Source organism: Pseudoalteromonas sp. SG43-4, assembly GCF_014164325.1.
GTDB classification, from domain to species: domain Bacteria; phylum Pseudomonadota; class Gammaproteobacteria; order Enterobacterales; family Alteromonadaceae; genus Pseudoalteromonas; species Pseudoalteromonas distincta.
The window spans coordinates 1-115,343 of sequence record NZ_JACJFB010000009.1; the positions used below are offsets into that span (position 1 = coordinate 1).

At 39.1% G+C, this 115,343-nt stretch carries 103 protein-coding genes, 1 tRNA gene and 1 riboswitch (1 of these 105 running past the window's edge); of the genes, 68 read left to right on the forward strand and 36 right to left on the reverse strand.

The features are described from left to right. Positions 1 to 464 precede the first annotated feature (464 nt). Positions 465 to 812: a hypothetical protein gene (locus H5160_RS10375; RefSeq protein ID WP_182737394.1), complete on the forward strand. Its 348-nt coding sequence runs from the start codon at positions 465 to 467 to the stop codon at positions 810 to 812. 158 nt (positions 813 to 970) lie between these two features. On the opposite strand, the gene H5160_RS10380 is transcribed toward H5160_RS10375, so the two are convergent. Together H5160_RS10380 and H5160_RS10385 are read right to left on the reverse strand one after the other, a co-directional pair. Next, positions 971 to 2,347 (reverse strand): NAD-dependent succinate-semialdehyde dehydrogenase, encoded by a 1,377-nt coding sequence (locus tag H5160_RS10380; RefSeq protein WP_182720831.1) that lies wholly within the window; start codon positions 2,345 to 2,347, stop codon positions 971 to 973. A gap of 216 nt (positions 2,348 to 2,563) precedes the next feature. Continuing rightward, on the reverse strand, positions 2,564 to 3,079 hold the full coding sequence (locus H5160_RS10385) for an NUDIX hydrolase (protein ID WP_039485087.1): 516 nt from the start codon (positions 3,077 to 3,079) through the stop codon (positions 2,564 to 2,566). Between the two features lie 235 nt (positions 3,080 to 3,314). Between H5160_RS10385 and H5160_RS10390 the strand changes: the two genes are divergently transcribed. The 6 genes from H5160_RS10390 (at position 3,315) to H5160_RS10415 (ending at position 9,842) form a co-directional block, all read left to right on the forward strand. After that, the gene (locus H5160_RS10390) at positions 3,315 to 4,655 is read left to right on the forward strand and encodes a sigma-54 dependent transcriptional regulator (RefSeq protein ID WP_182737396.1); all 1,341 of its coding nucleotides are present in this window, start codon (positions 3,315 to 3,317) and stop codon (positions 4,653 to 4,655) included. 14 nt (positions 4,656 to 4,669) lie between these two features. Then, complete coding sequence (locus tag H5160_RS10395; RefSeq protein WP_039485081.1) at positions 4,670 to 4,879, forward strand: histidine kinase; 210 nt, start codon at positions 4,670 to 4,672, stop codon at positions 4,877 to 4,879. Between the two features lie 38 nt (positions 4,880 to 4,917). Continuing rightward, positions 4,918 to 6,402 carry an ATP-binding protein gene (locus H5160_RS10400; RefSeq protein WP_182716785.1) on the forward strand — a complete coding sequence of 495 codons (1,485 nt, stop codon included), beginning with the start codon at positions 4,918 to 4,920 and terminating at the stop codon, positions 6,400 to 6,402. Then, positions 6,403 to 6,864, forward strand: coding sequence for a response regulator (locus tag H5160_RS10405; protein WP_039485075.1), 462 nt, complete (start codon positions 6,403 to 6,405; stop codon positions 6,862 to 6,864). Between the two features lie 10 nt (positions 6,865 to 6,874). Further along, complete coding sequence (locus H5160_RS10410; protein WP_182720829.1) at positions 6,875 to 8,842, forward strand: hybrid sensor histidine kinase/response regulator; 1,968 nt, start codon at positions 6,875 to 6,877, stop codon at positions 8,840 to 8,842. A 379-nt stretch (positions 8,843 to 9,221) separates the two neighbouring features. Beyond that, positions 9,222 to 9,842 (forward strand): fumarylacetoacetate hydrolase family protein, encoded by a 621-nt coding sequence (locus H5160_RS10415; RefSeq protein ID WP_154903471.1) that lies wholly within the window; start codon positions 9,222 to 9,224, stop codon positions 9,840 to 9,842. On the opposite strand, the gene H5160_RS10420 is transcribed toward H5160_RS10415, so the two are convergent. The 3 genes from H5160_RS10420 to H5160_RS10430 form a co-directional block, all read right to left on the reverse strand. Beyond that, positions 9,793 to 10,716, reverse strand: coding sequence for an ABC transporter substrate-binding protein (locus H5160_RS10420; RefSeq protein WP_154903472.1), 924 nt, complete (start codon positions 10,714 to 10,716; stop codon positions 9,793 to 9,795). The two genes, H5160_RS10415 and H5160_RS10420, sit on opposite strands and share 50 nt — an antisense overlap. A gap of 117 nt (positions 10,717 to 10,833) precedes the next feature. After that, the gene (locus H5160_RS10425; RefSeq protein WP_154903473.1) at positions 10,834 to 11,886 is read right to left on the reverse strand and encodes an aldo/keto reductase; all 1,053 of its coding nucleotides are present in this window, start codon (positions 11,884 to 11,886) and stop codon (positions 10,834 to 10,836) included. Positions 11,887 to 11,904: 18 nt separating this feature from the next. Continuing rightward, a complete protein-coding gene (locus H5160_RS10430; RefSeq protein ID WP_002958095.1) occupies positions 11,905 to 12,333 on the reverse strand; it encodes a thioesterase family protein in 429 nt (142 codons plus the stop codon). 680 nt (positions 12,334 to 13,013) lie between these two features. On the opposite strand from H5160_RS10430, the gene dinB reads away from it, so the two are divergent. Both dinB and H5160_RS10440 read left to right on the forward strand, forming a co-directional pair. Next, positions 13,014 to 14,066 (forward strand): DNA polymerase IV, encoded by a 1,053-nt coding sequence (dinB, locus tag H5160_RS10435; RefSeq protein ID WP_182695735.1) that lies wholly within the window; start codon positions 13,014 to 13,016, stop codon positions 14,064 to 14,066. A 129-nt stretch (positions 14,067 to 14,195) separates the two neighbouring features. Beyond that, positions 14,196 to 15,716, forward strand: coding sequence for a leucyl aminopeptidase family protein (locus H5160_RS10440; protein WP_039485056.1), 1,521 nt, complete (start codon positions 14,196 to 14,198; stop codon positions 15,714 to 15,716). A 71-nt stretch (positions 15,717 to 15,787) separates the two neighbouring features. Here the strand turns inward: H5160_RS10440 and H5160_RS10445 are convergent, their stop codons facing one another. Continuing rightward, on the reverse strand, positions 15,788 to 17,425 hold the full coding sequence (locus H5160_RS10445) for a methyl-accepting chemotaxis protein (protein WP_154903475.1): 1,638 nt from the start codon (positions 17,423 to 17,425) through the stop codon (positions 15,788 to 15,790). A gap of 142 nt (positions 17,426 to 17,567) precedes the next feature. Then, on the reverse strand, positions 17,568 to 19,793 hold the full coding sequence (locus tag H5160_RS10450; RefSeq protein WP_182737398.1) for a S9 family peptidase: 2,226 nt from the start codon (positions 19,791 to 19,793) through the stop codon (positions 17,568 to 17,570). Positions 19,794 to 19,904: 111 nt separating this feature from the next. Between H5160_RS10450 and H5160_RS10455 the strand changes: the two genes are divergently transcribed. Further along, positions 19,905 to 20,309 carry an HIT domain-containing protein gene (locus H5160_RS10455; RefSeq protein ID WP_182737400.1) on the forward strand — a complete coding sequence of 135 codons (405 nt, stop codon included), beginning with the start codon at positions 19,905 to 19,907 and terminating at the stop codon, positions 20,307 to 20,309. A gap of 41 nt (positions 20,310 to 20,350) precedes the next feature. On the opposite strand, the gene H5160_RS10460 is transcribed toward H5160_RS10455, so the two are convergent. After that, the gene (locus H5160_RS10460; protein WP_039485046.1) at positions 20,351 to 22,051 is read right to left on the reverse strand and encodes a dipeptidyl-peptidase 3 family protein; all 1,701 of its coding nucleotides are present in this window, start codon (positions 22,049 to 22,051) and stop codon (positions 20,351 to 20,353) included. Positions 22,052 to 22,347: 296 nt separating this feature from the next. Here H5160_RS10460 and H5160_RS10465 point away from each other — a divergent pair, with 296 nt between their 5' ends. Then, positions 22,348 to 23,187, forward strand: a complete 840-nt coding sequence (locus H5160_RS10465) for an HDOD domain-containing protein (RefSeq protein WP_002961652.1) — start codon at positions 22,348 to 22,350, stop codon at positions 23,185 to 23,187. A gap of 55 nt (positions 23,188 to 23,242) precedes the next feature. Here the strand turns inward: H5160_RS10465 and H5160_RS10470 are convergent, their stop codons facing one another. Further along, positions 23,243 to 24,925 (reverse strand): amidohydrolase, encoded by a 1,683-nt coding sequence (locus H5160_RS10470; protein ID WP_182737402.1) that lies wholly within the window; start codon positions 24,923 to 24,925, stop codon positions 23,243 to 23,245. A 172-nt stretch (positions 24,926 to 25,097) separates the two neighbouring features. Here H5160_RS10470 and H5160_RS10475 point away from each other — a divergent pair, with 172 nt between their 5' ends. The 3 genes from H5160_RS10475 (at position 25,098) to H5160_RS20420 (ending at position 26,141) form a co-directional block, all read left to right on the forward strand. Further along, the gene (locus tag H5160_RS10475) at positions 25,098 to 25,580 is read left to right on the forward strand and encodes an energy transducer TonB (protein ID WP_024597594.1); all 483 of its coding nucleotides are present in this window, start codon (positions 25,098 to 25,100) and stop codon (positions 25,578 to 25,580) included. A 165-nt stretch (positions 25,581 to 25,745) separates the two neighbouring features. Further along, positions 25,746 to 25,892, forward strand: coding sequence for a hypothetical protein (locus H5160_RS20415; protein WP_240915858.1), 147 nt, complete (start codon positions 25,746 to 25,748; stop codon positions 25,890 to 25,892). A gap of 18 nt (positions 25,893 to 25,910) precedes the next feature. Then, the gene (locus H5160_RS20420; protein ID WP_240915857.1) at positions 25,911 to 26,141 is read left to right on the forward strand and encodes an energy transducer TonB; all 231 of its coding nucleotides are present in this window, start codon (positions 25,911 to 25,913) and stop codon (positions 26,139 to 26,141) included. A 56-nt stretch (positions 26,142 to 26,197) separates the two neighbouring features. Here the strand turns inward: H5160_RS20420 and H5160_RS10485 are convergent, their stop codons facing one another. The 4 genes from H5160_RS10485 to H5160_RS10500 all read right to left on the reverse strand — a co-directional run bounded on the left by H5160_RS10485 (position 26,198) and on the right by H5160_RS10500 (position 27,352). After that, positions 26,198 to 26,434, reverse strand: a complete 237-nt coding sequence (locus H5160_RS10485) for a calcium-binding protein (RefSeq protein WP_002961647.1) — start codon at positions 26,432 to 26,434, stop codon at positions 26,198 to 26,200. Between the two features lie 9 nt (positions 26,435 to 26,443). Further along, a complete protein-coding gene (locus H5160_RS10490; RefSeq protein WP_033021630.1) occupies positions 26,444 to 26,680 on the reverse strand; it encodes a calcium dependent protein in 237 nt (78 codons plus the stop codon). Between the two features lie 186 nt (positions 26,681 to 26,866). Continuing rightward, entirely contained in the window at positions 26,867 to 27,094 is a 228-nt protein-coding gene (locus tag H5160_RS10495) for a hypothetical protein (RefSeq protein ID WP_024597597.1), read from the reverse strand. A gap of 24 nt (positions 27,095 to 27,118) precedes the next feature. After that, positions 27,119 to 27,352 (reverse strand): EF-hand domain-containing protein, encoded by a 234-nt coding sequence (locus H5160_RS10500; protein ID WP_002961641.1) that lies wholly within the window; start codon positions 27,350 to 27,352, stop codon positions 27,119 to 27,121. Between the two features lie 330 nt (positions 27,353 to 27,682). Between H5160_RS10500 and H5160_RS10505 the strand changes: the two genes are divergently transcribed. Genes H5160_RS10505 through H5160_RS10520 form a run of 4 tightly spaced genes read left to right on the forward strand, consistent with a single transcriptional unit; the run spans position 27,683 to position 31,548 of the window. Continuing rightward, positions 27,683 to 29,140: a sensor histidine kinase KdpD gene (locus H5160_RS10505; RefSeq protein ID WP_182737404.1), complete on the forward strand. Its 1,458-nt coding sequence runs from the start codon at positions 27,683 to 27,685 to the stop codon at positions 29,138 to 29,140. Position 29,141: 1 nt separating this feature from the next. After that, the gene (locus H5160_RS10510) at positions 29,142 to 29,687 is read left to right on the forward strand and encodes a hypothetical protein (protein ID WP_182737406.1); all 546 of its coding nucleotides are present in this window, start codon (positions 29,142 to 29,144) and stop codon (positions 29,685 to 29,687) included. Positions 29,688 to 29,689: 2 nt separating this feature from the next. Continuing rightward, positions 29,690 to 31,039: a sigma 54-interacting transcriptional regulator gene (locus H5160_RS10515; RefSeq protein WP_182737407.1), complete on the forward strand. Its 1,350-nt coding sequence runs from the start codon at positions 29,690 to 29,692 to the stop codon at positions 31,037 to 31,039. A gap of 8 nt (positions 31,040 to 31,047) precedes the next feature. After that, positions 31,048 to 31,548, forward strand: a complete 501-nt coding sequence (locus tag H5160_RS10520; RefSeq protein ID WP_002961636.1) for a DUF1543 domain-containing protein — start codon at positions 31,048 to 31,050, stop codon at positions 31,546 to 31,548. 30 nt (positions 31,549 to 31,578) lie between these two features. On the opposite strand, the gene H5160_RS10525 is transcribed toward H5160_RS10520, so the two are convergent. Then, a complete protein-coding gene (locus tag H5160_RS10525) occupies positions 31,579 to 31,806 on the reverse strand; it encodes a hypothetical protein (RefSeq protein ID WP_007581571.1) in 228 nt (75 codons plus the stop codon). A gap of 132 nt (positions 31,807 to 31,938) precedes the next feature. On the opposite strand from H5160_RS10525, the gene H5160_RS10530 reads away from it, so the two are divergent. Next, positions 31,939 to 33,189: a multifunctional CCA addition/repair protein gene (locus tag H5160_RS10530; protein ID WP_182737409.1), complete on the forward strand. Its 1,251-nt coding sequence runs from the start codon at positions 31,939 to 31,941 to the stop codon at positions 33,187 to 33,189. 5 nt (positions 33,190 to 33,194) lie between these two features. On the opposite strand, the gene H5160_RS10535 is transcribed toward H5160_RS10530, so the two are convergent. The 3 genes from H5160_RS10535 to pdsR all read right to left on the reverse strand — a co-directional run bounded on the left by H5160_RS10535 (position 33,195) and on the right by pdsR (position 36,482). Beyond that, entirely contained in the window at positions 33,195 to 33,359 is a 165-nt protein-coding gene (locus H5160_RS10535; RefSeq protein WP_182196201.1) for a hypothetical protein, read from the reverse strand. A gap of 295 nt (positions 33,360 to 33,654) precedes the next feature. Continuing rightward, positions 33,655 to 35,793 (reverse strand): proteobacterial dedicated sortase system histidine kinase, encoded by a 2,139-nt coding sequence (gene pdsS / locus H5160_RS10540; RefSeq protein ID WP_182737411.1) that lies wholly within the window; start codon positions 35,791 to 35,793, stop codon positions 33,655 to 33,657. After that, positions 35,793 to 36,482, reverse strand: a complete 690-nt coding sequence (gene pdsR / locus H5160_RS10545; protein ID WP_182737412.1) for a proteobacterial dedicated sortase system response regulator — start codon at positions 36,480 to 36,482, stop codon at positions 35,793 to 35,795. The genes pdsS and pdsR overlap by 1 nt, the downstream gene beginning before the upstream one ends. A 204-nt stretch (positions 36,483 to 36,686) precedes the next feature. Between pdsR and pdsO the strand changes: the two genes are divergently transcribed. Genes pdsO through H5160_RS10560 form a run of 3 tightly spaced genes read left to right on the forward strand, consistent with a single transcriptional unit; the run spans position 36,687 to position 40,085 of the window. After that, a complete protein-coding gene (gene pdsO, locus H5160_RS10550) occupies positions 36,687 to 37,418 on the forward strand; it encodes a sortase-associated OmpA-like protein PdsO (RefSeq protein ID WP_007377011.1) in 732 nt (243 codons plus the stop codon). Positions 37,419 to 37,464: 46 nt separating this feature from the next. Beyond that, a complete protein-coding gene (locus H5160_RS10555; protein ID WP_182737413.1) occupies positions 37,465 to 39,483 on the forward strand; it encodes a marine proteobacterial sortase target protein in 2,019 nt (672 codons plus the stop codon). After that, positions 39,480 to 40,085, forward strand: a complete 606-nt coding sequence (locus tag H5160_RS10560; RefSeq protein ID WP_182673329.1) for a class GN sortase — start codon at positions 39,480 to 39,482, stop codon at positions 40,083 to 40,085. The genes H5160_RS10555 and H5160_RS10560 overlap by 4 nt, the downstream gene beginning before the upstream one ends. On the opposite strand, the gene H5160_RS10565 is transcribed toward H5160_RS10560, so the two are convergent. Next, positions 39,980 to 40,939 carry a DMT family transporter gene (locus H5160_RS10565; protein WP_024597327.1) on the reverse strand — a complete coding sequence of 320 codons (960 nt, stop codon included), beginning with the start codon at positions 40,937 to 40,939 and terminating at the stop codon, positions 39,980 to 39,982. The two genes, H5160_RS10560 and H5160_RS10565, sit on opposite strands and share 106 nt — an antisense overlap. 119 nt (positions 40,940 to 41,058) lie before the next feature. On the opposite strand from H5160_RS10565, the gene proB reads away from it, so the two are divergent. From proB to H5160_RS10590, 5 genes are all read left to right on the forward strand, one after another. Beyond that, positions 41,059 to 42,162: a glutamate 5-kinase gene (proB, locus tag H5160_RS10570; protein WP_182737415.1), complete on the forward strand. Its 1,104-nt coding sequence runs from the start codon at positions 41,059 to 41,061 to the stop codon at positions 42,160 to 42,162. Positions 42,163 to 42,263: 101 nt separating this feature from the next. Further along, positions 42,264 to 43,238 carry a GGDEF domain-containing protein gene (locus H5160_RS10575; protein ID WP_182711493.1) on the forward strand — a complete coding sequence of 325 codons (975 nt, stop codon included), beginning with the start codon at positions 42,264 to 42,266 and terminating at the stop codon, positions 43,236 to 43,238. 56 nt (positions 43,239 to 43,294) lie between these two features. Further along, positions 43,295 to 43,654 carry a glutaredoxin domain-containing protein gene (locus tag H5160_RS10580; RefSeq protein ID WP_002961611.1) on the forward strand — a complete coding sequence of 120 codons (360 nt, stop codon included), beginning with the start codon at positions 43,295 to 43,297 and terminating at the stop codon, positions 43,652 to 43,654. A 39-nt stretch (positions 43,655 to 43,693) separates the two neighbouring features. After that, positions 43,694 to 45,178 carry a glutamate--tRNA ligase gene (gene gltX / locus H5160_RS10585; RefSeq protein WP_002961608.1) on the forward strand — a complete coding sequence of 495 codons (1,485 nt, stop codon included), beginning with the start codon at positions 43,694 to 43,696 and terminating at the stop codon, positions 45,176 to 45,178. Between the two features lie 163 nt (positions 45,179 to 45,341). Next, a complete protein-coding gene (locus H5160_RS10590) occupies positions 45,342 to 45,641 on the forward strand; it encodes a 2OG-Fe(II) oxygenase (RefSeq protein ID WP_154903479.1) in 300 nt (99 codons plus the stop codon). A 16-nt stretch (positions 45,642 to 45,657) separates the two neighbouring features. Here the strand turns inward: H5160_RS10590 and H5160_RS10595 are convergent, their stop codons facing one another. Beyond that, the gene (locus tag H5160_RS10595; RefSeq protein WP_154903480.1) at positions 45,658 to 46,050 is read right to left on the reverse strand and encodes a hypothetical protein; all 393 of its coding nucleotides are present in this window, start codon (positions 46,048 to 46,050) and stop codon (positions 45,658 to 45,660) included. Positions 46,051 to 46,154: 104 nt separating this feature from the next. Then, positions 46,155 to 46,934, reverse strand: a complete 780-nt coding sequence (locus tag H5160_RS10600; protein WP_259417026.1) for a CPBP family intramembrane glutamic endopeptidase — start codon at positions 46,932 to 46,934, stop codon at positions 46,155 to 46,157. A gap of 203 nt (positions 46,935 to 47,137) precedes the next feature. Here H5160_RS10600 and H5160_RS10605 point away from each other — a divergent pair, with 203 nt between their 5' ends. From H5160_RS10605 to H5160_RS10615, 3 genes are all read left to right on the forward strand, one after another. Then, a complete protein-coding gene (locus tag H5160_RS10605) occupies positions 47,138 to 47,839 on the forward strand; it encodes a DUF3581 domain-containing protein (protein WP_182737417.1) in 702 nt (233 codons plus the stop codon). Positions 47,840 to 48,015: 176 nt separating this feature from the next. Then, entirely contained in the window at positions 48,016 to 49,263 is a 1,248-nt protein-coding gene (locus tag H5160_RS10610; RefSeq protein WP_007581604.1) for a DEAD/DEAH box helicase, read from the forward strand. Between the two features lie 59 nt (positions 49,264 to 49,322). Beyond that, positions 49,323 to 50,303, forward strand: a complete 981-nt coding sequence (locus tag H5160_RS10615) for a sensor domain-containing diguanylate cyclase (RefSeq protein ID WP_182737419.1) — start codon at positions 49,323 to 49,325, stop codon at positions 50,301 to 50,303. Between the two features lie 278 nt (positions 50,304 to 50,581). Here H5160_RS10615 and H5160_RS10620 read toward each other — a convergent pair whose 3' ends face one another. Next, complete coding sequence (locus H5160_RS10620) at positions 50,582 to 51,538, reverse strand: methylenetetrahydrofolate reductase (RefSeq protein ID WP_182737420.1); 957 nt, start codon at positions 51,536 to 51,538, stop codon at positions 50,582 to 50,584. A gap of 250 nt (positions 51,539 to 51,788) precedes the next feature. On the opposite strand from H5160_RS10620, the gene H5160_RS10625 reads away from it, so the two are divergent. From H5160_RS10625 to H5160_RS10635, 3 genes are all read left to right on the forward strand, one after another. Beyond that, complete coding sequence (locus tag H5160_RS10625) at positions 51,789 to 54,671, forward strand: pitrilysin family protein (RefSeq protein ID WP_182737421.1); 2,883 nt, start codon at positions 51,789 to 51,791, stop codon at positions 54,669 to 54,671. A 197-nt stretch (positions 54,672 to 54,868) separates the two neighbouring features. Beyond that, entirely contained in the window at positions 54,869 to 55,687 is an 819-nt protein-coding gene (gene cysE / locus H5160_RS10630; protein ID WP_002958786.1) for a serine O-acetyltransferase, read from the forward strand. Between the two features lie 35 nt (positions 55,688 to 55,722). Next, on the forward strand, positions 55,723 to 56,400 hold the full coding sequence (locus H5160_RS10635) for a hypothetical protein (protein ID WP_182737423.1): 678 nt from the start codon (positions 55,723 to 55,725) through the stop codon (positions 56,398 to 56,400). On the opposite strand, the gene xseA is transcribed toward H5160_RS10635, so the two are convergent. After that, complete coding sequence (gene xseA, locus H5160_RS10640) at positions 56,397 to 57,728, reverse strand: exodeoxyribonuclease VII large subunit (RefSeq protein ID WP_182737424.1); 1,332 nt, start codon at positions 57,726 to 57,728, stop codon at positions 56,397 to 56,399. The two genes, H5160_RS10635 and xseA, sit on opposite strands and share 4 nt — an antisense overlap. A gap of 401 nt (positions 57,729 to 58,129) precedes the next feature. On the opposite strand from xseA, the gene guaB reads away from it, so the two are divergent. From guaB to rimI, 5 genes are all read left to right on the forward strand, one after another. Then, on the forward strand, positions 58,130 to 59,599 hold the full coding sequence (gene guaB / locus H5160_RS10645; protein WP_002958783.1) for an IMP dehydrogenase: 1,470 nt from the start codon (positions 58,130 to 58,132) through the stop codon (positions 59,597 to 59,599). A gap of 102 nt (positions 59,600 to 59,701) precedes the next feature. Further along, positions 59,702 to 61,279, forward strand: coding sequence for a glutamine-hydrolyzing GMP synthase (gene guaA, locus H5160_RS10650; protein ID WP_002958782.1), 1,578 nt, complete (start codon positions 59,702 to 59,704; stop codon positions 61,277 to 61,279). 155 nt (positions 61,280 to 61,434) lie between these two features. Continuing rightward, positions 61,435 to 61,511 (forward strand) — tRNA-Trp (locus H5160_RS10655). A 64-nt stretch (positions 61,512 to 61,575) separates the two neighbouring features. Continuing rightward, entirely contained in the window at positions 61,576 to 61,881 is a 306-nt protein-coding gene (locus H5160_RS10660) for a hypothetical protein (RefSeq protein WP_182737425.1), read from the forward strand. Then, the gene (gene rimI, locus H5160_RS10665) at positions 61,868 to 62,335 is read left to right on the forward strand and encodes a ribosomal protein S18-alanine N-acetyltransferase (protein ID WP_182737462.1); all 468 of its coding nucleotides are present in this window, start codon (positions 61,868 to 61,870) and stop codon (positions 62,333 to 62,335) included. Before H5160_RS10660 ends, rimI begins: the two co-directional genes overlap by 14 nt. 73 nt (positions 62,336 to 62,408) lie before the next feature. Here rimI and H5160_RS10670 read toward each other — a convergent pair whose 3' ends face one another. Next, entirely contained in the window at positions 62,409 to 65,075 is a 2,667-nt protein-coding gene (locus tag H5160_RS10670; protein ID WP_024596082.1) for an ATP-binding protein, read from the reverse strand. Positions 65,076 to 65,320: 245 nt separating this feature from the next. Here H5160_RS10670 and H5160_RS10675 point away from each other — a divergent pair, with 245 nt between their 5' ends. The 5 genes from H5160_RS10675 (at position 65,321) to H5160_RS10695 (ending at position 70,936) form a co-directional block, all read left to right on the forward strand. After that, the gene (locus H5160_RS10675; RefSeq protein ID WP_279167488.1) at positions 65,321 to 65,524 is read left to right on the forward strand and encodes a multidrug transporter; all 204 of its coding nucleotides are present in this window, start codon (positions 65,321 to 65,323) and stop codon (positions 65,522 to 65,524) included. A gap of 292 nt (positions 65,525 to 65,816) precedes the next feature. Then, complete coding sequence (gene prfC, locus H5160_RS10680) at positions 65,817 to 67,406, forward strand: peptide chain release factor 3 (RefSeq protein ID WP_002958776.1); 1,590 nt, start codon at positions 65,817 to 65,819, stop codon at positions 67,404 to 67,406. A gap of 60 nt (positions 67,407 to 67,466) precedes the next feature. Then, positions 67,467 to 69,209, forward strand: coding sequence for an arginine--tRNA ligase (gene argS, locus H5160_RS10685; RefSeq protein ID WP_182737427.1), 1,743 nt, complete (start codon positions 67,467 to 67,469; stop codon positions 69,207 to 69,209). A gap of 299 nt (positions 69,210 to 69,508) precedes the next feature. After that, entirely contained in the window at positions 69,509 to 70,147 is a 639-nt protein-coding gene (pdxH, locus tag H5160_RS10690) for a pyridoxamine 5'-phosphate oxidase (RefSeq protein WP_002958774.1), read from the forward strand. A gap of 21 nt (positions 70,148 to 70,168) precedes the next feature. Beyond that, positions 70,169 to 70,936: a TatD family hydrolase gene (locus H5160_RS10695; RefSeq protein ID WP_182737428.1), complete on the forward strand. Its 768-nt coding sequence runs from the start codon at positions 70,169 to 70,171 to the stop codon at positions 70,934 to 70,936. Here H5160_RS10695 and H5160_RS10700 read toward each other — a convergent pair. Beyond that, positions 70,903 to 71,523, reverse strand: coding sequence for an AhpA/YtjB family protein (locus tag H5160_RS10700; RefSeq protein ID WP_002958772.1), 621 nt, complete (start codon positions 71,521 to 71,523; stop codon positions 70,903 to 70,905). The genes H5160_RS10695 and H5160_RS10700 overlap by 34 nt on opposite strands. Positions 71,524 to 71,675: 152 nt before the next feature. Here H5160_RS10700 and serB point away from each other — a divergent pair, with 152 nt between their 5' ends. Further along, on the forward strand, positions 71,676 to 72,704 hold the full coding sequence (gene serB / locus H5160_RS10705) for a phosphoserine phosphatase SerB (RefSeq protein ID WP_182737429.1): 1,029 nt from the start codon (positions 71,676 to 71,678) through the stop codon (positions 72,702 to 72,704). A 20-nt stretch (positions 72,705 to 72,724) separates the two neighbouring features. Here the strand turns inward: serB and H5160_RS10710 are convergent, their stop codons facing one another. Next, on the reverse strand, positions 72,725 to 75,202 hold the full coding sequence (locus H5160_RS10710) for a PilZ domain-containing protein (RefSeq protein WP_182721392.1): 2,478 nt from the start codon (positions 75,200 to 75,202) through the stop codon (positions 72,725 to 72,727). Positions 75,203 to 75,566: 364 nt separating this feature from the next. Between H5160_RS10710 and radA the strand changes: the two genes are divergently transcribed. Then, positions 75,567 to 76,952, forward strand: a complete 1,386-nt coding sequence (radA, locus tag H5160_RS10715; RefSeq protein WP_182737431.1) for a DNA repair protein RadA — start codon at positions 75,567 to 75,569, stop codon at positions 76,950 to 76,952. 75 nt (positions 76,953 to 77,027) lie between these two features. Then, complete coding sequence (locus H5160_RS10720) at positions 77,028 to 77,960, forward strand: hypothetical protein (RefSeq protein WP_002958768.1); 933 nt, start codon at positions 77,028 to 77,030, stop codon at positions 77,958 to 77,960. 53 nt (positions 77,961 to 78,013) lie between these two features. Here the strand turns inward: H5160_RS10720 and argE are convergent, their stop codons facing one another. Next, positions 78,014 to 79,162: an acetylornithine deacetylase gene (gene argE, locus H5160_RS10725; RefSeq protein ID WP_149602219.1), complete on the reverse strand. Its 1,149-nt coding sequence runs from the start codon at positions 79,160 to 79,162 to the stop codon at positions 78,014 to 78,016. A gap of 224 nt (positions 79,163 to 79,386) precedes the next feature. Here argE and argC point away from each other — a divergent pair, with 224 nt between their 5' ends. The 10 genes from argC to H5160_RS10775 all read left to right on the forward strand — a co-directional run bounded on the left by argC (position 79,387) and on the right by H5160_RS10775 (position 89,313). Next, the gene (argC, locus tag H5160_RS10730) at positions 79,387 to 80,397 is read left to right on the forward strand and encodes an N-acetyl-gamma-glutamyl-phosphate reductase (RefSeq protein WP_182721462.1); all 1,011 of its coding nucleotides are present in this window, start codon (positions 79,387 to 79,389) and stop codon (positions 80,395 to 80,397) included. Further along, a complete protein-coding gene (gene argB, locus H5160_RS10735) occupies positions 80,398 to 81,165 on the forward strand; it encodes an acetylglutamate kinase (RefSeq protein ID WP_002958765.1) in 768 nt (255 codons plus the stop codon). A gap of 7 nt (positions 81,166 to 81,172) precedes the next feature. Further along, positions 81,173 to 82,105, forward strand: coding sequence for an ornithine carbamoyltransferase (locus tag H5160_RS10740; protein ID WP_002958764.1), 933 nt, complete (start codon positions 81,173 to 81,175; stop codon positions 82,103 to 82,105). After that, positions 82,102 to 83,304, forward strand: coding sequence for an argininosuccinate synthase (locus H5160_RS10745; protein ID WP_182737432.1), 1,203 nt, complete (start codon positions 82,102 to 82,104; stop codon positions 83,302 to 83,304). The genes H5160_RS10740 and H5160_RS10745 overlap by 4 nt, the downstream gene beginning before the upstream one ends. Positions 83,305 to 83,355: 51 nt before the next feature. Further along, positions 83,356 to 85,221 (forward strand): argininosuccinate lyase, encoded by a 1,866-nt coding sequence (gene argH / locus H5160_RS10750; RefSeq protein WP_149602222.1) that lies wholly within the window; start codon positions 83,356 to 83,358, stop codon positions 85,219 to 85,221. Positions 85,222 to 85,479: 258 nt separating this feature from the next. Further along, positions 85,480 to 85,674, forward strand: coding sequence for a hypothetical protein (locus H5160_RS10755; protein WP_101164309.1), 195 nt, complete (start codon positions 85,480 to 85,482; stop codon positions 85,672 to 85,674). A gap of 1,054 nt (positions 85,675 to 86,728) precedes the next feature. After that, positions 86,729 to 87,232 (forward strand): hypothetical protein, encoded by a 504-nt coding sequence (locus tag H5160_RS10760; RefSeq protein ID WP_182695711.1) that lies wholly within the window; start codon positions 86,729 to 86,731, stop codon positions 87,230 to 87,232. A gap of 5 nt (positions 87,233 to 87,237) precedes the next feature. Next, positions 87,238 to 87,762, forward strand: coding sequence for a hypothetical protein (locus H5160_RS10765; RefSeq protein WP_182695710.1), 525 nt, complete (start codon positions 87,238 to 87,240; stop codon positions 87,760 to 87,762). 503 nt (positions 87,763 to 88,265) lie between these two features. Then, positions 88,266 to 88,793, forward strand: a complete 528-nt coding sequence (locus H5160_RS10770) for a hypothetical protein (RefSeq protein WP_182716084.1) — start codon at positions 88,266 to 88,268, stop codon at positions 88,791 to 88,793. A 1-nt stretch (position 88,794) separates the two neighbouring features. Beyond that, positions 88,795 to 89,313 (forward strand): hypothetical protein, encoded by a 519-nt coding sequence (locus tag H5160_RS10775; RefSeq protein WP_182716085.1) that lies wholly within the window; start codon positions 88,795 to 88,797, stop codon positions 89,311 to 89,313. 32 nt (positions 89,314 to 89,345) lie between these two features. On the opposite strand, the gene coaD is transcribed toward H5160_RS10775, so the two are convergent. After that, on the reverse strand, positions 89,346 to 89,837 hold the full coding sequence (gene coaD, locus H5160_RS10780) for a pantetheine-phosphate adenylyltransferase (protein WP_182716086.1): 492 nt from the start codon (positions 89,835 to 89,837) through the stop codon (positions 89,346 to 89,348). Between the two features lie 198 nt (positions 89,838 to 90,035). On the opposite strand from coaD, the gene H5160_RS10785 reads away from it, so the two are divergent. Beyond that, complete coding sequence (locus tag H5160_RS10785) at positions 90,036 to 90,701, forward strand: TetR/AcrR family transcriptional regulator (protein WP_165744837.1); 666 nt, start codon at positions 90,036 to 90,038, stop codon at positions 90,699 to 90,701. 375 nt (positions 90,702 to 91,076) lie between these two features. After that, positions 91,077 to 92,534: a tRNA uracil 4-sulfurtransferase ThiI gene (thiI, locus tag H5160_RS10790; protein WP_024595947.1), complete on the forward strand. Its 1,458-nt coding sequence runs from the start codon at positions 91,077 to 91,079 to the stop codon at positions 92,532 to 92,534. 25 nt (positions 92,535 to 92,559) lie between these two features. On the opposite strand, the gene H5160_RS10795 is transcribed toward thiI, so the two are convergent. Both H5160_RS10795 and H5160_RS10800 read right to left on the reverse strand, forming a co-directional pair. Further along, complete coding sequence (locus tag H5160_RS10795; RefSeq protein WP_024595948.1) at positions 92,560 to 93,462, reverse strand: ketopantoate reductase family protein; 903 nt, start codon at positions 93,460 to 93,462, stop codon at positions 92,560 to 92,562. Further along, the gene (locus H5160_RS10800; protein ID WP_002958754.1) at positions 93,455 to 93,808 is read right to left on the reverse strand and encodes a VanZ family protein; all 354 of its coding nucleotides are present in this window, start codon (positions 93,806 to 93,808) and stop codon (positions 93,455 to 93,457) included. Before H5160_RS10800 ends, H5160_RS10795 begins: the two co-directional genes overlap by 8 nt. A 152-nt stretch (positions 93,809 to 93,960) precedes the next feature. On the opposite strand from H5160_RS10800, the gene H5160_RS10805 reads away from it, so the two are divergent. The 3 genes from H5160_RS10805 to H5160_RS10815 all read left to right on the forward strand — a co-directional run bounded on the left by H5160_RS10805 (position 93,961) and on the right by H5160_RS10815 (position 97,528). Further along, positions 93,961 to 94,443: a YajQ family cyclic di-GMP-binding protein gene (locus tag H5160_RS10805; protein WP_002958753.1), complete on the forward strand. Its 483-nt coding sequence runs from the start codon at positions 93,961 to 93,963 to the stop codon at positions 94,441 to 94,443. A 188-nt stretch (positions 94,444 to 94,631) separates the two neighbouring features. Then, a complete protein-coding gene (locus H5160_RS10810) occupies positions 94,632 to 95,426 on the forward strand; it encodes a hypothetical protein (RefSeq protein ID WP_024595949.1) in 795 nt (264 codons plus the stop codon). A 54-nt stretch (positions 95,427 to 95,480) separates the two neighbouring features. Next, positions 95,481 to 95,665: riboswitch (cobalamin riboswitch) on the forward strand. A gap of 36 nt (positions 95,666 to 95,701) precedes the next feature. Continuing rightward, entirely contained in the window at positions 95,702 to 97,528 is a 1,827-nt protein-coding gene (locus H5160_RS10815; RefSeq protein WP_182737434.1) for a TonB-dependent receptor domain-containing protein, read from the forward strand. A 77-nt stretch (positions 97,529 to 97,605) separates the two neighbouring features. Here H5160_RS10815 and msrA read toward each other — a convergent pair whose 3' ends face one another. The 3 genes from msrA to H5160_RS10830 form a co-directional block, all read right to left on the reverse strand. Further along, positions 97,606 to 98,142, reverse strand: a complete 537-nt coding sequence (gene msrA, locus H5160_RS10820; RefSeq protein ID WP_182720276.1) for a peptide-methionine (S)-S-oxide reductase MsrA — start codon at positions 98,140 to 98,142, stop codon at positions 97,606 to 97,608. Positions 98,143 to 98,227: 85 nt separating this feature from the next. Beyond that, entirely contained in the window at positions 98,228 to 101,326 is a 3,099-nt protein-coding gene (locus H5160_RS10825; protein ID WP_024603401.1) for an efflux RND transporter permease subunit, read from the reverse strand. 3 nt (positions 101,327 to 101,329) lie between these two features. Then, positions 101,330 to 102,382: an efflux RND transporter periplasmic adaptor subunit gene (locus H5160_RS10830; RefSeq protein WP_002958748.1), complete on the reverse strand. Its 1,053-nt coding sequence runs from the start codon at positions 102,380 to 102,382 to the stop codon at positions 101,330 to 101,332. Positions 102,383 to 102,628: 246 nt separating this feature from the next. Between H5160_RS10830 and H5160_RS10835 the strand changes: the two genes are divergently transcribed. The 6 genes from H5160_RS10835 to H5160_RS10860 all read left to right on the forward strand — a co-directional run bounded on the left by H5160_RS10835 (position 102,629) and on the right by H5160_RS10860 (position 108,067). Further along, entirely contained in the window at positions 102,629 to 103,333 is a 705-nt protein-coding gene (locus tag H5160_RS10835) for a DUF2982 domain-containing protein (RefSeq protein WP_024596874.1), read from the forward strand. Between the two features lie 22 nt (positions 103,334 to 103,355). Next, the gene (locus H5160_RS10840; protein ID WP_024596875.1) at positions 103,356 to 103,688 is read left to right on the forward strand and encodes a hypothetical protein; all 333 of its coding nucleotides are present in this window, start codon (positions 103,356 to 103,358) and stop codon (positions 103,686 to 103,688) included. A 69-nt stretch (positions 103,689 to 103,757) separates the two neighbouring features. Then, the gene (locus H5160_RS10845; protein WP_182737435.1) at positions 103,758 to 105,407 is read left to right on the forward strand and encodes a DUF1566 domain-containing protein; all 1,650 of its coding nucleotides are present in this window, start codon (positions 103,758 to 103,760) and stop codon (positions 105,405 to 105,407) included. 9 nt (positions 105,408 to 105,416) lie between these two features. Beyond that, positions 105,417 to 105,935, forward strand: a complete 519-nt coding sequence (locus H5160_RS10850; protein WP_024596877.1) for a DUF1566 domain-containing protein — start codon at positions 105,417 to 105,419, stop codon at positions 105,933 to 105,935. 165 nt (positions 105,936 to 106,100) lie between these two features. After that, the gene (locus H5160_RS10855; protein WP_024596878.1) at positions 106,101 to 107,018 is read left to right on the forward strand and encodes an ExeA family protein; all 918 of its coding nucleotides are present in this window, start codon (positions 106,101 to 106,103) and stop codon (positions 107,016 to 107,018) included. Between the two features lie 11 nt (positions 107,019 to 107,029). After that, the gene (locus H5160_RS10860; RefSeq protein ID WP_165723572.1) at positions 107,030 to 108,067 is read left to right on the forward strand and encodes a general secretion pathway protein GspB; all 1,038 of its coding nucleotides are present in this window, start codon (positions 107,030 to 107,032) and stop codon (positions 108,065 to 108,067) included. A gap of 53 nt (positions 108,068 to 108,120) precedes the next feature. Here H5160_RS10860 and H5160_RS10865 read toward each other — a convergent pair whose 3' ends face one another. Both H5160_RS10865 and putA read right to left on the reverse strand, forming a co-directional pair. Next, positions 108,121 to 109,314: an HD-GYP domain-containing protein gene (locus H5160_RS10865; RefSeq protein ID WP_165723571.1), complete on the reverse strand. Its 1,194-nt coding sequence runs from the start codon at positions 109,312 to 109,314 to the stop codon at positions 108,121 to 108,123. Positions 109,315 to 109,432: 118 nt separating this feature from the next. Continuing rightward, positions 109,433 to 113,236 carry a bifunctional proline dehydrogenase/L-glutamate gamma-semialdehyde dehydrogenase PutA gene (gene putA, locus H5160_RS10870; RefSeq protein ID WP_024596881.1) on the reverse strand — a complete coding sequence of 1,268 codons (3,804 nt, stop codon included), beginning with the start codon at positions 113,234 to 113,236 and terminating at the stop codon, positions 109,433 to 109,435. A gap of 168 nt (positions 113,237 to 113,404) precedes the next feature. On the opposite strand from putA, the gene H5160_RS10875 reads away from it, so the two are divergent. Next, on the forward strand, positions 113,405 to 113,887 hold the full coding sequence (locus tag H5160_RS10875) for a winged helix-turn-helix transcriptional regulator (protein ID WP_024596882.1): 483 nt from the start codon (positions 113,405 to 113,407) through the stop codon (positions 113,885 to 113,887). 80 nt (positions 113,888 to 113,967) lie between these two features. Here the strand turns inward: H5160_RS10875 and H5160_RS10880 are convergent, their stop codons facing one another. Together H5160_RS10880 and H5160_RS10885 are read right to left on the reverse strand one after the other, a co-directional pair. After that, positions 113,968 to 114,957 carry a sensor domain-containing diguanylate cyclase gene (locus H5160_RS10880; protein ID WP_182696568.1) on the reverse strand — a complete coding sequence of 330 codons (990 nt, stop codon included), beginning with the start codon at positions 114,955 to 114,957 and terminating at the stop codon, positions 113,968 to 113,970. A 194-nt stretch (positions 114,958 to 115,151) separates the two neighbouring features. Beyond that, positions 115,152 to 115,343, reverse strand: the 3' portion of a protein-coding gene (locus tag H5160_RS10885; protein WP_165723569.1) for a DP-EP family protein. Its footprint extends 189 nt past the window's final position; 192 of the gene's 381 nt are visible here — the last part of the coding sequence; the start codon falls outside the window, past its right edge — the gene reads right to left on this strand; it ends in the stop codon at positions 115,152 to 115,154.

The window sequence follows — 115,343 nt, forward strand, 5'->3', positions numbered from 1 at the left end:
TTATTTACAAAGGTCATACCGACAATAATGAAAAATAAAGCTCCGATTACGAAAAATAAAGCTCCTAAAATAATCCTATGAGTATTCATTCTCTTCCTAGAACATAACAATTTAATAGTGCGCTCATCGCGCATATTTCTGCCGACGTCACGCTCATTTTTCTGAATGATATAGTTTTAACAAATAGTTTAAGGTATTACTATTACTAAGTTTCTGAAACTTTAAAGAAAAGATAAATAGAACAATATGCGCTCAGCGCTCATTTTCATGAATATATGCGCAAAGAGCAGCCTTACCAATCAATTCACGACGATATTTGGCCAATCTCAATGACCGCTTATCGCTCATTGTTGCCTGTCAGGTTAAGTCTAGTGAAATAGATTGCATTGCATAGTTAAAGTTTTTATATTGTTCGGCAATATTTTATTTGGTGCTAATAAAGCACTGCGTGCAAAGGAAAGCATGTGAATTATAAAAAAATGTACTACCCAGTTAAGGCGCTTGCTGTTTTATCTTTAGTTGCTGTTGCTATTAAGTACTGGATGCCAACTGAAATTGGCTTTGCGTTTATACTGTTGCCTTATTTGCTTCTATATTTTTTAGCTAACGCTAAAAACTATAAAAATAAACGGCTCATTTTTATTAGAATTATAGCTGCATTACTTACTATTACTTTAGCGGCAGTACTTGTCTTTGGTATTGAACCTGACCCTCAAGCTGGGATTGGTATTATGTTTTTGCTGATAATGCAGCTAGCTGCAATTAGTGCCTCTGAATTTATTATATTATTCTTTTATATTGATAATGATTAAAAAGCAAACTGCTCATTTACAGTTATTACTGTTTAGTTGCTTTGTGGTTTGAACTTAGTAAAGACTAAGCTCTTCTGTAATCTAATTTTAAAGTTAAAAAAACCTAAAAGCGGTTACCCACTTTTAGGTTTTTTAATGTACTAGTATTTAAGGCTAAATTAGCTATTGATCATAATACATTTGATATTCACAAATTCGCGCATACCAAAGCCGCCGTGCTCTCGGCCGTAGCCACTTTCTTTAACACCACCAAACGGTAGGTTGGGTTGAGCAAGGCCGTAACCGTTAATGTTGATCATACCGGTATCAAAGTGCTTTTTAGCTAGTTCAATGGCTTTTTTCTCATCTTTAGAGAAAATACCGCCGCCTAAACCGTAGCGAGAGTCGTTAGCGATGCGCATTGCATCGTCGTTGTCTTTGGCTTTAATAAGCGAAGCTACTGGGCCAAATAATTCGTCGTCATAGGCTGGCATACCAGGGGCTAAGTTATCTAGTAGAGTAGGTGGGTAGTAGTAGCCCGTTTGCGAAGGTATTTCGCCGCCCGTTACTATGTTTGCACCTGCTTTAACTGATTCCATTACTTGGTCGTGAATCCCGTCGCGTAAGTCTTCACGTGCCATTGGACCTAAGTCTGTGTCGTCTGCCATTGGGTCGCCCATTTTCATGGCTTCAAATTGCTCTTTAATTTGCGCTTTAAAGTCATCGTAAAGTGACTCTACAACAACGAAACGTTTAGCTGAAACACACGTTTCACCGTTATTGATCATGCGCCCGGTTACACAGGTTTTAACTGCAAGCTCTAGGTCTGCGTCATCAAGTACCAAGTAAGCGTCGTTACTACCAAGCTCTAACACTGTTTTCTTAACGTATTTACCTGCTTCTTCTGCTACTTTTTTACCTGTCGCATCACTACCGGTAAAGGTTACGCCGCTAATTGCTTTGTGCGAAATTAAAGAACTGGCTGTTTTGCCGTCGATAAGTAGATTGTTAAAGCAATACTCTGGGAAACCAGCTTGTTTAAATAGCTCTTCTATTTTTTCAGCCATGCCAAATACATTACCAGCATGCTTTAATACGGTTGTGTTACCCGCCATGATGTTAGCAGCACTGTAGCGAATTACCTGATAAAGCGGAAAGTTCCATGGTTGAATGCCTAATAGTACACCTGTTGGTTGGTAGCTGATAATTGCGCGGCCGCCGTCCATATCACGTTCTTCGTCAGCAAGTACTTGTGGGCCTTGTTCGGCTGTATAACGACAAATTCCTGCACATAGTTCAACTTCTTGAAAGCCTTGCTCGTAAACTTTACCCATTTCTTCGGTCATGAGTTTTGCAATAGCTTCTTTTTGATCTTCAAAGAGTGAGGCTAACTTATTAAGGTATTTTGCACGTTCAGTGAATGACGTTAATCGCCATTTTAAATATGTTTCGTGAGATTTTTCGATTACCTGTTCTGCTTCCTTTTGAGAAAGTAGTGTATAGGTTTCAATGGTTTGCTCAGTTGCGGGATTAATCGTTTTAACTGTGTTACTCATTTCTATCTCCTTACAAATTTAGTTATTTAAAAGGTGCAAGGCTAGAGCCAGTTTTTATAAAAAGTTGATTTTGTTTTTATCCATCTGATTTTATTAATTAAATTTATATTTTTGCTGAAAGAGGATTTTTTAAATATAAAAATTGAGGTGCTCGAGGCAGTAAAATATTCTGGGAGTTGCAAAATTTACAACACCCTCTGGGACAAACACAGAGCTTTATATTAGCTCCTTTGCAATGCGCTTTAATAAGTAAGTTTCTCGTAAAATAGAAAGCCCTTGTTTTTCACTGTTAGCAATGGTGCGCTCGTTATGTGCAATTGCGTCGTTAATATCAACCCATTTAGCTGTCATGCCATTTTGCTGCTCGTAATGCTCTAACTGCGCTTTGCCAAACTCGTCGGCTATACTACATACAAAGCAATACGATTTAATATGAATAATATCAAAATCGTCTTTATACCAAGGGCGATACTCTTCATAGAGTCCAAAGGCTTTAACTACACTTATTTGTTGTGCACCGGTTTCCTCGCTTAGTTCGCGAATTAAGCCTTGCTCAATACTTTCGCCGTCATCTACTCCACCGCCGGGTAGGCTGTAGTCTTCATAACGGTTTGTATACATTAAAAGTATTTTATTATTTTTAATTACAATGGCGCGAGCTGTTAAGCGTGTAAATTGAGTACCTTGGTCAATATTAATACCTGAATGTATTAAGGTTTTTAATTGCTGCATTTCGTCTCCTTTTTTAGGTTTTTAATAATAATAGTTGCTACCATTCTATAAATAGAAACGATTTTAATTATTAATCATAATTTGTGATCGATTTTTTTCAGCATACGTAAATATTAGGTTGGTAACATTAATAGCATTTAATCGCTTAAGTTTATTTTAAAAATAAGATTCTGGGCGCACCTTTAAATTAATATCAAGGATGCGTAGAATAAGAAAAAAAGCATAGGGATTTATCATGTTAGACATACTTTTAGTAGACGATGACGTCGAGTTTAGTGACGTTGTATGCCACATAGTCGAATTCCTCGGCCACAATGTAAGCACCGCAACCAGTTTAAAAGAAGCACATCAATGGTTTGAAAATAATACTTTTGACCATGTGCTGCTTGATTTTATGTTGCCTGATGGTAGCGGTTTGCACTTACTTGATCACTTAAAAACGATTGGGCAATCTCCAAAAATTACACTTATATCGGGTCATCCTTCAGTTAAAGGCATTTTAGCTGAGATGTGTGAGCCAAATGTAGGGCATTTATTAAAGCCATTACAACGCGAAGATTTAGAACTGGTTTTAAATGGCCCTAAAAAAGCAGTTAAAAAAGCAAAGTCGGGCGGTATAACGCGTCACTTTGGTGGTTTAATTGGTGAATCTGAGCCAATGCAAAAGCTTTACAACATGATTGAACGTGTAGCTAAAACAAATGCTAACGTGATGCTTATGGGTGAAAGTGGTGCAGGTAAAGAAGTAGTGGCTCAAGCTATTCATAACGCAAGCCAGTGCGAAGGGCCATTAGTTGCTAGCAACTGTGGCGCACTTTCAAAAGAGTTAATTGGTAGTGAGTTATTTGGCCACGAAAAAGGCGCATTTACAGGCGCAATTGCACGTAAAGAAGGTGTATTTGAGCAATCAAATAACGGTACTTTGTTTTTAGACGAAGTAACTGAAATGCCAATTGATATGCAGCCAAATTTACTGCGAGTGCTTGAAACTAAAAAGGTAACACGCGTAGGTGGTAACAGAGAAATACCAACCAATTGCCGTGTTATTTCAGCTACTAACCGCTCGCTTACCGATTTGGCACAAAATAATGTTATTCGTGAAGATATTTACTTTAGGTTGGCTGTTTTTCCTATTGATATACCGCCACTTCGCGATAGAAAAGAAGATGTACCTTTATTAGCAAAAGCCTTTTTAGATCAACTTAATGACGAAAACGGCACTGCCTTTAGTTGGACTGCCGCACAGCTCAAAGAGCTGCAAAGCTATGAATGGCCGGGTAATGTGCGAGAGCTCCGCCATGCTATACACCGTGCATTTATTATGAGCGACCCACAAACCAGCGACATTATTTTACCTGATAACTTAGAGTCACCCTTTTCGCGCGTTAATAATCAAGCTGCCGAAAAGCCTGTATCAGCAGGGCAAACAATTGAAGAAGTTGAAAAAGAACTTATTCATGCAACGCTTGATAAGGTACAAGGTAATAAAACGCTTGCTGCACAAATGCTGGGTATTAGTACTAAAACACTTTATAACCGCCTTAATGCATATGGCGGTATTGGCGAATATAAATAGATTTGAGGAAGGGCATGACATCCGATAACCAAACAGAGCAACTCAATAAATTAGTACACGATGCAAGAGGGCCGCTAAATCGTATTTCGATGAATGCTGAGCTGATTAAATTGGTACTTGAAAACGATATGCCAAAAGAAAAAGCGTTAGATGCACTTGATAAAATTATCAATAATTGCCAACAGTGCAGCGAAAGTTTGCAAAAAATATCAGACTCTCAATAAATATTAAGTGTTGTATAAACTTTAATTCGGGAAGCTAAATGAGCAAGAAAAAACAGCAAGGTAAAGCGAATATCACTTGGGCAACATTTATGGTGGTTGTGCTAGGTATTATTGTGGGCAACGCATTTTTAGCATTGAATACGATTCAAGGCTTAACACAAACCCAAAAAAGTTTAGACAACACTAGCATGCTAACCACTGCAATTGAGAAGCTGCATCTATCCATAGTGCAGGCTGAGTCTGGGCAGCGTGGTTATTTATTGACAGAAGAGACTGACTATTTAACGCCGTACTACGATGCTGTAGGCCAAATTGAAGCGCAAACAGATCATGTCAAGTCGCTTCACTCTGAGATTGACGGTCAAGCTGAGCGTATAGCCCAGTTGTTAGTTCTTGTAGATAGTAAAATTAAAGAATTAAAACAAACTGTAAACCTTGCGCTAGATGACAAAGAAAGACGTGCGTTGTATGTATTAAATACGCATAAAGGAAGAAAGCTTTATAAGCAAATTAGAGAGTATGTTAATGAAATTCAAGACCGTGAATTACTCTTTAAAGTAAGCCATTTTTCTAAATTAGCACAGATTAAAAATGAAGCTAAAATTACATTCGCTATAACAGCAATAACGAGTGCGTTACTGATTATTGGTATGTTTATTATGACGCGCCTTAATTTAAGAAATGCAGCACAATATCGTTTTGAGCTTGAAAAACAAAACGAAACATTAGCAATGAAGGTTTCTGAGCGGACACAAGAGCTAACATTATATTCAGATGAATTGAGCCGTAGTAACCGAGAGCTTGAAGAGTTTGCTTTTGTAGCAAGCCATGATTTACAAGAACCTCTTAGAAAAATCCAAGCCTTTAGCGACCGTCTTGAAACCATGTTTAAAGATGAATTGGGTGAAAAGGGGATGGATTACATTGGGCGCATGAAAAATGCAGCGCAGCGTATGTCTAACTTGATTAACGACTTATTAGAGTTTTCGCGAATTACAACGCGTGGTAAAGATTTTGATGACACGAATTTAAATGAAGTTGTAGCTGATATATTAAGTGATTTAGAGATAGCGATAAAAGAGTCTGAAGCACAAATTGATGTAGATGATTTGCCAGTTATTCAGGCCGATAAAAGCCAAATGCAGCAGCTGTTTTTAAATTTGTTGTCGAACGCTGTTAAATTTAGGCGTCCCGACGTAAACCCACACATAAAAATTAGTTATCAAGATGAAGATATTTTCAGCTCTGATCATAATACTCATTTAAGTTTTCAAGTTATTACCATAGAAGATAACGGTATTGGTTTTTCACAAGACTATGCCGATAAAATATTTGTACCGTTTCAACGCTTACATGGACGCTCACAATATAAAGGCACGGGTATTGGCCTTTCTGTATGTAGGCGTATTGTGGAGCGCCACGGCGGAACAATTACAGCCCAAAGTAAAGACGGTGAAGGTGCAACCTTTATTATAAAACTACCTGTGGAAGCTGAGCTTTTCACATTGCAAGGAGAGGCTTAAATGCCCTATTCAAAAGTAAAACCGATTACTATTTTAATGGCAGACGACGATGAAGATGATCGTTTGTTAACACAAGATGCCCTTGCTGAAAGTCGTGTACTTAACGAGCTTCACTTTGTTGAAGATGGCGTTGAGTTGCTTGAGTATTTAGAGCGTAAAGGTAAGTTTGAAGACAAAGCAGTTTCGCCGCGTCCTGGACTTATATTACTTGATTTAAATATGCCTAGAATGGATGGCCGTGAAGCGCTTGAAGCTATAAAAGGAAACCCTAACTTAAAGGGAATTCCGGTTGTTATATTAACTACGTCTAAACAAGAAGAAGACATGGTTAAAGGGTATAATTTAGGTGCTGCATCTTACATTACAAAACCAGTAACGTTTGATGGTTTGGTTGATTTGATGAAAACGCTAGGAAAATACTGGGTAGAATTTGTAGAGCTACCGACAACATTTAACGATTAATGGAGATTGTATGTTAGATAAAGTGACTCAGTTGCTGCTTGTAGAAGACGATGAAGATGATTACATACTCACCTGCGACTATCTGGACCAATTGGATTCACACACGTTTAACATTCAATGGATAAGCTCTCCAGAGCAGGCAATTGCAACGCTTAGTAAAAATGAGCACGACATTTGCCTGCTTGATTACCGCTTGGGTGCATCGAATGGTTTAGATGTATTAAAAGAAGCAATTGCCAATGGCTTTAGCGGACCGATTATTATGCTTACCGGGCAGTCAAACGACGAGTTAGACTCGGCGGCGCTTGATGCCGGTGCAGTAGATTACTTAATTAAAACAGAAATGAGTTCGAGCCGCTTTGCGCGAGCTATTCGTTATGCTTTGGCACGTAAAGATGTTGAAGGCGAGAGAGTAGAGCGCTTAAAAGCTGAAGCCGAAAACCGTTCAAAAGATCGATTTTTAGCTCATTTGAGCCATGAGTTACGTACTCCTCTATCGTCTATTTTAGGCTACACCGAACTGTTAATGCAGAGCGATTTTAGTCAGCAAGCTGAAAATGAATTGGGTGTTATTTATCGAAACGGTAAACACTTATTGAGCTTGTTAAACGACGTGCTCGACTTATCTAAAATAGCAGCCGATAAACTGGAACTTACCCTAAGCGAAGTTAACCTTGATAGCATGCTTGCCGATGTTTACACGCTAATGCGCGTATCGGTGCTTGATAAGGGCCTTACGCTGCGCTTTGAATCACATCAGCCATTACCTTTGGTTGCACGACTGGATGCAACAAGAGTTCGTCAAATTTTAATAAATTTAATAAACAATGCGGTTAAATTTACCGATAAAGGCGAAATTGTTGTTAATGCGTGGATGCAATGGGTTGATGATCGCGAAATGCTATTTTTTAGCATTAAAGATTCAGGTATGGGCATTGCCCCTGAAAAACAAGAACTTATATTTAAGCCATTTGAACAAATAGCAGATGTAGAATCACGCTCTGTAGGTGGCGCAGGCTTAGGTTTGGCAATATGTGCTGAATTGTTAGCGCGTATGCACGGTGATATTAGTTTGCACTCTGAAATAGGCAAAGGTTCTACATTTACGATTTCGGTATATCCAGGTGATATTAGCGAAGTAGAACGACAAGTACTTAATTTTAGTAGTGCCCCACAATTACAAAGTAAATCGGCTCCATGCAAAGTGCATGGGCGAGTGTTAGTGGTTGATGATTTACGTGATTTACGCATGCTAGTTGGTCATATGATCAGTACCTGTGGTGCGCGCGTAGATTATGCCGAACATGGCCAGCAAGCACTTGAAAAAGTACGCATAGCAGATGCGTATAAAGCGCCTTACGATATTATTTTTATTGATATTCATATGCCTGTAATGGGCGGCAAGGAAGCCACCATAGAGCTTAGAAAAATGGGCTACAAAGGCCCAATAATTGCGCTCACTGCCGCTACGATGAAAGGCATACATGAGGAGCTTGCTGCACTTGGTTTTAACGATGTAATACCAAAGCCTGTTGATAGCGCGGCTTTATATCAATGTTTGCAAGATTACTTGGTAGCGCCAGAGCATGCACCGCAAGCTAAAGATATAAATTGTAGTAATGGCTTAACCGAGAAAAAGCAGCGCTTTTTACTTGTGGAAGACGATCATGATGCAGCGCAAATTACGCAACTACTTTTAGAAAGTTTAGGCGTTGAAACCGTCATTGCGTCTAGCTGCGCACAATGTTTGCAAATACTTAATCACGACCAGCAATTTAATAAGGTATTGTTAGATATGCATTTACCTGATGGTCGTGGCGTTGACTTAGGCCAGCAAATTAATGAACGATACCCTGAATTACGTTTAGTGATTGTAAGTGGCGCAGAGCCAGATCCAAGAGAAATAAAAGATTTAAATATTGACCGAGTTTTACTTAAACCTATTAATTTGAGCTTACTTGAAACGCTTATTAGCTAGGGCCTGTTTATCTTTCGAGGTTAAATTTGCAGCAGTTTATTTGGTATTTAGGCAATGCAGAGTCTATGTAATGTGGTTATTCCCCATAAATAGGCGATAACGTAGCACAAATGCCAAATATGCGCTGCCCGAAGGGTTCTGTCCAGGGGCTATTTACTCTTTGTTGCCTACATGGATGTAGGTAAGGGGCGTGAGCAGGACGCGGAAGCTTTGCTCGGTTTTTACTTATTCTTACAGGGATGTAAGTCAGTAGAATAACGCAGGAGCAGTTATCGAGCCCACTAGGTTACAAATCTCGCGCCGCGATTAAATAGCCCCTAGATTGAACAAATTTTAATCCTGAAAGGTCAACAGGTCCAATAACTGAGACATTATTTATATGCATTCAATAAAGTTAGTATCTGAAGAATTAACACCATCAAAAGTAGTGTGTGTTGGTCGTAATTATACAGCACACATTGCAGAGCTAAATAACGAAACGCCAGATCAAATGGTTTTATTTAATAAGCCAAATAGCGCAATTACTAATACGTTATTTGCAGCTCACAACGGCGATACGCTGCATTATGAAACCGAGCTATGTTTTGTAGTTAAAGATAAAAAATTTGTAGGTGTTGGACTCGGCCTTGATTTAACTAAGCGTACTGCGCAAAGTAAATTAAAAAATAAAGGGCTTCCATGGGAGCGCGCTAAAGCGTTCGACGGCTCTGTAATTTTAACTGATTTTGTAGCGCTAACTGATGCAATGAAGCACTTTACCTTTGAACTTAAAATTAATAATGAAGTGATTCAGCGAGGTGATACTCATTTTATGCTGCACAACCCTGACTCAATTTTACAAGAAATTAGTGAATTTATGAGCTTAGAAGACGGTGATGTAATAATGACAGGTACACCGTCGGGCGTAGGTGAGGTAACAGCTAAAAGTATTTTTGCAGTGGCGCTTTATGCTAATGATCAGTGTTTGCTTGAGCATCAGTGGCAAGTAAGTAAAAATTAATGACTTGCTGTTGGTAGTGTTTATCAAAGTCAGTAAAGGTGGTTTTAAGCCAATTATGCTGACTTTGTTGATACTCAGGCGATTGAAGTACATTATTTTTTAATGCGCGGTTAATTTTTTTAAGGGCTTGCTCTGCAAAATTATTAGGTGCTTTAGCCGCACAGCCTATTGCTCCTCTTATAAATTGAATGTCATTTTCTGCAATTGGCACACTTTCTATATTCGTATACTCCCCTTGTTTATTAAAGTAATCAGCCATAAACGGGTAATCAATTGAGTAGTCTAAAAAGCCGTGACTCAAGCGTGCTATAACAGCCTGACTTTCATTTTCGCTACTCCAACTTAACGAAGACTCTTTATCTCGTTTTGTATTTTCAATAATTGTATTAATTTTAGTTGTAAATTTACGTGCAGCCGCTTGCCCGTATACATATTGCGGGTCGGTTAATAAATTAATAAGGTGAATAGGCGAGCCGTGCTTTTCTTCTAATTGCGGCTTTAGATCTTTAGTCGTGATAATTGAAAATGGGGGATATACCGTTGTTGGATTTGAGTAGTTAAGTTGTTGGTTATTATTTTTTTTATAAATAACACACGGAAAACATACATTTTTCCCTTCATTTAAATATTTATTTATACGCTGCTGAGGAACAATTAAGCGAGTATGTTTTACATCAGTTATGGTTCTGATGAGTTGCTCGGTTAGGTTGTCGCAAATACCGCCTTGTGGTGCGCTTTCACTTTTAGCTATATGAAAAGGGGGCGTGTAACTTTGCAGCCAAATAATCTCTTCTAGAGGTTGTACTTTTTGCTCAACGGCGTGCGCGTTGAATACAATTAATAAGCAAAATGCATAGTATCTGTTTTTCAGCATTGATAAGTGTTCGTTGAATTAAGAAAACTTAATAAAAGTATAGTGTTGGTTGTAGTAGGGTCAAATATTTTAGTTTAAAAGCAACCTCATTCAAGGCTGCTTTTAACTCATACATGCTTAATAAGGCATCGGATGGTTTCTAAATATGGTGTTAATCTCACTAAGAATTTCGTCGTTTAGCGTTATGCTAAATGCGTCTATATCTTCCTTTAGTTGAGCTATAGATGTTGCCCCAATAATTGAAGAAGTTACGCCATCTACTTGGTTACACCATGCTAAGGCTAGTTGTGCTGGAGTAATATTGTTTGCATGAGCCAGCTCAACATACTGCTTAGTGGCTTGCTCTGCATTGGGTGTATCTCTAAAAATACCGTTACGCTGCATGAAGGTCCAACGAGAACCTTCTGGGCGAGCACCGTTTAGGTATTTACCCGTTAATAAACCGGCTGCTAAAGGCGACCACGGTAAGTAGGCAATATCTTCGTGTACACATTGTTCTATTAAATACGGCCAGTCTTTAGCGTGCGCTAAGCTAAACTCATTTTGAATAGATACCATACGCGGTAAGTTATGCTCTTTGGCCAAACTTAAAAACTGGCTTATACCCCATGGCGTATCGTCAGATAAACCGCAGTGCTTAATTTTACCTGCTTTAACACATTCATTAAGGCCTTCTAGAATATCAAGCATACTAGCTTGCTGCTCTTGTGTATTTACGTCGGTAAATTTAAGAGTGCCGGGCCATTGTCTGCCAAAGTGAGGGGTAGAGCGGTTTGGCCAATGTAGTTGATATAAATCAATGTAGTCTGTTTGAAGTCGCTTAAGTGAATCATCCACGGCTTCTATTACTGTTTGGCGAGTAATATTGCCGCCATCACGTACCCACGATAATCCATTGCCTGCAATTTTTGTAGCTAGTACCACATCGCTGCGCTTTTGCTGATTACGCGATAGCCAATTGCCAATAATTTCCTCGGTTTTACCATAGGTCTCTGGCGAAGGAGGTACAGCATACATTTCGGCTGTATCAATAAAGTTTACGCCTTGCTCTAGCGCGTAGGCTATTTGTTCATCAGCGTCGCTTTGAGTATTTTGTTTACCCCAAGTCATACTCCCTAGGCACACTCGAGATACGTTTACGCCACTGCTACCTAGTGGGTTGTATTGCATAAAAATTCCTTAACTAAATTAGTTCTGAGCATGGCTGATTAAAGCCGATAAAAGAGGCTCGGAGATTGGGGCTTTTTGCCCTGTAGTAAAATCAAACATTACAACTTTAGATGCACCCGTAGTCGTTATTGCTTTTTGCGCATGGCTGTAAACGGTGTAGTTCATGGTAAAGCGATCTGTTTTAAGATCTGTAATTGTAACGCCTACAGTGAGTGTGTCGGGAAAAGTTACTGGGCGTTTATAGCGAACGTTATTTTCGCTTATTACTGGGCCCACACCGTTTGGGCTTATTGTGTCGAACAGATTTATTTTATTTAAAAAGTCGATTCGGGCTATTTCAAAGTAACGTAAATACACTACATTATTTACGTGTTGTAGCGCATCCATATCAGCCCATGCTACGGTGATATCGGTATGAATAGGGTGCTGATCTTTAAACGTTTGCATTATTTATTGGCCCTTGATTTTAAAGTACTTAGATTATCAACATGGTGTTACGAGCTCAAGGTAATTAATGGCATGTTTTTTTTATAAGATGATTGTACCTGTTTAATTTTAGGTCTACAGTTAAATTACACAGACACACAAAAACACACACAAAGGTAATAATATGCAGAATATAATTAATTGGTCCTTAGCTTGTTTGGTTTTTATAGCCTCTTTTACCTGTTACGCGATGGGGAATGAATCTGGCGCTATCATTTTAATGTTGGCAGGATTTTTATTTGAGGTTATGTATTGGCTACGTGGTTATAAGAGATCGGAGGACAATAAACACTTTTTTTAATCGTTAACTAGGGCCTGTTGACCTTTCAGGATTAAAATTTGTTCAATCTAGGGGCTATTTAATCGCGGCGCGAGGTTTGTGACCTAGTGGGCTAAGTAAAAACCGAGCAACAAAGAGTAAATTGCCCCTAGGCAGAACCCTTCGGGCAGCGTATGTTTGGCATTTGTGCTACGTTATCGCCTATTTATGGGGAATAACCACACTACATAGGCTCTGCCTTGCCTAAATACCAAACATACTGCTGCAAATTTAACCTCGAAAGATAAACAGGCCCTAGGCTTGCTTATCACATTTGATTCTATAATAATGACTGTATAAATAACCAGTTTTTGTTGTGGTGATGAAGAAGTTTATTCACATAGACATGGATTGCTTTTATGCAGCAGTAGAAATGCGAGATAATCCAAAACTTGCATGTGTACCGCTTGCTATTGGAGGCAATAGCCGACGAGGCGTGCTCTCAACCGCTAACTATATAGCTAGAGAGTATGGCGTGCGATCGGCTATGTCGAACTATCATGCTAAACAATTATGCCCCGATTTAGTTATTGTCCCAGGGCGCATGGCTGTATACAAAGAAGCTTCAAACCAAATACGTGAAGTATTTAGCCGCTATACAAACTTAATTGAACCCCTTTCTTTAGACGAAGCCTACCTAGATGTAACAGACAGCACCGCTTGTAAAGGCAGTGCCACACTTATTGCACAGCAAATAAGAGCCGATATTTACAATGCTACAGGGCTCACTGCATCAGCTGGTATTGCACCGATTAAATTTATTGCCAAAATAGCCAGTGACGAAAATAAACCGAATGGTCAATTTGTCGTTTTGCCTGATGAGGTCGATGACTTTTTAGCGCAATTACCGCTTGGGAAAATTCCAGGAGTGGGCAAAGTAACGCTCGAAAAGCTAAATTTAAAAGGCTTATATACCGGCAAGGATGTACGTGAAAAAGGCGTTAACTGGATGCAGCAACATGTGGGTAATTTTGGTGTGTCGCTTTATCAAAAATGTGCAGGTGAGTATGTTGGTAAAGTATCCACAGATCGTATAAGAAAATCGCTGAGTGTTGAACATACCTACGAGTACAACAAAACAAGTTTGCAAGAGTGCTTAGATGAGCTGCCAAGGTTGTTAGACGAATTAGTTTTAAGGCTTAATAAACAGCAGTTACGAAACCGTATTAATAAATTGAGTGTTAAGGTGAAGTTTGCAAATTTTGTAGTGACCTCAGCCGATCAGGTATATCACGAGCTAAATACAGAAATATTTGTTCAACTACTTACTAAGGCCTACCAGCGTGGGCTACAACAGCCTGTAAGATTACTTGGCATAGGCGTTGGCATTAAAAACGAGCCAGAGCAAAACTTCCAACTTAGTATTCTCGATTAAGCTGTAAAGCCTGTAACTCCAAGTTGCCATTTATTGATAGGTTATGTGATTAGCTCATCGCTCCTTGCTGGTCTTCAATATTTAAATCGACGATAATAGGGGCTTATGTTTTCTAACAGGACCTTATTTATGGCATACCCTCAAGCGGTTAGTGCAAGCCTTGAATGCACATCTCATGATGCGCTTATTATTATTAGTAATGACTTTTCTCAGTTACCAAATAACTCATTACGTGATGCTATTTTAGCTCAAGCAAACGTAGATTCTCGCATCGGTAAGCAAGTTACTTTATTAGTAATTGAAAACAAGCGCGTTGTACTTGCGCCAACCGGTCCGTTAAATAGAGATTACGACGACGTGCGTCGTTATTTTGATGCTGCTAAATTAGCAATTAACGAAGCAAAAGCGTCGGGCAGTGTTAACCCTGCATTATTTTTACCAAATTTAAATGGCGATAGCCGTTATCAGCATGCTTTAGAAGTTGCTTATTTAGGCGCTTGCCAAGCCTTATGGCAGCCATTAGAAGCGCGTGAATATCACGGTGAAAGCATTGAACCAATTACACAGATTGGTTTAGTTGGCGCAAGCGAGCAAACTATTAAAGCTGTTAATGCAATTGCAGCTGGCCAATATGCAGCGCGTGACCTGTGTGGCACTGAACCTGAGCGTATGGCTCCCCCACGTTTTGCTGATTACTGCGTTGAATTGTTTAAAGGCTCAAACATTGCAGTTGACGTAATTGATGATATTGCAGCTATTGATAAAAACTACCCAATGCTAAGTACAGTTGCTCGCGCATCGTATGCAGTTGAGCGCCATCACCCACGTGTTGTTAAGCTTGAATATGTACCAGAGGGCGAAATTACTCGCACACTTATGTTTGTAGGTAAGGGCCTTGTATACGATACAGGCGGTGCAGATTTAAAAGTAGGCGGCCATATGGCAGGCATGAGCCGTGATAAAGGCGGCGCAGCTTCTGTTGCGGGCTTTATGAAAGCCGTTGCTGATTATCAGCCTAAAGGCGTTAAAGTGGTATCGTACTTAGCTGTTGTTCGCAACTCTATTGGCTCAGATTGTTTTGTGCCAGATGAAATTATTACTAGCCGTGAAGGTGTTCGTGTACGTATTGGTAATACCGATGCAGAAGGGCGTTTAGCAATGGGCGACCTGCTTAGCGAAATGAAAGATTTAGCTAAAGGTGAGATTAACCCAACGCTGTTTACTGTTGCTACATTAACGGGTCATGCAGCTCGCGCAATGGGTCCATACGGTGCGTATGTTGAAAATGGTCCAGCTCGTAGTGCTGGTGTTTCACGTCAAATAGCTGACCTTGGAGATTTGTGGGCCGATGGCGCTGAAGTATCGCGTTCACGCCGTGAAGACTACGACTTTATTAAACCACGTACGCTAGCTGACGATGTTTTATCTAGCAATAACGCAGCATCTGCCGTTACTGCTCGTGGACATCAGTTCCCTATGGCGTTTATGGCTATTGTTGGTGGGCTTGATAAGCACGGTAATGACTCTGCACAGCCTCTACCTTATGTTCATATGGATATAGCAGGTAGCGGTGTTGAAGGCGGTGATTGGCAGCATGGTAAGCCAACAGCTGCATCAGTAACGAGCTTGTTTGCACGTTATTGTTTGTAAGCTAAAAACTTACATGTAATAAAAAAGCCCTGTTAATTCAGGGCTTTTGCATTTTATGAGAACGCTATCGATTAATCTAATTTAAAACGATTAACTACGCTCGAAAGACCTTCGCTACTTTGTTTGAGGTTATCACTGGCATCGGTAAGCTGCTTAGTATTATTTAATGATTGCTCAGTTGATTGAGATAGCTCATTAATACGCAAATTAACCTCGTCGGCAGCTTGCGTTTGTTGCTCTGTGGCACGTGCTATTTGGCTGTTCATTTCGGTAATAATTGAAACAAGTCGTTCTATTTCATTAAGTGAAGTATTGGCTGATGACGCCTGCTCTACGGTAGAAACTGAAAGTGCTTGGCTTGATTTAACTGCTTCTACTGCTGCTTTTGCACCTTCTTGTAGTTTAGTGATCATGGTTTGAATTTCGTCAGTACTTTGCCCTGTACGACTGGCCAGTGTTCTTACTTCATCTGCAACAACAGCAAATCCTCGACCATGCTCTCCTGCGCGAGCAGCCTCAATGGCAGCGTTTAATGCCAGTAAGTTTGTCTGCTCCGATATACTTCTTATTACATCAAGCACAGAGCCTATATTATGGCTCTCGTTGGCTAAATCTTCTGTTACACGGCTGACTGTTTCAATGTTGCTTGAGAGCGTTTCTATTGCTGTAATTGTTTGCGCAACCACATTTTTACCCGTTGATGCGTTTTGTGCTGCATCCTTAGCTGCTTGCTCTGCTGCTTCAGCGTTACGGCTCACATCGTGTATTTGGTGAGTCATTTGCTCCATGGCAGCTGCAACTTGGGTTGAACTATCGTTTTGAAGCTCAATAAATGAGTGGCTTGTTCTACTTGAGTCGTCAACTGTATGCGCATGTTCGCTTACATCGTTTGCACTTTGTGCTACATGAACAAGTGACTCGCGCATTTTTAGAGCAAATAAATTAAATGAACGTGATAGTTCAGATATTTCATCATTACCGGATTCATTTAATTTACGAGTTAAATCGCCTTCGCCTTGTGAAATATCTTTCATCATATCGGCCGCTAAGCGAGTTGGTATTAAAATACTCTTACCTATAAAGTAACTAAGTAAAATAACAGCAATAATCATAATTATTGCACTGATGACTATAAGGTTACGTTGCTCGCTAAATGCTTCGTCAATTGAATCAAGGTAAACACCCGAGCCAATAATCCACTGCCATTGATTAAAACCTTTAACAAATGCGATTTTTTCAACCGGTTTATCTTTACCTGGTTTTGGCCATTTATAAGGGATAAATCCCTCGCCAGAGCGTTTAACTATATTTACCATATCAACAAACAATGCTTTGCCGTCAGGGTCCTTGTTATTAGTTAAATCTTTTCCATCAAGCGCAGGTTTTATAGGGTGCATAACCATTGTTGGCTGGTAATTGTTAATCCAAAAGTAATTGGTTTTGTCGTAGCGCAGTGCTTTTATTGCATTAAGTGCTTGTGATTGAGCTTGTTGTTGAGTGAGAGTGTTATCTTGTTCAAGCGCATAATAGTGCTCGATTATACTGTACGCCGTTTCTACTACATTTTGTGTTTTTATGTATTGCTCGTCTTTTAGCGAACTATATTGATGAGTTAGACTCGATATACTAAGTATTATTAGTCCAAATACAACGATGGCTATTAACAGTGAAAAACGCTGGGATATACTAAAACTTCGTAGATTAGGCATACATTTATCCTCAAAAAGTGTGCGCTTTAGCGCATAGAATAAGCGTAGCTAAAAAAAGAGTTTAATCTAGGCTTAACGCCTATTAATGCAAAAAAAAGGCTGATTTATCAATCAGCCTTTAGTCTGTTATTACTTTACTTGCTTATTTAACGTCAAAATGGCGATTAAAGAAGTTTGTAATTGTTTGATGTAAGTGTGTTTGCACTTGTTTACCACGTAGGCTGTGCTTAGATCCTGGGTAGGTCATCATTTCAAACTGTTTTTCGTTATCTTGCAGTTGTTTAAATAACTTAGTTGAATGCGTAAACAATACGTTGTCATCAGCCATTCCATGGTAAATCATTAATGGGCCTTTTAAGCCATCAGCATATGGAAATACTGCGCTGTCCTCATAGCCTTTAGCATTTGTATCAGGGTGACCTAAATAACGCTCTGTGTAATGTGTATCGTATAGAGCCCAATCGGTTACTGGAGCACCTGATACGCCGGCTTGAAAGTAATCGCCTGCTTTAAACATAGTCATAAGTGCCATGTAGCCGCCGTAGCTGTGGCCATAAACACCGATGCGTTGTGGATCAACGTAATCAAGTGTACGTAAAAACTCTACGCCTTTAATTTGATCGGCAACTTCAACCACACCTAAATGTTTATAAATAGCATCTTCAAACTTTTTACCACGGTTGTACGAACCACGGTTATCCAGTTGAAAAATTACGTAACCTTGTTGCGCCATGTACTGAAAGTACAAGTTTTTACTGCGCCAGCTATTCGTCACTCGTTGAGCATGCGGGCCGCCGTATACGTTAACAATAACAGGGTGCTTTTTGCCATCAGCAATGGTGCTAGGCTTAAATAAACGGTAATGCATAACTTGACCATCATCGGCTTTAATTGTGCCGTATTCTGGTTTTGTTAAGTCGCTTAAATAAGGAGTAAGGGGGTGGCTACTATCAAGCTTATTTTCTTCAAGCCAGGTAATGAATTCACCGTTTACTTTACGAAGTGCTGCTGAGTTTGGTTTATTATCAGAAGAGCTATTATCGATAAAGGTTTTATTGTCCTTTGCTAGCACAACATTGTGGTACTGACCTTTTTCGGTAATACGTTTAGAATCGCCTTTTTTAAATAAAGGCGCGCTGTATAAATGGCTTTCAAGCGGTGTATCTTTTCGACCGGCAAAATACACAATGCCTTTTTTCTCATCAATACCTTTTAAGCTATCAACAGCCCAATCACCAGAGGTGATTTGACGAACAAGTTGACCGTTTGTGCGATACAGATATAAGTGTTTAAAACCGTCGCGCTCAGATGCCCATACAAAATGTTTTTTGTCTTTTAAAAACTCAAGATCAAAATGTAGGTTTATCCACGTTTCGCTGTTTTCGGTCAGCGCTACTTTTTGGGCTTTAGTTTCGCTGTTATAAAAACGCAGTTCTAATTTATGTTGCGAGCGATTTTGCCATTGGTACGACAGTGTATTGCCGTCTTTTAGCCATTTAGCGCGTGCAATGTAAATGTCTTCATCTTTACCTAAATCAATCCAATCTACTTTTTGGTCGTTTAGCTTAACGACACCAAGTTGAATTTTAACATTATCGGTACCTGTAAACGGGTAGCGCTGGTTAAATAATTTAACTTCATCAGCGTAAATTTCGTTACGGATAGCTTCTTTTACAGGGGTTTCGTCAACGCGGGTATAGGCAATTTTAGTTTCATCACCTGACCACCAGTAACCTGTCATACGGCTCATTTCTTCTTGAGCAACAAATTCGGCCATGCCGTTTTTAATTACGCCGCCGCCATCTTTACTAAGCTGAATCTCTCTACCAGACTCAAGCTCTAAAGCATAAAGGTTTTGCTCTCGAATAAACGATACGTAGTTACCTTTAGGTGAAAAGCGTGCATCGGTTTCAAATGCTTCAGTGTCGGTTAGTTTTTTACTTTTAGCTGAGGCTAAATCGTAATAATAAAGGTCGCCATTGAGTGGGAATAAAAGTGCTTTGCCATCTTTAGACCATTTGTATTCAAGTATGCCTTTACCAAAAATACGTTGGCGTTCGCGGCGTGCTTTTTCTTCATCTGATAGGTTTTCTGGGCCTGAAAATAACTTTGCTGAATCAACTAGCACACGGTTGGTGTTATCTTTTAGATTGTATTCCCATAAATCGTAGCGGTTGTAGTCATCGCTTTTGCCTTGTAGGTAAGTTACACGGCTGCCGTCAGGCGAAAATTTAAGTTGTACAGGTGATTTACCAGAAAGGCTCGGATCGTCAAAAATTCGCTCCAGCGATAAAGGTTTTGCTTGAACACTAATAGCGCCAACCATTAACGGTATAGCTAGTGAGAGGTGTTTTATTTTTTTTAGCACAAGGTTGCCTTAGCTTATTATAAATATTGCTTTGATGGTAAAGCCAAGCGTGTGCAACTGCAACTAAATGCTATAAAGTGGCGATTATCAAAGACAAAGTAGGACATAGCAATGACTCACCCTGAATTTAAACTAGCGCCAGAACTTAAACGCGACTGTATAGAACTTGCCGATTGGCCATTGTGTAAAGTACTTTTATTGAACGACAGCTTGTATCCGTGGTTTGTATTAGTGCCTAGGCAGGCTAACTTAAAAGAGATAATTGATTTATCTGAGGATGATCAAATTGTGTATTTAAAAGAGTCAGCCAAGCTAAGTAAATTATTAATGGATGTATTTAAACCTGATAAATTAAACATAGCGGCTTTAGGTAATATGGTGCCGCAGTTGCATATTCATCATATTGCGCGTTTTACGAGTGATGCTGCATGGCCTGCGCCAATATGGGGTAAACACCCAGCAGAGCCTTATACAGATCTACAAATCACAGAGCTAAAAAAAGCGCTGCAGTTTTAAGCTGCAACGCTTTTTTAGGGTTTAACTAAGTTTAACTAAACTTATTTAAGCCCTAGTACTTCCTTACCTTGCTTAAATGTTACATCTACAGGGATATTAGCTTTACTTAGTTTTTCTAAGTCTTTAGCAAGTTCTTCTTTAATGTCGCCATGCGTTGCAATTAGTTGATCTACTTTTTCGTAATCGCCATCACCTTGTAAGGTTAAAATTAAGCGAGAAAGCTTGGCCATTGCAATGCTCATTTTTTCCATATTAACGCGGTATAAGCCTTCTTCATTTTTAGAAAAAGCACCTTCTTGAGCAAAAAAGTTAAAGCGGATCATATTCGCTTTACCATGCGCGCTTGATGCTCCAAAACGAACTGAGCGGAATATACCTGCCATGAAGGTCGTGTAATAATCTTCAATAGTGCCTTCAGTAATTTCGCCTTTTTTAAGTAACTGTTCAATCATGTATAGACCTAAAATATCGGCTTTACCTTCTTCAAGTGCACTTGCGTGTTCTTGTAGTGATTGACGAACAGTACCTTTACCAGTAATTGTATTTTTAATACCTAAACCGTGAGCCACTTCATGGAACATCGTATTGGCAAAAAATGCATCAAAAGTAATGTGTTTACGCTGCTCTGGTACAATTAACTGCTCTGAAATTGGCACTAAAATTTTATCAAATTTAGCACGCATTGCGTTTTTAAGTTGCAGACGACGAGTTCCTTTTTCGAGCTGTACTTGCTCATCGTTTGGTAAGTTAATTGCAATTGTTTTACTACCCGCGTTTGAATGCCCAGCGTAGTAAACAACATCATATGCATTTAGGTCGGCGTCAGAGCCTGGTACTTCTTGTTTGTACTTAGCATCTACAGGTAAGCCTTTTTGAAGTTCAGGTAAAAATGCTGCAAACTTAGCTAAGCGTTCGCTCCATTTTAAATCTTTAATAAGTACGTAAGATTCATAAGCTGCGCGGTAACCAAATAATTGATCTTCATAAGTTTCAATTGGACCAATAACCACATCTACTGGGTTATTTTTCATATCCATCCAAGCAAAGTCAGATACTTGAAAGTCATCTTTTTGTAGGGCATCGGCACGCAAGTTTAGATAGTTAGCAAATTCTTTATCGTCAGCAAGTTTGCTTGCTTCACGTAAAATATCAGCGGCTTTTGCAAGCTCATCAGCGTATTCTTTTGAATAAGGCACGCTGTAAAGCTTACCTTGCTCATCACGCTTAATTACAGAATAAAGCCCTGTTTTGTCTTCAACGTCTGCATTGTTTAACTCTTCTTTGGTTATATCAGCAGGGTAAAACTGTGCGCCAAGAGGTTTTTCTTTATAGCTGGATAAAAATGCTTCATCACCATTTAAACGATCCCATGGACCATAGTTAATATCAGCAAATTTACGTACTTTTTCATCGTTTAGTTTTGCTAAAAAAGCATCTTTATTTTCACCAAATGCTTGCTTCCAAAATAACTCATCCATTATTTTTGAAGCGTCAATAAGCTTTGCAACCATTGCTCGTTGATTATCGCTTAAGTGCGATAAATCACTTTGTAAGCTAAAGTCGGTGTAAATATCTAAACGTTGTTTATCTGCATTAATAAGCTTAGGGCCTGACTGTGCACTGCTTTTTTGAGCAAGCTCTACGGCTGTGTTGTCGGTAGAAGACGGCGCTTGTTCAGAACATGCGCTAAGAAAAACGACACCAGAGAGCATAATTGCTTGGCTAATTTTATTTAAGATCATTATATTGCCTGTTAAAAAGTAAGTTTAATAATTTGTACTGCTTTAGTTAAAATATTAAGTATGTACAAACGCTTCCTTATTGTGAGTGCATTAAAGCAAAACTAAATGGTAAATAGCAAGTATTTGGCGTTGTAAGGCAAGCATGAGCGGTAAAGCATTATAAATAAAAATAAACTTCTATAATTTTCTTAACTTTATCGGTAAGTTAGACAATACTAATTATATTACTAATACGAAAATTAACTGCCTGAGTTTGCAGTTACTTTACAGGCTGAACACAAAAGGATGGCAGCTTTATGTCTACAGAAAACGCTTTATTAACGATTCTAGTCGATAGAATAAATAACGATACGTTGGTTTTACCAACGCTACCTGAAGTAGCGATTAAGGTTCGCCAAGCTGCAGATAACCCAGATGTGAATTTAATCCAAATGTCAGATGTAATCTCACAAGATCCAGCGCTTTCAGCTCGTATGATAAAAGTAGCTAATAGTGCGATTATGGGACGTTCTGTAAAAGTATCTAATTTACAACAGGCAGTGACTCGTATTGGATTACGTCAAATTAAAAACATTGCTACAGCTATGGCTATGGAACAATTATTTGTATCAAATAATGAGCTAATTAAAGGCTACATGGGTAAGGCATGGCAAAAAACATTAACCGTTGCTAGCCATTCAATATCACTCATGGAGTTTTATTTAAAAAATAGTAAGCACACGTCACTAAACCGCGATTCTATTACACTCGCCGCACTTGTTTATAATATTGGTGTATTACCAATTTTAACTGAAGCTGAGCGCCACCCAGAGGTATTTGCTAATCCAAGCTTTTTGGCTCATGCAATTCAAAAGCTGAGTGGAAAAATTGGCTCATCTATTATGCAAGCGTGGGAATTCCCTAAAGAGTTTGTTGATGTAGCTCAGAGCTGGGCTGACCCAAGTTACAAACCTGAAAAAGTAAGTTACGTGGATTTTATTCGAGTAGGGGCTATTTTAGAGGGCACGTTACAAGTTTCTGATAAGTCGGCAGCGCTGCAAACGTATATAGACAAAGGCGTTATACCGTCTATGCAGCTATTCACAAGTGATGAGTACAACGACATGCTAAAAGATGTGAAAAACATGTTTAGCTAAAAGTGCCTTCCTACACAACCCAAAAGGGTTAACTTGCGTTAACCCTTTTTTAGTTTTATTTTTCGGTGGTATTTTCTGTTTTAGTTTTTTCGTATCGCTTTATTCCTGCTACCCATGTTTGCAGTACGTTTGTTTTGTATATCTCCTCAACAGGTACTTTAAAGTAGTCTTTATCAATTAAAATAAAGTCGGCCCATTTACCTTTTTCTAAACTACCTACCTTAAATTCTTGATGAGCTGCATAGGCGCCGCCAAGAGTAAATGCACGTAATGCATCTTCGCGGCTTAGTACTTCACTTGCACGCCAGCCGTTTTCCGGTAGTTTGTTATGATCCATGCGTGTAATGGCTGAATACAAACCATCAAATGGATTTGCAAGCTCTACAGGGTAATCAGAGCCCGCTGCAACAACCGAACCTTGCTGTAAAAATGTTTGCCACGCGTAGGCGCCGCTTAGTTGTTTTTCAGTTAAACGCTGCTCTGCCATATGCATATCAGAAGTGGCATGTACCGGCTGCATTGAAGGGATTATTTTTAACGCTTTAAAGCGAGGGATATCATCAGGGGTTACAATTTGGGCGTGCTCTATTCGGTTTCGCAGTAATATACCGCCCGTTTTTTTAAACACATTTTGATAGGCATCAAGTACTACTTTATTTGCTTTGTCGCCAATGGCGTGAGTATTTGCGCTAAAGCCGCTTTTAAAGCTTTGTGTAAAGAGTGCTTCGAGTTTCTCTTGCGTTTCAAGCATTAAACCATGGTGACCAGGTCTGTCTGCATATTCTTCAATAAGTGCTGCACCACGAGAGCCCAGTGCGCCATCGGCGTAAACTTTAACACTGCGAATTTCCATAAAGTCATTTTTGTCGTGGTATCGGCCTGCCTTTAACATTGTGTCTAAATCAGGGCTTGCACCACTTAACATTGCCACAATACGTAGTGGTAAATTACCAAGGTCGCCGCGCTCTTTATAAACCTCCCATGTGGTTTTATCAATACCTGCATCGTGAGTAGAGGTAATGCCTAAACTTAATAAATGTTTACCTGCTGCATCAAGTGAGTCACTTATATCTTGTTTTGAAGGGGCTGGCATATACTGGGTAATTAGCGATTCTGCTTTGTCTACAAAAATACCCGTAGGATTGCCAAATTCGTCTTTAATTATCTCACCGCCTTCAGGTGCTTTTGTTTGGGCGGTAATACCTGCAAGTTCGAGCGCTTTTGAATTAACCCAAACGGCGTGGCTATCAACTCGAGAAAGCACCACAGGTCGATCGTTAACTACTTTGTCTAAATCTTTAGCAGTAGGAAAGCGTGTATCAGACCAAAGCTCTTGGTTCCAACCTCGTCCTGTAATCCAACCTTGTTTGTTATCGGCAAATACTTTTAGTTTATTCGTTACTTCATCAACCGATTTTGCACCGCGTACATCAAGTTGCGATAAATTATCGCCAAGGCCAATAACGTGCCCATGAGCATCAATTAAGCCTGGTAATAAGGTATTACCGTGCGCGTCAATTAGCTTGGCATCTGGGTAGCTATCTTTAAGTGTATCGCTACCTAGTTTTACTACCTTGCCATTTTTAATAACGAGGGTAGTAAACTGCTGTACTTCACCTTGGTATAAAGGGGTATAACCATTTGCGTTATAAATTACTTTTGTTTGTGCAAGAGTGTAACTAGAACTAGCGCAAAGGCTGGCTAGTATGAGTGGTTTGATTATTTTTTTGAGCGACATGGTTACTTAATTTTTATTGTTAATTTACTTACATTAACAAACTTGATTTTATAATACCAATGAATTGATAGGCCTCATTATAAGGTTTTTCTCTTTACTAACTGTTTACAAAATAGGTAATTGATGTGATTATTTAGTATGTAAAACAATCAATAAAGCATAAGGAAACGCTATGAAAGCCCTCTATTTATTACTCCCATTAACTTCATTACTTGCGGCATGTGGAGCAACACCTACGACAGAGGAAACTGTTGAAAAGCTAGATTATATAGATTTATCAAGTGTTGAGCTGCGCGATAGGGTGAAAGACTATTGGAATATTTTAACAAGAACAGAACCACAATATCCAATAGCTGCTGCAAAAAAAGGTCTTGCAGGTTGTGTAGAACTCATGACTATCATTAATTCTGAGGGTAGGGCGCAAGGATATAAAGTAACCTCCTCATATCCTAAAGGGTTATTTGATGAAGCCGCAGCTCAATCTTTAAGTACATGGGCCTGGTTGCCTACTAACGTAAATGTAGCTAAACAGCCTGTTCTTACTCATATTAGAATTGATTTCACTATTGACTCAAAACCAGTAGGTGAAAAATATTTAAAGAATTGTCCGGCTGGCGAAGCATTTCAAATAACGGGAGAAAGAAGAAAGTCATAAGATTTTAAGTGGAGTATTTATATATCTCACTTTGGTGGTGCGTTTGCATAACAGGTAATTGATGCAACTACTTAAAAAATTATTTATAACGAATTAATAAGGGAATGCTATGAAAGCTCTCTATTTATTACTCCCTTGAGCATGATGCTGACAGCCTGTAGCTCAATGTCTGATAAACAAGTAAACGATGAAATGCCGAGTTTTATTGATTTATCAAGTCCTGAACTGCGAAGTAAGGTAGGTGAATACTGGGATGTTGCTAAAAGAGTTGAGCCGCGATGTCAGATAGAAGCTGCAAAGAAAAGTATTTAAGGCTGTGTTGAGTTTGCTATGTTAATTAATTCACAAGGTGAAGTCCAAGGGTATAAGGTTGTCTCGTCTTACCCTGAGGGCGTGTTTGATATTGATGCGGCAGCTGCTGTGGGTTTATGGCGCTGGAAACCGACAGTTGAAAATACGAGTAAGCAACCGATTCTAACTTATCTCAAAATGGATTTTATGGTGAGCCCAAAACCTACTGATGCAGAGTACTTAGCGCATTGTTCTAAAAATAAAGTCTGAACGTAATTAATAGTATAAATATAATAAGCTAGGTGTTTGTGTACCTAGCTATAAGACTACTTACTTGCATATAAACTGTATTCACTTAGCGTTAGCTTGCCGTCTTTGTCTTGATCATAGCTTGAAAATCGAGACCACAAAGCGGGGTCTACAGCGGTTTCTGAACGTGTTAAAAAACCATCCTGGTTTCTATCAAGTTTTTCAAATTGCTCTGCAACATTGTTGCTTGCAGCAAAGCCTAATGTGCTAAAAATACTAAACGCAAAAAGCGCTATATAGCTTGTTTTTTTCATGAAAAATACTCAGTAGAGGTTATTGGTAAGGTAATTTTTAAATTCGATTAACGAAATTTGGTTATCTTGGTTTTTGTCCCATTTTACAAATGTGTTTAATAGTTGTGGTTGGGGATCAAGTTCGTCATGCGTTAAATAGCCACTTTTGTCGCTATCGAGGTGATCAAAGCGTTGCTTTACATCAAGTGCAGCGGCATCAAAGCTTAATAGCATTAAGATGCTTATAATAAGGGGAAGTATCTTCATGGTGTTCCTTCCAAAAGATGTATTTAAAGTTTGTGGCTAAAATAAAGTGAAAAGGAAAAAGCACTTGCCGTAATTTAACTCCCAACATTAAATCCTTTTACACACTCCCTCAGGGATTATGGCAAATGCTTTTAATTCCAGTTTACCTATAACAAGCTTAAGTAAAGCTTAATCAGTAATTACTCATTAAGGTTTAAAGCTTTCAAATTCTTTTTTTGAGACTTTTTCATCACCGTCTTCATCTAAGTCGGCAAACTGTCTCATTACTTCCTTGTCTTCCTTTGCTTCTGCAATTGATATTTGTCCGTCCATATCTTTATCTAAGTGGGCAAAACGCACATTTGTTGGCGATGCAATTACAGTGGCACTAATTGCTAAAAACATTAATGAAAAAGCGGCTATAAGTTGTTTCATAATCACGTTCCTTATTAAATGAGTTTATTGAATAAATTTTTTGAATTCATCTAGCGACAATTGCCCATCTTGATTAGTATCAATTTGAGAAAAATTCTCGTGTAACACAGCATCTTCACCTGCTTCGGCTTCACTTAATGTGCCGTTACTGTCTTTATCAAGTTCGTTAAAAGTCGCGTGAACGTCCATTGCGTGTGCATTAGCGCCTAAAAAGCCTAAAGCCAGTAATGATGAAATTACTAAAATGCGTTTGTTCATAATTATTTCCTTATTGATTAAAGTTATTACTCCTATTACAAAAATGGTGCCAATAATAATTGTTGTTATTTTTCAACTGGTTATTGTTTTAGCTTTAAGCCAGTGAGAAGTTTTTACTGGGTTTATTGTAATTTTTGTGCGCCTTTTGCAACACTATTTAGCGGGGTTAAAAGGGAGTTTATTAAAATCAACGAGTTACGTTGTCTCTATTTGGCGACACATTGTTTTGTAGTGCTGGCTGTTAATCGTATTAAATATAATTGCTGGTTCAGCTAGTGTATAAGGTAAGCACTTAATAATAGAACGCTTAACTTAAAAGGACTAAACGAAATGCCAGCAACCATAGCTAAAAAATACCAAGCAATGCTTAACTGGCGGCCTAATTTAATTGGGCAATTTGCAATGAGTATGCTGCTTTCGTTACTGCCGCTTTCTATAGTGGTGATCGTATTTTTAAATGCGCTTAATAAGCAATTAGCGGTTACTCAAAGTATTGTGAGTAGCAACTACCAAGTTACCAAATCGTTTAACACTTTAAAGCAAGAACTCAACAGCCTTGAACGCGCCACTAGACAAAACTGGGTATTAAAAAGTGAATCGCTCGACAAACTCATTGTTGATAAATGGCAATCATCCCTGCAAAGCATTGATGAACTCAAATTTGTAAACACGAATAAAGAGTATATCAACCAATGGCAACGCTTATATACCACCTTACAAACCGCGCATGTAAAACTCGTTGAGCAAAAACAACAACAAGCTGAGCTATTTGTGCCAGTGAGCGATTTAATTGCTGAACTTACTTTATGGTTACGTGATAAAAACGAAGCGCAAATTACCAATAACCAAAATGAGCTTACAAGCCTGCAAGCGTCATTTATAAACTGGCTGGTGGCACTTATCCCACTGACTTTAATTGTTGGGGGAGGTTTTTTATGGCGCATAAGTGGGCGGCTAAAAGGGTTAACTACGGTTATTGATAAGCTTGGACAGGGGCATTGGCAGCAAAAAATATCTGTGAAAGGTTCAGCTGAGCTTGTTGAGCTAGGAGAAAAGCTCCAATGGGTACAAGAACAGCTTCATATGCTTGAGCAGCAAAAAGATACTTTTTTACGCCATGTAACTCATGAGCTAAAAACGCCGCTTGCTTCAATGGTTGAAGGCACTGACTTATTAACTGATGAAATAGTAGGCCCAATTACTGCTGAGCAAAAAGCGGTGCTTGAGCTCATTAGCCAATCTATGGTGCGCCTTCGCACAATGATTGACAGTTTGCTGAGTTATAATGCTATTCGCACCAGTAAAGATAGCCTAAGCGAAGTTGAATTTAGTCTTCTTATTAATAAAATTAATAGCCATTTTGAGCATCGCTTAACTGCGCGTCAGCAAGCTCTGCAGTGGCAAAATACTTTACCTAACAAACCGCTTGCTTTACCTAGTGAGCTTATTGAGATGATTTTAATTCAGCTTATTTCAAATGGCTTAAAATTTTCAGAAGATAAGCAAAGCGTTACTATTAATTTAGCGCTTGAGCAAAACCAGCTTTGTATCGTTGTACTTGATAAAGGCTGCGGTATTAAAGAGCAAGAAAAAACTCAAATTTTCAGCGCATTTTATCAAGGTAAACACAGTAAAAATGTTACGCTGCAAGGCAGTGGACTGGGTTTAACTATTGTAAAAGAGTCTGTTGAACAGCTAAGAGGTACACTTAGTGTTGAGCATAACGAGCCACATGGTTGCCGGTTTTCAATTAAAATTCCCATAACAAAAAATCTAGGAGTTAATTAACATGCGCTTGCGTTTAATCGCTATTTTATGTGTGCTCAGTAGCAGCATGGTTATATCAGGTTGTGAAATTAATAATGGGCAAGAAGAGCGTGCGTCAATTACACCTGCACCTGTGGTCGATACAAAAAAAGCGAACGACAAAAACAGTAAGCCTAGTCCAAAGCCTAGACCAAAAATTGAGCCAAGCTATCCTCCTGCAGAGCAGGTTATTGCATGGCATGCTAATCAGTGTGGTGGATTCAAATTGGTACCTAGCAAAGATGTTTTTACAGGCGAAAACGAGCTTAAACGCTTTTTTAAGTTCATGTGCTTAAACATAAATGATGATCCAAATACGGTAATGACTAAGTTGTTAAAGCTCGATCTTGCTTACTTTTGGCCTGATGACATAAAGCAATATTTATGGCTTCAAAAGCAGCAAGTAACTATGCAAATAAATGCTAAAAAAGAGCAGCAAGCACTTAATAATAAAATGCAAGAAACCCTCTCATCGTTAGCAACGATTGAGCAGCAACTTTTACTACGAGAAGAAACGAAGGAGCAGTAACGATGGCCGCAACTAAAGTACAAGGTGCAAAAGTATTACTCGTAGACGACGACGCTAGCTTATTAAAACTGCTCGCTATTCGTATTGGATCAAAAGGATACGAAGTGACAACCTGCGAAAGCGGCTTAACCGCACTACAAATACTTAAAAGCCAAGTGTTTGACGCCGTAATAACCGACTTACGCATGGATGAAATGGATGGTATGGCACTGCATCGTCAGCTGCAAAGCCGCTACCCTGCATTACCTGTCATTATGATGACAGCGCACGGCTCAATTCCTGATGCAGTAGAGGCAACTAAGCAGGGCATTTTTGCATTCATAACTAAACCAGTGGATAAAGATGAGCTATTTGACAGCCTTGCAAAAGCGATAGAAATTCATGGTGTTAACGCCGATGAAGCTGCACCTAAAAGTAATATAGTTACGCGCAGTGGTGCAATGCTGCACTTGTTAGAGCAAGTAAAACTACTTGGGCCAACGCAAGTTAATGTACTTATTTCGGGGGCTAGTGGTACTGGTAAAGAATTACTCGCACAGGCGATTCACCAGCATAGCCATGTAAGCGGTGGCCCTTTTGTTGCAATTAACTGCGGCGCTGTACCAGGGGAGCTTTTAGAGTCCGAATTATTTGGTCATAAAAAAGGCTCGTTTACGGGTGCAATTAAAGATCACCAAGGTTTGTTTCAACAAGCACAGGGTGGCACGTTATTTTTAGACGAAATAGGCGATATGCCGCTTAACTTGCAGGTTAAGTTACTGCGCGTATTACAAGAAAAAACAATTCGCCCGGTGGGTTTTCAAGAAGAAATAGCAATTGATGTACGTATTGTATCGGCAACACATAAAAATCTTCCTGAAGCTATTTTAAGCCAGCAATTTAGAGAAGATTTATACTATCGCTTAAACGTAGTTAATTTAAAATTACCGCCACTGTGTGAGCGCCGCGAAGATATAAGCTTATTGGCACAGCACTTTAGTGCAAGCATTGCTAAGCGCATGAACCAAACTGAAAAACACTTTGCAAGCGATGCTATGCATGCGCTTGTACGTTACGACTGGCCAGGTAATATCCGCCAATTACAAAACGTAGTAGAGCAGGTTGTAGCATTAACGCCAAGCGATGTTATTTCAGAGCATTTAGTGTTAGCTGCTCTAAATAGTAACGAAACAAACGTAGAACCATTATCACTAAACGACGCTAAAAAAGAGTTTGAGCGCGACTATGTAATTAACACTTTAAAAATGGCAGGTGGTAACGTAGCTGAAGGCGCTAAGCTTGCCAAGCGCAATCGCTCAGATTTTTATAAGTTGATTAAAAAGCACAATATTGATGTTGATAATTTAGGTTAAGGAAAAGCATGCAGTTATTTATGGTGTATTTAGGTGGCCGGATTCAAGGTTGCCACATTGAAATGCATGATATTCGTTTTGTAGTAGGGGAGAATATAGAGCAAACCTACTCAAAGTTAAAAAGCCAATGGGTAGGCGACAGAAGTAGTGTTCACATGGATAGCTACATGGCAATTAATCATATTGATGGCTTTAAAGTAGAAGTTGTTGATAGCTATGTGGAGCAAAATAAACAACTCTATTTTGTAAATTTAGGCGCTTACAGAAGTGATTCCATGGCTGAGCAACATGACTTTGCACTGTATGTTGCAAGCAGTAGCCATGAAGCTAAAGAGCGCGCTAAAAACGATTTGCTCGCAGGGCTTAGTCATATTCATAAAGATGATTTACATGATGTGGACGATTGCTTTGCCATTGATTTACTCGACAGCCAGCTAAACATTAAGCTCACGCCCAGCGGTATATCGCAGCCGATAAAGCCAGACTGGTTTGGCTATCACATACTTTAAATTATAATAAGTAGCTAAAACAGAGTAGGATTAAGAGTCCTGCTCGTTTTGTTCATCCTTTTCGCTTTTAGCCGCCATTTTAAACGCCACAATAACCAACCCAAACATAGCAAACGGCAGTGCTGCCAACATGTATTCAACCACATTACTGTCTTGAAAATTTGCTTGTAGTAAAAAGTGACCTGCCACACACATCAAAATAACCACTAATAAAATGGGTAGTAACATGAGTTCTTTTTTTGATGAATGGTTTTTCATTAATTATGAGGCTATAGCTAAAAATAATGCGCCATTGTAATGAGCTTACTTAAGCTTGGCAAATACCGCAGAATTTTTTAATTAATGATATGATTAGCGTCAAACAATTGGGCAAGTGTTATTGGGAATAAAGTGAAAAGTAACTTAAAACAAGTTTACCTCGTTGGCGGTGCAGTGCGCGACAAACTGCTAAATATAAAATCAAAAGATAACGACTATGTAGTGATTGGGGAAACACCAAAAACGATGGAATCGCTTGGTTTTGTGCCAATAGGTAGTGACTTTCCGGTTTACTTACACCCAAAAACAAAAGAAGAATACGCACTAGGACGCACAGAGCGTAAAAGTGGCAAAGGCTATACTGGCTTTGTGGTTGATGCCAGCCCAACCGTTACTCTAGAAGAAGATTTAGCAAGGCGCGATTTAACCATAAATTCAATGGCGCTTGATGAACACGGTAATATTATTGACCCGTTTAATGGCCAAACTGACTTACAAAATAAAGCACTGCGCCACACCACTGAGGCATTTGTAGAAGACCCTGTTCGAGTACTGCGTATTGCCCGTTTTTTAGCGCGCTATGGCAGCGATTGGCGTATTCACCCAAGTACCTATGCATTAATGCGCGAGCTTAAAAATAAAGGTGAGCTCAATCATTTAGTACCTGAGCGCGTGTGGCTTGAAACTGAAAAAGCACTGGGTGAAAAGCACCCTGAGCTTTATTTTGAAGCACTGCAAGGTTTAGGTATTTTTCCAGAACTTGAGCGCATGGTTAATGTACCGCAACCGGCAAACCATCATCCTGAAGGGGATGTATTTGTGCATACTATGTTGGTACTTAGGCGTGCAGCCGATTTAAATTTTAACTTAGAAGCACGTTTTGCTGCACTTACCCATGATTTTGGAAAAGCGCTTAGTTTTAAAAAGTATGGAAACCTACGTGGGCACGAACGCGAAGGTGTTGCAGTTATTGAGGCGTTTTGTGAGCGCTTAAAAGTGCCAAACCGTTTTCGCGATGTTGGTGTACTCACCAGTGATAATCACACCCTTTGCCACACGATTGATCAGTTAAGGCCGCAAACCATTCACAAGCTAATAGTGACTAACCTAAATGCGTTGGTACACCCAGAACGTTTTATAGCATTTACCCAAGCATGCCAATGCGATGCACAAGGGCGTGGTGAAACACTGGTCGATAAGCCATACCCGCAAGCAACTAAACTGCGAGCAATTCATACTGAACTGCAAAAAATGGATAAGAAACAAGTAGTGCAAGATGCACTTAAAAATGGCAAAAAAGGCCCTGAAATAGGCGAAGAAGTAAAACTTGCAGAAATAAACTGCATTAAAGCATTTTTAGAACATGAGAAGCCCCAAGCGTAATAAAATTAGACTAAGTAGTGCGATACGCCTTGGTTTTTAGTCGCGTCGTGCTTTCTTAGCTCTTTGTAATTGGTGTTTTTTGGTTTTACCTCTTCAGACTTGGGCTTTTTAGAGGGCCTGTATAAGTCAAAAATAAAGTCTAGTTCTTCACGCTCTAGTGATGGTTTCATGAGTATTCCTTCAATTCAATACTTTAATATGATGTAGGGTATGGTCATTCGACTGAATAAAAAGTGAATAGTTACATTTGGAGTTGTACTAAATTGTAACCGGCGGGTTTTAAGGGATGAGAGGGGTTTATTTATTAATTTATATGGGGTTAAGATAAATTAAAGTAAATCTTTTTAACTAAAAATATACAGCTGAATTTAATTTATTACGTACTTACTATTTGCATATAATGCTGTATCTATAAATATAACGGTACAGATATAACGGTACAAATATAACGGTATAAATACAGCCCTAACCATTAGCTAACGGCAGTGTTACGGTAAACACTACACCATTACCTTGCTCGTTGTTTTGCGCGGTTACACTGCCTTTATGGTAATCGCACACCAGCCTTACAATATAAAGCCCTAACCCCAAATGTGGCTGTTGCTGCATTTGCTGGCTACGTACCGACACCATTGAATCAAAAATATGCTCAGTGAGTCCTTCAGGTAAAGCAGGACCAGTATTACTCACTGTTAATGTTGCTTTATTTTCGCTCTGCTTAAGGCTTACATTAATAGCCGTATTGGCTTTGCTGAACTCCAGCGCGTTACTAATAAGTTTATCAAGCAGCTGAGCTATAAACTCCGGTGCACCTTGCATAGGTAATTTTCTTTGGCATACATCAAGCGTAAATAACTGGTTTGGGTAAGTAAGCTGATAGCCTTGCATACAGCCATTTATTACTTTTTGTAAATCAAAAGGCTCAGACTCGTTGCTTTGAATACTCTGCTCAAGGCGAGTTGCTTCACTCATGGTGGTTATTATTTTACCTAAGCGTTCAACGCCTTCACTGGCGCGGTCGAGGTATTTTTGACTCAGCTCGTTTTGTGGCAAGCTTTGTAAGTTCTCGAGTGACGAGCGCACTACGGCAACCGGCGTGCGCAGCTCATGTGATAACCGCGATGACATGTTTTCTAAGTAATCGGTATAGCCACCAAGTCGGCTCACAATGTTTGAAAAACTACGAGACAGATCCCCAATTTCATCGTTAGCATCGCTGTAATTAATACTGCCGGTAACACGCCCTTGTGCATCAATTGCTTGTTCAGCTGTATCGCGCAGTCGCCTAATTCGGTTCGATATACGTGAGGCAAAAAAGAACAAGGTGACAGTACCAATTAGCATCACAGCTAAAATAACGTTAAAGAGTTTTTCGAGCGATTTGTTACGCAGCGTACGTACGCCGTTTGTGGTTTCCTCTGCTATTACCGCGCCAATTACTTGGTCTTGAATCCAAATAGGGTAAGCGGCCGATAAAATAACGGCTTTGCTGTCGGGAGTTAAGCGCCAAGACGATGCAGGTTGTCCTTTTAATGCTTTCGCTAAATGTGTGCCCTGCATAGAAGCTACATCGTGCAGGGTATCTAAAAACTCATTTTCGGGGCGCGTTAATATTTTATAGTAAATTGGGTGTAAGTAATTTTGCTCAAAGCGCTGCCACCAAGTTTCAGGTGCTTTGTTAGCAAGTCCATCAGCCCATACGCCATCTGCATTTTGAATAGTACCCGATTGCGCAAGTACACGATGATGGTTATCAACCACCCAAATGCGGCTACCACTGTGGCCCATACCTTTTAAAATACGGCTAATTTCTGGGGAAGGGACTAATACCGAGCCCAAATCGTTTGGGTTATTTAAGTTTGAGGTTGACATTATTTTAGGCTCGAGCAATGCCTCTTTACTATCAATGTCAACAATAGCAAAGCCAAGTTTGTTGCCCAGCATGCTAATAGGAAAGCGCAGCTCTACGTTATAACCTGATTCGGTACTTTCAAAATAGCCCTGAATTTTAGTAAAAGGGGCTTTGGTATTTGCATCAAACGCATTAATCCAGCCGTCTTGGCGCGGCGCAATAATGTAAGTATTAAACTGGCCGTCAGGCGTTTTTAAACCAATTTGTAAATAATCGTTATTGGTAATACTTAAGCTATTTTTAGCGCGATAAATAAGAGTATTGTCGGTGACTTTAAATACGGCGTATAAGTAGTTATCAAACTTGCCAACCATATGATCAAACGATAAGTCACTGGCTTGATGTTTGTTATCTGTTTTTTGTAAGTAGCGCTTGTCGTAATGCCAAAATAGCGGTTGATAGCTGTCCCAATCGTTAAGTTTACCGTCGAGCTGAATAGGGTTTTTAAGATTATAAGCGTATAAATCGCGGCCTTTTACTACTTGGTCTAAAAAGTTGGTTTGCTCGTCAAATAATGCAGGGCGCTCATGTAATGCAGTAGCAAGTGCACGAGTGGTGCCTACGAGGGTTTTTTCTTGGCCTTGGCGTAAAAACTTTTCCATTTCCCATACGTACTCGTAGCCAAGCCACGGTAGCAAAAACAAAAAACATGAAAGTAATATAAATTTACTGCGCAGACCAAATCGTAGCATTAGTGTTGTTCCCACCGATAACCCATACCATACACGGTATCTATGCAATCAAAGGTGCTATCGATTGCTATAAATTTTTTACGAATACGTTTTACGTGCGAAGTAATAGTGCTGTCGTCTACATAAATTTTTGCATCGCTCATCAAATCGTTACGGCTTTTAACATGGCCAGGTCGCTGGGCGAGTGAATGCAGCATCCAAAATTCGGTTACGGTTAAATCAACTAATTGTTGCTGCCAAAATACCTGCATACGTTGCGTGTCGAGCGTTAACTGCCCGCGTGTTATGAGGGCGTTTGCATCAGTGGGTTGTTCAAGTGCTTCCATTCGGCGAAATAGCGCACCAATACGTGCAGCCAAGTGAGCCAAGCTTATGTCTTTTGTTAGGTAGTCGTCGGCGCCCATGCGCAGGCCGCATACAGTATCTATTTCGCTATCGCGGGCGGTTAAAAAAATAATAGGCAGTGTTTTAGAAAGCGAACGCAATGTTTGGCACAGTAAAAAACCACCATCTATTTCATGGCCTAGGCCAATATCAACAATGGCTAAATCGGGCAGGGCGTTTTTAAATGCAGCTTCAGCGCTGGCGCGATCTGCAAAGCCACTTACTTGGTAGCCCTGTGCGATCAGCATTTCTATGTAGTTTTCGCGGATTGCGGGTTCATCTTCAACGATGGCTATTTTTTTCATTTTAATCATTATCCTATCGGCTCTGCTGTGCACTATATCGAAGTTTTTAAGCTAAGTAAGGTTAAAAAGGCAATTGCCATTTTTTTGCCACAATTGCTCAGCAGTTTGCCATTTTTGATCCCCTTTGCTGCCACTTGAGCTTGTTTTAATACACCCATCAAAACAAAACATCACAAATTAAAAAGTAAGTTTAAGGGTCAAATCATGAAGAAGACATTAATTGCGTTAACACTCGTTGCTAGTTTTTGTACTCCAGCAATTGCCTCAACATCTAACACGCCATCAAAAGAAGCCCATAAAGAAACGGCTATTGGTTTAGGTGCAGGCGCTATTATTGGCGGCGTAGTAGGCGGGCCAATAGGCGCGTTTATTGGGGCATTTGCCGGTGGTTTAATAGGTGATTCAAAAGTAGCTGATAACAAAATTGCAGAGCAAGAGCGTGCAATTACGGTTATGAAAGAAAAAACCAGCGATTACCAACACGTGCTTAACCACAACAATATGTTAGAGCAACAGCTAGAAGTGCTTGCCAATCAAAATGAGCAGTTAACTCAAGTTCAAATTAATAACTTATTGGCGATGACGGTGCAATTTAAAACAGGTTCAAGTGTTATTGCCCCGCATTTTGCACTGCAGTTAGACCAACTCGTTACCTTGTTAAACAACCAACCACAACTCGCACTTGATTTAAGTGGCTTTGCCGATCAGCGCGGCGATGAGCAAGCCAACCTTTTACTTTCTAAAGCGCGTGTAAATGCCGTGCAAAGCTATTTAATAAAGCACGGTGTGAGCCACAAACGTTTAAGCACGCAGGCATTTGGCGAGCAGCAAACATTGGCTAACAGCAACACGGTGGAAGATAACTTTTTTGATAGACGCGTAACGCTTACCACTCGCTCAATGAATCCAGTAAATGGCCAAACGGCGAGTAACTAAATCTAACTGAATCTAAGTAAAACAAAGCGTTCGATGGAGTGATTTTATGTTGAGTAAACCGACCAAAATGCTTACTAAAGTAAGCATTTTTATATTCATAGCGATTGTGCTGTTAGCGAGCTTCAAAAGCCATGCGCAATCACCCAAGTTAGAGCTTTTTGATAGCAATGGTGCGCCAGCAGGCCCAGCAATAATATTAAAAAGCGACGCCAATATGACCTTAACTGGCCTGATTAATAATGTTGTAGTCACGCAAACCTATCAAAACGAAAACCCGTTTGCGGTTAATGCGCGCTACGTTTTTCCATTGCCTGATGAAAGCGCCGTACATGCCATGACTATGCGTATAGGTGAGCGAGTCATTAAAGGCCAAATTGATAAAAAAGTGGAAGCCGAAAAAAAATACGAAGAAGCTAAAAAAGCAGGTAAGCAAGCGGCCCTTGTACGCCAGCAACGCGCCAATATGTTTATTACGAATGTGGCAAACATTGGTGCTGGTGAGCAAGTGATTATTGAGCTTGAGTATCAAGAGATAATTGATTACAGCAGCGGTAAATTCGCTATTAGGTTTCCTACTACCATTACACCGCGTTATCACGCGATTAGTGGTGAAGTTGAGGTGAGTACTCAAAACCAAGCGTATGTTAACTCACTCCCAACGGGATGGTTAAGCCCTGTTTACAGCATTAAAAGCAGTAATCAAAATGATAACGTACCAAGCAGCCAATTTAGCTTAAACATTGATATAGACGTAGGCTTAGAGCTGGTGGATATCAGTTCTAAATTTCACAATGTTGATGTGCAAAACACTGCGTTTGGACAATATAAAATAGCGTTAAATGAGACAAATGCAGTTAATCGCGACTTTGTACTTGAGTTTAAACCGCTGCAAAAAGAGCAAGCTCAAGCTGCATTTTTTACTCAGCAGTTTGAAAATGGTGACCGATACGGACTTGCTATGCTAATGCCACCAGGAGATCACTTTACACAAACTCAACGCTTACCTCGTGAAATGGTATTTGTAGTTGATACGTCAGGCTCTATGCACGGGCAATCTATGGAGCAAGCTAAAAAAGCGTTGTTTTATGCGCTGTCATTACTTGATAGCGACGACAGCTTTAACATTATTGGTTTTGACAACATAGTAACTCCAATGAGCGATAAACCACTTATAGCCAGTGACTTTAATTTACGCCGCGCAGAGCGATTTATTTATAGCCTAGAGGCCGACGGTGGCACTGAAATACAAGGTGCGCTTAATGCCGTACTTGATGGCAGCCAGTTTGATGGTTTTGTACGCCAAGTTGTATTTTTAACTGATGGCAGCGTAAGTAATGAAGATGCATTATTTAAAAACATTCAAAGTAAGTTAGGCGATAGCCGCTTATTTACAGTGGGTATTGGCAGCGCACCGAATAGCTTTTTTATGCGCCGAGCGGCAGATATAGGTAAAGGGTCATTCACGTTTATAGGCAGCACCAATGAGGTGCAACCTAAAATGCAGCAGTTGTTTGATAAGCTTGCACATCCGGCTATTACTAATGTGGCGCTAAGCGATGAAAGCGGTAACAACTTAGATTTTTGGCCGTCACCACTACCTGATTTATATTTTAGCGAGCCTATTATGGTCGCTATAAAACTTAATAATGCTAAAAGTGTGGTACTTGCTGGGCAAACAGCACAAGGGCCTTTAAGTATTAAATTAAGTACACAAAATAGCTCAAACGCTCAAGGTATTGCAAAACTATGGGCGCGCCAAAAAATCAAGTCATTACTTTTATACAACGAGCAAAGTGTAGTTAAAGATGAAGTACAGGAGCTTGCGCTTACTCATCAATTACTTAGCCCGTTTACTGCTTTTATAGCGATTGAACAAACTCAAATAAAAGAAGTGGCAGAGCAAACGGCGCAAGCTACTAATGCAGTACCACAAGGTATGGCAATGCGTTTACCGCAAACCGATGGGCAAAGCAGGTTAAATATATTACTAGGCTGTATTTTATTATTAGGATTTGGCGCCCTTAAAATAAACCGATCATTTAAATTAAGCAGGGCACGTAAATGAAAAAGTGGCTAAGCGCGGGTTTACTAATAGCTGGGCTTGGATTATTTGGTCACGGTGCTTATATGCAGGCAAAAGCATGGCTTGCTCAAGTATTAATTGAGCAAGCATGGCAAGAGGCGCTTAAATCACCCGGCACTAAAGTAAAGCCGTGGTATTACGCCGACAGCTACGTGACTGCAAAGCTTGATTGGCCAAGTCATAATAAAACATTAAGTGTATTGGCTGGAGCGAGTGGTCGTAATTTAGCGTTTGCGCCTAGCCAATTTTTACCTGCAGGGGAGCTGGGCGGAAAAGAATTTGGAAACGAAAAGGGCGCGCTAATAGCTGGGCATAACGACACCCACTTTGCATTTTTACAAAACGCCAAAGTGGGAGAGGCGTTTACTTTGCAGCTGCAAAGTGGGGTGATTCAAAATTATAAGGTAACGGGGATTGAGGTTATTCATCAATCCCAAAACTCATTTTTACAAACACCTGGGCTGTATTTGCTTACCTGTTACCCTTTTGATTCGCTTGCCTCGGGTACTGATTTAAGATTGCTTGTATCTGCGCAAATGTCTTCGCCTGATTCACTAAGCGGTATATCAACCACGAGTTCTTGATGGCGCTGGCTTACCATTACGCCAATAAATACCACAAATATGCTCAGCCATTGCCAAACGTTGAGCACTTCGCCCAAAATAATAGCTGACAAAATAAGTGTAAAAATAGGAATTAAATTAGAGTACGCAGCAGCGGTTAATACCGATACCTTGCTAATTGCATAGTTGTACATGCCGTAGCCGCCAAGGGTTACACACGAGCCTAAATACAAAATGCTCATGAGCGCAGTTAAGTCGTGTTGATTTTCGCTTGGTAGGTCGATAAAAAATAAAAACGGCGCAAAAAACAAGCTGCCGCTAATACCTTGCAACGCAATTAAAGTCAGGGGCGAGTAGCGATTAGCTAAATGTTTAATACTTACGGTATAAAATGCAGCGCACACCATAGCCATAAGCTCTAAAAAGTTACCTAGTAACGGATTAGGTGCTTGGTCGGTACTTGGTGAAAGAAGCGTAAGTAAAATACTGCCGCCTATACACAGCGTAAAACCGACAACAATGGCTTTACTTATATGCTCTTTAAGTAATACAAAGGCAAGCAACGCAATAATAATAGGCAAGCAAGAGACAATGACACCGGCCTGCGAGGCTGATGTGTATTCCATTGCATGGCCTTCAAATAAAAAGTATAAGCAAGGCTCAGCAAGCGACATACCCACTAAATACTTCCAGTCACCTTTTAAGTACTCAAACCGAATAACGTAGCGCCATAAACAAAGCGACAAAACTAACGTGGTGAGCATGCGTAAAAATATCACCAATGCAGGGTCGTAAATAGCAATGGCGTATTTCAGCGCAATAAAAGAGCTGCCCCATAAAAAGGTGGCAATAATTAAACATAAACTGGCAGGCATAGAGAGTAATTTACTTAATTTAATAAAATCAGATCCTAGCATGAAAATTTTTAACTTGTTCAAAAATACCGAGCTGGTATAAATTAATTCATCTTTAATTAATCAATAGTAAAAAGCACATGCAAAGGGAACAGGTAATAGTTGTAAAGCTTGGTACAAGCGTACTAACTGGCGGCACCGATAAGCTAGACAAAGCACATATGGTTGAATTAGTACGCCAATGCTGCGAGCTTAAAAAGCAGGGGCATCAGGTTATTTTAGTATCGAGCGGCGCGGTTGCTGCTGGGCGCGAACAACTATTAAAACCCTGTGGCAGAAGCTTAATTGATAAACAAATGCTTGCTGCAATTGGACAAGGTCAACTTATTCATATTTGGCAGAGCTTGTTTGCTTTATATGGGGTAAATGTAGGGCAAATGCTGCTTACTCGCGCTGATGTAGACGACAGAGAGCGCTACCTTAATGCCCGCGATACACTCAATGCGTTATTAAATTACGACGTTGTGCCCATCATTAACGAAAATGACGCAGTCGCTACCAGTGAAATAAAAGTAGGCGACAACGATAATTTATCGGCACTTGTTGCTATTTTGGCTAATGCTAATAAATTATTGCTACTTACCGATCAAGAAGGGTTATTTACCAGCGATCCTCGCACAAATGCCGATGCCACCCTCATTGGCGAAGTAACACATATAAACGATGAGCTGCGCCAACTTGCTGGTGGCAGTGGTACAAACTTAGGTACTGGCGGCATGGCAACCAAATTACAAGCAGCCGACATCGCAAGGCGTGCAGGCGTTGAAGTCATTATTGCTAAAGGCGCTGGTAAAAACGTTATTTTAAAATGTATGAGTGACGAGTTACCTGGTACACGCTTTTTAAAACTCACCGCCCCAAAAGATGGCCGTAAAAAATGGCTACTAGCTGGGCCTAAAAGTACCGGCCAAATTGTTATAGATGCAGGTGCTATTAGTGCCCTTCAAAATAAAGGTGCAAGCTTACTTGCTAAAGGCGTTACTAATGCATTTGGACGTTTTGAAAGAGGCGATTTAATTGATTTAATAGATACTAAAAATCAAGTAATTGCACGTGGCTTAACGCGTTTTAGCAGTACCGAGATAAATAAAATCAAAGGCGCACACTCAAATCAAATAGGTGAGTTACTTGAATACGATAGTGGTGCAGAAGTATTGCATCGCGACGACTTAGTATTACTTTAATACCTATTCTAAAGGATTAGTTAATAAGTATTACCTCATAACTTAGTAAATTCATGAGTATTGTCTAGACTAATAAAAGTTTAATTAGTTTAGGCAGTGTAATGAAGGCAAATAAGTGTGGGCACGAATGGATTATTAAGCTTACCCAGCAAGAGGAAGAAAGTGATTTAGATAGCGCATTAATACAAATAATTAGCGACTTGCTCGAAGTTGATAATTTTGCCATTTACGTCAATAAAAATTTTTCAGCCCCCATACCCCCTACTCTTATTAATTCAAACAGTAATTTAGAGCAATTAAGCCCAGATGAAGCATCATTGTTATTACAAAAGGTCACTCAAAATAAAATTAGGGTGAGCTATGCCTTTAGTAGCACATCAAGTTACGTGCCTATTTATCATTTTGGAAAAGTAGTCGGCACTTTATTAATAGAAACCGAGCAAGAATTACCAGAACGAATAACTATGTTAGCTGTACATATTTTAAATATTTATGCTAATCAGCTTGGGCTATTATATAAGTCGCGGTTAGATCCACTTACAGAGCTTTTAAATAGGCAAACATTTGATAAAAAAGTAATTGAGATTGTATCGGGTAACGGTTTTTTGTTACCAAGAAATGATAACAATAAAAAGCGACGTTGGTATTTAGCTATTGCCGATATCGACAACTTTAAAAATATTAATGATAACTACGGGCATGTAATTGGCGATGAGGTTATTTTACTTGTTGCACGGCTACTAAAAAATAATTTTAGAATTGAAGACTATGTATTTAGGTATGGTGGTGAAGAATTTGCAATGTTATTTCAAGCAAAAACAGAGGCTGATGCACATGTTGCACTTAACCGGTTACGCCTTAATGTTGCCCAATACCCTTTTCCACAAATTGGCCAATTAACCATTAGCATTGGTTTTTTAGAGTTAGTGAGTATTGATACTGTATCGAGTATTGTAAATCAGGCTGATTTAGCGCTTTACTACTCTAAAAATACTGGCCGTAATAGAGTTACCTCCTACAGTGAATTAGAAGTTAATAACGAACCAAAGATAGATAACAGTATTGAGCTTTTTTGATTGTAAATTTGTGCTAAAATCTGGCTCCTTAAATTGTTGTAAGCAGAGCACAGAACATGAAATTAGTTCGTTGGTTTTTAGGTTGTATAATCTTATTCTTTAATTTTGTATTTACTCCTCGCAGTAAAAAGCGTGCAAGCGACGAGCAAGCACAGCTTGATCAGCAAACCTCACAATTTAAACTGTACCAATTTAAAGCATGCCCGTTTTGTGTAAAAGTACGCCGCGCTATTAAGCGCGAAGGCTTAAACATAGAAACGCGTGATGCAAAAAATAATGAGCAATATCGTCAAGAGCTTCTTGAGCAAGGCGGCAAAGTTAAAGTGCCTTGTCTGCGTATAGAGAAAAATGGCCAAGTACAATGGCTGTATGAATCAAACGATATTATTGCTTACTTAAACAAAGTAGCTGCATAAACCACTTTTATTATCTCACTTATTTAAAGAGAATTTACCATGACAATTCGCACCCGTGTTGCCCCGTCGCCAACTGGTGACCCGCATCTTGGCACCGCTTATATCGCCTTATTTAACTACTGTTTTGCTAAACAACAAGGCGGTGAATTTGTACTTCGTATAGAAGATACAGACCAAGTACGTAGCACGCCAGAGTCTGAACTTGCGATTATGGATAGCTTACGCTGGTTAGGGCTTGAGTGGGATCATGGTCCTGATGTGGGTGGCGAATTTGGTCCTTACCGTCAATCTGAGCGTAGCGATTTATATAAAAAATACGCGCATCAGTTAGTTGACGATGGTAAAGCGTTTTACTGCTTTGCAACAAGCGAAGAGCTTGATCAAATGCGTGAAGAGCAAATGGCAGAAGGCTTGCGCCCTAAATACGACGGTCGTGGTTTAAACCATACAGATGAAGAAATTAAAGCAAACTTAGCGGCAGGCAAACCTTACGTTATACGTATGAAAATCCCAAGCGAAGGCACATTTAAGTTTAACGACTACCTACGAGATGAAATTGAGATCCCGTGGGAAAACGTAGACATGCAAGTGCTTTTAAAAGCGGATGGTTTCCCAACGTACTTTTTAGCGAACGTAGTTGATGACCACCATATGCAAATTAGTCATATTTTCCGTGGCGAAGAGTGGATTAACTCAGCACCTAAGTTATTAAAACTTTACGAAGATTTTGGTTGGGAAGCGCCAGTACTTGGTCATTTACCATTACTACGTAACCCAGATAAATCAAAGCTATCTAAGCGTAAAAATCCAACGTCTATTAACTACTATAAAGAAATGGGTTACCTACCAGAAGCCGTGCTTAACTACTTAGGTCGTATGGGTTGGTCAATGCCAGATGAGCGTGAAAAGTTCACACTTAATGAAATGATTGAAAACTTTGACATGAAGCGCGTATCGCTTGGTGGTCCAGTATTCGACGTGGATAAATTAAGCTGGTTAAACGGCATGTGGATCCGTGAAAATTTAACCGACGAGCAGTTAATTCAGCGCTTTGTTGATTGGAAGTTTAACGGTGAAATGTTAGCTAAAGTATTACCTGAGGCTAAAACGCGTATTAATACCCTTTCGGATATGGTTGAGCTGGCAGGGCACTTTGTAGGTGGTATTCCAACTTACGATCCTGCGCTATTAACAGCTGGTAAAGCAGACGAAAACGTAATACGCCAAGCACTACAATTTTTTGTATGGCAGCTAGAAGGCTTACGTAGCTTTGATAAGCCCGCTATTTTTGCAATTGCAAAAGAAGTGGCTACATTCCACGAGCTTAAAATTAAAGACTTTTTAGAGCCAATTTTTGTCGCAATTACAGGCAAAACATCAAGTACGTCAGTGCTTGATGCAATGGAAATATTAGGCTCTGACTTATCACGTGCTCGTTTACGTGTTGCACTTGCTCATTTAGGTATTTCTAAAAAGCAGGCTAAAAATATAGAGCGTGCGTACCGCGAATACCCAAGTGCATAATTACTAAACAATGTACTTTTAAAAGCCGAGCTTAGTAAAATAAGTTCGGCTTTTTTGTTTCAGGCTGTTTAGCTATATGACATCGTATTTTGATATTGTTTAGCCTAAGCATTCATAATTTACTAAATGCTACAATGCGGCATATAAACTCATAGGAGGCAGTATGATTGCACTTGTAAAAAACAAAGCCATTTTTAGCAGTAACACATTTTCGATAAACCTTGTTACTTACCCAACCAATCATAGCGTAATGAACCATATTGACCCTGTGCAGCAAGGGCGCTATTACAAGCTTAATTTTGTATTAGAGAAACCTAAAGCGGGTGGGGTATTTAAATGCTCAAAATGCATTATAAATTTATTTAATCGCGTGTATTTGTTCAGACCCGATAAGTACGAACACAGCGTATCTAAAATCGAGTCTGGAAAGCGTGTACTACTGAGCTTTGCGCTTAATATATAATTTGCACTTTTACTTATTAATAGTCGTAGGCCTGTCCGGTGCATAAAACAGATAGGTCGCAATACGATACAGACGTTTCACTACAGGAATTAATAGTAAAAGCATTCCCGCCCCTGCGCATAGCATCAGCTTTAAGTAAATCAATCGCGTTTGATTTAGAGCGATTGTAGCTTACATTATTGTTGCCCATACCGTCGCCATCACAGCTTTCACCTTCTATTCGGCCTAAAAGTGTTGCGCCACTTTCGTGTGCTTCTTGGTCGCTATAAAATTGCTGTAAATCTCTTTTATTAACGTAGGTGCCAATTTCTTGAGATAAAACACCGTTGTCTATGTCTGTATGATAGGTCATTCCTGAACAACCGGTTATTGTGGCCAGCACTGTTATTGCCGCTATAAAACGTAGCATATTTATTAGTCCTTTAATTTATTATTTAAAGTAGTAAATTACTAACAAAATCAAACGCTGGCAATGTTTGCTAACGGGTAAATTGTTAGCATTTGTAAATGTATTTAGATTTTACTGAGCATAGGGTAAGTAAACAAAAAGAAGTGAAAAACGTTCACTAACCAGTGGCATATAATAGCCCATTCTAAACGCAGCGTTTTATAAAGAATATAGCCGTATCCTAAGCCTGCAATAAATGAAACCAATACATAGTTAATTCCTCCAGCAAAATGTGCTAAAGCAAACACTGCAGCAGTCATTATTGGGGCAAGTAACGCTAGGCGAGTAGATGAGATTATTTGGCTAAGTTTGGTTTGTAATAACCCTCTAAATAAAGCCTCCTCAGCTACACAGGTAAATAAAAGATTAATAGCAATAAAGGCTAACCAAAAGTCGGGCACTTTTGGGTTAAAACTTACAAGTTCAAGTATTAAAGCCACAGTGAGCGAAGCTAAAACCGTAGCAATAATTATAAAAATGGGCTGTTTAACGTTTAATCGACTTACTTTATTAGAGTCTGCTTTTAAAGCTTTTTTATTCGAATAAAAGTAAGCACAAAGAAATAACCCCGCCATAGCTTTATCAAAATTAGCATAAAGGGTAAAAGCAATCGCATCGCTTGTAATACGCTCATCTATAACAATAGGGAGGTTATTAAAACCAGGCACCCAATGAAGTGCTAATGCCAGTGAGAAAGTTATAAAAACAGTACTTAATATAGCGCGTATTATTGCTCGCTTTGCATTTAGCGCGCAGTAGTATAAAACAACGTAAAGCCCAATGCTGAGCAGAGCATATAAATTTACATAACCTTGAAAATACGCACTTAGAACACTTAAAGCCATTAAGTAGTGCCAAAGGGGTTGCCGCATTATTGATATTTTGCAGTACGGAAAAACACATATAATTGATAGCGCTAACAAATAAAAGGTCATTGTTTTTTTATTGCTCTGTTTTATTTAGCCATTAATCTAACAGATTCGACCTCTCAATATTTTTTTTCTGGTAATATAGATAGGTTATAAGCAGTTTAAGCAGTGAACAAACTATGTTAAGTCCTTTTTTTCAGCAGCATGCTGATTATGTTTCTATCTCTCGTGAGCAGGGTTGTCGCTTCGCTAAATGCATTGCTGACGATTACAATCCACTTCATGACAAAGATGCCAAAAAGTTTTGCGCGCCAGGAGACTTACTTTTTTCATTGGTACTAGACCGCTACGGTATTAGTGAACAAATGGAATTTACTTTTGCCGGTATGGTTGATGAAAACACCAAACTTCATTTCCCTGAGGGAGCCGATGAGTTTGATGTAACCAATGGCGAAAAAGTCATTTTAAAGGTAAAGCGCAGCGGTAAAACCAGCCAATGCCCAGCACTAACTAATAGTCTAATAAAAAATTATGTTGAGTTTTCTGGTACTACCTTCCCGCATGTAATTATCCCATTAATGGGCAAGCAAGAGGTAATGATAAACCCTGCTCGTCCGATGATAATTTACGAATCAATGCTTATTAATCTTGATAACCTTGATATAACAGCGCCAATACTTGAATTTGCAGAGCCAAGCTTTGAGTACACTGGTAAGCGCGGAAAAATTACACTACGTTTTAACCTGTTAGAAAACGGCGTTAAAGTGGGCAGTGGTGAAAAGCACATGGTGGTTTCGGGTATTCGCGAATACTGCCAAGCAACAGTTGATGATTTAATTGCGTTTTACAACGAACGTAAAGCAACACTAAAGCCAGCTTAAAGCTACATAAAATTATAAAAGGCGCTAAATACAACGGTTATTTAGCGTCTTTTTTATTATTTTAGCGCTAAAGTGAAAGTGAGCAACCACGATTAAATACTTTTCTGGACTGGTTAATTTACGCAGTACAGTAATATGCGTACAATAGCGCTCTTTGTTATTTTAAAGCTAAGCCTATGTCTGCCACTACGTTCTCATCACTTAATCTCGACCCGTTATTATTAACAGCGATTGAGCAAAATAATTACACTCAACCTACCGCAATTCAGATTAAAACTATTCCGCCTATTTTAGCCGGAAGTGATGTAATGGGCAGCGCGCAAACAGGTACGGGTAAAACCGCCGCCTTTGTTTTACCTCTATTACATAAGCTTTTAAATACCCCTAAAAAGGATGAGCAAGGCCTTGCCCGCGTTGTAATTTTAACGCCAACACGTGAGCTTGCTCAGCAAGTATTTGCAAGCTTTGAAAAGTACGCACAAGGCACTAATATCAATGGCGCTTTAGCCTATGGTGGCGTAAGTATTGGCCCTCAAATAAAAGCACTTAAAACAGCGCAAGTTATAGTGGCAACACCAGGGCGTTTGCTTGATCATATAGTTAAAGGCAGTGTGGTACTTTCAAGCGTAGACTCCTTAGTGTTTGACGAAGCCGACCGCATGCTTGATATGGGCTTTATTGATGAAATTAGACGTATATTGCGACATATCCCGGGCGATCGCCAAACTTTACTATTTTCAGCTACGTTTGATGACAGCGTGTTTGAACTCAGTAAAAAGTTACTTAAAAACCCAGAACTAATTGAAGTTGATAAACGTAACTCAGCCGCGGTTGAAGTAGAGCAAGTTATTTACGCTGTAGATGAAGACCGTAAGCGCGAACTTGTATCGCACATGATTGGCATGAAAAACTGGCGCCAAGTGCTTATTTTTACTCGCACAAAACAAATGGCTGATCAGCTTGCTAAAGAAATGTGTAAAGATGGTTTAAAAACCGAATCAATCCATGGCGATAAATCGCAAGGCGCACGCGACCGTGCATTGCAAAACTTTAAAGAAGGTATTACACGCGTACTTGTTGCAACCGATGTCGCTGCGCGTGGTTTAGATATTTCTACACTTAGATACGTAATTAACTTTGAACTACCTTACATTGCCGAGGATTACGTGCACCGTATTGGCCGTACAGGTCGTGCTGGTGAACAAGGACTTGCTATGTCGCTGGTAAGTCTTGATGAGCAATGGCTGCTAGAAGAAATTGAAGTACTACTCGATACGCGTTTAACGCCGCAGTGGTTAGAAGGTTACGAGCCAGATCCTAATAAAAAGCCAAAAGATAATCGTAAAAATACTAACAAGTCGCGAAAAGATCGCGATAAAAAACGCATCACTGGTAAAAGAGAGCCAAGCAGACGTCGTAAATAATAGCTTTTACGTTGTTTTTTTGCCTATACTGGAGCTATTAAATAGCCGAGGTAAAGTTAATGTTTGAAACTGATAAATGGGCATTCTCTGGTGTTGATGGCCAAATATCTTTGCATAAATGGCAAAAAACAATGGACCTTATCACGGGGCTTTTTTCAGCCCCGTCTGGTTATATAGTTCAGGCAACAAGCAAAGGCTATCGCGTTGTTATTAGAAATAACGAAGGTGGCTCAAGCTTTGAAACCAACCCGATACTTCCCCCTCAAACTCCTCTTTTTTGTCGGCACGTCGCTGAAACTAATAATATTTTATATGTTAATGATGCAAGCAATAACTATGCATGGAACACCCTACCAGAAGTAGTTGAGGATGGCGTTGAATCCTACCTAGGCTTACCTATTCATTGGCCAGAAGGTGAAGTATTTGGCACGCTATGCTTAAAAGACACTAAAATAACTAGCTATACCGATGAATACTTTGAGCTCATAGAGCAACTACGCGATTTAATTGAAGACGACCTAGCGCTTGTTTACAGCTATGAACAAATGCGCGAAATAGCCATGTTAGACTCATTAACAGATATTTATAATCGCCGAGCACTTAACTTACTAGCTCAGCAAAAGCTTAATTTAGCACTGCGTTTGGGCTTCGACGTATGTTGCTTGTTTATAGATATAAACGACTTTAAAAAATTAAACGACACCTTTGGTCATGAAGTAGGTGACAAAGCCTTAATTATTTTGGCTGATACGCTAAAAACGCATTTAAGAGATGCCGATATAGTAGGGCGTTTAGGTGGTGATGAGTTTGTTGCAGTAATGCAATTAAGCGATAAAAGCAAAATTAACTACATTATGGATAAAATATCCTCTGAGTATACAAATGCTTTACTAAAAGAAGGTGTTTGCGATTTATCGCTCAGCATTGGTTATAGTTTTACTAATAAACAAAAGCAGCCCTTTGAAGCGCTATTAAATGATGCAGACCACGCAATGTATAAAAATAAACAAGCGTATAGACTCGCTAAAAAAGCACAATAATAAAAGTAAGTTCGTCATGACTCATGACTCATGCCACAAAAACTTGGCTGGTTTTTTCTGCGATAGGTTTTATTTTTGGTGTTATGTGCTCCTCTATGGGGTTTGCCTTAAAAAGGCTTGAGAGTAATAACCAAAAATAGCTTCAAAAATAGCTTCAATGAATAGCTTAAGCTGCAAATTTTTACTTGTACTTCTTAATTTATTTTTCAAAGTACGGACATAAAAAAGCAAGCCATGAGGCTTGCCAAGAAGGGTGTTAATTAGCTCTTACCTAGCCTTTAAGCTATTAGCTTTTCAGCAAGGTTTAATTCCATAATAGCTTTTAATAAACGGTATAAGTTAATTGATGCATCAATTTCTTCTTTACGGTTTGTTAAGCTTTCAATATTTAAGCCCAGCGGTACATCTAAATGCGCACAGCTTTTAAGTATTAAGTCGAGGTTTTCGCGGCAAATACGTACTGATTCGCTTAATGTATTGTCTGCATCAAGCATGCGCCATTTTGTTGCCTCTGGCACTGAGATACCCAACCATTGCATAAACTCTAAGGTTTTTTCGCCGCCGCACGGGGTAAACGTTAATATAATACGTTGTGGTGTAATACCCTGCGCTTTACATGTACGTGCGTAGCTAGTGATTAGCTCTATAGTCGCTTGTGCATCGTAAACAGCTTGCGATATAAAAAACTGACAACCTTGTGCTGTTTTTTCTATTAATCGTTCGTGCTCATTTCGTTTACTTGAATGGCGTTCAGCAATCGTAACGCCACCTAAAAAGAAATCATCTGATTGCTCAGCCAATGCTTTATAAGCATCTGGCAGGCTTAGCTTTATATCGCCTATCGATGATGGGCTACCTACTAAAACAACATTTTGTAAATCGTAGTCGTTTTTAGTTTCACTTAGCCAATCTTTAAATTCGCCTATGCCACGCTGCGCCACACTTTTATAAGTAATCACATCTTGTGCAGATAAATTACGAAGTAAATGGCTGTATTCACGCGGATCAACGGTTTGTTTAAACGCAAATGGGCGGTCTTGGTTAGTTCGGCTGCTTTCGTCTTGAATGTCGTAAATTATCACGCCGTCGTATTCAATTTCGTGTAAGCGACCTAATAGCTTTTCTGCAATGGTTTTTAATTGCGCTTTATCGGTGCCAATTTTAGGCGGGGTAGTACCAATAAGATAAACACCTTGATTGGTGTCCACTATCTTCTCTTTTAGTGATAAAGCCATAATCCTCATTCCAGCTAAGTTTGTTTTGATGGATTTAATATAGCAGCCATTTAGACGTCTAGATAGATTTATTTAATGAAAGTTTTTCAATTAACATGATGTTTATTCATAGTGCTTGTTCCCATAATTTATAATTGACACAGTTGTTTACATAATAAATTCCCTTGGGGCTCTTATATTTATTGGCTTTGGGGCATAATTAAAGAGTTAAATCTGACAACAAATTTGCTCAATTTAAAAAGGGACAACAATGAAATTTAAATTATTAGCAACCAGCTTAGCGGTATCGCTGGCCTTAACGGGTTGCGCCATGCAACAAAACCAAAGCACGCAAACAACAGCACAACAAGAACAAGTAAATAAAGCTGATGACCGTGTTTTTTCACAAGATTACTTAATTGAAGAGCTAGAAAACGGCTTACGTGTCATGGTTGTTAAAACCGATTACCCTGATGTAGTGTCGCTGCAAATTCCGGTATCGGTTGGATCGCGTAACGAAGTTGAAGAGGGCAAAACAGGCTTTGCTCACTTTTTTGAACACATGATGTTTAAAGGCTCACAAAAATACCCTGAAGATGTGTACTCAGACATATTAAAAAATTCAGGTGTTGATAACCGCGCATATACAACAAACGATTACACAAATTACCATTTAAACTTTTCAAAGCAGCACCTTGATAAAGTACTTGAGCTTGAAGCTGATATTTTTCAAAACTTAACCTACACCGAAGAGCAATTTAGAACAGAAGCGCAAACAGTAAAAGGTGAGTACTTAAAAAACAACGCGAGCCCAATTCGTAAATTATTAAGCGCTGTACGCGAAAAAGCGTTTGATAAGCACACGTATAAACACACCACTATGGGCTTTTTTAAAGACATAGAAGCCATGCCTGATCAAATGGCCTATGGTAAAGAATTTTTTGCTAAGTTTTATAAGCCTGAGTATGTGTCACTTGTCATCGTGGGCGATGTAGACCCACAAGCAACAATGGCAATGGTTAAAAAGCATTGGGGCAGCTGGAAAAAGGGTAACTATGTTGCTGACATTAAAGCTGAACCTGTTCAACAAGCACCAAAATATTTACACCAGCAAGATGAAGCGCTACCAGGGCATTGGTTACTCGTATCGTACAAAGGCGCTGCGTGGGAGCCTGCTAAAAAAGACAGAGCGGCGCTTGATTTAATCTCACAGCTTTATTTTTCTAGTAATTCAGATTTATATCAAGAGCTAGTGGTCGACAAACAAATTGCCAGCCAAATGTTTACCTATAACCCAGAGACTAAAGATCCGGGTTTATTACACGTATTTGTTAAAGTAGAAAACGCAGGCGATTTAGCCACTGCGCGCGATGCCATTAATCGAACTTATGCAAAAGCACGCACTGAGCTTGTTGATGAGCAAAAGCTAAGTGATTTAAAATCGAATCTTAAATACAGCTTTATTAATGGCTTAGATTCGTCGCAAGCGATTGCATCAACCCTTGCCAGCTACATGCATTTTGAGCGCGATCCTGAGGTTATAAACCAGCTGTATAAATCGGCAGATAACATCACCAGCGCAGATATTAAAGCCGTTGCTAATAAATACTTTACTGATAACGCACGTACCACATTAACAATGTCGGCACTTGATAAAGCCCCAGGTTTTGAGCAAGAAGTTAATTTAAATGCGCTTACTGCAAAGCTTGAACAAGCACCTGCGGCACCTGCATTTAAAGTACTTGATAAAACCAATAGCTCGCCGTTAATCGATGTTAACTTTTTATTCAATACCGGCGCGGCTGCCGACCCTCAAGGCAAAAAAGGTGTTGCAGCGCTCACTGCGGCAATGCTTGCACAAGGTGGCTCAGAGGCGACAAGCTATAAAGATATTCAAAAAGCACTTTATCCGCTTGCAGGTAGCTTTGGTTATCAAATAGATAAAGAAATGCTGTCGTTCCAAGGGCGTATTCATAAAGACAATGCAGCGCAGTGGTATTCACTTGTGAGCGATCAATTATTAAACCCAGGCTTTAGAGACGATGACTTTAAACGCCTTAAAAAAGAAATGATCGATGGTATTAAATCAGGCTTAAAAGCATCTAACGATGAAGAGCTAGGCAAAGAAGTGCTATACAGTGCACTTTACAACAATCACCCTTACGAAAGTTACAACTACGGTGATATTTCGGATTTAGAAGCGTTGACGCTAGATGATGTTAAAGCGTTTTATAACAGCGAGCTTACGCAATCTAAACTCACGGTTGGCTTAATTGGGGCTGTGCCTGCAAACTTTAAAGCTAAAATGATGAGCGATTTTGCAACACTACCAAAAGGTGAGCAAAGCCGTTTAAGTATTCCTGATGCGCCAGTGCTTAAAGGTCATCATGCAACTATTGTAGAAAAATCGGCACAATCGACTGCTGTATCGTTTGGTTTTCCTATTGATACAATAAGAAGTAGCGAAGACTGGACAGCCCTTTGGCTTGTGCGTTCGTACTTTGGTGAGCACCGTAGTTCTAACAGCTTTTTATATGAGCGCATTCGTGAAACTCGCGGCATGAACTATGGCGATTACGCATACATTGAATACTTTCCACGTGGTATGTTTCAAACCAAGCCAGATGCAAACCTAGGGCGCTCAGAGCAAATATTTCAAGTGTGGTTACGCCCACTTCGCTCTAATAACGATGCGCACTTTGCAACACGTACCGCCTTGTTTGAGCTAGATAAGCTAATTAAAAATGGTATGAGCGAAGGTGATTTTGAAGCTACGCGTAACTTTTTAATTAACTTTGTGCCGCAAATGGTTGCAAGTCAAAATCGCCAATTAGGTTACGCGCTTGATAGCGAATTTTACAACACTGATAACTTTGTAAGTTACGTAACTAATAAACTTAAAACGCTAACGCTTGCTGATGTTAATCGCGTTATTAAAGAAAACTTACAAACAGACAATGTTCACTATGTATTTATTACTGGTGACGGCGCTGATATGCAAAAACGTTTAGCATCGCAGCAAACATCACCAATGATTTATAACACTAATAAACCTGCTGAATTAGTGGCTGAAGATAAAGTGATTGCTGATTATAAATTAGCAATTCCTGCAAAAAATATTGAAGTGATGAAAGTCGATAAAGTATTTCAATAATTTAAGTGTTTTTTAAGCGTTAAAATAATGCCTCGGTGCTATAAGCATCGAGGCATTTTTATTATTTAATAATGAAACTTAATAAACAGTTATACCTAATAACCAGAACAAATAACTAAGGGATTAACACCTTAGTGGTTAAATCCGTTAGACTTGGGAAAAGGCTATTTTATATCAACTTAAGGCAGTGCAGTATTATGCGTCATGCAATTTGGCAACAGCTTCGCGACGAAGCTAACGATGTAGTAAAACGTGAACCATTATTAGCAAGTCATGTTTATTCATGTGTTTTAAATCATGATTGTTTAGGTTCGGCATTGAGCTTTATTGTTGCTAATAAGTTGGCTGATGCGGTGGTATCTGCATTCACTATCCGAGAGCTGTTTGACCAAGCATTTGTAAAATGTGACCGTATGCTATCTTTTGTTGCTGAGGATATTAAAGCGGTAAAAGACCGCGACCCTGCATCAGAAACCTATCTTACGGTTATATTAAATCTAAAAGGTTTTCATGCTATTCAGGCGCACCGTTTGGCTAATTGCTTGTGGCAACAAAACCGCAAAGAGCTAGCGCGCTTTATTCAAAGCCGTAACTCTGAAGTGTTTGGGGTCGATATTCACCCAGCATGTAAAGTGGGTAAAGGCATTATGTTTGACCACGCAACCGGTATTGTTATTGGTGAAACAGCGGTAATTGAAGATAACGTATCAATTTTGCAATCTGTAACGCTTGGCGGTACGGGCAATGAGCAGGGCGATCGTCATCCCAAAATTAGAGCAGGCGTATTAATTGGCGCCGGCGCTAAAGTACTTGGTAATATTGAAGTAGGTGAGGGCGCACGAATTGGTGCGGGCTCAGTTGTACTTAGCAATGTTCCACCACACACAACCGCTGTTGGCGTACCCGCTAAAATTATTGGTCGACCGGATTGTGAGTGTCCGGCGCAAAGTATGAACCAAAATTTTTTAGCAAATCCTGAGCCTGAAAACGAATCGCACACGAGTGCAATGTTATAAGTAATTAAAAATAATAAAACTTAAAAGGAGTTAACATGAACAAGAATAGTTTATTGGCTCTAGGGATTGGGTTTATTGCGGGTGTAGGTTTAACTTGGAGCTACTTTAATGCAGCTTCAAGTTATCCGGAATCTGTTAAGTCGCAGCCAAGTTATGAAAAACAGAAAAAGCTTCATACTGAACAACAAAGTAATGAGGTATTGAGTAATACAGGTTCAGCACCTGAGCAAGTCGCTAGTATAGAGCCCGCTGAAGTCTCGCCTACAACCAATTCAGAAACCCAAATGCTTGATGAACTACCTTTAGAAGAGCAAGTAACTCAGCTTAAGCAGCAACTCGCCGAACAGAAAGCGGCGCTCAAAAGTGTTTTAAAGAAAATGAGGGGCCCTTCAGATTTTGAGCAGATTTTACGTGATAAATTTGAAAATCAAACGCGCGATGAAGAATGGGCTTATCGTACTGAAATGGCATTACAAGATTTTTTATTAACAGCTGATTTATCAATTATTCCTGACGTTGTTAGTGCAAAATGTAAAAAAACAGTATGTGAATTTGAACTTGCCGCCCCCATTGATAACGACACATTTGGTAATGCTCAATGGCGAGAGCTAAACGATAAGTTGATGGAACAAGAGTTTTGGCAACAATTTAAAAGCACTACCTCCACATCGAGCGATAGCGAACTTAAAATGTTGATAAGTACAGAGCTTTAAATAATTTGTGATTCTATAGAGCCATCGACTAACTCTGTAACTAAAACATCGCCTGTTTTAATTTGCCCCACAGATTTAACTACTTTTCCTTGCTGTGTTTTAGTGATGCTATAACCGCGCGCTAAAACATTAAGCGGACTTACTGAATCTAACCTGCTTGCTTGCAGTGCTAAGCTATTATTCGCTTGTTGTAACTGATGCTGTATAGCTTGGTTTAGCCTAGCTTGTAATTGCGAGAGTTGATGGCTTGCTGAAGCGAGTTTTTTATCAGGTGATTGGCGCATCAAACGCGGCGTTAAGTTATTGAGTGTGCGTTCTTGTTGGTATAAACGATTACGCATAGCTTGTTGCAGCGCAATGCTTAGCTCATCCAAACGTTGTGATTTTTGACTAAGCTGATTACGCGGATGACACAAATTAAGGCGGTGTTGTAACTGCGTTGCTAATGCGCGTTTATCTGCAATACCGTGCTTAAACGCGTTAGATAAACGATTAACTAATTGTGTTACTTTGTTGTGTAACTCTTGCGTATTTGGGCTTACAAGCTCAGCTGCGGCTGATGGAGTGGCTGCACGAACATCAGCAACGTAATCGCTAATGGTTGTATCTATTTCATGGCCTACTGCACTTACTATCGGTAATTCACTTTCAAAAATAGCTCGTGCGAGCTGTTCGTGATTAAAACACCATAAATCTTCAAGTGATCCGCCGCCTCGTCCTAAAATAAGTACGTCAACTTCATCACGAGCATTAGCTAATTCAATTTGATTAATTAAATGTAGGTGTGCTTCTTTGCCTTGTACCATAGCAGGGTAAATGATTACCTCTAGCTGCGGCGCACGGCGTTTAAGTACCGTTAAAATATCTTTTATAGCAGCGCCGGTTGCAGAGGTAATAACACCAATACGATTAATGTTTTGCGGAAGTGGTTTTTTATACGCAGAGCTAAATAATCCTTCGGCGGCCAAACGCATTTTAAGTGCATCGAATTCTTGTTTTAGCTGACCTTCGCCGGCCGGTTCCATATGCTCAAGAATAAGCTGGTAGTCACCGCGAGGTTCATAAAGTGATACACGCGCTTTTACTGTAACTTGCGCGCCATTTGCAGGGCGATAGCTTTGGTTGCGATTATTCCCACGCCACATAGCGGCTTTAATTTGTGCTTTATCGTCTTTTAACGAAAAGTACCAATGTCCAGATGCAGGGGTAATAAAGTTAGAAATTTCGCCCGTGAGCACTAAAGATGCAAAACCTTGCTCAAGGATTGTGCGAATTTCTCTATTAAGGCGTGAAACGGTGTAAACCGCCTGCGAAGGCTTCGAAAACATAAAAAACAACCTAAAACTATTTATAAAGCAAGGGTCTATTGACCTTTGTAGATTAAAATTTGTTCAAACTAGGGGCGATTTAATCGCGGCGCGAGGTTTGTAACCTAGTGGGCTAAGTAAAAACCGAGTAACAAAGAGTTAATCGCCCCTAGGCTGAACCCTTTGGGCAGCGCTTGTTTGGAATTGATGCTACGTTATCGCCTATTTATGGGGAATAACCAAACTGCATAGGCTCTGCCTTGCCTAAATACCTAACAAACTGCTGCAAATTTAACCTTGAAAGGCTAATAGACCCTATATTATCATAAATATTTGCGAAATATTATTTACTCATGCCAACAACGCTGTTAAAATTTGGCCGCAATTCCTTATCTTAGATCCACATGTGAGAAGTTGCCAAAATGCTTAGAATCGCTAAAGAAGCTCTTACCTTTGATGACGTACTTTTAGTACCTGGTCATTCTACTGTTTTGCCACACACGGCAAATATTTCAACTCGCTTAACGCGTGGTATCAAACTTAACTTGCCGCTTATTTCAGCATCTATGGATACTGTTACAGAAGCTCGTTTAGCTATTGCCCTTGCGCAAGAAGGTGGTCTTGGTTTTATTCATAAAAACATGACTATTGAAGAACAAGCGAAAAACGTACGTAAAGTTAAAACCTACGAAGCAGGTATTGTTTCATACCCTGTAACGGTTACTGCCGATTTAACAATTGCAGATGCAATTGAGCTTTCGCACGAAAAAGGTTTTTCAGGTTTTCCGGTTACCGACAGCAATAATGTGCTTGTAGGCATTGTTACTAGTCGTGATATGCGTTTTGAAACTAAGCTTGAACAGCCTGTTTCTACCGTTATGACCAAAAAAGAAAAGCTTGTTACCGTTAAAGAGGGCGCAGCACGCGAAGAAATTTTAGGCTTAATGCACGAACACCGCATTGAAAAAATCCTTGTTGTTGATGATGAATTTAAACTCAAAGGCATGATCACAGTAAAAGATTACCAAAAAGCCCAAGACAAACCTGACGCATGTAAAGATGACCAAGGTCGTTTACGTGTAGGTGCTGCTGTAAGTGTTGGCGCAGGTACTGATGAGCGTATTGCTGCATTAGTAGAAGCGGGTATTGATGTTTTACTTATCGATACATCGCATGGTCACTCTCAAGGCGTTATTGACCGTGTTACTAAAACTCGCAAAGAGTACCCAGACTTACAAATTATTGCAGGTAACATTGCAACGGCTGAAGGTGCGATTGCACTAGCTGATGCCGGAGCGGATGCAGTTAAAGTAGGTATCGGCCCTGGTTCTATCTGTACTACACGTATTGTTACCGGTTGTGGCGTTCCACAAATTACCGCTATTTCAGATGCTGTTGAAGGCTTAAAAGGTCGCGACATTCCTGTTATTGCTGATGGTGGCATTCGTTTTTCTGGTGATATTGTCAAAGCACTTGTTGCTGGTGCATCGTGTGTAATGGTGGGTTCTCTTCTTGCTGGTACAGAAGAAGCACCAGGTGAAGTTGAGTTATACCAAGGCCGTTATTACAAATCTTACCGTGGTATGGGCTCATTGGGCGCGATGGATCAAAAAGAAGGTTCATCAGATCGTTACTTCCAAAAATCAAACGAAGCAGACAAGTTAGTACCTGAAGGTATTGAAGGTCGCGTAGCTTACAAAGGTCCTATTGCAACGATTATTCATCAGCAAGTAGGTGGCTTACGTAGTGCTATGGGCTTAACGGGTTGTGCAACAATTGAAGAGCTAAATACAAAACCACAATTTGTACGTGTTACTTCAGCAGGTATGGGTGAGTCGCATGTTCATGATGTGCAAATCACTAAAGAAGCACCAAATTACCGCTTAGGTTAAGCAGCGTAATTAATTTAATATACTGGGCTTGCTTTGCAAGCCCTCTTTTTAGTCGTTTACATTAACAAACGGCATTTAGCATCAGACTTTACGAGATACTCCATGAGCAAAGATATTCACGATTCACGAATTCTCATTTTAGACTTTGGTTCACAATACACTCAATTAATCGCCCGTCGTGTGCGTGAAATTGGTGTTTACTGTGAACTTTGGGCATGGGATGTGACTGAAGAGCAAATCCGCGAGTTCAACCCACAAGGTATTATTCTTTCTGGTGGTCCAGAATCAACAACACTTGAAAACAGCCCGCGCGCTCCTGAGTATGTATTTAATGCAGGCGTGCCTGTGCTAGGTATTTGCTACGGTATGCAAACAATGGCAGCTCAACTTGGTGGAAGTGTACACAGCTCTGATAAAAAAGAGTTTGGCTACGCACAAGTTGAAAAAGTAGGCAGCTGTGCATTATTTGATGCAATTGAAGACCATATTACTGATGGCGGCAACGGCATACTTGACGTATGGATGAGTCATGGCGATAAAGTAATGGACATTCCAGCTGATTTTACAACAACAGCTAAAACATCTACTTGTCCACATGCTGCAATGTCTAACGAAGAAAAGCGTTTTTACGGCGTACAATTTCACCCAGAAGTAACGCATACTCATCAAGGGTTACGTTTGCTTGAGCGTTTCGCTATTGATATTTGTGGCTGTGAAAAATTATGGACTCCTGCAAAAATCATCGATGATGCTATTGAGCGTATTAAAGAAACTGTAGGTGATGACGAAGTCATTTTAGGTCTATCTGGTGGTGTTGATTCATCAGTTGTGGCTATGCTTATTCACCGTGCAATTGGCGCAAAGCTAACATGTGTATTTGTTGATAATGGTTTACTTCGTTTAAACGAAGGTCAGCAAGTTATGGACATGTTTGGTAATAAATTTGGCTTAAACATTGTTAAAGTTGAAGCTGAAGAGCAGTTTTTAAATGATTTAGCTGGTAAGTCAGACCCAGAAGATAAACGTAAAGCCATTGGTCACACGTTTATTAATGTATTTGATGAGCAAGCCAAAAAGCTTAAAAATGCGAAATGGTTAGCACAAGGTACAATTTATCCTGACGTTATTGAATCTGCGGCATCTGCCACAGGTAAAGCGCATGTTATTAAATCTCACCACAATGTGGGCGGATTACCAGATGACATGAAAATGGGCCTTGTTGAGCCATTGCGTGAATTATTCAAAGATGAAGTACGTAAAATTGGTCTAGAGCTTGGTTTACCGTACGACATGCTTTACCGTCATCCTTTCCCTGGACCAGGTTTAGGTGTACGTGTACTTGGCGAAATCAAAAAAGAGTACTGTGATTTATTACGCCGCGCAGATGCGATTTTCATCGAAGAGCTACACAAAGCTGAGCTTTACCATAAAGTAAGCCAAGCGTTTACTGTATTCTTACCAGTTAAATCGGTAGGGGTTATGGGCGATGCACGTAAGTACGATTGGGTTGTATCACTTCGTTGTGTGGAAACAATCGACTTTATGACAGCACGCTGGTCACATTTACCATATGAGTTTTTAGGTGTGGTTTCAAACCGTATCATTAACGAAATTGATGGTATTTCTCGTGTTGTTTACGATATTTCAGGTAAACCACCTGCAACTATCGAATGGGAATAATTAATTTTAGTTTTAATTAACTAATTTTAAGTGATTAAAAAACGGCGAATTAGCATGCTAATTCGCCGTTTTGTTTATTTAAAAAGCAGTTGAACTAAAAGAGTGATTTTTCTCTTTACCTTTGGCGAAACTTCTCTATAATTCGTCGTCATTGCAGGGGCGTAGTTCCAATTGGTAGAACAGCGGTCTCCAAAACCGATGGTTGGGAGTTCGAATCTCTCCGCCCCTGCCATTTCTTCTTTACATCGTTTTTATTACTTCTTATATTGTTCAAATGTCTAATCTACTGAGTTGTTATGCATCCACGTTACGCAGCTATTTTTGATATAGAAAATCTTGAACTCAATCAGCATTATTGTTCTCAAGCAAATGACCAAGCAGATACTTTATCGCAAAGCACGACAGCTAGTTCTTTAACGATAAATGAGCAACTATTTGCAGACATTAAGCTCAGTGCAGGGGCTATTATTGTAAATAGCGTTGTACAGGGTAGTGAGATGCAATTAAACGACAATCAGCTTACATTGCCAACCCCACAGCTTAACGCCTCTGAGAAGCGTGCTTTATGGGCTTTAATGAGTGAACACCTTGATAAACTTTAAATCAGTAGATGAAACTGCAATACCTCAATTAATGGCCATCGAAACAGCATGTCATAGCCATCCGTGGACTTTAAATACAATGAGTTCATGTATAGGTGGGCGCTATTTTAATGTTGCCGCATTTGATGAGATGAGCATGATTGGTTTTTATATTGGTGAAAAAGCAGGGCCTGATTTTACGCTTATGGATATTTGTGTAATACCAAGCCACCAGGGTAAGGGTATTGCAAGGCAGTTGTTAGCCCAGTTTATTGAATATGGTGAACAGCAAAATGCTGAAAACCTCTTTTTAGAAGTACGCGAATCTAATACGCGGGCTATTGCGCTATACGAGAACGCTGGCTTTACAGAGATGTCAGTGCGTAAAAACTACTATCCAAGTGATAATCCGGCCAAAAATGGCTTTGAAGACGCTATTTTAATGGGCATGGCATTAGGTTTAAACTTTTCATAATTAAAGTCGGTGGTTAGCGTTTTAAGCATAGAGCACTAACGCACCGAACTTGTACTATTTTGTAAGTTTTCTTTTAGGTTACTTTGCCACTAATTGCTTGCTCAATGGCTGCTATTAATTTATTTACTAGCTCGTCTCTTGGCACTTTATTGTTACTTTTTAAATTTTCTTCAAGTGCCGCAGCGCTGTGATAAATTTCATCAAAATTAAAGCACCCAGAACTACCTTTAATACTGTGCGCTATACTTCTTAATGCTTCCCAGTCATTACAATGTTGCAGAGTTTTAACTTCTTCTAAATAAGTAGGTAAGTTGGCTAAATAGTTATCAGTAATTTGCTGAAACTTTTCGCTTTTTAATAAGCTGTCCCACTTATTTTGATTATCCTTTTCAAGATGTAGGTAGCTTACGAGTACATTTTCCAGAGCATCTTTATCAATGGGTTTAGCGAGTGCTTTGTTGCAGCCAGCTTCTAGGTAAGTGCCTATATCGTGGTTCATTACATTAGCAGTAAGGGCAATAATGGGGCCATCGTATGCTGCATGACGAAGCATTTTAGTCGCTTCTAATCCGCCCATTACAGGCATTTGCATATCCATTATAATAAGCTGATAGTCATTAACGAGTGCCATTTCTACAGCTTGGGCGCCATTACTAGCAATATCGGGTTCAAGGCCCCAAGTTTGCAGTAATAATTTAATTAATAGTTGGTTATCAGGGTTATCCTCAGCGACTAAAATATTAGCCTCAAAGTTATTGGTCGCAAACGATAAGAGAGGGTCTTTCTCTGGTATTAACTGGCTTTCTTGCGTTAAAAACTCAAGCATTGGTTGATCATCAGATAACTGACACGACACCCTAATTGTAAAGCGGCTACCAACGCCAACTTCACTTTCAAGCGTTACATCGCCACCAAGTAACAGTGCTAAATTTTTAGAAATACACAACCCAAGGCCTGTACCACCAAAACGACGTGTGGTTGTGGCATCGGCTTGCTCAAACGGTTTAAACACACGCTCTATTTGATGCTCAGACATACCAATGCCGGTATCTTTAATTACAAATTCTAGCTTTTGACTTGCTTGTAAATAATGCACGCAAATAGACACACTGCCATTTTCGGTAAATTTAACAGCGTTATTTGCAATATTTATAAGTATTTGTTTTAAGCGGGTCACATCACTATAAATGGTGCGAGGTAGCGGCAGTTGGTAATCAATATTAAGGGTTAATTGTTTTTCTTGTGCCAGTGGTTGAATAATTGATTCAATGTCATGCACAAGCTGCACTACGTTTAACGCAGACAAATCGACAGCTAGCTTTTCAGCTTCAATTTTAGATAAGTCGAGTATATTATTTATTAACTCTAGTAAGTGTTTTGAATTACGTAAAATAGTGCTTAGATGTTGTTTGTCGTTGGCTACTTTGTCGTTGTGGAGTAATTGCTCTGTAAAGCCCATAATAGCCGTAAGTGGCGTTCGTATTTCGTGACTCATATTAGCTAAAAAACGACTTTTAAGCTGATTAGCTTGCTCGGCTTGGCCAATTGCAAGCTCTAGTTGGCTGTTCATGGCTTCAAGTGCTTTAGTACGACTTTCTACTTTATCTTCAAGGTGGTGTTTATATTCTTCAAGCTGCTGCTGGTAGTGTCTAATTTGATTAACCATGTGGTTAAAGTCGTTAAACAAAACACCCACTTCGTCATTTGTATGAGCTGGTAAGTGCACCGACAAATCGCCATCACCAACACGGTGGCTTGCAGCACCTAATAATTCAATTGGGTTAAGTAATAAATTACGTACCACTATAAAAATTAATATTGGCAGGGTGATTATCGAAATAATAACAATTAAGCCTGTTATTAGGCTTATGGCTTTACCAGATTGATAAAGCACACCTTTGGGAATGGTTGAAACGTAATAATATCCACCGGGCATTTGTACGGCAAAAATCATTCGCTCTATTTTATCTATGCTTGAGAGTTCAATGGTAGAAAGCATGCCTATATCGGCAAGATCATGTACTTGGTTAAGTTCATATTCGCTTATGTATTGGCCGCGCATGTTGTAGTCGGAGCTAAATAAAATTTTCCCGTCTTTGGTCAACATTAAATTAAGTGTGTTGTTATATGGCGCTTCTAAAATACTGGAGTTGAGTATTGAAGGCTCTATATGTATTACAATAAAACCAAGCTGCTGTGGACGTTTCAAGTAGTAATCAACGCTGTCAATTCGTTGAATGAAATATAAGCTCGTGGTGCCATCGTCCTTTTGAATCATAAATTGCTGTGTACTTAAATTACTTTGCAATACTCGATTAAAAAATGGATAGCTTTTAGGCGCTGTTGTTAGGTTATTAGAGTAGTAGGCATCACTTTTCCCACTTGCTGAAACTAAATTAATGCTAATTATATCTGGATAAGCTTCGCTGTAACTGGCAAATACATCCATAAGCGCGCCAAGTTTTCGGGTGTAATTACCGTTGGCGCTAATATCGTTTGCTAAAAAGTCACTAAGTACTGGCGAATTTGAGAGTAGTTTTGCAGTAGAGTGAAAAGAGTCGATATAGTTGAATATTTTTTGCTGTTGTTGCTCAACAAAACGGCTCATTATTAAATCAGCTTGTTTTTGTGTTGAATTAGTGACATTGGTGAGCGTAAAGCCACCTAAAAATAGCAGTGGCAGAATAACAAGAGGTGTTATATACCATAATAATCTTATACTTAACTTACTGGTTTTCATGACCAAACGACTTATCCTCCATGCAATCTGCCAATAATATGCGTTACGACCTGATTACACAAGCTTATAGCGGTCTTGGTGGCTAAATTACAATCATTAGTTGCATGATCTTTAGCTCTTTTTTTTATGTTTAAGTTATTTAAATTTAACAAGTTACATGGATATAATATTAATTCGCTGTTTAAAAAACTTACATAGTTTTACATCTTTTAAAGTTACTAATTAAAGTTGATGCATTGCCAAGCGTGACATTAAAAGGACACGTTGACAGTCTAAGTCCAGCAAGTGGTGTAAGTTACTCCACTATTGATGCGCATAATGCGACAGGCAACTTTACTAAAATAGCGCAGCGCCTACCGGTAAAGATTAGTTTAGATGCTAAGCAGCCTTTACTTAGTCAACTACGTGTTGGAATGTCGGTTGTACCTACTATTGATGTTGTTAAGTAACTACTCATTTTTATTTAAACGATCTACGAGCAAATTGTAGGTCGTTTAAATATCGCTCGCTGTACACATTTATTTTAAAGCTAAGATATTTTTAAGTAGATAGCACACTTTTATACCGACTCCTGTTACAATTGCCATTATTAAAAAATCAACTATTGACGCTTTATTATCAGCTGTTTGCAACGTGAAAATCAGCGAGAATAGTAGTTAATTACGATCAACATAACGGGTTTACTCGCAGACGCTTATTAAAATGCATTCAACCCCGCATATAAACTAAAAGAATTTATCAATGGCAGACCAGACTATTATCAATGAAATCAGCAAGCGAAGGACCTTTGCTATCATCTCTCACCCGGATGCTGGTAAAACAACGATTACCGAAAAAGTATTGTTATTCGGACAAGCTATTCAAAGAGCTGGTACTGTAAAAGGTCGCGGCTCTAACCAGCATGCTAAATCTGACTGGATGGAAATGGAAAAAGAGCGTGGTATATCAGTTACTACGTCTGTAATGCAATTTCCATATAACGACGCACTTGTTAATTTACTTGATACGCCAGGACACGAAGATTTCTCTGAAGATACGTACCGTACATTAACAGCAGTAGATTCGTGCTTAATGGTTATTGATGCGGCTAAAGGTGTAGAAGACCGTACCCGTAAGCTAATGGAAGTTACACGCCTGCGTACCACACCTATTGTTACGTTTATGAACAAATGTGACCGTGATATTCGCGACCCAATGGAAGTGCTGGACGAAGTTGAAACAGAGCTAAATATTGCCTGTGCACCCATTACTTGGCCAATTGGTTGTGGTAAAGAATTCAAAGGTGTTTATCACATTCATAATGATGAAGCTGTTTTATATAAAACGGGTCAAGGTCATAAAATTCAAGATGTTCGCACAATTAAAGGCCTTGATAATCCAGAGTTAGATATAGCCATTGGTGAAGACTTAGCTGCGCAGTTACGTGATGAGCTTGAGCTTGTTATTGGTGCATCAAACGAATTTGATTTAGATCTGTTTTTAGCCGGTGAGCTTTCGCCAGTTTATTACGGTACCGCACTTGGTAACTTTGGTGTTGATCACGTCTTAGATGGTTTAACTAAGTGGGCGCCAACGCCATTACCACGTGAAACCGAAGACAGACTAATTGTTGCAACTGAAGAAAACTTTACCGGGTTTGTATTTAAAATTCAGGCCAACATGGACCCTAAACACCGTGACCGTATTGCATTTATGCGTATTGTATCGGGTAAGTACAGCCAAGGCATGAAAATGAATCACGTGCGAATTGGCAAGCAAGTGAGCATTTCTGATGCGGTAACCTTTATGGCGGGCGATCGTGAACGTGCCGCAGATGCTTTCGCTGGCGACATTATTGGCTTGCATAACCACGGTACAATTCAAATTGGTGATACGTTCACGCAAGGCGAAAAACTTAAATTTAGTGGTATTCCTAACTTCGCCCCTGAACTATTTCGTCGTATTCGCCTTCGCGATCCGCTTAAGCAAAAGCAATTATTAAAAGGCTTAGTACAGCTTTCTGAAGAAGGGGCTGTACAGGTATTTAGACCACTTATTAATAACGACTTAATAGTAGGCGCGGTAGGCGTACTTCAGTTTGATGTGGTTGTAGCACGTTTAAAAGCAGAATATAACGTTGATGCTATTTATGAAGGCGTAAACGTGAATACGGCACGCTGGGTAAGCAGTGATGACGTTAAAAAGTTTGAAGAATTTAAACGTAAATGCGAAAGCAATTTAGCACTCGATGGCGGTGATAACTTAACTTACATTGCGCCGAGCCGTGTAAACCTTAACTTATCGGTCGAGCGTTACCCAGAAGTAACGTTTAGCCATACACGCGAAAATTAGAGCTCATTTACAAGAATTAAAAGAAAACCTGCTTTGGCGGGTTTATAAAGGTAAAAAAATATGAATATTCGTACTATTTTAATTGAAAAAGCCATTGCAGCTATGGTCGGTGCAGGCTTACCTGAAGACACAAACCCGGCAGTAACGCAAAGCACGCGTCCACAATTTGGTGATTACCAAATTAATGCAGCCATGGGCGCAGCTAAAAAAATGAAAAGCAACCCGCGTGAGCTTGCACAAAAAATTATTGATAACCTTGATGTAAGAGATATTGCACAAAAGACTGAAATTGCGGGTCCTGGTTTTATTAATATCCATTTAAAGCCTGAGTTTTTAGCGCAAAGCGTTAAAGCGGCTAACAATGATGCAAAACTAGCTGTAAACGAGCACGCTAAGCCACAAAAAGTAGTTGTTGATTATTCATCACCAAACCTAGCTAAAGAAATGCACGTAGGTCATTTACGTTCAACTATTATTGGTGACTCGATTGTACGTGCGCTTGAATTTAGAGGCGATACGGTTGTGCGTCAAAATCATATGGGTGATTGGGGCACGCAATTTGGTATGTTAATCGCGCATTTAGAAGATCAAATTAGTCAAGGCGTTGACTTAGATACTGTTGCGCTTGCTGATTTAGAAACTTTTTACCGCGATGCTAAAAAACGCTTTGACGACGAGGAAGGCTTTGCAGATAAAGCACGTGACTACGTTGTTAAATTACAAGGCGGCGATGCGCATTGTGAAAAACTTTGGAAACTATTTATAGCCACCTCAGTTAAACACTCTGAAGAAGTATACAAGCGTTTAAATGTAACGCTTACCCAAGCCGATATTATGGCTGAAAGCGCATACAACGCAGAGCTTAACGATATTATTAGCCTACTTAAAGATAAAAACATTGCCGTAGAGTCGCAAGGCGCGCAAGTGGTGTTTTTAGATGAGCTAGCTAATAAAGATGGCGAGCCATCAGCGTTTATCGTACAAAAATCTGGCGGTGGTTTTTTATATGCAACAACAGACTTAGCGGCATGTGACTACCGTTCAAATAAATTAGGTGCTGATCGCATCTTAATTTTTGTAGATGCACGTCAAAATCTACACTTTAACCAAGTAGAGCTAACAGCGCGTAAAGCTGGTTTATTAAGAGACGAAACAAGTTACGAGTTTTGCCCGTTTGGCACCATGATGGGCGCCGATAATAAACCATTTAAAACACGTACTGGCGGCACAGTAAAACTTGCTGATTTATTAGAAGAATCAATTAACCGCGCAGCAGCAAAATTAGCTGAACGTGAGTCTGATTTAAGTGATAGCGATCGCAGCGAAATTGCCCGTAAAGTAGGTATTGGTGCAGTTAAATACGCCGACCTTTCTAAGCACCGTACCAGTGATTACATTTTTAACTGGGACAGCATGCTAAGTTTTGAAGGCGCAACTGCTCCTTACTTACAATATGCTTATACACGCGTACGCAGTATTTTCCGCAAATCAGGCGTTGATGCTGCTACATTAAATTCAGACGTTGCAATTGTCGAGCCTCAAGAAAAAGCACTTGCACTTAAGCTACTACAGCTCGAAGAAGTACTTGATTTAATGATCAGCGAAGCAACACCGCACGTACTATGTGGTTACTTATACGAGCTTGCAAGCTTATACATGACATTTTACGAAGCCTGCCCAGTACTTAAAGAAGGCGTAGAGCCAAGCGTGCGCGATAGCCGTTTAGTGTTGTGTAATTTGGTTTCAAGAACATTAGAAACGGGATTAGATCTGTTAGGCATTGAAGTCATGGAGCAAATGTAATCTGCTGCGTGTAGTTCGCTTTGACTGCGTTGTCGTGCTTTTTTAGCCTAAGTCACATACTAAATGTATGCTCCTTGGCATAAAAAAGCACTCCGTCTTGTCAGCACTTCTACACTTGCAGATGCAATGTTTTACATTGTAGGTTGGGTTGAGTGAAACGAAACCCAACGATACACCCGAGACTCGGTGCTATTTCTATCGTATATACCTGAGACTCGATACTTGTTATTACTCAATATCTATTGTTTTAAGCTCGCTACCCTAAGCTCTTTTCTAAGTCTTTATTTAAAGGATTTGTTATGAAACTCGAAGATATCCGCCGTGAATACCTGCAAGACGCGTTAAGCGAAGATAACTTGCAAGATGACCCATTCAAGCAGTTTGAAACATGGCTTGAGCATGCTGTAGCAAGCCAATTACCCGATCCAACAGCGATGGTTGTAGCAACTGTTGATGAAACCGGTCAGCCTTCACAGCGTATTGTGCTTTTAAAGCACCTGGATGATAACGGCTTTGTATTTTTTACCAATACAGGTTCGCGTAAAGCGCAGGAGCTTAAAGGCAATAACAAAATTTCCTTGCACTTTCCGTGGCATCACATGGAACGCCAAGTTATTGTTTATGGCGAGGCTAAACCATTACCAACTTCTGCTGTGGCAAAGTACTTTTTATCTCGTCCTAAAGAAAGTCAATTAGCAGCGTGGGCATCAGCGCAAAGTCGTCCGGTGTCATCACGTAAAGTACTCATGGAAACCTTTGCTAATATGAAAAATAAGTTTGCTAAAGGTGAAATTCCATTACCTGATTTTTGGGGCGGTTATTGTGTAGTGCCCACTAAAATTGAGTTTTGGCAAGGTGGGGCGCATCGTTTACATGATCGTTTTATGTATCAGCGCCAAGCAGATAACAGCTGGCAAATTACACGCTTAAACCCTTAATAAATAGATGAGTAAGTAACCGTGCAATTTATTGACTCTCATTGCCACCTCGATTTTAGTGAGTTTGATTCAAGTCGTGAATCGCTCATAACCGAGTGTGTCGCAAAGGGAGTTAATCAGTTTGTTGTACCGGGTATTACGCTTGCTCAATCGCATACTCTTATAGAGCTCAAAGCAACCTATCCAAGTATAAAAATAGCGGCAGGGCTACATCCTTACTTCTTAGATCAACATAAAGAATTGCATATAGAAGCGTTATTTGACTTTGCAACTACAAATAAGCATCAGTTAGTGGCCATTGGTGAGTGTGGGCTTGATAGAAGCATTGAAAACCTCTCTAAACAAACTTATTTATTTGAACAGCAAATAGGGCTTTCTAATGAGCTAAGCTTACCGCTCATTGTACATCACAGGCAAAGCCATGATTTAATTGCGCAAGCGTTTAAACGTTGTAAGCCAAAAAATGGGGGAGTGATTCATGCATTTTCAGGTTCAATCCAACAAGCGAAGTACTATATCAAACAGGGCTTTAAGCTTGGCGTAGGCGGTGTTATTACCTATGAACGTGCAGCTAAAACCCGTGCTGTTATTACCGCTATTGAGCCCGAGCACTTAGTGCTTGAAACAGATTCACCTTCAATGCCGTTAAGTGGCTACCAAGGGGAGGTTAACACGCCATTGCATCTACCTGATGTGTTTGACGCACTATGTGATTTAAAGCCACACAGCGAAAAAGAGACGCTTGCAAAGCAACTTTATGATTCTTGTTCAGATGTTTTTTGCATATAACGATTTACCTGCCAGCGCTTTAATCCGCGGCCTAACTGCCACGTAAATATACAAGCAATCACTAGCATTAATAAAACCTGCCTGCCTAAGTCATGAAAATGATTATGGCTGTCGGATATTGCAGCGCGAGTTAAATAAGTAATAGATACAAAACCTATAGGGCGGTCATCATCGCTTATAACAGGTTCCATAAAAGGTGTTTTTAACTTACTTATTCCGGGGGTAGAATCAGAAAGTTGACCATAAACATGGTGCGACTGCCAATTGTCGCTACTGGCTAATAAAATACCCTGTTGATCGTAAATAGTGGCCGAAAGCACGAACTCATCTTTACTTATATCGTTACAAATTGCATTGAGCTGGGGTTTGTTTTTTTCGATTAAAGGTGTTTTAACATTTAAAGCCATAAACTGAGTGAGGCTTTTGGCGGTGCTGTCGGCGCTATCGTAAAGTAACTGGTGACTCTGAAAACTACTATTAACACCCACCCAGCTTAGTAATACAAAACAGCCAGCCGCAAGAATTAAGCGAACGAGCCGCTTTCTTTGGGATGCGCTTATAGGGTTTTTAATATGGTTATTTTTCATAGTCACCGTTTATGCTACTGACAGCATTTTGATTTGATGTTACAACTACACTAACTATAACCTTAAACCCCACCTGATGGCGAATTTAGTGTTGAGAATAGCAGTTTTGAGATGCCAACTATCAGGAAAATAAAAATAAACACGGAGATCCCATGTCGCAAATCAACATGGCACAGCAAGCTGCTGAGCAACCATTACAACACTTAACTCTAAATAAATGGTTTAGCTATAGTGGTGGTGTATCTACACCTCTCGATTATATTCCAAACAAAGCATTAGGGTTATTTAGCATCGCATTTGCAGGTGATTTTGCAGAAAAACACATTGCCAGTATTGTTGACTTTTTAGCGACACATAACCAAAACGTCACCGCTATATGCCAATACCAACCTGATTTAGGGCTTGCACCAGCACTGTGTTTTTACGCGCAAAATGCAGATAAAACTATAAACCCGTTAGTACTACAAGAATTTTCAAACACGCTTGATTGTCAATTAGTGCAAGTTGCTACGCCGCCTAATTTATATGAGCCTGGTTTATTGGTTATGGATATGGATTCAACTGCAATAACTATTGAGTGCATAGACGAAATAGCACGCCTTGCGAACGTATACGATGAAGTTGCTTCTGTAACTGCACTTGCAATGGCGGGTAAACTTGATTTTAGTGAGAGTTTATATCAGCGTGTAGCTAAGCTTGAAGGTATTGAAAAAAGCTTAATTGAAGAACTGAAAAGTTCATTACCATTGATGCCTGGTATTAAAATACTGTGCCAAATTTTAAAGCAACATAACTGGTATTTGGCGATTGCCTCAGGTGGTTTTGTGCCTTTTGCAGAGCGTGTACAAGAGCTGATTAATTTAGATGAAGTGCACGCTAATGTGCTCGAATTTAAAGACGACAAGCTAACAGGTAAAGTGCTGGGTACGATTGTCGATGCGCAGCAAAAAGCGGTCGTATTAGAGGTGCTTCAGCAAAAGCTAGGGCTTAAAAAAGCACAAACTGTAGCTATTGGGGATGGCGCAAATGATTTAGTGATGATGGCAAAAGCTGGCCTAGGTGTGGCCGTACATGGTAAGCCTAAAGTGGTTGAGCAAGCACAAGCGGCTATTTGTGAAGGGTCATTATTGCAATTGTTGTATATGTTGGCTATTCCGTTAGAAAAACAACCAACACTTTAAAATAAATTAAGTTAAACCGCTTAACGTAAGCGGTTTAACCAAATAAGCTTACGGCGGCTCATTTGTGCTACTTGCTCTTTTTTTAGTTCTAAATGGCTTAGCGCTTCTTCAGTTATATCTACTACATCACCCACACCAGCTACGGCCCATAAGGCTTCTTCTAAATCTTTAGCTTTGTGCATTGCGTACTGACTTACGTATTTTAGCTCATTAGAAAGATAATCAGTATCGGGGCGACCTGTGCGCGATATATACAAACGCATTACGAATATAAGTTGCGATGTAATACCTTTACTAATTTGTTTATAAAAGCTTGAGTAGTCTTCACCTAAAGCGCATTGGCTAACAATAGCCTCTTCAATACTGCCTTTTCGAGGATCGAAGTTAATAGCAAGTGTAAAAGCAAGTGGTGCATCTTGGCGGCTGCGATCTTTAATATTTGGTGTTATTACATTAATAATTTGCTCTTCAGTCAGAATGCTCGAAAAGTCAGTTTTGTTACTTAATAAACCAAAGTTTTGCAAAATTACGTGAATAGGGCTGGCGTATAACCCATATCCAATTGCGCCGGTTTTAAAGTGTGCAGCTTCTTTGTGTAAATATAGCGGAAATTGGCAAACGCTTTTTGTAACCATATTTCTAAGTGCGGTAGATAAGCCTTCTACTTTAGGTGCTTCTTCAGATACTTTAAGTTTGTCTTTATTACCTTCTATTAGCTGAGTGAAAAAGGTCACGCCAGCATGGGGTAAATCAGCAATACGATTTGCTTTTAGGTTAATAGTAGTAAATGACTTACTGATGGCCATTACTTCGTACTTTAGTTCACTAAGCTTATGCTTTTTAGTTATTTTTTGAAGTTCAGGGAATGCTAAAAGTACTATATCGCCTTTTTTAAATGTGGCAGGTTGTTCGCACTCTAACTGCAAACCCATTACCGAAAAGTCACGTGTATAGCCGTTAAATACCTCATCATTAATAGTGACACTAACTGGTGTTTTATAAAGATAGCGCTTATGCGAGCGTAAATTTACGTATTCAAGTGGCACAATATCTAAGTAGGGTGGTGTTTTGTGTTTTGCGTGGCCAAAGTGCTTAAGCTGATTTACTAATGCTTTATCAAAAGTAAGTTGTTTATAATTTGCTTGTTCAGCTTTATTGCCAATATTTGTAAGTACAACAATATACTTAACATCTTTTATAAGGCCTTTTACACGAGGTGAAGGTGGCTTATTTAATTTTTCTATATTTTCACCGGCACTATTAGGTAGTGAAAGCGGTATAAAAGAATCATCTGGATGACTTGGCATTACTTGTATTTTAAAGCACTGCCAGCTCTCTTTTTGGCTACCAAAACCTAAAAATAGATCACGTAATTTAGGGTTGTTATTTAACTCTGTACGCGTCGCTGAGTAGTAATAAATTTTACCTGATGATATATGTGTAAATGTATAGAGGTAATCTTCTTTTACTGCGGTAATTTGAGTTAGTAATTGTGTAATACGCTGATGATTAAGTATATTGTACAAACACGGTATTTTTCTTTCATCGGTAAAGTAGCGCTGAATAAAAATATTATTTTCAGTGGTAAGGCTAAGGCTTGGGTAATATTGCTCATCTTTTTTACTTAAAAACACATATAAAGACGTTACGCGAGGAATGTAGTACTGCTCATACCCCTTTGATACTACAGCATCGAGCGTATTATCTAGATTTACTTTATAACGACGCTTATTACCATGAATAAAACTTTCTAAAAAGTCATTAAAGGCATCGTTGTTTTCTATATAAGTGCGCTTTAAGCGGATGTGATTAAATTCACGAGAGATATTTTCTACTGCAACAACTTCGTATTGAATACCGTTTTTTAGGCCAAGTTCAAAGTCTTGCTCAAGGCCTACTAAGCGCATTGCGATGAGTTCGCCTTTTTTTATAGAGTAGCGCGTTGCAAGCTTAACTTTACAACCGCTTAAAGATATATCTGAGGTGCTAGCAGCAATGTTCTTTTTATCTTTGTAATCAATCGTTACTTTTATTGAGTAATTCATCCGCTCTTCACGGCGGCTCTCGTAAGAGGCAAACTTAATTACTTCAGTGTTTAAGTTATTTTCTAACTCTTGTAACTCTGATTTTTCGGCTGCTTGTTTTTGTAATACGCGGTGGTTATTTTCTGTATTCATTACGGCTTCGTAAACAGCTAAGGTGTATTCACCATGTTGTTTAAGCGCTTTTTCAAACACTTCAATGGCTGTGTCATCCATAAAGTGTTGCTTGCCGTTATGCTCATATGGTTTTACTTGGCCTGTCACTAATCCGCGAAGATCAACAAAACGTGCCACTGGCTGAGATAAACGCGACATTTCCATTTTCATTAAAAATTGCTCAGGTTTAGTTAACCCTGCGGTTTTTGATTTGAAAATTAGATCAAATTTAGCGTTGCCTAAATATGTTTTTAACTCATTCACGAGGTCTTCGTGTTTGAGCATTATGTCATCAGCCATTTATAAAACCATCACCGTCTAATTGAAAAAGTAGGTATACTGTTAAGTCCATTTATTAGAAGTTCAATAAACGTTAAATCGCGCTATGTTATTAATATAGGTACAATTATTTGAGTTACTACTGTTTAGCTCTTGTTATGTATGTGTTATTTGCCATTTTATTGGCAAGTTACTTTAAACTATTACAAAGCAAAAAGTATGCCCTAAATTATAGCTAAAAAGAAACACCATGTGTATTTATTGATTGTGACGCTAGATTTTTAAGCAGGCAAGAGTTTGTTGCTAAGTAAATGCCTGAAATGGCAAAATAAGCGCTTAATAGTAAGAATTTTTTTAATTTAAAGAATAGTAGGTAAAGTTATCAATGGCTAAAGCGGCAAAAGTAGAATTTGTTTGTACCGAATGTGGCATGAACTATCAACGTTGGCAGGGTCAATGTCGCTGCGGTGCGTGGAACACATTAGCGGAATTTAAGCCTTCAGCAGGGCATAGTAAAAAAGCATCAATACGATCAAACGTTGGTGGTTATGCTGGTGGTGTTGGTGCTGGTTCTAAAAAAATCAATGATATTGCTACATCAGAGGCTGAAAAGCAGCTAACTGAAATCGGCGAGCTTGATCGCGTACTAAGCGGCGGGGTGACTACTGGCTCTGTTAATATAATTTCGGGCGATCCGGGGGCGGGTAAGACAACTTTGCTATCTGACTTAGTGGCGAGAATGTCACAGCGGATGCCGTCACTTTACTGTACGGCAGAAGAATCTTTATCGCAGTTTAAAAACAGGGTAAATCGTTTAAAGTTAAACTATAACCCGGACGAGCTTTATTTACTTTCAGAAACGAGCGTTGAAACCATCATCGAAGAGCTCGAGAAAAATAAAATTAAGTTTGCTGTTATTGACTCTATTCAAGCTGTTGTAACCGATACGGCAAATGGTAGCCCAGGTTCGCCTTCGCAAGTAAAAAGCGCCGCCCAAGCATTAACTCAGTACTGTAAGCAAAATGATGTAACCATGTTCATTATTGCTCACGTAAATAAAAATAACGAAATAGCAGGCCCTCAAACACTTGTACATATTGTTGATGCGCTTTTACATATAGATACCAACGATGGGCAAATACGAACCCTTAGGGCAAATAAAAACCGCTTTGGTGATATTGATACTGTTGGCATTTTTAAAATGTGTGAACGTGGAATGTTAAGCGTTGATAATCCAAGTGAAATATTTTTATCGGGTTCAACCACCGACTCACCTGGCTCTACTATTACCTGTATTCGTAAAGGGAATCGTAATTTATTGCTTGAGATTCAATGTTTAACTACCGAAACAGAAGCTGAATTTCCGCAGCGTGTTTGTGTTGGTTTAAATATGAATCGTATAAAAATGCTGACCGGTATATTACGTAAGCATACTAAAACTAAAATATTTCACGATACGTTTTTTAATATTGTGGGTGGTTTAAGAATTGATGAGACAGAAACCTGCATCGATTTAGCATTAGTAACCGCGTTACTTAGCAGTTTAAACGAATTTGTTGTACCTCGTACCACGTGTATTATGGGAGAACTTAGCTTAAACGGCGATGTACGCCCAATAGACAGTGGTGTACCGCGTGTTAAAGAGGCTGCACAACATGGTTTTACAGAAATATATATTCCATTTCGCAATTACCATAAATCGATGGAAGGGCTAGGCGCTAAAATTACCCCTGTAAAAACCGTACATGAGTTACTTAGTTTGATTAATTAACACTTATCGGTGATGTTCTTCAGTGTTACTCTTAAGTTGAGACACTTTATAGAAAGAATTAAATAAGGAAATGACATGAAAAAATTAGTTATAGTTGCAGCTCTTGTGGCCGCAGGCGTGGGTGGTGTTAGTTACGCAAACTACGTAGCAACTCAAGAAGTGCGTGCAGAAGTAGATAAGCAACTTGCTTTAGTAAGCGAGCAAACTGGCGCTACATTTAAATACGCTGGTTTATCGGCAAGTGTTATTTCAAAGAGTGTAGAAATAACAAACATGGAAGTAATAAGCCCTGAAGGTGACAATGTTGCTAATATTCAAAGCATTGAAATAACTGGCTACGAGCCGGATAAAATATCACCACATACATCATTTGATGTAAAAAGCTTTCAGTTTGATAAAAGCTTCGTATCAAAATTACCAGCTGATACAAACGAAATGTTAGCGTCGGCAAGTTACGACTTACATTCATCACTTGATTACGATGAAGAGTCTGGCAATAGTGATGTAGTAGTTAAGCTTGATGCAAAAGACATTGTTAGTTTTAATATGGATATGGGTTTAGCTAATTCAAAAGCGTTAATGGATGCTTCATTGGCTATTAGCAAGGCGCAGCAAGAAGCGGGTGATCAACCGCTGACGTATGAGCAAGAATTACAGCAGCAAACACTTGTTATGCAAGCAATGAGTAAATTAGAGCCGCGTAATGTTAGCTTTGCCTTAAATAACCAGGGTAAATTAAAAGATTTACTCTCAAGCGAGCTTGAAAAGCAAGGTATGACGCTTGAGCAAATGGAAATGACGCTAGAGCAACAGTTACAACAAGCTCCTGTAACTGAAGATATTGCAGAGGCTTTAACTAGCTTTGCGAAAGGTTTAAATTCATTCAGTGTGTCTGCAAAGCTACCTGAAGGTAAAACTATGATGGAAATTAACCAACAAGTTATGATGCTAGTAGGGCAACCTGAAGAGCTAGTTAAGTTTATTAACTTAGAAGTTAAAGGTGATTAGGCCTTAGTTCTGTATTAATAAAGGCGCCAATTGGCGCCTTTATTGTAACCTTATTAGCTAAAGCAATTTGCTTTTATAAGATCAGTGATTATTTGTTGTGATGGTTTTATTTTTTCCATCGCTAAAAATTCATCAGGCTGGTGTGCTTGGTTAATTGAGCCTGGGCCCATTACAATCGTTTCACAACCGAGTTGCTGGATAAACGGCGCTTCAGTGCAGTAATTTACTGCGACCGCTTTTTGCCCCGCTATTTTTTCAGCCATTTTTACTAAAGCACTGTCGGTGCTCCCACTAAATGCCGGTATTGGTTCATGTAAATCAATAACGCTCACCGCATTTGGGTATTGCTGATTTATCTCTTTCGTTGCATCGAGTACTAATGCTTGTAGTTCTTGTACACTTAAACCTGGTAATGGGCGCATATCTATATGCATTTCACAGCAACCACAAATTCTATTCGCGTTATCGCCGCCATGAATATTACCTAAGTTTAATGTTGGATAAGGGATTTCGAAGTGGTTTATTGAATACTTATGCTTTAATTGTTCTTTTAAGATCATCAATTTTGTAATCACTTTATGCATTACTTCAATGGCGTTAAGACCACGTTCGGGATCGGAGCTATGCCCAGAGCGACCAACCACTCTTATTGCTGTACTCATATGGCCTTTGTGCATAAATACTGGCGTCATATCAGTAGGTTCGCCTATTATACAACGCGCAGGTTTTAAATTCGGGTGCTTACATATTTGTTGTGCACCAGCCATCGTTGTTTCTTCGTCGGCGGTGGCAAGGATTAAAATAGGCTGAGTTTGCTGCTTTTCATCAAGTTCACTAATCGCTTGTAATACAAAAGCAAAAAAGCCTTTCATATCAATACTTCCTAGCCCATACAATTTGTTATCGAGTTCGGTAAGTTTAAATGGATTATGATTCCAACGACTGTCATCAAAAGGCACTGTGTCGGTATGACCAGCTAGCATTAATCCGCCATCACCTTCTCCGCGTTTTGCTAATAAATTATAGCGCCCTTTACCTCCTTCTAATTCTATAATTTCACACGTAAAACCGATTGTTTCGCACCAACTGGCTAGGAGTTCAATTACGTTTTTATTGCTCATACACAGGTTGTCTTCAATAGCACTAATAGAAGGGGCTGCAATCAATTGTTGGTACATGGAAATAAACGAAGGCAAAGGCATAAAAAAATCCAAAATTATTATTCAATTTAATTGCATAACAATATAAAAGTATTTATGATGAATATCAATTCACTTTTTAAGCATAAATATATTAAAAGTAACGCCATGAAAATAATGCGACGATAATCAAAATTCATTAATAAAAAAGACTTAATTAGCGTCTAAGCTAGTTTAAGCGAACATTATAGATAAGTAGTAATTAATTTTAAGATAACGAGTAACAAATGAATGTAGTGATTATTGGCGCAAGCGGATACAGCGGCGCAGAGTTAGCAAGTTTAGTTGCTAAGCATCCAAACTTAACTTTAACAGGCTGTTATGTATCTGAGGGTAGCTTAGATAAAAATAAATTGCTAAGTGATTTATACCCAGAGCACCTTGGCTTACTAGACTGCCCTTTACTTCCTCTTAGCGTATCAGCTTTTGATGACATTCAAAGTGATGCTGATTACGTATGCTTATGTACCGATCACAAAGTAAGTGTTGATTTAGCGCCGCAATTTTTAGCTATGGGTAAAAAGGTATTTGATTTATCTGGTGGCTATCGTTTAGCAAGCAATGACGACTACGTTACTTACTATGGTTTTGAGCATCAACATCCAGAGCTTTTAAATGAAGCGGCTTACGGTCTAGCTGAGTGGAACCATGATGCTATCGCTAATGCAAAGCTAATTGCTGTTGCAGGTTGTTACCCAACAGCAGCGCTTAATGCGCTAAAACCGCTTAAGCAAGCAGGCTTATTGAGCAGCGAAAGTATTATTATTAATGCGGTTTCGGGCGTTACAGGCGCAGGGCGTAAAGCCAGTGTAGGAACACATTTTTGTGAAGTGTCGCTTGCACCTTATGGTTTGTTTAACCATCGCCACGGCCCTGAAATTGAACAACACCTTGGCCACAAAGTGTTGTTTACACCGCACTTAGGTAGCTTTCCGCGCGGTATTTTAGAAACTATTTATGTACAGCTTAAGCCAGGCGTTACCAAGGAAAACGTTGCATCGGCTTATCAAGTACTTTCGAGCGAGCCATTAATTCGTTTATTAGGCGATAAAGTACCTTCAATTAAAGGTGTAGCTAAGCAGCCATTTGTTGATATTGGCTGGCAGCAACAAGGAACGCAGTTAATTGTGATGTCTGCTATTGATAACTTATTAAAAGGCGCTGCTGGACAAGCTTTGCAGTGTATTAATATTTCTATGAATTTAGATCATACCACTGGTTTAAGAGGAGCGTTTTAAATGAGTAAAAAAACGTGGGTAATTAAGCTAGGTGGTGCAGTACTTAATACAGAAAATGCAGCAAAAGCGTTGTTTGATGTATTAAATGAGCAAACAAATGATGAATTTGTCATTGTACATGGCGGTGGCGCTTTAGTTGATACATGGTTAAAACAAGCGGGTTTTGCCAGTGCTAAACACCAAGGATTACGTATTAGCCCAGCAGAGCAAATGCCTTATATAGTGGGTGCGCTTGCAGGTTGCGCTAATAAACAATTAATGACTCAAGCTATTAGTGCTGGGCACAAGCCTGTCGGCTTAAGTCTTTTTGAGGCAGGTGTTACTGCCACTCAAAAGCTAAAAGCGCTTTGCTTAGTGGGTAAATGTAAAAGCAACGACGATTCTATTGTTAATGATTTACTTAAAATCGGTCGCCTACCCATTGTTAGCTCTATAGGCTTTGATGAGCAAGGGCTTTGGTACAACGTAAATGCAGATGAAGCTGCAGCGGCTATTGCTAGTAACTTAAATGCTGAGCTTATTTTTATGACGGATGTTGAAGCAGTGCTTGACGAAAATAAACAGCCGTTACATCAACTTGACACAAAACACATTGATACTTTAATTACAAATGGAGTAATTGTGGGCGGGATGGAGGTCAAAGTTAAGACCAGCCTTCACGCTGCCCAACATTTACGACGCGGTGTGTATATTTCCAGCTGGCAAAAGCCAGAAAATTTAACTGCTCTGCTACAAGGCGAGCATGTCGGAACTAAGATTACACCATAGGTTTATTATGTTTGAGAATTTTTTAACGGGTTTAGAGTTAGACCAAGAAGGCGCACTTAATTTATTAAAGTTAGCGCAAGATATAAAAGCAAAACCAGAAAAATACAGCAACGTATTAGCGGGAAAATCAATCGTAACATTGTTTGAAAAACAAAGTTTACGTACTCGCTTATCGTTTGATATAGGTATTAACCGCCTTGGTGGCCATGCAGTTTATTTAGATCAGCAAAATGGCGCTATGGGTGCACGTGAATCAATTAAAGATTTCGCACTTAATATTTCTACTTGGGCCGATGGTATTGTTGCACGCGTAAATCAGCACAGCACATTAACTACATTAGGTGAATACGCATCAGTACCGGTAGTAAATAGTTTGTGTGATTTATACCACCCATGCCAAGCGCTTGCTGATTTTTTAACGCTTCAAGAAGTTCACGGCGATGTGAGCGAGCTTAAAGTGGCTTACTTAGGTGAGGGCAACAATGTAACTCATTCATTAATGCTTTTAGCGGCAACGCTTGGCACTGATTTTGTTGCTGTAACGCCAAAAGGCAGCTCGCCTGATTCGCAAATCCTTAAAAAGGCAGAGCAAATAGCGGCAATGAATGGCGCATCAGTGATGGTAAGTGACCGTGTTGAAGCGGCTGTTGGTGCAAACGTTGTATATGCAGATACTTGGGTATCAATGGGTGATACAACACCGCTTGAGCAAGTTAAAGAAAAATATATGCCTTATCAATTAAATCAGGCATTGCTAGATCAAACAGGTGCAACTACGGTATTACATTGCCAACCGGCACACCGTGAATTTGAAATTACCTCTGAGGTAATGGATGGTCCAGCATCGAAAATTATTCAACAAGCAGAGAATCGCATGCACGCGCAAAATGCTTTGCTAGTTACATTACTAAATCCAAATTTTGTTAAGGAACACCTATGAGTTCAATTAAAAAAGTCGTTTTAGCCTATTCAGGTGGTCTTGATACATCGGCTATCGTGCCATGGTTAAAAGAAAACTACGGTTGTGAAGTTGTTGCGTTTGTAGCGGATGTAGGTCAAGGCGCAGAAGAACTTGAAGGCGTAGAAGCTAAAGCAATCGCTTCAGGTGCTTCAGAATGTTACGTAGTTGATTTAAAAGATGAAATGGTAAGTGATTACATTTATCCAACACTTAAAACGGGCTCGATTTACGAAGGTACTTATTTACTAGGTACGTCTATGGCGCGTCCTATTATTGCTAAAGCACAAGTTGAAATTGCACGTAAAGTAGGTGCTGATGCACTTTCTCATGGTTGTACTGGTAAAGGTAATGACCAAGTTCGTTTTGAATCATGTTTTGCAGCCCTTGCTCCAGATTTAAAAGTAATTGCGCCATGGCGTGAGTGGGACTTATCGAGTCGTGAATCATTACTTGATTACTTAGCAGAGCGTGACATTCCGTGTTCAGCATCTGCTACAAAAATTTATAGCCGTGATGCTAACGCTTGGCATATTTCGCACGAAGGTGGTGAGCTTGAAGATCCATGGTGCCAACCAACTGAGCAAGTATGGACTTGGACTAACTCTCCAGAGCAAGCACCAGATAAATCAGAACTAGTAACTTTAAAAGTTGTTGAAGGCGAAGTGGTTGCTGTAAATGGCGAAGAACTTAAACCATATGACTGTTTAGTTAAATTAAACGATATTGCATCGCCTCATGGCGTTGGACGTGTTGATATTGTAGAAAACCGTTTAGTAGGTATGAAGTCACGCGGTTGTTATGAAACACCAGGTGGCACAGTAATTATGGCTGCGCTTCAAGCCATTGACGAGCTAGTGCTTGATAAAGCAAGCCGTAAATGGAAAGAAGTACTAGGTGGTGAATTTTCACATTTAGTATACGACGGACGTTGGTTTACACCACTTAAAGATTCTATTTTAGCTGGTGCAGAAGCACTTTCTAAAGTGGCAACAGGTGAAGTGGTACTTAAGCTATATAAAGGTCAAGTAGCTGCGGTTCAAAAGCAATCACCAAATAGCTTATACAGCGAAGCATTTGCTACATTTGGCGAAGATGATGTGTATGACCAGTCACACGCTGAAGGCTTTATTCGTTTATTCTCGCTTTCAAGCAGAATTTCAGCATTGGCTAAAAAGTAAATTATTTATAGCCCCTTATAAAAGGGGCATTACAGGGTTTGGAGAGATTTCATGGCATTATGGGGCGGACGTTTTTCTACGGGTCCAGATGAGGCGTTTAAGCAATTTAACGACTCTCTTCCCTTTGACTACCAGTTAGCAGAGCAAGATATTATTGGCTCTGTGGCATGGGCTGGTGCACTTGAACAGGTAAATGTACTTTCAAGTGATGAGCATACAAAATTAGTTGCTGCATTAAATGAGCTACTTGAAGAAGTTAAAGCTGATCCACAATCAGTTGCTACTTCAGGTGCAGAAGACATTCATTCACATGTTGAAGCTGCTCTAATTGAAAAAGTAGGTGATTTAGCTAAAAAATTACATACAGGCCGAAGCCGTAATGACCAAGTTGCCACCGATTTTAGACTATGGTGCCGTGATACAGCCGATCATTTACTAGATGCCATTGCACAGCTAAAAGGCGAATTTGTAGCGCTTGCAGAGCGAGAGCTTGGCACAATATTGCCAGGTTACACGCATTTACAGCGCGCACAACCAGTATTGTTTAGCCACTGGTGTATGGCGTATGTAGAAATGCTAGAGCGCGATGAAAGCCGCCTGCAAGATGCTAAAGCGCGCATGAATTTTTGCCCATTAGGCAGTGGTGCATTAGCAGGTACAGCTTATCCGATTGATCGCCAAGCATTAGCCCACGGATTAGGTTTTACAGCGGCTACAAAAAATAGCCTTGATGGCGTATCTGATCGTGACTTCGTGTTAGATCTTTTAAGTTGTGCGTCTATTTCGATGATTCACTTATCTCGTATGTCTGAAGATCTGATTTTTTATAATTCGGGTGAAGCCGGATTTATAGAGCTTGCTGATAACGTCACGTCAGGCTCATCGCTCATGCCTCAGAAAAAAAATCCTGATGCACTCGAGCTTATTCGCGGTAAAACCGGACGTGTATTTGGTGCATTTAGCGCTATGATGATGACATTAAAAGCGTTGCCACTTGCATACAATAAAGATATGCAAGAAGACAAAGAAGGCCTGTTTGACGCTATGCCAACATGGCTTGCATGTATTCATATGGCGCAAGCGTGTATTAAAGGCGTAAAAGTAAATGGTGATAAAACGTTAGCAGCGGCAAAAGGCGGCCACGCTAATGCCACTGAACTTGCTGATTACTTAGTTGCTAAAGGTGTGCCATTTAGAGAAGGGCATCACATTGTGGGTGTACTTGTACAGCTTGCGATTAGCGAAGGTAAAACGCTTGAGGAGCTATCACTTGAACAGTACAAATCAGTAAACACTGTATTTGAAGACGATGTTTACCCAGTACTTGAAATTGATGCTTGTATAAAAGCGCGTCAAGCGCTTGGTGGGACGTCTATTGAGCAAGTAACTAATGCTGTTAAAGAAGCCAAAAAAAAACAGCAAATAACGGTACGTGATGCAAATTTAGATGATGTAGAGGCAATTGCCACACTTATACAGCACTGGGCAACGGTAGGCGAAAACCTGCCTCGTGCAAAAAGCGATATGGTGCACTCCATTAACGAGTTTGCCGTTACTGAAATAAATGGAAAAGTGTCAGGTTGTGCATCGTTATACATTTACGATACCGGCCTTGCTGAAATACGCTCATTGGGTATAGACCCAAAAAGTAAAGTGACGGGGCAGGGTAGACAGCTTGTAGAGCACCTACTTGCTAAAGCCAAAAAATTGGCACTTAACCGAGTTATTGTATTGACCCGTGTCCCCGATTTCTTTGAACAACAACGTTTTACTTTTTGTAGCAAAGACTCTTTGCCTGAAAAAGTAATGAAAGATTGTGAACTTTGCCTTCGTAAAGAAAATTGTGACGAAGTAGCAATGGAATATATTTTGAAGCTAAGTACACGTGCGGAGATCCCGTGTAAATACGTAGCTTAAACTCCCTGGATACAAAAAACGTACGGTTATCCCTGTGCGTTTTTTTATATTTGCAGTAAACTGGTCGGAGCTGTTTGGTTTGATTATATTTTTGAGTGAATTTTAATGCGTCAAAAAAAGTTGGCACATTGATTGCTAATTATTAGGTAGATAGCAAAATAGCTATCACTGCTTAAAACAGGTAATGCATTTATCTACATAATAATGTGGTTAAAAGTTGCACCAAATATAATTAAAACTTTTACAAGGATCAATCACATGCAAGTTTCAGCTAATAGCCAATTACAAATGCAAGCATACAACAAAACACAACAATTAAAGCCTGCAATGGAACAAACTGCTAGCCCTAAAACCCTGCAATCTGATACAGTGAGCTTTTCTCAAGAGGCTATTGCTGCAGCTGGTGCAGAATTACAGCGCGGTGGTGGTATGATACCTATAAAACCTAAGTGATTAATTAAGGTTATAAATGTTTTTAACTGAGTTTTTTGGCTTTTTTTCCCTTTCTGCATTTACAATGTGGGGGTTTTTAATGGCATTTTTTTTCAATGTCTTTGTTTACTCCCTAAATGTAAAAAGAGATACAAACCTATTGTTCAGTTCGTTTGTAATGATGGTTTCTTATACACTATCAGATTACTTCTTTACATGGCTGTCGATAAAAACTACAGTATATTTGGATTGGGCAATATATGATGTCCTAACTATTCTAATTCTTTCTGTGAGCCTAGCCTGTAAGAAAAAAACCTCCGTTTCATTCATATACTTGACCGTAGGACTATCGATAAATTTAACTTTTTTTCTTTTGATGTATTTTGATTTATATGTACATCAAAACAAAGAACGGTGGTTATTATGGGACATTTACGCAGTTTCAGTTAATATTATAGACGTAATAATGATTGTTGCACTTATTGTTGATAGAGACTTTCTCGGTCTTCATAAATTAAAAAATAAAACTATCAACTACTTCAAGTCAAACGATACCCATAAAGTAACCTAACTTAAATGTACGTTACTGAAGCCCTAATGGATTATGTAGAAGCTTTCTCTCAATGGGGATTTTTAATGGCTTTCTTATACTGTTTAGCTTCCAGTATAAATAAAGAAAATAAATCCTCGGTTTATTTATCAGCGCTTATGCTCTGCTCATATATTTCTAGTGGTTATATAAACTTATTAGAAAGTTTATATTTAAATTGGGCGCTCTACGATTTTATTACAATTTTAGCTTTGTTAACTTTACAGTACTTCAAAGTGCTCCAACGTTCTGCAGCTTTTCACTTCATAATAATTTCGTTAACGATAAATGCAGTACTTACCTTAATACTGCACTATGATCTATATGTCTTGTATAATATTGAGCCTTGGTGGTATTGGAGTTTTTATTCGATAGGTGTTAACTCTATAGATACTCTAATGATGCTTTCATTAGTACTCAATAGGAACATTATACAGATGCTACATTTAAAAGCCTTCAAATTAAACTTGAAAAAGTCGTAAAATAATGGGTGAACTTTTGGTAAGTCCAACAGTGTCATTGTACATAGGTGCATTTGTACAATGGGGATTCCTTATGGCATTTTTATACTCCCTTGCTCATTCGATTAATAAGTCTAATAAAGAAAGAGTTTATTTGTCTTTAGTTATGAGTATTTCATATTCATTTAGTATATTTACAAATCTTAATACGGTAACTTATCTCGATTTTTTATTTTCCGATACTTTAACTCTCCTAGTTATTATTTTCCTTAGGTGGCTCTGGCATGGTGGTATTACCTATTTATATATTATTACTGGTTTAGCTATAAACTCAACTCTGCATTTTCTCATGCATTACGACATCTATATATCAAATAATACAAGCTACTGGTGGCTTTGGAATGCTTACGTAATAGGGGTTAACGCTGCTGATTTCATAATGGTAGCTATATTTTTTATAAACAAAGATTTTTTAGCTTTAGCTGCAATTAAAATATGGTTCCACAATAGTATTATGAAAAAGGAATAGAAGTAGTGGCTGATATACTTTGGGGTCTGGTAGATTTAGGATATAACGTAGCAATACTATTTACATGGTTCTTCCTAATCGCATTTTTATATAACCTATCAGCGAGTATTAATAAAAATGATAAAAGTAGAGCGCATCTTTCATTTATAATGATGGTTTCATATATATCTAGTCTTTTTATGGATCCACTGATTGAAAATCCTCACCTAAATTACTTCTATTATGATCTTGCTACTATTAGCGCCCTGATACTTTGGCGATTTATATATAAAAAATTAGTACCAATTGCTTTTGACTATTTAATTGTAGGGCTTTTTATTAATGCATGTTTATTTTTAGGTATGCATTACGATATTGAAATTGCAGGTACTCTTTACTATTGGTGGTTTTGGACAGTTTATATTTTTGGAATGTATTTTGTCGACTTTACAATGGCATTGGTATTAATCATCAATAAGGATATTTTAGGTTTGTATAAACTAAAAGGGTGGTTGCGAAATAATAAATTCATAAAGGGGCATGATGGCTGACATACTGTGGGATCTGGTAGCGATTAGAGATTATGTAGGTATATTTATTACATGGTTCTTTGTAATTGCATTTCTTTATAATTTGTCAGCAAGCATAAACAGTCCCTATAAAAATACAATGTACCTTTCTGGTATTATGATGATTTCGTATACCTTAAGTACACTGTTCGATATGGTTATAGTGTCTCACTTAAACTATTTTTACTTCGATATTGTAACTCTAATTATTATTTTTACGTTTCGGTACTGCAGTTGTGGCCCAATTCCTAACGCATTTTATTATCTTGTTTTTGGTTTGAGTATTAACGCATCTTTATTTTTAGCTATGCATTACGATATAGAGGTTTTAGGTACTCTATATTATTGGTGGTTTTGGAACGTTTATGTATTTGGTATGTACTTTACAGATTTGATAATGCCATTAGCGCTTATCTTTAACAAAGATTTTTTAGGTCTAGTTAAGCTTACTAAATTTTTAACTGAAAAATTTAAAAGGTCACGCAATGCTTGATTTTTTATGGCAGCTGGCTGGTTTATACGACTATATAACCATTTTTACTACATGGTCTTTTGTACTCGCTTTTTTATATAATTTGTCTGCAAGCATTAACAAGTCTGACAAAAGCTGCACACAGCTTGCATTCATTATGATGGTATCTTACACCTCTAGTATTTTTATGGATCCCTTGAGCAAGACACCCCATTTGACCCTTTTTATATTTGATATCGTAACTATATTTTTTCTGATTATATGGCGGATATACTTTAGTAAAAATCTCCCCGTAGCCTTTTATTATCTTTTAGTCGGACTTAGCTTTAACGCATTTGTTTTTTTTGGAATGCACTACGACAGTATTGTTTTAGGAAATTTAGACTACTGGTGGTTTTGGGCCTTATATGCAATAGGGCAAATAATTTTTGATTTAACGATGCTTTTAGTTCTCCTAATTAATAAAGATTTTTTAGGTTTGGTTGCTTTAAAACGGTATTTACTTAATCGTATAAAAAACACTCATCAAAAAGTTGAATAGAATGGAGGATCTATTTTGGCAATTAAATTCAGTTAACGAATATTTTGGAATACTTATTACATGGCTGTTTGTTTTTGCTTTTTTGTTCACTCTATCAATTGCCATTAATAAGCAAGATAAAAGCCGAGTTCACCTTAGCTTTATTATGATGGCTTCGTATACATCTAGTTTATTTATAGACATAACTACCGCAGCTCCGCATTTAAAGATGTTTATATTTGATGTACTAACAATTGCCGTTATTTTTATGTGGCGTATTTTTTTAGGATGTAAAATACCGTACGGATTTTATTATCTTATTGTAGGGCTTGCTATCAATGCCTCACTGTTTATGAGCATGTATATTGATAATACTCTTTATGGCAATTGGGACTTTTGGTGGCTGTGGATGCTGTATGGTTTTCTTATGCCTATTATTGATATCACTATGGCACTAATATTAATTATCAATAAAGATTTGCTAAAACTTGTTTGGTTAATTAAAAAATTAAAATCATCATCTATACAAAAGCCGAATTAGCGCATACAAGTTATGCGCTAATTCGGGAAGTGTTATTGGGCACCACAGCCCAATTTAGTTTTTAGCGCTTTGACAATTACAGGGTCTACAAACTCGCTTACATCACCATTGTGACGTGCTACTTCTTTAACGAGCGTTGATGAAATAAATGAATTTCGCTCTGCGGGTGTTAAAAATACACTTTCTAAATCAGGATTCAGGCGGCGGTTCATGTTTGCTAATTGAAATTCATAGTCAAAATCAGATACAGCCCTAATACCACGAATAAGCACATTAGCATTGTGATCGCGCGCAAGGTCAGCCAATAAGCCAGAAAAACCAATGACCTTAACATTATCTAAGTGACTTAAAATAGAGTTTGCAAGTTCAACACGTTCTTCAAGGCTAAAACAGGGTTTTTTACTTGGGTTGTTCGCAACCGCAACTAATACGGTATCAAACATTTTAGCTGCACGTTGAATAAGATCTGTATGACCATTGGTTAGTGGATCAAAGGTGCCGGGGTAAATTGCAATAACTTTCATAATGTTCACTATTTATGATTTTAGCGCTAGTTTAACAGTGTTTATGCCACAAAGCAGCCTAGCGAATAGAGCATATAAACACTTACTTTCTTTGAACAGGTCAGTCCAAGGTTTGAGTGTTTTAATGATTCATATTTGTTTATACTGTTTACCTCTTTTGAGTGTAATGTAGCCTATAGATAATTTGAGTATTAGCATATGAATACCAAGGATAAAATAATACACACCAGTATTTTGTTGTTTAACGAAAATGGTGAGCGTGCAATAACGACAAATCATATTGCATCAAACTTAGGGATGAGCCCGGGTAATCTTTATTATCATTTTAAAAATAAAGAAGACATTATCCGTCATATTTTTGCGCTGTATCGCGATCATTTAAATACTCACTTTAAACCTATTAATAAAGATGATGATGCATTTAATCATTTAACGGCTTATTTAGATTCGTTATTTGAATTAATGTGGCGTTACCATTTTTTTTACGACAATCTTGGCGATATACTCGCCAGAGACACTGAGCTAAAACAAGCTTACATTGATTTTCAGTTAGAGTTATTAGAGCAAGTTCGTAAAATTATTCTAGGTCTTCGCGATAGTGAAATGATTGCTATTGATGAGCAAGATGTCATTGATTTAGCCCATACACTAAAGTTAACTGTTAGTTTTTGGACGCCTTATATTAAGGCTCGTAGGCCAAGCGGTACCCTTGCTGAGCAAGATATATATCACGGTATTTTAAAAGTACTTACATTATTTAGAGCGTACAGTACCGATAAAAGTATCGATAAAATGAACCTGCTACGCGAAAAATACACCGAGTTAGCACAACAAGCCTTAGGGGCTGTGACCCTTCAAGATTAAAATTTTTCAATTTAGGAGCAATTAAATCGCGATGCGAGATTTGTAAGCCAGTAGGGTAACTGCTCCTGCGTTACCTTACTGACTAAATCTATGTAGGCAACAAAGAGTTAATTGCCCTAAGGCAGAATCCTTCGAGCAGCGTATGTTTAGCATTTATGCTACGTTATCGCCTATTTATAGGGAATAACCACGCTACATAGGCTCTGCCTTGCTAAAATACCAAATACACTGCTGCAAATTTAACCTCGAAAGATAAACAGGCCCTCGCGGTTGCTTAGTCGATAATTATTGGTTGTTTCCTAGACGCTGAATTTTTTGCTATAATCGCGCGCCAAATGCCTGGGAGCGCGAATTCCCGCAGTCTAAGAGTGAACTATGCTTAAATTTATCGTCAAACTACATCCTGAAATAGCCATCAAAAGCCGTTCGGTCCGTAAACGCTTTACTAAAGTGTTAGAAAATAACATTAAGATTGTATTGCGACGTCTTGACGAAAAAGTACAAGTAAGAAATAACTGGGATAATATTTCAGTTGTTACAAAGCTTGAAGATGCACAAGTTCGCCTTGATTTTATCGACAGCCTTAAACGCATACCTGGTATCGTTCAGTTTATTGAAGTAACTGAGACGCAATTTGAAACTCTCGATGATATCTATCAAAAAACAATAGCGTTAGTGGGTCATACAATTGTGGGTAAAACCTTTTGTGTGCGTGCTAAGCGTATAGGCCAACACGACTTTACCTCGACTGATTTAGAGCGTTATGTTGGTGGTGGGCTAAATCAACATATTGAAGGCGCAAGCGTTAAGCTTAGCCGTCCAGAAGTGACAATACGCTTAGAAGTAAAAGATGATAAAGCTTATATTGTTTCGCAAACGCATTTTGGTATGGCGGGCTTTCCACTACCAACGCAAGAAGACGTGCTTTCGCTTATGTCGGGTGGTTTTGACTCTGGCGTAGCAAGTTACCAAATGATTCGTAAAGGCGCACGAACGCATTTTTTATTCTTTAATCTAGGTGGCGCAGCGCACGAGATTGGTGTTAAGCAAGCGAGCTATTTTTTATGGAAAAAATACAGCTCAACACATAAAGTTAAATTTATAACAGTTGATTTTGAACCTGTTGTTGCTGAAATTCTAGAAAATGTTGAAAACAGCCAAATGGGTGTTGTACTTAAACGTATGATGATGCGAGCAGGAAGTGTAGTGGCTGAAAAGTTAAACATTCAGGCGCTTGTCACTGGTGAAAGTATTGGCCAAGTATCTAGTCAAACATTAGCGAACTTAAGCGTGATTGACCGCGTTACTGAAACGCTTATTTTACGCCCGCTAATTCAAAATGATAAACAAGAAATTATTAATCTTGCTCGCCAAATTGGTACAGCTGAAATGGCTGAAACGATGCCTGAATATTGTGGTGTTATTTCTAAAAAACCGACAGTTAAAGCCAAAATTGAAGTAATAGAAGCCGAAGAAGAAAAGTTCGATTTTGATGTGCTAGATACCGTAGTAAATAACGCGCGCATAATGGATGTACGCGATATTGACGTAGAAGCAAAGCAAGAGCTAAAAGAGGCTGAGTCGGTTGCTGATTTACCTGCAGGCTCTGTAGTAATTGATATTCGCTCACCAGAAGAAGAAGAAGCTGCACCGCTTGTAATCGATGGTGTTGAAGTGGTGCATTTGCCGTTCTTCCGTTTAGCTACTAAGTTTGGTGATTTACCAAAAGACACTGACTACTATTTATATTGTGACAGAGGCGTAATGAGCCAACTACAGGCACTTATGCTGCACGAACAGGGCTTCGAAACTGTAAAAGTTTATCGCCCGTAAAGTTAAAAGCTTATATAAGCGTGGTTTATACCACGCTTTTTTTTGCCTGAATTTTGACTAACAACTCATCGTTGTAAGGCGTTGGAATACTGTAAAGTTTACCTTGTTGGCTAATATAGCCACATATAGCTGATATTTCAGTTTCTCTATTGTGAGCTATATCTTGCTGCATTGATGAGTAATTATTTGCGGTTAACTCCATTATTTTATAAGCGGTATTGAGAGCTTTAATTAATGGGATATTAAGCCCTTGAGCCTTTGCAATATTGCATGCTTCAGTGAGTGCATTAAAAATTATTGTATTGTACTTAGGTGCACGTAATTCGCCATTTTTTACATTACTTAAAGCGCTTAATGGATTAATGGCAATATTGACGAGTAGCTTTTCAAAACGAAGCTGCTGAATGTTATTAGTAAACTTTAGGTTGGGTATTACTTTAAAAATATCAGCTATTGGCGCACTATTTTGAAGTGCAAGCTCATTACAGCCACCAATAACGCTTTGTCCTTCACCTGTGTGTTGCACAATATATTGGTTTGATTTAAAGCCCGCTATGCTTGTCGTTAAAAAGTAGAGTGCTTGATGGGTGTTTAGCTGGTTATTTATCTCATCAACGTTGCCCATTCCATTATGCGAAAGTACAACAGAGCAATGTGTCGGTAAAAATGGCTTTATTTGAGAAAACGCATCAAGCACTTGAAAAGCTTTAACGGTAAATAAAATTACATCAAATTCAGTTGCTTTATCTAACTGATTTAATGAAATAAATTTTGCATTAATTTTTTTTGATGCACCCTTAGCTCTGCTGTAAAAGCGGGTGTTTGTTGGGTTTTTACGAGTTAAAACACTGACATTATGCGATGCGCTCAAAAAGTGGCTCAGCAATAAGCCAATAGCGCCATCGCCAACGATTAAAATATTAGCCATGTGGGTTCTTTTTTCGAGGTGTAAAAATTACTCTAAGTAAAAAGTAGCTTGCAGCACCTGCAAAATCAGCAAAAAAATCACCAAGTGATGCTTGCCTATAAGGTAGTGCGTCTTGCATTATTTCTATCGAGGCGCCATAGCCTGCTAATAAGAGTATTTGAGCATATAAAGGAAGCTTAAAAGCCTTATCCATTATTATGGCTAATATAAAAAAAATCCCAAAATGGGCGACTTTATCAACATGAGGGAATAAATTTACAACGCCACCTTTTATTTCTTTAGCAAATAAAAAGGTGAAAGCCACTATGCTGATTAAAAAAACTGCTTGATAAACACGCCTTGTCACGACAAATCCTAAAATCGCTTAAAAAAGAGGCGCAAGTATATCAAACTAATTTAGTATCGCACCTGAACAAGATGCAGAAAAATGTAAAGATTTATAATTTTAGCGTTATAATTGCCACATAAAATTAAGATTAAATAGTTAGGAGTATACTAATGCCTTCATTTGATATTGTATCTGAAGTAGAAATGAACGAAGCTAAAAATGCGGTTGATAACGCAAACCGTGAATTAGAGACTCGCTTTGATTTTAGAGGCGTTGATGCATCTATTGAGCTAAACGATAAAACAATTAAGCTTAAAGCAGAAGCTGACTCTCAAGTTATGCAGTTGTTCGATATTTTAGCGGGAAAAATTTCAAAGCGCGGTATGGATGTAGCTAGTTTAGAACTTCAAGATATTAGCCGTGCAGGAAAAAATGTATTTCGTAACGTTGGGTTAAAGCAAGGTATCGAAAAAGACATGGCCAAAAAAGTGGTTAAAGCCATTAAAGATTCAAAAGTTAAAGTACAAGCCGCTATTCAAGGCGAAGAAGTGCGTGTGACAGGTAAAAAGCGTGACGATCTTCAAGAGGCAATGCAGGTAGTACGCAGTGCCGATTTAGGTCAGCCTTTTCAGTTTAAAAACTTTCGCGACTAATTTATAAACTGTTTTTAATAAAAATGCTTTAATTTGTCTATATTTGCAGACAGATTAAAGCTACTTAATTTTTTACAACTTTCCCACCTTATCCTCTCGTAGTTCTGCATGTATTAATCCACCTTTTGATATTTAAGCTATTATATTTAATTGAATATAATAAAAATTTCACTCTAGAAGGTATTAAAATGAGACCCCATCAATTATTTCTGTTATTTGTTTTGCTTATATTTACCAAGCCAAGCTTATCAAAGCCAGTTGATATTGATGTATTGGTCGAAGATGGCTACTTTCCGATTATTATTAACGCGCAAAAAAAGCAGGGCTTTGCTCCTGAGTTTATTAATATTTTAAACGACGCACAGGAGGAATTTAACTTTATACTTATTTCTTTACCTGTAAAAAGGCTTACTTTGTCTGTTGAAAAAAATAACTTCGACGTTTTATTTTTAATGGCAATGCAATGGCTGCCAAAAACAACGCAGAAAAACATTGAAAAAACTGAATTTTATACCATCACCAAAAACGAGCTTTATACACTCAAAGAGAATGCATCAGAACAAACTTATTTTGACAATCTGGACAAATTAACCAAAGTTGGGGTTTTAGGGTACTCGTATCAATTTGCAGGATTTAATACAAATGCCGAATACTTGAGAGAAGAGCACCAGGTAAGCCTTACAATCGATGAATTCAATGTAGTTAAAATGCTGCTATTAAGGCGCGCTGAAGTCGGGGTTTTAAACAGTATTGCTTATCAGTATTTTAAAAAGCAGAATATCTTAAATATGGATTTACTATTTAAGAGTGACGTACCAGATGCAGTGTATGAAACACATTTTTTGATTAACTCACAATCAAATAAAATATCTAGTCGCAAAATGGATGAAATATTAAATTTACCTACTACACAAATGCAACTTCAGAAGCTACTTGATAAGTACGGTATTCCTTCAAGCTATAATAATACAGCACTGAACTGAAATAGCTTTTAGCTATATAGACGTCCATTGACATTTGTAAACAAAATGCTCACAATGACGGCATATTTTCAAGGTGCTTGCTAGCCACTTCATGTAATGATTTTTTTAGCAGGATAATCGGGAAGTTGGTGCGTTTTCATGATGACTACAAGCCCAACACTGCCCCCGCAACGGTAGAGTATTGCATGTTTTTATGTGCTTACTGAGTCCGGAGACCGGCCTTGATGCAATCTTACTTACTTAAATCTTTGCGGTGGGCAAAGGTAGGGGATCTCATGTTAAACAAAACAACTCTAGGCGTTGCAATTTCTGCTGCGCTTTCATTTTCTGTGTCTGGTGCAGAGCAATCAATTGAAAAAATAACCGTTACAGCTAATAAGTTTGAGCAATCAATTAACGACGTTTTAGCGAGTGTAAATGTTATTGAACGTGCTGAAATAGAAGCTAGTAACGTACGCGATTTACCTACACTTTTAAGCACGCGAGTGGGTTTTCAAGTTAATCCAAACGGTGGTTTTGGTCAAAATACAGGCGTGTCACTTCGTGGTACGGGCTCTGGCGATACGTTGATTTTAATTGACGGTGTACGTACAGGCTCAGCAACACTAGGTCAAAAAGCATTAAATAATGTCCCTCTAAATAGCATTGAACGCATAGAAATTATTAAAGGCTCTCGCGCGGCTGTTTATGGCTCTGATGCACTCGCTGGTGTTATTAATATTATTACGCGTGAGTCAGATAACTTATCCCTAAGCGCTACATTTGGTTCTGACTCTTATCAAAATTATCAAGTTGCAGGCTCTGTAAAATCAGATGATATAACAACAGCATTTAACGCAGGCTTTGAAAAAACAGATAACTTTGATGTACTGCAAGGCGTAGCACCTGATGAAGATGGTTATGAAAATAAAAACCTTGGTTTTAAAGTAAACTACACCGATGCACATTACGGCGACTTTAAGTTATTAGGCCAATACAGTGAAGGCTATGCAGATTACGACAGTCGCTTTAGCCCAGCAGACAGTACGATTGAACGAGATGATTTTAAAAACTATCAACTTTCTGCAGGTTGGAGTAAAAACTACACTAACCAAACGCATAGTGTTGATTTAGCGCTTTCAACAGATGATTCAGATAACACTTATGTTGATTTTTCAGTTGGGCCAACAACAAGTACCTTTATAACTAAACGTACACAAATTGATTATAACGGCCAGTACCTGTTATCTAATGAACTTAACATTAGTGGTGGTATTAATTGGTACAACGATGATGTGTCGCATAGTTCGCAACTATTTGTTGAAGACAGCCGAGATGTACTTGCCGTGTTTGTAGGTGCTTACTACGATGCAGATAAAATATTGGCTAATTTAACTGTTCGCCAAGATGACGACGAGCAATTTGGCGATGAAACAACGTATACCGCCGCTGCGGGTTATCATTTATCTGAAGATGCAACATTTCGTATAAGCCAAAGTACTGGCTTTAAAGCTCCTACATTTAACGATTTATATTATCCAGTTTATGGTAACCCTGATTTACAACCTGAAAAATCAGTAAACCGTGAGTTAGGTTTGAGTGTAGATTTTGATATCGCGCAAGTTGATATTGCAGTATTTAGAAACGATATAGAAGATAAGATTGATTACGATGCAAACTTTGCATTGGCTAATATCGATGAAGCACGCTACGAAGGGGTTGAATTTAGCTTATCCCAGCAGTTTTTTGGTTTTGATAGCAACCTTAACTTTGCTTACTTAAGCGCTGAAGACGAAGAAACGGGCGCAGAGTTGCGTAATGTTGCTAAACGTACTTTTAACTGGGAACTTGCAAAACAGTTTGGTGCTTTTGATGCAAGCTTAGACATGCAATACCGTAGCGACCGACAAGGTGCTGTGACGCGCTTAGGCTCTTATACACTCTGGAACCTAGCGGGTAATTATCAAGTAAATGAACATATTGAAGTTTCGCTTCGTGTAGAAAACTTATTTGATAAAGAATATAACGCTGTTGATTCAAACGCTGATTTTACAACGGGTGAAGTGTATTACTACAACACGCCAGAGCGTCGCTTTTTTGCAGGCGCAAGCTACCAGTTTTAACTGTATTTATTAATATTAAAAAGCCCGACATATGTCGGGCTTTTTAATGTGTAGCTAAGTTTAACTACTAAAATTAGCTAGTCAGCTAAGAACTCTTTAAATACGGTTTCAAACTTGTGTAACTTAGGTGCTATTAAAATACTACAGTAACCCTGCTGTGGGTTTTCGTTATAGTAATCTTGATGATAATGCTCTGCTGGATAATACGTAGTGGCAGGGCTGACTTCTGTCACAATTGGCTCAGCGACATGGCTTTGCAGTTGAGCTATCATTTCGTTGGTTTGCTTAAGTTGAGCTTCATCGTGATAGTAAACCACACTTCTATATTGTGTGCCTATATCGTTACCTTGGCGATTCAATTGTGTTGCATCATGCAGTGTGAAAAACATTGCTAAGAGTGTTTCAAAGCTAACTACAATCGCGTCAAATTCAATTTTAACAACCTCAGCGTGACCAGTTGTGCCTGAGCATACAGAATCATATGTTGGGTTATTTGTTTCACCGCCGGTGTAGCCAGAGCTTACGGTTAGTACGCCATTTACACGTCTAAATGCAGCATCTATACACCAAAAACAGCCGCCACCAAATGTTGCTACTTGCGTTGTTGAGCTCATAAGTATTCCTAAAATGTATATGGGGTTTAAAGGCGAGCATAAATTGTATGCGCCGCAACAACAAGGTTACGGCGCAATTAAGAGGCTAGATCTCTTCGAAAGGTTTTTCAGCGGCTTGTTTGTCTAATTTTTGCTGTAAAAATTCAGGTGATTGAGTGTTACGTGCAAGTGCATAATATGCAGCAGGTACAACAAAAAGAGTTAGTAGGGTCGATACAATAACCCCAGTAAACACGACTACACCTATCACCATACGGCTTTCAGCGCCCGGACCTGAAGCAAGTACTAAAGGTACCGAACTCATAACCGTAGTCAGCGAGGTCATAATAATAGGGCGCAAACGCTGAGTTGCTGCTTGCAAAATAGCTTCACTAAATTCAACGCCTTTATCGCGTAGTTGGTTAGTAAATTCTACAATCAAAATACCGTTTTTAGCACTTAGCCCTATGAGCATGACAATACCTATTTGGCTGTAAATATTTAAGGTAAGTCCTGTAGCCCAAAGTCCGAACATAGCGCCCATTAAACCAAGTGGTACGGTAAGCATGATGACGAACGGATGCATAAAGCTTTCAAACTGTGCTGCCAGTACTAAAAAGGTAACAGTGAGTGCAAGTATAAATACGTAGGTCATCGCTGATGCGCCTTCGTAATAAAGCTGCGACTCGCCTTTGTAATCTACGGCGCCATCTATATCGTTTTCTTGCGCGGCTACTTCGTTTAAAAAGTTAAGCGCTTGCTCAAGCGTATAACCGTCGGCTAAGTTGGCGCTTAATGTAATTGCGCGCATACGGTTGTATCGGTTTAAGCGCGATGCGGTTGCTTCTTCTTTTAAGCTGATAAGGCTATCAAGTGGGACTAGTTCACCGCTTCGTGATTTAAGATATATATTTGAAATGTCAGTAGGGTTAGTAAAGTCTTCTTTAGTCCCTTTTAAAATTACATCGTATTCTTCACCACGGTCAATAAAGGTTGTAACACGGCGCTGGCCAAGCATTGTTTCAAGTGTACGGCCTACATCAGATACAGAAACGCCTAAATCAGCGGCCTTGTTTTTATCTATGCTGACTAAAAACTGCGGGAAGGTTTCTTTATAATCATGATCGATTCTTACTAAACCTGGGTTTTGTTCAGCACGCTTAATTATACGGTCACGCCAATCGGCAAGTTGTGCATAATCATTACCTTGCAATACAAACTCAATAGGGCGAGATGAACCACCACCGCCAATACCACGGCGCATAATGGCAAATGCACGAACATCGGTAACTTCTTGCATTTTACCGCTTATTTCGTCCATTACTTCCCATGTTGAGCGTTTGCGTTTATCCCAATCGGCCATACCAACAATAGCAACACCGCCGCTGCCACCCCAGCCAGGTACTCGAACAAGTACGCGACTTAGCTCACCTGCTTGCGAGTAAGGCATTAAGCGTTCTTCAATTTTAGCCATATTAGCGGCATTATTTTCATAACTTGCGCCCTCAGGGCCGCTCATCATAATAAAGAACGTGCCACGGTCTTCTTTTGGCGTTAGCTCAGAGGGGACTTGTAAAAACAACGAGTAACTAACAAAGCCCGCTAATAATAGGCTCACCATTAAACCCCATTTACGGGTTATGTTGGTGGAGAGTGAATTACGGTAACTTACTTCAATTTTAGTAAACTGGCGGTCCATCCATTGGCTAAATTTATTTGGTTTGTCTGATACTTTAAGTACTTTAGAACACAAGGCTGGTGCGAGAGTCAGCGCTGTAACACTTGAGAAAAATACGGCAGCACTTACCGCCATTGCAAACTCAGTAAATAATGCCCCTATACGGCCATCCATAAACACCAATGGCACAAACACCGATATTAGTACAAGCGTGGTTGCGACAATGGCAAAACCAACTTCACGCGCACCTCTATATGCAGCTAGTAATGGCGGCTCACCCAGTTCAATACGACGGTGAATGTTTTCAAGCATTACAATGGCATCATCTACTACTAAACCAATAGCCAGTACTAAGGCAAGTAAAGTTAGTAAGTTGATTGAGTAGCCCATTGCTAATAAAAACATAAAGCTACCAACAAGTGCGACCGGTACGGTAACCGCAGGAATAAGCGTTGCTCGTATATTGCCTAAAAACAAAAATATAACGAGTACGACTAAACCCATAGAGATGGCAAGTGTGCTGTAAACTTCACTAATTGATTCTTTAATAAATACAGACGAATCGTAGCTGTCTTGAATTGTGGTGCCTTCAGGTAGGTTACGTTTGATTTTTTCAAGTTCACTGCGTGCGTTATCTACTACGGTAAGCGTGTTTGCTTTAGCTTGTTTTACAATTCCTAGGCCAATCATGTTGCGCCCGTTACCACGAAATAAGCTTTCGTCATCGGCAGCTTCTAATTTTACGTCGGCAACTTCACCTAAACGCACTAAATAACCTTCTTCACCACGTTTAATAACAAGGTTTTTAAAATCGCGCTGATCTTTATAACTACGTGCGGTACGCACGGTAAAGTCGCGATCTATTGATTCTATTTCGCCGGCAGGTAATTCAACGTTTTCTGTACGCAGTGTATTTTCAATATCGCTCGAGGTAATGCCACGTGCAGCCATTGCTTGGCGGTTTAGCCAAATTTTCATGGCGTATTGGCGCTCACCACCAATACGCACGTTAGATACACCATCTACAACGGCTAAACGGTCAACGATAAAGCGCTGTGCGTAATCAGAGAGCTGTAACGAGTCCATTGTTTCGCTGTTTAATACAAACCATGCGATTGGGCTTTCATCACTATTTGACTTAGACACTTCTGGTGGGCGTACCTGATCGGGTAAACTATCAAGTGCACGTGCTACACGTTCGCGTACATCATTAGATGCGGCATCTATATCGCGGTTAATATCAAACTCAATGGTAATGTTTGAACGCCCATTACGACTAGATGAGTTTATACTTTTAATGCCTTCAATACCGGAAATTCGATTTTCTATTATTTGCGTTATTTTTGTTTCTATAATTTCGGCAGAAGCACCTGTGTATTCAGTGCTGATATTTACTATTGGTGTTTCAATATCAGGGTACTCACGAAGTGGCAGCATAGTAAATGCAACCAGACCAAAAGTAAGAAGCAGTAAATTAATTACTATGGCAAAAACGGGGCGTTTAACGCTAGTATCAGTAATTTTCACGTATTACCCCTTTACGCTTACTTTACTACCAGAGCGAATTTTTATTAGCCCTTCAGTAACAATTTGCTCGCCATCATTTAAACCTTCATCGATAGCAACCCAGCCATTATTTCTGCCAGCAACATGCACTTCAACCTTATTGGCTACTCCGTCTTGAATTTGAAAAACAAAGTGTTTGTCTTGTAAAGGGATAACCGCTTTTTCTGGCACCATTAAAGCTTGGTTACTGCTTAGCTCAAGTGCTGTATTTAGTAACATACCAGGGCGAAGTAATCCTGATTTATTAGCAAAACTTGCAGTTACTTCAACACTGCGTGTTACCGAATCAATACGCGAGCTAATATGCGTTACCTTGCCGTTAAATGTCTGCCCTGGGTAGGCATCGTTTTGGGTAAGTACTTTCATACCTATGTTTAATTGTGCTAAATATTTTTCAGGTACTTTGAAGTCAACTTTAATAATACTAATATCATCAAGTGTGGTGATTATTGTTGTGTTGCTTACGTAGGCGCCAACTGATATTTCACGCTTACCTAACAGGCCTGAAAATGGCGCGGTAATAGTCATTTCATTTAACTTTGTTTTAGCGCTTTCTAGTTGAGCTTCAGTGGCATCAACACGAGATAATTGTTCTTCAAGTAATGACTTTGCCGTTGATTGCGAGCGTGAAAGTTCGGTAAGGCGATCTAACTGGCGTTTTTCCTCACGTAAGTTAATACCGAGTTCTTTAACTGCAAGTTGCTCTTGTTGGCTTTGTAACTGTACTAATTTTTGTCCTTTACTGACTAAGTCGCCATCTTTAAAATATATATCTGTGACATAATCGTTTTGCGCACTTTTTATATAAATAGCTTGGTTTGCACGTGCACTACCGATGGCCTCTATCATCACTGCGTTTTCCTCAGAGGTAACAGTATGAGCCGTTACTTGGGTAGACATTTGTGATGAATCGGCTTGTTCGCCGTGGCTAGCGGGTAAATATAAATAAACGCTAAATATTAGAAGTAACGTAATAATAAATGGAAAAAGTGCTTTACCTGATTGTCTTGAGTACATTGATTTCATACCTGAAAATGAATTGTAAGTATTGTACGAAATAAGACCGTGAAAAGACGGTTATGTATCTCATAAATTTGTGCGTTAAGCGTAAAAGTAAATAAGATTTATTCATTGTTCCTATTTTGTTGAGGAAAAAGCGGTAATGTATGAAATTTAAAACTAGCTGTAACTTATGTATAACAACAAGAAAGGTCATAATTTGGGGCATTATTATGTTTGTTTTTTATATGGTGTTTTACCAATATGGATAAATCTGACAATGTCATTAAGTTTCGGGCACAGGGCGCGCGAAACGCAATTGAGGCGATTGTTGTAGGTGCTATAGGCTTAGTCTTTATTATGTTATTTAATTTACTGAGGCCGGGTGAGATTAGCATACTTGAAATATTTTTAGTGAGCTTGTGCCTTGTGGCTATTTTTATTGGATTTTTAAAATCTCAAGAACCATACCATAGCCTTATATTAAGCGAATCTGAGCTCGTTTATTGCCACAAGTACGGAGCTTGGTGTATGCCTCATAGTAACTTTCATCACAGTGGAATACCCAAAGTAGAAGATGGCTTTGACTATTTAGAATTAAATGCGGTTGGCGTTAAGGTAAATGATATAGACGACTTTTTATCAAGCATAGCGCCTAGAATTGCAGGGAAATTATTAATAGAGCAGCGTAATTTATTTATGCAAGTTGTTCAAAAACATTGCAAAAATGGCAATTGCCCATCAGAATGGTTAATAGAAGATACACATTACACCTCCCATAAAGGGATAAGCTATACTGGGCTTATAGCCATGTTTGCTAATAGAACTAAGCACCTTCAGCAGCTAACAGGTTACGATTTATTATTGCCTGCCAGCGTGTTAGATAGAGATATTTGGGCATTTAGTGCTAACTTAAATAAGTGGAAGCGCGAGCCTAGTCAGTTTATAGCGTCGCAGCTTAGTAATTAAGCTACGACTGTAGGAAAGAAAAATGAGTCAAGAGAGAGCCTTTTTAAAAAGTGGTCGAAACACCATAATACATAAAGATAAAAAGCATGATTTAGTGATTGTAAACTCTGAAATTCATCCTCGAATTAAAGTAACGCAACATGGTCTGGAGCCATTTAAAGAAGAACTACCTAAAAACCGCCGTGATGCAAAAGAGCGTTATTTAGAAATGGTTTATGTAAGTAGCGCTGATGTATTTGGCGAAGAAAAGCAGTTGCTGTTTATTCAAGCTCTAGACGGGCGTGAATACAAAATAGATTACAGTAAAATCGGTACGAAGTTGTTTGTACGTATTCATCAAGACACATATATGTAGTACTTTAATGGCATCTTTATTGCTAGTGATTACACTATAGTAATTATTTGACATAATAAGGTGCTGCGTATGAAAGCGTTTGCTTTAATCCCCCTCATTTCTTGTAGTTTACTGAGTGCGTGTGGAGGCGGTGGCGGTGATAGCGATAATACAGTTGTTGAAACGTCTGTTAATGCTGGAGCCGATTTACAAATTATCGAAAAATCTGAATTTACCATCACAGCACAAGGTTCCCCTGCGGATGGTACCTTTTCATGGCAGCAGGTTAGCGGCCCAAGCTTAGAAGGTTTTCCGCTTGATGGCGCAGAGCAAACACTTACAGCCCCTGACGTAAAAACTGATAGTGAAATAATATTAAGAGTGAGCTATCAAAGTACAGGTAGTAGCGCTGTTAGTGACGACATTTCTATTTCAGTGAGCTCTAATAACCAACTACCTCTTGCTGTTGTTACACAAACATCTCCTGAAACACTTCCCTCTGTATACAAAGATACAGTGACTTTGAGTGCCCTAGAGTCGAGCGATCCTGATGATAATGGTCAAATTGATAGTTATTTGTGGCAATTGCTATCGGGTCCTGATTTAGATATTGAGAGTTTTAATGAATCAACTCTTAGCTTTTCTCATCCATTACTTGAAAGCAACGTGAATTTATCTTGGCAGCTAACTGTCACTGATGATGAGGGTGGCGAGGCGAGCACTCAATATTCAATGACACTCAACAAAACAAATGAGTTAGTAGATGCAAATGCAGGCGCAGATCAAAATGTCGAAGAGTTTGAGCAAGTAACGCTTGATGCTACAAATAGCGAAACCGTTACCGATACCTATAAGTGTGAATGGCAACAACTTACCGGTAATAGCGAAACATTAAGCAATAGCGACCAATGTATAACGACATTTTTTGCCTCAGATGTTGATACTGAGTCTACATTGAGCTTTGAAGTCACGGTAACCGACTCAAAAGGACGCACCGATACAGACTCTTTATTTGTTGATGTATCACCCAAAGCACTTGGACTCATCAACGATAGTGGTGTTGGTGAGTGTTATAACAATACTCAACGTATTAATTGTGAAAGTGATGACTTTCCAGCGCAAGATGCAGAGCTTGGACGCGATAGCTATGCAAACCGCTTAGATAAAGTTGGCAAAGGTAATTTAGCGTTTGATTACACTAAACTTAATGAGTTTGCTGATGAAGTTGGTGATGATAGTAGTGACTTTACCTGTATACGCGATAATGTTACTGGGCTTGTATGGGAGGTGAAAAGTGTGGCATCTGGCACGGTACCAAATACTTCGTTACGTGATGGTCAAAATCATTACTTTTGGGATGTAGGGAATACGACTTTTACCGATACCAGTACAGCCAATTCAACGTGTCCGGACAATACAAGTTGTGGAGTACAAAGTTATATAAACGAAGTTAATGATTTAGATTTTTGTGGTGGTACAAACTGGCGATTACCTACTTATACAGAGCTTTTGGGCTTAATTGATTACGGTAAACAAGGGCAAAGTATATTAATTGATGAGGCATTTTTTCCTAATATGCCAAGTGAAAGTGCATTAAGCCATTTACGTTACTGGACCTCACAAACAGCAGCTGATGGTACCAGTTTATCTCAAGCGTATATCATTGATATGAGTGATGGTAACGACCTTGCTTATCCAAAAGAAAATACTGCTTATGTACGTTTAGTTAGAAGTCGTTAGGAGAAAATAATGAAATTTAAATTACTCTATGCACTAGCAACTATAAGTTTGAGCTTTAATATTGCAGCGGCGCAAACGTGCTACGACGGTGCAGATACCACAACACCGACAGATAGATTTACCATAAATGCAGATGGCACAGTGTCTGATAGTGAAACAGGCCTTATGTGGCAACGCTGTAGTTATGGGCAAACTTATAATACAGAGACACAACTTTGTGAAGGTTCAACACCTTCTCTTACTTGGCAAGAGGCACTACGCGGTGCTAAAAATGATACAACCGCAGATTACGATGATTGGCAAATGCCTAACATTAAAGAATTGGCGAGTATTTTAGAGCACAGTTGCACAGAGCCGAGTATTAATGAAGACGTATTTTTGGGCACTAAGCTTCAAAACTATTGGTCAAATACATCGGGTGTAAGCACAATGAGCTCAGCGTGGGTTTATCAATTTGATAGTGGGTTGAATAGCTTACATGCTAAAACCAGTAATGTGTATTTACGGTTAGTGCGCTACGAAGAGTAAAATGCATACTAAGATTAGACAGACAAAAGTGCAGCCTTAAAACAGCTGCACTTTTTTGTTTTACATAAATTTACGTTATTTCAATAATAAAGCGCTTACAACGTTGTCACTCAGCGCATTTTTTTGCCATTATAGGCCGTGATTTAATTACGAAGGAACATCACGGTGTATTTAAGCTATTTTGGCCTGAACGAAAAACCTTTTTCGATCTCGCCCAACCCTCATTACTTATTTTTAAGTGAACGACATAAAGAAGCCTTAGCACACCTTACCTATGGATTAGGTGAAGACGGTGGTTTTGTATTATTAACAGGTGAAGTAGGTACAGGTAAAACAACAATTACCCGCAGTATGTTAGAGCAGCTTCCTGAAAACACTCAAGTAGCGATGATCCATAATCCAGCGCTTTCAGAGCTGGAGTTATTAGCCAGTATTTGTGATGAGCTCAACATTAGTTACGATGTTCATAATGCGACGCTTAAAAGTCTTACCGATATTATAAAAAAGCATTTAGAGACTAATAATAAATCGGGCGGGCACACTATACTTATTATTGACGAAGCACAATTACTTGCCCCTAACGTGCTTGAGCAATTACGTTTGCTGACAAATATAGAAACCGATCATAAAAAATTATTACAAATAGTATTGGTTGGTCAACCAGAGCTGCAAGAACTTTTGAAGCGCAACGAATTAAGGCAACTTGCCCAGAGGATAACGGCTCGTTACCATTTATTACCACTTACGCAAGGCCAAACAGTCGCTTACATAAAGCATCGGTTACATATTGCAGGGTGTGATAAAGGAATCTTTTCGATGGATGCCATGCAAGCTGTTCATCAATTAACTGGCGGTGTGCCACGATTAATGAACTTGGTCTGTGAGCGTGCTTTAGTTGGGACTTTTGCAAAGCAGCAGTTGATAGTTGATAGCGATATAATAAAAAAATCAGCCCATGAGTCATTACCCATGGATTTTGTCGCACCGGTTAACGAAGCTAACAAAGCAACGTCATTTGTACCCTATAGCCTTGCATTCGCTGCTTTATTTGCCGTAGGCATTGGGCTTTCATTTATTTTATAGTTAGGTAAGTTATGTCTTATTTATTAGATGCGCTAAAGCAGTCGCAGCAATCAGATATGAGTGCTGAACAGTACGACTTACAATCTGAGCAGTTAAAGCAACAGCAAGCACTTAAGCGTTATAGACGATTAGCATTAGTATTTGGTACAAGCTTAGCTGCTTTTATTGCGGTAGCGGGTGGCTTTACCGCCGGAAAGTGGTTTCAAAGTACGACTTTATTAAACGCAGCGGAACCCGCTGTAATTAAGGTGGTGGAAAGCGAAAAATCATCGCCTAACAAAGACGTTAAAGAGGAAGATGCTGAAGCTGAAAAACAGCAAGTAGCTAAGTTGGAGCCTGCTAAAGTAGCTCCAACAAATACTGCAACGATTGAAGGGCAACTTGTGCATGTGCAAACCCCCAATGGTGTACAGCAAATGTTATTAACCCCAAATGGTCAGTATATTCCTATGCCGTCGAGCCAGGTCACGAGCGCAGCAGGTTATAATCAGCAAAACATGCAACAAGTAATGCCTGTTCAAAATTATAATCAGCCAGCGTTTAACCCACAAAGTAATTACAATCCAAATAATGCACAAAACACTGCGGTATTTGGGCAAAATCAAAATACCGCATCGGCTCAACTTGATATGAGTAAATATAAAGTATTGGGTAAGCCAATTAATGGCAGCACCCAATCTCAACAGACGAGTGACCCTGAGCTTGATGCTGTGCCTACAACTCTTAAAAATGCATTTGCGCAAGCTATACAAGATGTCGAAAAAAACCAAGATTATGAAGTTACTCAAGCGTCAAAAACGTCATCACGTGTTGAGCCTGTTGAGTTATTACCTGATGGTTTGCAATCAATGTTACCTAGTATTAAATATCAAGCGCATATATATTCATCGAGTGCTGATAAACGTTGGATCAAGCTAAATGGCCGAGAATTACACGAAGGAGAAAGCATAGGAGCTCTAACAGTCACAGAAATTACACCTGAGCAAAGTGTGCTAGATTTTGATGGTTATGAGTTTAGCTTAAAAGCTTTGCAAGACTGGCCGCAGTAAGCGCTTAGTTATCATGTTGAGAGCTCGGTAGAATATTGAGCTCTCAATAGTGCTTAGGATAATATTGAATTTTTATAAAAGCGTTCTAAATCAATGTTATATTCTTTAGGTTTAATCGCTGACTCAAGAGTGTCTACAGTTTTTTTATTAGATAAATCAATATCTTTTACTTCGGTGTAGCGGCTATGCTTAGCGCTGTAAAATGTTTTAACGACAGGTTTTAGTGGTGCCCCCGGATTACTCTCGGTGACCAAACCCACTCTTTGACTCGATAACCTTACAAGCGTTCCTACCGGATGGATGCCAATACATTGAATAAATTTATTAAGCAGCACAGGATCAAAGCTATCAGGGCACCCGTCTTTTAATATTTTAAACGCCTTTATTGGCTCCATGCCTGCTTTATAAACACGTTCTGCGGTAAGTGCATCATAAACATCTACAATTGACGCCATACGCACATACTGACTTATCTCGTCACCTTTTTTACCAAACGGGTAGCCTTTACCATCGAGTCTTTCGTGGTGCATACCTGCAATATCTACCGCGATCCCTGTTAACCCAGAGTCTTCTAATATCTCTTTACTGAAAAGCGAATGCATTTTCATTATTTTAAATTCGTCGTCTGTAAAGCGCCCAGGTTTGTTTAGCACTTCATCAGGGATTTTTATTTTACCAATGTCGTGTAATAGTGCGCCGGTAGTCAGCTCAACAATAGTGTCTTTCTCTATATTTAAGTGTTTTGCAAAAATACCCATTAATATTGATACATTAATTGAGTGCTCAAGTAGGTAGGCATCTTTTTGGCGCATTTGGGTAAGGCAGGCTAGGGCATCTTGATTTCTAAAAACAGAATCCATAAAGCCACTTGCCAGTTCTCTAAACGGCCCTATATCTATATCACGGCCAGCTTTTATATCTTTAAATGCTTTTATTTGCAGTGTTTTTGCTTCGTCATAAAGCTTTTTTGCTTTTCCCATTTCTTGCTCAGCGCTGTTTATTTTTTGCCAAGGATCACGCTTTATTTTTGTTGTAGGTGTAGCGATAGGATCTTTTTCAGGGACTGAATCAATGAGGGTTTTATCTGGGTCAATTTCTACTTCTAAAATACCTGCTTTTATCAGGTTATTAATACCAGCTTGAGTTTTAACCCAGCCTTGGTTTTTAATTTTAATACTGCCAGTTTGTTTGGTAACGCTTTGCACAAACATACCTGGGACTAACTTAGTAATAGGAATGGTTTTCAATTTTACGGCTTCAGTTGTTAATCTACTTTTAAACTAACAAACTTATACGTAACGACCAAATAAAAAAGGCACTTTACAGTGCCTTTTTTTATTTTTTAGTGAAAAACTATTAGCTTAATTATTCATCATCTTCAACAAGCGTCATTAGCGAGGTATTACCGCCTGATGCTGTTGTATCAATACTAATTGTTTTTTCAGTAATTAAGCGCTTGATTAATGTATCGTAATACTCAGAGCTAATTACCGGTAAAATTGCGCCTTTACGCTGTGCAAGCTGTTGGCTGAAGTAGCCTAAACGAGACGAGCGAGCGGCAACTACCGCACCAGCTAAATGAGGGTGAGCTAAGATAGCTTGTAACTGATTAGGTTTAGCTACTTGGAAAACACCTTCAGCAACACCTGTAGAGATAAATTTATCTTTAAAGGCAACAGCTTCATCGTAAAACAGCTCAGACGCTACAGTAATTACCGTATTACCTGCGGCAATAGCGGTAATGATAGACAATGCCCAGAAGTTAAATGATGTGCTCTTATCTGCATAACACACTACACAACCACGCGCTTCTAGATGAAGTGTATTAGACTCACCCGTTGGCCCTGGCAGGGTAGTAAATTTACGCATGTGCTTTTCAAGGCGGTTAAGCTGTGCACGAGCTTCTGATAATGTTAATGCTAAATCGTCTGCTAAATCGTCGATAATTTCTACCGTCGCGATTTTAGCAAGCAACTGACGTACAGCCGAAACTCGGTCGTTTAGTGGTGTTGCACGCCAGATTTTTTCATCGCGCATTGAGTTAGCCATTAGCTTTTTAACTTGCTCATTTGCACCGCTGTAGTGGTGTAAATCAAGCTCATCTGGCGTCAGGTTTGTCATTTGCACGTTATCTGGTGATGCCTTTTCTTTTACTAAACGTTGAAGGTAGTTAGGGCCACCGGCTTTAGGGCCAGTACCTGATAAACCACGGCCACCAAATGGTTGCACACCAACAATAGCACCAATCATGTTTCGGTTAATGTAAACATTACCCGCACGTGACATTTTAGCAAGGTACTCACAGCGCTCTTCAATACGTGAATGTACACCCATTGTTAAGCCATAACCTGTGTTGTTAATTTGATCCATTACATCATCAAGTTCGCTCGATTTAAAGCGAACAATATGAACACATGGGCCAAATACTTCACGCTTAAGTACTGATAAATCTTTGATTTCGTATAAACGAGGTGCAAAAAAGTATGCGCCATTTTGAGTGTTATCCGGAATTTTACACTCGTAATGAAGTATAGAGTTACCTTTTAAGTACTCAACGTGCTCGTTTAAGTTTTTAAGTGCTTTTTCATCAATTACCGGACCAACATCAGTTGATAGTAACGATGGGTCGCCAATGTGTAGCTCAGCTAGGGCACCTTTAAGCATTTCGATAATGCCATCTGCTACGTCATCTTGAATGAATAAAACACGAAGAGCAGAACAACGTTGCCCAGCACTTTGAAAACCAGAACTGATCACATCGTCAACTACTTGCTCAGGAAGCGCCGTTGAGTCAACAATCATACAGTTTTGGCCACCTGTTTCTGCAATTAACGGTACTTGAATATCGTTACGTGCAGCAAGTGTTTGAGAAATTAATGTGCCTGTTTCAGTAGAACCTGTAAACATAACCGCTTGAATGCGTTCATCAGGAACAATTGTTTTGCCTACTTCAGAACCACGAGCAATAACCGGTTGAACAACATGCTCAGGTAAACCAACAGACAGCATTAGTTCAATAGCACGAAGGGCGATTAAACTTGTTTGCTCAGCAGGCTTTGCAATTACAGTGTTACCTGTAACTATCGCAGCGGCAACTTGGCCTAAGAATATTGCAAGCGGGAAGTTCCACGGGCTAATACATAAAATAACGCCACGGGCTTCAAAACGCTCATCTTGCGATAGCTCCTCAGCGCGCGCCGCGTAGTAACGGCAAAAATCAACCGCTTCACGTACTTCATCAATACCATCTTGCGCTACTTTACCTGCTTCTTTAATACAGATGGCAACAAGTTCGTCGTGATGACGCTCTAAGATATCAGCAACGCGACGCAGTAAGTTAGCTCGCTCTCTTACTGGTGTTTGTGACCATGATTCAAGTGCAGCTTCAGCGTTAGCCAGTAATACTTTCATCTCTTCGCCAGTTTGCAATTTAACGTGGCCGATGATTTCTTTGTGATTTGCTGGGTTTTTAACAGCTAATGAGCCTTCAGGTACTTGGCTTTGCTCAATTAAGTGCTCGTTAAACCATGTTTCAAGATTCTCTTTGAAAGGGGTAATAACGTTAATGTCGGTTAAATCCATGCCTTTAGAGTTAGCACGTTCTTCACCGTATAAATCAATTGGCATTTTGATTTGCGTATTGTACTTGTTACGCAAGCCTTGCAATGTTTCTACAGGGTCTGGTAGTAATGATTCAACAGGTTTTGTTGTATCTACAATGGCGTTTACAAATGATGAGTTAGCACCATTTTCTAACAAACGACGAACAAGATACGCAAGGAGGTCTTCGTGTTGACCAACTGGGGCATATACGCGGCATTGAATTTTTTCTTCGTTAACGATTTGGTCGAATAATGACTCACCCATACCGTGCAAACGTTGAAATTCGAAACCTGTGTTGTCGCCTTTGGCTACTTCTAAAATAGTCGCGGCAGTGTAAGCGTTATGTGTAGCAAATTGTGGATAAAGCACATCGCGCGCTTCAAGCATTTTAATAGCACACGCTTTGTAAGAAACGTCTGTTGTTGCTTTGCGGGTAAATACTGGGTAGTGATCTAAACCATCTTGCTGTGTGGTTTTGATTTCAGTATCCCAGTATGCGCCTTTAACTAGACGTACCATCATCTTGCGACCAACGCGGGTTGCAAGGTCAGTTAGCCATTCAATTACAAAAATAGCGCGTTTTTGATAGGCTTGAACCGCTAAGCCAAACCCTTGCCAATCACCAAGATCTTCATCACTGAATACCGCTTCAATTACATCTAATGAAATATCTAAACGGTCTGCTTCTTCTGCATCAACGGTAAAGCCGATATCGTATTTTTTAGCGGCAAGAGCAAGTTCTTTTAACTTAGGGACTATTTCTTCCATCACACGGTCTTTATGAGTGAACTCATAGCGCGGATGAATAGCAGAAAGCTTAACTGAAATGCCAGGGCTCTTAATTGGACCACGACCATTGGCCGCTTTACCAATTGAGTGTATAGCATTCATGTAGCTGTCAAAGTAACGCTTCGCATCTTTCATTGTGCGCGCGCCTTCGCCTAGCATATCGTAAGAATACACATAACCTTTTTGCTCTGTTTCGGCAGCACGTTCAATTGCTTCGTCAATGGTACGACCCATTACGAATTGCTTGCCCATAATTTTCATAGCAAAGTTTACAGACTTACGAATAACTGGCTCACCTAAACGACCAATGGTCTTTTTAAGCATGCCGAACTGTTGTTCTTTAGTTTTGTCTGTGTAGTTAACCATTTTACCGGTAACTAATAATCCCCAAGAAGATGCGTTTACAAATAAAGAATCGCTGCTTCCTAGATGAGAGCTCCAATCACCTTTGGCTAACTTGTCACGAATAAGTACATCTTGAGTTGCTTTATCTGGTACGCGAAGCAGTGCTTCGGCCAAACACATTAATACAACGCCTTCTTCACTAGAGAGTGAAAATTCATTTAAAAGCGCATCAACACCGCCTTGCCCATCTTGCTCTTTACGAATGTTCAAAACAATCTGGCGGGCTCTTTCCCAGGCACGACTTCGTGCTTTTACGCCTACTTCTGCAAGCGGTAAAATATGATCAATAACTGCATTTTCATCTATGCGGTAGAAGTCACGGATTCTTTGTCTGATAGGACAAGTAGTAGTTAAATCGCCGTTGAATAACATAAGCAACCCTCAGGATGTTAAGAATTAAAGTAAAATTAATTACCAATAAATTACCAGTGATATTGTGAGTGCATTCTAATTAAAATTCAGCAGAATATGCTGGTTAAATTTCGCGATTTACGATAATTTACAGGGTATAAATTTAACTTATCCGCATAAAATTCTGTTATGACAATTCCAAATAGATTACGCATGCTAGATCGCATTGATTTAGCCATACTAGACGTTCTTCAAAAGAACGGCAGAATTTCTAATGTTAACCTCGCAAAACAGGTTAATTTGAGTGCCAGCCCGTGCCTAGATCGGGTTAAACGATTAGAGCAAGAAGGGTATATTGAAGGCTATTATGCCAAGCTTAGCGAAGCTAAACTTAATCAGAGCTTAGTAGCGCATGTTCAAGTATCGCTTGTTGCTTCAAATACAGCTGTATTTAAAGTATTTAGAGAGCACATATTAAGGATAGAACAAGTAGTCGAATGTGACATGGTTGCTGGTGGTTATGATTACTTATTAAAAATTCGCGTTTCTAATATGGAAGAATATAGACAAGTTCTTGGCGACTTAGTAGATATTCCCGGCGTGGGTACTCATCATACTTATATGGTGATCGAAAAGATTAAAAAGGATGAAGGATTGTTAATCGATATTTAAGCTTTTCTCAAGTCATAAAAAAACCGCAATTGCGGTTTTTTTATTTTAGTAGATAAATGCTATACCAAATAGTTAGTACATCACCTTATACATAATTTATTACGACCTTCCGACTTCGCTCTGTATAAGGCAGTATCCGCCGCGCATATTAATGCCTCAGATGTTCTGTATTGATTATTGTATTCACACGCTAAACCCTGACTTACACTTATTTTTACATTCGCTGGTAAACCGAGATCTCTAAAATTAATGTTGAGTATTTTTTCTTGAATACGCTTAGCAATCATTTGTGCATTTGAAATGTGCGAACGAGGCAGCACAACAGCAAACTCCTCACCACCATAGCGTGCTACTAAACTGTCTTTAGATGGTAAGCACTCTTCAATTGTACGAGCGACTTTTTGAAGGCACTTATCACCTTTTACATGGCCAAAGTTATCGTTAAATAATTTAAAGTAATCAATATCAATAAGTATAAAGCTAAGAGGCTGCTTGTTAACTATGCACTCTTGCCAATTTTTAATGATGGTTTTTTCTAAAGTACAGCGATTAGCAATACCAGTGAGATGATCAAGTCTGGCTACGTTTTCCAGTACTTTGTATTTTTTAACGTGCTTTGAAATATCATGCATTATACAAATAAAAAGTGGGGTACTTGCGACTACCGATTCGGGTAAACATGATATAGATAACTCAACATCTAAACAGTTACCATTGTTTTTTCTTATTTTAACTTCTTTCGGACCATGATTGAGTGGTGTTTGATAGTTGTTTTTCCAACTTTCAAACATGTATTTATAGTCATCGCGATACTGTTCTTGTAAACAATCTTGCCATTTTTTACCTATTAATGAATCAGACGTTACATTGAAAAAACGTGCTGCTACGGGATTGACTGATTCAAACACCCCATCTGCATTAACAATAAAAATAGCATCGGCCATGACATTAGTGACATTAATAATTGCGCTTATTTTTTCATTGTTAACGGTATTAGAAATGCTGCTGATTAATGCAGATACAGCGCTGTCGGTGTTGTTTGCTTTGCTATTTTCATTATTGTTAGACATGGTGTTGCTCATTTTTATTGTTAATGAAACTTTATGTCTAGCAGTTTATTCAATTTATCGTTTTTAAACCTTTCGGTAACCTTCTGATTTAAGTTGTTGTTATTTAAGTTTATTTAAGTTTATTTAAGGGGCGTTTTTAAATAAATTACACCGCAATTAATATGCCTTTGCAATTTAAAAATAAGCATTACTAATTAGAGTTCTTTTTCATTCTTAACTTGAGGATCAGCGCTTTCATATTTATTGCCATTACACTCAACGTTAAAGATTAAGCATACAGAGCCATTATTTTCATCTGTGTCGGTAATGATAATTGTGTGGCCGTTGTCACTTACTTTATAGCTGAAGTCTTGGGCGCATGGTTTTTGTGTGTCGATATTGGTGAT

Bases quoted from the DNA above. Each gene is read 5' to 3' on its own strand.
- H5160_RS10380 (WP_182720831.1), bottom strand. From the start codon at position 2,347: ATGAGTAACACAGTTAAAACGATTAATCCCGCAACTGAGCAAACCATT.
- H5160_RS10385 (WP_039485087.1), bottom strand. From the start codon at position 3,079: ATGCAGCAATTAAAAACCTTAATACATTCAGGTATTAATATTGACCAA.
- H5160_RS10390 (WP_182737396.1), top strand. From the start codon at position 3,315: ATGTTAGACATACTTTTAGTAGACGATGACGTCGAGTTTAGTGACGTT.
- H5160_RS10395 (WP_039485081.1), top strand. From the start codon at position 4,670: ATGACATCCGATAACCAAACAGAGCAACTCAATAAATTAGTACACGAT.
- H5160_RS10400 (WP_182716785.1), top strand. From the start codon at position 4,918: ATGAGCAAGAAAAAACAGCAAGGTAAAGCGAATATCACTTGGGCAACA.
- H5160_RS10405 (WP_039485075.1), top strand. From the start codon at position 6,403: ATGCCCTATTCAAAAGTAAAACCGATTACTATTTTAATGGCAGACGAC.
- H5160_RS10410 (WP_182720829.1), top strand. From the start codon at position 6,875: ATGTTAGATAAAGTGACTCAGTTGCTGCTTGTAGAAGACGATGAAGAT.
- H5160_RS10415 (WP_154903471.1), top strand. From the start codon at position 9,222: ATGCATTCAATAAAGTTAGTATCTGAAGAATTAACACCATCAAAAGTA.
- H5160_RS10420 (WP_154903472.1), bottom strand. From the start codon at position 10,716: ATGCTGAAAAACAGATACTATGCATTTTGCTTATTAATTGTATTCAAC.
- H5160_RS10425 (WP_154903473.1), bottom strand. From the start codon at position 11,886: ATGCAATACAACCCACTAGGTAGCAGTGGCGTAAACGTATCTCGAGTG.
- H5160_RS10430 (WP_002958095.1), bottom strand. From the start codon at position 12,333: ATGCAAACGTTTAAAGATCAGCACCCTATTCATACCGATATCACCGTA.
- dinB (WP_182695735.1), top strand. From the start codon at position 13,014: ATGAAGAAGTTTATTCACATAGACATGGATTGCTTTTATGCAGCAGTA.
- H5160_RS10440 (WP_039485056.1), top strand. From the start codon at position 14,196: ATGGCATACCCTCAAGCGGTTAGTGCAAGCCTTGAATGCACATCTCAT.
- H5160_RS10445 (WP_154903475.1), bottom strand. From the start codon at position 17,425: ATGCCTAATCTACGAAGTTTTAGTATATCCCAGCGTTTTTCACTGTTA.
- H5160_RS10455 (WP_182737400.1), top strand. From the start codon at position 19,905: ATGACTCACCCTGAATTTAAACTAGCGCCAGAACTTAAACGCGACTGT.
- H5160_RS10460 (WP_039485046.1), bottom strand. From the start codon at position 22,051: ATGATCTTAAATAAAATTAGCCAAGCAATTATGCTCTCTGGTGTCGTT.
- H5160_RS10465 (WP_002961652.1), top strand. From the start codon at position 22,348: ATGTCTACAGAAAACGCTTTATTAACGATTCTAGTCGATAGAATAAAT.
- H5160_RS10470 (WP_182737402.1), bottom strand. From the start codon at position 24,925: ATGTCGCTCAAAAAAATAATCAAACCACTCATACTAGCCAGCCTTTGC.
- H5160_RS10475 (WP_024597594.1), top strand. From the start codon at position 25,098: ATGAAAGCCCTCTATTTATTACTCCCATTAACTTCATTACTTGCGGCA.
- H5160_RS20415 (WP_240915858.1), top strand. From the start codon at position 25,746: ATGTCTGATAAACAAGTAAACGATGAAATGCCGAGTTTTATTGATTTA.
- H5160_RS20420 (WP_240915857.1), top strand. From the start codon at position 25,911: ATGTTAATTAATTCACAAGGTGAAGTCCAAGGGTATAAGGTTGTCTCG.
- H5160_RS10485 (WP_002961647.1), bottom strand. From the start codon at position 26,434: ATGAAAAAAACAAGCTATATAGCGCTTTTTGCGTTTAGTATTTTTAGC.
- H5160_RS10490 (WP_033021630.1), bottom strand. From the start codon at position 26,680: ATGAAGATACTTCCCCTTATTATAAGCATCTTAATGCTATTAAGCTTT.
- H5160_RS10495 (WP_024597597.1), bottom strand. From the start codon at position 27,094: ATGAAACAACTTATAGCCGCTTTTTCATTAATGTTTTTAGCAATTAGT.
- H5160_RS10500 (WP_002961641.1), bottom strand. From the start codon at position 27,352: ATGAACAAACGCATTTTAGTAATTTCATCATTACTGGCTTTAGGCTTT.
- H5160_RS10505 (WP_182737404.1), top strand. From the start codon at position 27,683: ATGCCAGCAACCATAGCTAAAAAATACCAAGCAATGCTTAACTGGCGG.
- H5160_RS10510 (WP_182737406.1), top strand. From the start codon at position 29,142: ATGCGCTTGCGTTTAATCGCTATTTTATGTGTGCTCAGTAGCAGCATG.
- H5160_RS10515 (WP_182737407.1), top strand. From the start codon at position 29,690: ATGGCCGCAACTAAAGTACAAGGTGCAAAAGTATTACTCGTAGACGAC.
- H5160_RS10520 (WP_002961636.1), top strand. From the start codon at position 31,048: ATGCAGTTATTTATGGTGTATTTAGGTGGCCGGATTCAAGGTTGCCAC.
- H5160_RS10525 (WP_007581571.1), bottom strand. From the start codon at position 31,806: ATGAAAAACCATTCATCAAAAAAAGAACTCATGTTACTACCCATTTTA.
- H5160_RS10535 (WP_182196201.1), bottom strand. From the start codon at position 33,359: ATGAAACCATCACTAGAGCGTGAAGAACTAGACTTTATTTTTGACTTA.
- pdsS (WP_182737411.1), bottom strand. From the start codon at position 35,793: ATGCTACGATTTGGTCTGCGCAGTAAATTTATATTACTTTCATGTTTT.
- pdsR (WP_182737412.1), bottom strand. From the start codon at position 36,482: ATGAAAAAAATAGCCATCGTTGAAGATGAACCCGCAATCCGCGAAAAC.
- pdsO (WP_007377011.1), top strand. From the start codon at position 36,687: ATGAAGAAGACATTAATTGCGTTAACACTCGTTGCTAGTTTTTGTACT.
- H5160_RS10555 (WP_182737413.1), top strand. From the start codon at position 37,465: ATGTTGAGTAAACCGACCAAAATGCTTACTAAAGTAAGCATTTTTATA.
- H5160_RS10560 (WP_182673329.1), top strand. From the start codon at position 39,480: ATGAAAAAGTGGCTAAGCGCGGGTTTACTAATAGCTGGGCTTGGATTA.
- H5160_RS10565 (WP_024597327.1), bottom strand. From the start codon at position 40,939: ATGCCTGCCAGTTTATGTTTAATTATTGCCACCTTTTTATGGGGCAGC.
- proB (WP_182737415.1), top strand. From the start codon at position 41,059: ATGCAAAGGGAACAGGTAATAGTTGTAAAGCTTGGTACAAGCGTACTA.
- H5160_RS10575 (WP_182711493.1), top strand. From the start codon at position 42,264: ATGAAGGCAAATAAGTGTGGGCACGAATGGATTATTAAGCTTACCCAG.
- H5160_RS10580 (WP_002961611.1), top strand. From the start codon at position 43,295: ATGAAATTAGTTCGTTGGTTTTTAGGTTGTATAATCTTATTCTTTAAT.
- gltX (WP_002961608.1), top strand. From the start codon at position 43,694: ATGACAATTCGCACCCGTGTTGCCCCGTCGCCAACTGGTGACCCGCAT.
- H5160_RS10590 (WP_154903479.1), top strand. From the start codon at position 45,342: ATGATTGCACTTGTAAAAAACAAAGCCATTTTTAGCAGTAACACATTT.
- H5160_RS10595 (WP_154903480.1), bottom strand. From the start codon at position 46,050: ATGCTACGTTTTATAGCGGCAATAACAGTGCTGGCCACAATAACCGGT.
- H5160_RS10600 (WP_259417026.1), bottom strand. From the start codon at position 46,934: ATGGCTTTAAGTGTTCTAAGTGCGTATTTTCAAGGTTATGTAAATTTA.
- H5160_RS10605 (WP_182737417.1), top strand. From the start codon at position 47,138: ATGTTAAGTCCTTTTTTTCAGCAGCATGCTGATTATGTTTCTATCTCT.
- H5160_RS10610 (WP_007581604.1), top strand. From the start codon at position 48,016: ATGTCTGCCACTACGTTCTCATCACTTAATCTCGACCCGTTATTATTA.
- H5160_RS10615 (WP_182737419.1), top strand. From the start codon at position 49,323: ATGTTTGAAACTGATAAATGGGCATTCTCTGGTGTTGATGGCCAAATA.
- H5160_RS10620 (WP_182737420.1), bottom strand. From the start codon at position 51,538: ATGGCTTTATCACTAAAAGAGAAGATAGTGGACACCAATCAAGGTGTT.
- H5160_RS10625 (WP_182737421.1), top strand. From the start codon at position 51,789: ATGAAATTTAAATTATTAGCAACCAGCTTAGCGGTATCGCTGGCCTTA.
- cysE (WP_002958786.1), top strand. From the start codon at position 54,869: ATGCGTCATGCAATTTGGCAACAGCTTCGCGACGAAGCTAACGATGTA.
- H5160_RS10635 (WP_182737423.1), top strand. From the start codon at position 55,723: ATGAACAAGAATAGTTTATTGGCTCTAGGGATTGGGTTTATTGCGGGT.
- xseA (WP_182737424.1), bottom strand. From the start codon at position 57,728: ATGTTTTCGAAGCCTTCGCAGGCGGTTTACACCGTTTCACGCCTTAAT.
- guaB (WP_002958783.1), top strand. From the start codon at position 58,130: ATGCTTAGAATCGCTAAAGAAGCTCTTACCTTTGATGACGTACTTTTA.
- guaA (WP_002958782.1), top strand. From the start codon at position 59,702: ATGAGCAAAGATATTCACGATTCACGAATTCTCATTTTAGACTTTGGT.
- H5160_RS10660 (WP_182737425.1), top strand. From the start codon at position 61,576: ATGCATCCACGTTACGCAGCTATTTTTGATATAGAAAATCTTGAACTC.
- H5160_RS10670 (WP_024596082.1), bottom strand. From the start codon at position 65,075: ATGAAAACCAGTAAGTTAAGTATAAGATTATTATGGTATATAACACCT.
- prfC (WP_002958776.1), top strand. From the start codon at position 65,817: ATGGCAGACCAGACTATTATCAATGAAATCAGCAAGCGAAGGACCTTT.
- argS (WP_182737427.1), top strand. From the start codon at position 67,467: ATGAATATTCGTACTATTTTAATTGAAAAAGCCATTGCAGCTATGGTC.
- pdxH (WP_002958774.1), top strand. From the start codon at position 69,509: ATGAAACTCGAAGATATCCGCCGTGAATACCTGCAAGACGCGTTAAGC.
- H5160_RS10700 (WP_002958772.1), bottom strand. From the start codon at position 71,523: ATGAAAAATAACCATATTAAAAACCCTATAAGCGCATCCCAAAGAAAG.
- serB (WP_182737429.1), top strand. From the start codon at position 71,676: ATGTCGCAAATCAACATGGCACAGCAAGCTGCTGAGCAACCATTACAA.
- H5160_RS10710 (WP_182721392.1), bottom strand. From the start codon at position 75,202: ATGGCTGATGACATAATGCTCAAACACGAAGACCTCGTGAATGAGTTA.
- radA (WP_182737431.1), top strand. From the start codon at position 75,567: ATGGCTAAAGCGGCAAAAGTAGAATTTGTTTGTACCGAATGTGGCATG.
- H5160_RS10720 (WP_002958768.1), top strand. From the start codon at position 77,028: ATGAAAAAATTAGTTATAGTTGCAGCTCTTGTGGCCGCAGGCGTGGGT.
- argE (WP_149602219.1), bottom strand. From the start codon at position 79,162: ATGCCTTTGCCTTCGTTTATTTCCATGTACCAACAATTGATTGCAGCC.
- argC (WP_182721462.1), top strand. From the start codon at position 79,387: ATGAATGTAGTGATTATTGGCGCAAGCGGATACAGCGGCGCAGAGTTA.
- argB (WP_002958765.1), top strand. From the start codon at position 80,398: ATGAGTAAAAAAACGTGGGTAATTAAGCTAGGTGGTGCAGTACTTAAT.
- H5160_RS10740 (WP_002958764.1), top strand. From the start codon at position 81,173: ATGTTTGAGAATTTTTTAACGGGTTTAGAGTTAGACCAAGAAGGCGCA.
- H5160_RS10745 (WP_182737432.1), top strand. From the start codon at position 82,102: ATGAGTTCAATTAAAAAAGTCGTTTTAGCCTATTCAGGTGGTCTTGAT.
- argH (WP_149602222.1), top strand. From the start codon at position 83,356: ATGGCATTATGGGGCGGACGTTTTTCTACGGGTCCAGATGAGGCGTTT.
- H5160_RS10755 (WP_101164309.1), top strand. From the start codon at position 85,480: ATGCAAGTTTCAGCTAATAGCCAATTACAAATGCAAGCATACAACAAA.
- H5160_RS10760 (WP_182695711.1), top strand. From the start codon at position 86,729: ATGGGTGAACTTTTGGTAAGTCCAACAGTGTCATTGTACATAGGTGCA.
- H5160_RS10770 (WP_182716084.1), top strand. From the start codon at position 88,266: ATGCTTGATTTTTTATGGCAGCTGGCTGGTTTATACGACTATATAACC.
- H5160_RS10775 (WP_182716085.1), top strand. From the start codon at position 88,795: ATGGAGGATCTATTTTGGCAATTAAATTCAGTTAACGAATATTTTGGA.
- coaD (WP_182716086.1), bottom strand. From the start codon at position 89,837: ATGAAAGTTATTGCAATTTACCCCGGCACCTTTGATCCACTAACCAAT.
- H5160_RS10785 (WP_165744837.1), top strand. From the start codon at position 90,036: ATGAATACCAAGGATAAAATAATACACACCAGTATTTTGTTGTTTAAC.
- thiI (WP_024595947.1), top strand. From the start codon at position 91,077: ATGCTTAAATTTATCGTCAAACTACATCCTGAAATAGCCATCAAAAGC.
- H5160_RS10795 (WP_024595948.1), bottom strand. From the start codon at position 93,462: ATGGCTAATATTTTAATCGTTGGCGATGGCGCTATTGGCTTATTGCTG.
- H5160_RS10805 (WP_002958753.1), top strand. From the start codon at position 93,961: ATGCCTTCATTTGATATTGTATCTGAAGTAGAAATGAACGAAGCTAAA.
- H5160_RS10810 (WP_024595949.1), top strand. From the start codon at position 94,632: ATGAGACCCCATCAATTATTTCTGTTATTTGTTTTGCTTATATTTACC.
- H5160_RS10815 (WP_182737434.1), top strand. From the start codon at position 95,702: ATGTTAAACAAAACAACTCTAGGCGTTGCAATTTCTGCTGCGCTTTCA.
- msrA (WP_182720276.1), bottom strand. From the start codon at position 98,142: ATGAGCTCAACAACGCAAGTAGCAACATTTGGTGGCGGCTGTTTTTGG.
- H5160_RS10830 (WP_002958748.1), bottom strand. From the start codon at position 102,382: ATGTACTCAAGACAATCAGGTAAAGCACTTTTTCCATTTATTATTACG.
- H5160_RS10835 (WP_024596874.1), top strand. From the start codon at position 102,629: ATGGATAAATCTGACAATGTCATTAAGTTTCGGGCACAGGGCGCGCGA.
- H5160_RS10840 (WP_024596875.1), top strand. From the start codon at position 103,356: ATGAGTCAAGAGAGAGCCTTTTTAAAAAGTGGTCGAAACACCATAATA.
- H5160_RS10845 (WP_182737435.1), top strand. From the start codon at position 103,758: ATGAAAGCGTTTGCTTTAATCCCCCTCATTTCTTGTAGTTTACTGAGT.
- H5160_RS10850 (WP_024596877.1), top strand. From the start codon at position 105,417: ATGAAATTTAAATTACTCTATGCACTAGCAACTATAAGTTTGAGCTTT.
- H5160_RS10860 (WP_165723572.1), top strand. From the start codon at position 107,030: ATGTCTTATTTATTAGATGCGCTAAAGCAGTCGCAGCAATCAGATATG.
- putA (WP_024596881.1), bottom strand. From the start codon at position 113,236: ATGTTATTCAACGGCGATTTAACTACTACTTGTCCTATCAGACAAAGA.
- H5160_RS10875 (WP_024596882.1), top strand. From the start codon at position 113,405: ATGACAATTCCAAATAGATTACGCATGCTAGATCGCATTGATTTAGCC.
- H5160_RS10880 (WP_182696568.1), bottom strand. From the start codon at position 114,957: ATGTCTAACAATAATGAAAATAGCAAAGCAAACAACACCGACAGCGCT.